The organism is Kurthia gibsonii (assembly GCF_006539985.1).
Classification (GTDB): Bacteria; Bacillota; Bacilli; order Bacillales_A; family Planococcaceae; genus Kurthia; species Kurthia gibsonii.
In genome coordinates this window covers 1-115343 of the sequence record NZ_BJOB01000002.1, presented here as the reverse complement: position 1 = coordinate 115343, position 115343 = coordinate 1, and the positions used below count along the sequence as shown (strand labels likewise).

Genomic DNA, 115343 nt, shown 5'->3' with positions numbered 1-115343 from the left:
GACATCATCGCGGTCTGGATGTGGTTGCATGTAGAATGGTTTAATATCTTTTGGATAGCATGTAATGAAAACAGGTAAATCAAAGTGATTTGCAATCGCTGTTTCATGTGGTGCTCCGAAATCATCGCCCCATTTAATATCATCAAAGCCTTCTTTATGAAGAAATTCAATGGCTTCATCGTATGAAATACGTGGGAATGGTGCTTTTACTTTTTCTAATTTTGAAAGGTCGCGACCTAAAATTTCTAATTCTAGTTTGCAGTTTTTTAATACAGATTGCACGATATACGATACAAATTGTTCTTGTACTTCTAAGCTCTCATCATGTTCCACAAACGCCATTTCTGGTTCAATCATCCAGAACTCGATTAGGTGACGACGTGTTTTTGATTTCTCAGCACGGAATGTTGGACCGAAAGAAAATACTTTTCCTAATGCCATTGCTGATGCTTCTGCATATAATTGTCCTGATTGTGATAAGAATGCATCTTCATCAAAGTATTTTGTATGGAATAACTCTGATGTACCTTCAGGCGCTGAAGCTGTTAAAATTGGGGGGTCCATTTTAACGAAGCCATTGTCATTAAAGAATTCGTATGTTGCACGAATTAATTCGTTACGCACTTTCATTTTTGCATGTTGTTTTTTTGAACGTAACCATAAGTGACGGTTGTCCATTAAGAACTCTGTACCATGCTCTTTTGGTGTGATTGGGTAGTCGTGTGATTCTGAAATCACTTCGATGTCCTTCACTTGTAATTCATAACCGAATGATGAACGTGTATCTTCTGTTACTTCACCGATTACATATAATGAAGTTTCTTGATGAAGACCTTTTGCTGTTGCAAACATGTCTTCAGAAACTTCTGCTTTTACAACAACGCCTTGTACAAATCCTGTACCATCACGTAATTGTAAGAAAGCAATCTTACCGCTTGAACGCTTATTTGCAAGCCAAGCGCCAATTTTTACTGTTTCGCCAACATGTTTTGGCATTTCTTGAATTGTAATTTTTTTCATAGGAATCCTCCATCACATCTGGGATTAAGTAAATAGTCTCCTATCTACTTCTTGATTTATTCTCTTTTATTATATACAAAAAACGAGAGCATTTCTATTTTCGAAATATTATAAATTCGTGATTTTTTTCCACCATTGACCTGTTTCAAATACCACATAGACATAATTGAGCTCATCTCGGTTATTTTTGAATGCTACTTCCCAAACGGGACCTGGCTTTTCAATACCTAAATGGACATGAAGCACTTTTTTCACTTTTTGTCCTTCAGTAGCTATCTTAACAGCTTCTTTTTCTGTAATGCCTTTTGAAAGTTCAATGACTTCTTTTTTAGCTTTCGGTTGATCTTGATTTACAATCACTGCTGTTGATTGATTCTTATCATTTTTACCGATAACGGTAACATAATGGTTTGTACTGTTATATACGTAAGATTCATCTACTGTTTTTAATAATCGTTCCTTCAACACAACATCTTTCGCTTCTTGTGTAGCACTATGATAAGGCGCATAGGCTTTAATCGTTACAAGTACTGTTAATACGACTGCTAACATGACGAAGAAGATGGCGAAGAATTTAATCCAACTTTTCATTCCATCACCTGAACTTTTGATTGATTTTGCTTATTTATTATACCAATCTTCCAAATCGAAGACTAGTTCACTTAGCGATACATGGCGAACTTCTACATTCGGTAATGCGCGTAAAAAGTCTGGTCCATATGATTTTGTTTCGATTCGACGATCTAACACGATAAATGCACCTTTATCCTGAGATGAGCGAATTAAACGGCCAAAACCTTGTTTAAAACGTAAGATTGCTTCTGGCAAAGATAGTTTATAAAAGGCATTTAAACCTTGTTGCTGCATTTTATCTGCTTTTGCTTTAAAAAGAGGTTCTTCTGGTGCTGAAAATGGTAAACGAACGACGATGACAGCTGATAATGCGTCACCTGGAACATCGACACCTTCCCAAAAACTATTCGTTCCAAATAAAACTGAGCGCTCAAAACGCTGGAACATCTTTAATAAGCGCATACGACTCCCTGTTGAAATACCCTGTGCAAAAATCATGTAATCCTCTAATGCACCAATTTCTTGAATTAAATCGACCGTTTTACGAAGCATGTCTTGCGATGTGAAAAGAACGAAACAACGTCCTTCCGTAGCAAGTACAGCTTGCGTCACTGCTTCTGCTACTGCCTCAATATAAGCAGATTGTGGTACTTGTTGAATATCTGGCATGTCATCCACAATATACAGGTTAGCACCTTTATAATAATGTGCTGGCGCTTGGAATTGATAAAGAGCTACTTCTCTTGATAATCCTAGCTGATCCGCAATAAAGCGTGGATTTCCTGGTACAGTTAGCGTACCGGATGCCCAGACAATCCCGTCTCTTCCTCTAAATTGATCGAAAGCTTGCGTAATATGATCGGCAATTTGAATCGGACGATCGTAAATTTGAATGCTGTTTGGCAAACTTCTACGGTCTGCTTCAATCCAAGACGTTCGATTTTGTTCATGTACATAGAAAATCGCACGCCATTGTTCGAGTAATTGTTGTAAGTCGCGTAGCCAATATTCCCAATCTGTCAGCCATACACGTTTAGAAGCTTCTAAATCATCTTGATAACTTTTGAAAATACGTGTGACCTCATGCGCTAACTGTAACCACTGCTCCATCATATGACCGACTTCTTCTAATAAAGGTTGCTTCAATGTGAGCGTATTTAAAAGAATTGTCTTTTTTTGTGCTCCACTATGAGACGCAGATAAGTTCATACGACTTACGAGATGGTTCATCGCATGCTCGAAAACATCAATCATCTCAAAGAATTGATTTTCAAGCTTGGATAAGTAGCGAAGTGGCACACGATCTGCTTGTTGCAATAAGCGATAAAACGCATGATGTAGCGCACGATCTTCGAAATGACCAATCTGACCAAAGCAATATTTGAAACGACGATATGCAAAGACTTTTTCCTCTCGCATGGTCGCTGCTTGAATCATCTGATGTCCTTCATCTAAAATAAAGCCACCAACTTGCTGAACAAGTGGTGTTTCACGTTCTAAATCAGCCAATAACATCGCATGATTTGTAATGATTAGTTCAGCTTCTTCACATGATTTCATTGCTTCTAAATAAAAGTCAAATGCATTTTGTTGCTTTGTTTCTGCAGTTGTACTTGTACGACGAATTCGGTCGAGTACAGTACGTCCTCCACCCGAAACATTCACTTCATTCAAATCACCTGTTGAAGAGATAGCGAGCCAAACAAGCACTTGCATTTTCACAAAATTCTCATCATAACTATCTTCTGTAATCACAAGCGATTCAATAAAACGGTCGAGATCAATATAATGTTCCATACCTTTTAAAACAGCAATTCGAACATCACAACCTAATAATTCTTTCGCTTTTGGTAGTTCCTCTTGAATGAGTTGATCGAGTAAATGAGATGTGTACGTACTAATAACAACAGGGTGTTTTTGTTGCTTTGCAAAAACAATACTTGGAATCAAATATGCTAATGTTTTACCGATACCAGTAGATGCTTCTGTTAAAATCTCGGTACGATGTTGTAGGCTATTCCACACAGCATCCATCATATTAAATTGACCTTCTCTCACTTCAAAGTGAGTCATCACTTTTGAAAAAAGCTGTGTCTTTGCTTCTGTACTTGCTGGATAAATTACAGGCTCCGCATTAATTTTTTGTTGTTGAGGTTGTAAAATCGGAACCCCACGATATAAGAAATGGTGCTGTAATTGAGAAGATTTCGTTCTTTTTATTTGCAGTGCCTCAAAAAATAAATGTGCTAAACCTGATTTCAATTTAAACGAACGCGTATGTAGTTGCTGAATCGTTTCAAGTGGTAAAGACATTAACTGTTCAAAACACTTCTTTAATAATCGCGCTGTTGCCATCGCATCATCATCTGCGCGATGCGCGTTCTCTAAACCAATATTTAATTCAAGAGCAATTTCTGAAAGTTTATAACTATAAGCCGTTGGATAGAGTATTTTTGCCAACTCTACTGTATCCATACTTTTACCAAACCATTTTGGTAAACCACAGCGCTTAAATTCTTCTTGTAAAAATGGTAAATCGAAGTCGATATTGTGTGCGACAAACACACAATCCTGGAGCATGTCATATACTTCATGGGCAATCGCTTCAAAAGGTTGTGCATGCTTAACATCTTCTTCTTTTATATGCGTTAATTCTTGAATGAAATGTGGTATTTTTCGTTTAGGATTGACGAAAGAGGTATAGGTCTTTTCAATTTGCCAATCTCTCATAAATACAATGGCGATTTGGATAATACGATCGCCTTGCTTTGATGAATGCCCAGTCGTTTCTAAATCAACAACTGCATACATTTGACTCTCCATGTTCTTCACGTCTTTCAAATCATTTTATTATAGACATCTTTCAATAGTACGTCCTTTATTTCATACAGACGATTTTATCATACTTAAGATAGCTGTGGGTAAGTAGAACCTTTATTTTCTATTGCGAACTTCATAGAAAAAGGCTCTCACATTCATTTGCGAGAACCCTTTGTCTATTCTGTTAGTCAAATAATTCATTATCAATCAAACGGACATTTGAAAAGCGAATCGCTGCCATTAAAATTTTTCGTTCATCAGCTTTAGGAGCTCGTTGCAAATCTGGGTAGGCAAGATATTCGAGATACTCTACTTTTGCAGAAGTTTCTTCGATTTTTTTACGTGCTTGCTCTAAGACAATCGCTGCTTCTTCACCATCTTGTAAGCGTGCCTTTGCAAGTGTTAGTGCTTGCGATAAGACAACCGCTTCTTGACGTTCTTCTGGCGTTAAAAAAACATTACGTGAGCTTTTAGCTAGCCCATCTTCTTCACGCACAATTGGAACAGGTACAATTTCGAGCGGGAAGTAATAATCACGTACGAGCGTTTCAATCAATGCGAGTTGTTGCGCATCTTTTTGACCAAAATAGGCACGTGTCGGTTGAACGAGCATGAATAATTTTGAAACAATTTGTAGAACACCATTAAAGTGACCTGGTCGACTTGCACCACATAAAATACGTGAAGCAGGACCTGCATCATATGTAATGCCGCCATGACTTCCATAAATTTCTTCGACGGAAGGCGCAAAGATAAAATCTACTTGCCAATCTTCACACTTCTTAGCGTCTCCATCTAAATCACGTGGATAGCGATCGAAATCTTCATTTGGACCAAATTGCGTAGGGTTTACAAAAATACTTACGACTACGACATCATTTTCTTGTCGCGCTTGTTGAATCAACGTAGCATGCCCTTCATGCAAAGCCCCCATCGTTGGTACTAATCCAATGGAATGAATTGCAAAAGGTTGAAGTACTTCTTTTAGTTCCGCTACGGTTTCAATAATTTTCATCCTTTTTTGCCTCCATATAATGAAATCGATTGGTTTTCTTTCAAATGAAAACTTTGCTCATCACTTGGAAAAACACCTGTTTTTACTGCTTTTTTATACTTGGCAATACCTAGCTCAATTTCAGCACCGACATCTGCAAATTGTTGTACAAATTTAGGAATATGATGGTGCCCATAATGTAGTGCATCATGGAATACGAGCACTTGACCATCCGCTTCATTTCCTGCACCGATTCCAATCGTCGGTACATGTAGCTGCTGATTAATTTCAAACATCATTTGCTTCGGAATACATTCAAATACAATCGCACAGACACCTATTTCTTCGAGCGCTTTTGCATCACGCAAAATTTTTTCTGCATCTTCTTGTGTTTTCCCCTGTACTTTATAACCGCCCAATACAGCTGCTTGTTGCGGTTGTAGCCCTAAATGTCCTACAACTGGAATGCCTGCTTCAATCATTAACTGAATCGTTGGCAGTAGATTCCCTGCACCCTCGACTTTTAAAGCGTTCGCACCTGTTTCTTGGAAAACACGTACAGCTACTTTTAACGCCTCGTACGGATCGCCATGATAGCTACCAAATGGTAAATCAACAACCATAAATGTATCTTTAGCACCTCGGCGAACTGCTTTACCATGATGAATCATATCTTCTACTGTCACTTGAACAGTCGAGTCATATCCTAAAACAACCATTCCTAAAGAATCACCTACTAAAATCATATCGACTTCTTGCTCTTCGGCTAATTTAGCCGATGGGTAGTCGTAGGCTGTAATCATCACAATCTTGTCCTGTTTTTCTTTCATTTTTGGAAAATCTGCAACGCTTTTCATTGTTACCCTCCTAAATGTGTTGAACGATGACACTGTAACTTACATTAATCTTTTTTTAATTCAATATCAGCTGAATACACACTTTTCGTTTCACCGTCTGGTAATTGTACTTTTAATACACCATCATTCGTAATTGCAACAGCCTTACCATAGAAGACTTCTGTCAATGTTGTTACTTTAATCGTTTGACCAATGGTACAAGAATAGCTTTCCCATTCTTTTTTAATTGGTAGGAACCCTTCTTTAACGTATTGATTCGAATAATACTCTAAATAATATAAAATACGTGCAATTAATACAGCACGGTCGATTTCTTGTCCTGTTTGTAATTTTAAAGAAGTCGCAATACCATGAATTTCTTCTGGGAAATCATCCATTGTGTGGTTGACATTAATACCAATCCCCATGATTAATGCATTCACACGGTCAGGGTCTGCCTGTAACTCCGTTAAAATCCCTGTAATTTTAAAACCATCGATTAATAAATCATTCGGCCACTTAATTTGAGGACGAATACCTGCTACATCTTCAATCCCTTTTGCGATTGCTACAGCAGCTACTAATGTAAATTGTGGTGCCTCATAAGGTGGCACATCTGGACGTAAAATGACACTCATCCAAATTCCTTTTCCTTTTTGAGATTGCCACGGTCTTTGCATACGTCCACGACCGAGTGTTTGTTCCTCACAGATGACAACGGTTCCTGCTTTAGCGCCTTCCTGTGCCAACTGATGTGCTACTGGCTGTGTAGAAGGAAGTGTTTCTTCAAAAATAATTGTTTCACCAAACGTAGTTGTTTCAAGTGCCGCTTTAATTTTTGTTGGATCGATGCTATTCGGTTGCGACGTCAAAATATAACCTTTTTTTCGAATGGTCTCAAACATATAACCCTCTTCTTCTAATTGTTTAATGTACTTCCAAATGGCTGTACGCGATAAACCGAAATCATCTGCAAGTTGTTGACCTGAAACAGGAGATGGAGTGGACTGTTGTAATTTTTTTAGAATTTTATATTTATACGAACCATTCATTTTGCAACCATTCCTTTATTGTTTGTTCATTATTTTCTAACTGACCGTTCACAACACGCTTCACAATCTCATCTAATACTTCACGTAACCATGGGCCGCCTTTTTGGTTCATCCAGGTCATGAGATGTTTTCCCGTAACAGCAATCTCCTGTACATGTTGAATCGGTAAATCTTGCTTTTCTTTTACTAATTCTGGATAACTTATAACTTTTGTTACATTTTGCAACGCAAGAAGCTCACATGCACATTCCCAATACTTCAAATCATATTGAAAAAGCTCAAACTTAGTTGGTCGGTGTTGAAACAAAATATCGTAGCAAGCTTTCGCTTGTTTCACAAATGACTTTTCATCATTTGAACAACGATACTGTTGAAGTAAGGTAAAGTCATTCGTTAAAATGCACCAATATGTCCAGCCCCATTTTGCATCTTTTGCAGCATAGTTCTGCCATTTACTATAGGCTTCAAAAGTACCTGGAATCGCTTCACCAAGATTATATTCTTGCATATAGTACATCGCTCTTTCCGTTGCACGACTCACAAAAATTTTATCCCATTCAGCTTTCACACGTTCAATAGCAATCTCACCTAAATAATGCGACGTTTTTTGCATAGCGATAAGTGTCTCTTGTTCCAATGTAAAGCCTAATTGAGCTACAAAACGTACACCTCGAATAATGCGCAATGCATCTTCTGAAAAACGGGCATACGGTTCGCCCACTGCACGAATAATTTTCTTTTGTAAATCTTCTTGACCTTGGTATAAGTCTACTAGCTCTCCAGAACGTCTAAGTGCCATTGCATTAATCGTAAAATCACGTCTTTTTAAATCTTCTGCTAATGAACGAACGAACGTTACTTCATCTGGTCGACGACGGTCTGTATAGGTTCCTTCCGTACGAAACGTTGTTACCTCAATAGGTTCTTCAAAACCTAACACAAGAATCGTACCATGTGCAATCCCTACATCTACTGTTTTTTCAAATAATGCCTTTACTTCAAGCGGCATTGCACTCGTTGCTACATCTACATCATTCGCTGGTTTATCTAATAAATAATCCCTTACAGCACCGCCTACAATAACCGCTTCATGTCCATGCTGTTCTAATATTTCCATGACGTCATGTGCCGACTGCCATGCAGGATGTTTCATCACTTTTGAACCACCTTTTCATATAGCGCTTCGTATTGCTCAACAATTTTCTCCGAGTGAAATCGATTTTGTACACTTTGAATTGCTCGTTTTCTAAACAACTGTAATTTCTCATCATCTAATAATAAGCTAATCGCATGGTGAGCAGCTTGATCTGTATCACCTAGTTCAACAATATAGCCATTTTTTTCATGACAGATGACTTCTGGAATTCCACCAATACGTGTACCGATTCCTGGAACACCACAAGCCATTGCTTCTAATAACACTAATCCGAACGCTTCTTTTTCAGACATAAGTAGTTTTAAGTCAGCCATTGCATATAATTCTGCTAAATTCTCTTGCTTTCCTAAAAATAAAATATCCTCACCATATGGTGTTTGTTTTGCGAGTTGCATCGCCTCATGTTTTTCAGGACCATCACCAATTAATAATAATTTTGATTTTACATATTTACGTGTTTTGATGAATGTCTCAATCACATCTGGCACGTGCTTCACCTTACGGAAATTCGATACATGCACCAAAACTTTTTCATCTGGCTCAATACCAAATGCTTCACGTAATTCACGCCCGTCTCGTGGATAATATTCACGTTCATCCACAAAATTATAAACCGTTTCAATCGTTTGATTCGGCTGGATTAATTCCAATGTTTGATTTTTTAAAGATGTCGATACAGCTGTCACAACATCCGATTTTTCAATACCATAACGGATTGCCGTTGTTAGTAGTGCATCGTCACCTAGAACTGTAATATCCGTTCCATGAAGTGTCGTCACAATTCCTACACGCTTCCCTGCTTGTCCCGCCATATCGCGTCCAAGAACTGCACAAACAGCATGTGGAATCGCATAATGTACATGTAATACATCTAAATGCTCTTCACGAATAACATCGGCCATACGACTTGCTAGAGCAATATCATATGGTGGATATTGAAAAACAGAATAATTATTAACTTCTACTTCATGGAAGAAAATATTTGGATACACTTTGTTTAAACGAAAGGGCATGCTTGACGTAATAAAATGAATTTCATGACCACGTTCTGCAAGCATCTTACCTAACTCCGTTGCCATAACGCCTGATCCACCTACTGTTGGGTAGCATGTAATCCCAATTTTTAACTTTTTCATAATAAGCACATCACTTTCTTTATTTAGAACGTCTTTCAGCTAATAACCGGAAATCAATAAAACCGTGTTCCAATCCTTTTAATAGCACTTCTGCTGTCCCCATGTTTGTCGCAAGTGGCACATGATATACATCACTTAAGCGCATCAAAGCTGAAATATCTGGTTCATGTGGCTGGGCTGTAAGTGGATCGCGGAAAAAAATAACCATATCCATATCATTATTCGCAATCATTGCGCCGATTTGTTGATCTCCACCGAGTGGCCCCGAACGAAAACGCGTAACAGATAAAGAAGTAGCATCGATAATCCGTTGCCCTGTTGTACCTGTTGCGAATAATTCATGCTGTTCTAAAATGGGCTTATATGCGATTGCAAACTCTACCATATCTTCTTTCTTTTGATCGTGTGCAATTAATGCGATTTTCATGTCAATCTCTCCTTACAAAATGTTTTCTAAACCATATACAAGATGATCTAATGTCATCACTTTTTCAACACATAACTTTACACCTGACATAAATGAAGCGCGATTATATGAATCATGACGAATTGTTAGCATTTGACCTTCGCCACCAAATAATACTTCTTGATGCGCTACAAGACCCGGTAAACGAATACTGTGGATACGCATACCATCAAAATCTGCACCACGAGCTCCTGGAATCGTCTCTTTTTCGTCTAGATGTCCTTGCTTATGTGAAGGACGATTCTCTTGAATCAATTGAGCCGTTTTAATTGCTGTACCCGATGGTGCATCTAATTTTTGGTCATGATGTAGCTCGATAATCTCAACATCTGGCATATACTGAGCTGCCATCGCTGCAAATTTCATCATCAATACAGCACCTACTGCGAAGTTTGGTGCAATAATAGCTCCAATTCCATGCTGTTTTGCATAATCTGTTAATTCTTGTAACTGCTCATCTGTAAAGCCCGTCGTACCAATTACAGGTCGTACACCATGTGTTAAAGCTAATTTTGTATGTTCATAAACAGCTTCTGGTGTTGTTAAATCAATTAATACATCTGGTTTTACTTCATTACATAATGTCTGTAAATCCATAAATACGGGTACATCATATGTATCTGGAAATTGTGGATATTGTTGTAGATTTTCTGCAATTTCTTTATGATCGAGCACCCCTACTAATTGAAAATCTTCTCTGCTCATAACGGTATGTACCGCTTCTTTTCCCATGCGCCCTCTTGGTCCTGCTATTGCTACTGTAATCATGTGTGTTATTCCTCCCTTATTTTGTAACCCCTGTAGTATCTTTATCTTTTTATTGTAAAAATAGTTAAAATACATGATAATGTAAGTCTATCCATCCATTTATTGTTTGAATTGATTTCATCTCTATTACACATTATACAATATGCGAAATAAATAGTAAGATAGAAAACTTCATTTTCGCGTATTTCATTCGATTGGAGGTCTTTTTTTTGGGTTTAGTTAAAGTAAAAAATACGCTGTTTATTTTACTTGGTGCAGCAATCTTTAGTTTTGGTCTTGTAAATTTCACATTAGAAAACAAGCTAGGTGAAGGTGGTTTTACAGGGATTACATTGATTCTTTACTTTCTATTTAAATGGGACCCTGCACTCATGAACTTAGTATTGAACATCCCCATGTTCTTTATTGGTTGGAAAATTCTTGGTAAGCGTGCATTCGCCTATACGATTATTGGTACAGTCAGTGTATCTGTCTTCATTAAAGTATTCCAAATTGTCAATGTTCATATTCCATTAAACGATGATTTATTACTTGTTTCTTTATTTGCAGGTGTATTTTTAGGTGGAGGGCTTGGCATTATCTTCCGCTTCGGAGGTACAACAGGTGGTTCTGATATCATCGCACGTCTTGCGGATAAATATTTTGGTTGGCCAATGGGTAAGACGATGTTCTTACTTGATGCGCTCGTTATTGCGATTTCTGCATTAACATTCTTAGACATTCGTACAACCATGTACACATTAGTAGCTGTTTTCATTGCAGCACGCGTGATTGACTTTGTACAAGAAGGGATGTATGCAGCACGCGGCGCGCTTATTATCTCAGACCATTATGAAGAAGTAGCTTCAAAAATCACAACACAGATGGAACGTGGTGTAACATATTTAGAAGGTGAAGGTTTTTATACGAAAGAGCAACGTAAAATTGTATATTGTGTCGTATCTAAAAATGAATTATTCAAATTAAAAAGTCTCGTCAATTCGGTCGATCCATATGCATTCGTATCTATATCCGAAGTGCATGAAGTGTCTGGAATGGGCTTCACATTAGACGACGAACGCAATCCACTCCATCATTAAAAACAAAAAGAGAACTCTTGCTACTATAGCGAAGTTCTCTTTTTTTGTGTGTAATGAATGGGACTATATGTTAGGTGATGTCGGTTCTTTACACTGATTTGTTTTTTGGCATGTATGAACCCACTTCTGAATCGAGTGAATCACTTCTTTAAAAGCTTGACCATTTTCGGTTAAACGATATTTTGTTTTTTTTACAGAATCATTAATATATTCTTTTTCAATCATATCGGCATCGACTAATTCGTTTAAACGCTGTGTTAATAAACGATCCGAAATGCCTTCGATTCGCGCATGAATTTCATTGTAGCGTAATGGACCATCAACTAAACTATATAAAATTGCCCCAATCCATTTCTTACCGATAAATTCAATTGCTTGATGATAATTTTGACAAACTTGCTCTGAATAGATAGGCTGTGTCATATCGAATCGCTCCTTTACATTTATTATTGTACCACAAATGAAATAATGATTGACATAAAAACTAACTTAAAGTAAGATGTTTTATATATCCATTAACTTACTTTAAGTTAGTTAAATATAGGAGGAATTTTTATTATGTCAACAACAACAAAATCAGCTGTAATTGAAAACATGTATGCACGTAAATCGATTCGTAAATACGATACTGAATATAAATTAACAAAAGAAGAAATTTCAGAGCTATTAACAGATGCAATGACTGCACCTTCTTCTTCAAACCAACAACCTTGGCGCTTCATCGTTATTACAGATGAACAAAAGAAAAAAGAATTACGTACGATGGCATTCAATCAAGAACAAGTTGAAACAGCTCCAGCAATCATCGCGGTTTTAGGTGATACTGACTTCCATAAAAATGCACGTAAAATTCACCAACTAAGTGTAGATGCTGGCGTTATGGATCCAGAAGTGGCTGAAAAACTAACAGAAAATGCTGAAACACTTTACAGCGGTATTCCTGTAGCTGCACGTCATTCAGTAGCTATGTACGATGCTGGATTAGTGTCAATGCAACTTTTATTAGCTGCAAAAGATCGTGGACTAGATACAGTTGTAATGGGTGGATTCAATAAAGATGAATTTGCAAAATCATATAACTTACCAGAAAATGAATTCCCAATCGTTCTAATCGCAATTGGTAAAGGAACAGGCCCAGCACGTGGTACTTCTCGTTTATCTGTTGAAGATGTAGTACGCTTTGTATAATCATTAAATTAAGAGACTGTAGTGCTATTTTAGACACTACAGTCTTTTTATATACCATACAAAAAGGCTTGATTCACATAAAAGCGAATCAAGCCTTTTTTATTGAAACTCCTTACTTATATGAAAATAGTTTCTCACATATGTAATTCATCTATTTAATTTAAATTAACGTGTTGTACCATAGCTTACTACACGTTGATTCCAGTAACCGCTTAATGATTGGAATTTCACACTATTACCAGCTGCGTGTAATACTTGATTGTTACCTGCGTAAATTCCTACATGTGATATATATGAGCCACCTGGAGTTGCTGAGAAGAAGATTAAGTCTCCTACTTTTGGCGAACTTACACGTTTAACAGAAGCTTTTTGTGCTCTACTTGTACGTGGTAATGATTTCATACCTGCTTGTTTATATACATAAGATGTGAAACCAGAGCAGTCAAATCCACCTGGACGTGATCCACCCCATACATATGGTGTACCTACATATTTACGACCTGCATTAATAATCGCATTACCAGAAGCTGCAGATGCTTTTTTCACTGTTTTCTTTGCTTTTTTTGAAGAAAGATATTTACCTGACACCCAGCCTACTTTACCATTGTATTTTACTTTATACCAAGTACCTGAAACAGTTTTACGTTGGTATGCATATACTTTTTTACCTTTTGGAATAGTTAAAACACGTTTTGCTTTTGTTGTTGGACCTGTACGCATATTTAAAGCTGCTTTTGTATAGTAATTTTTAGAAACTTTTGTTGTTTTTGATGAAGCTGCAGATGCTTGTTGTTCAGTGGCTACCCCTGTAAAACCTACTGTTAAAGCCAATGCACCTGTTAAGATTGATGTCAGTAATTTATGTTTCTTCATGAATTTATGAACACTCCCATGTTTTTAATTTGATTGATTTATATGTCGCTTGTTATATGTCATTTGTTATTATGTACGAACTTTTTAACTGAGACTAACTTTACACGAATTAGCTTACAGTCTAGCGTCAACTAAGTTACAGATATATTACAAATTATTACGAGCTTGACTTATATTTAGCAGAATCTTATTAAATCAATGGTTGAATGCTTATTATTTTCTGGCTTTTTTCTTGTAAAATAATTTCATCCTCTTATTTTTCTTCTTTTTTTAAAAAAAATGACATAAAAAAACACCTCGTATATTACGTCAATGTAACAATACAAGGTGTTTTTGTGTTATTAATCTTCGCGGTTTCCCATACCTGTATAAATTAATACAAGTCGTGCAAGTTCCATGACCGCTGTTGCTGCTGCTGCAACATATGTTAATGCTGCTGCTGTTAATACTTTTTTCGCTTTTGGATATTCTTCATTGTTAATGATGCCCAATTGATCAATTTGACGCATCGCACGCTTAGAAGCATCAAACTCAACTGGTAATGTTACTACTTGGAAAAGTACACCAATGGCTAATAAGATAATACCTACTAACATTAATGGTTTAAATGTTGCAATCATACCAATCATAATGAAAATCCATGAGGCGTTTGACGAAATATTCGCTGCTGGGACTAATTTTGAGCGCCATGTTAAGAATGAATATGCTTCCGCATCTTGAATAGCGTGACCACATTCATGGGCTGCAACTGCTGTACCTGCAATCGATGTTTCATAGAAGTTATGCGTTGATAAACGCACTACTTTTGTAGATGGATCGTAATGATCTGACAAAAAGCCATCGACTGGCTCAACTTTTACATTCCCTAATCCATTTTGGTCTAAAATTTTACGAGCGACTTCGGCACCCGTCATTCCTGATGTTGAATATTCTTGTGAATAGCGTGTATATGTTTTCTTTACTTTACGTTGTGCATACAGTGGTAATAACATCAAAACAGCAAAGTAGATGACATACATCATAATTGACAATCTAACCATCCTCCTAGTTCGTTCATAGTTTTATTTTAAGGTCAAACAAAATTTGGGGCAACTGAAAACCTCTTTTTCATTGCAAAGATTGCAATGATTAGACACACAATTGACAACCAAAATGTAAAGTACCCAATTCCTGTCATATATTGATTTAACATATGGTACCAAGGCATATACTTAAAGACATAGTCAATCACAACATCATGTAATGTCCAAATTGCTGTGATGATGATATGAACACTTTTAAAGTCATACATCGGCATATAAAGCAAACCTTGGACAGCCATTAAACCATGACTAACTACAAGCATCCAACCACCAAATCCAAGTGAACCTAACTCGTTTAAGACCATTAAATTCATGACCACAGCCCATACACCGTATTTTACAAGCGTCACAAGCGCTAACGCTTCAAATAAGCGCCAATGTTTTTTTAACAACCAACCAATAATCGCAATTGAAAAGAATAGTGTAGCTGTTGGACTATCTGGTATAAATATTAAAAAGATGGGCTTTGTTTCAGCCAACTGATCTCCGTACCAAATGTATCCATAAATAGAACCTAATAGATTAACGATTAATAACATGGTTAAAAATAATTTTGATATTAAAACCATCCATAATCTCGCCCATATGTAGCGCATGAAATCCCCACCTCTATCTCTATCCATTATATAGTAGATGTTTTCAAACGGTCTACTATCATTTCTTTTTCTGAGAAAAAGTGCTTTGATTTTCGCAAATCAAAGCACTTTTTTCTATTTACTGTAATTGGTTCAACTGATCCGACAACTGTAAAAACCGTTCTTTATCACGATTATCAATTGCTTCATCAATTTGTTGTAATAACATTTTCTTTTGGAAATTTTTCATGCTTACATCGAGTAATTTTTCAGCAACTTCACGATCACCGTAATTCGATTGTAAATACTTTGGAATATACGGATTCTCCTCTAAAACAGCTAAGTAAGCCGGATTAGGTGGTATTTTAGGGAAGTTTAGCTGAATGTATATATCTTCTTCCGAATTCAATCTTAAATCATGAAATGACTTTTCTGCATCAGCCGTCATTAAATTTCCTTTATAAAAACGGAATGGGATTCCAGATGAATCGATTGTCGACATGACCATTGCTCTTGGACAAAAATGCGCTTCTTCTACGAAATGAATTCTTTCTAATAAATCATCGTGCCCTACAATATAATTAAGAATCCAAACACATTCTCTTCGTTTCATATCGTAACGCTTTAAGAACCATTTAATAAATACCTTTTTCTCTACATTTGTCACAGATGCCTTCATAAATACCCCTCCTTTAGTAAGTAATTCTTTCCAATCACTTGCTGAACCGGGTGTAACTTAAGCGTCAAAGCTTGCTTGTAAATCAATCCATTGCGGTTCTTCAGGTTGTAAGCCACGTAAAAGTGCTACAATCTGTAAGGCTTCTTGTCTTTTCCCATCCTCGATTAAGAAATAAACATATTTCTCTAAGAAGTCCACATCTTCTTTATAATCTTCGAATGCCTGACGGTAATGTGTGTAAGCTTCTTCATACATTTCTAAACGATCATAGGCAAGCGCCGCAAAAATTGAAAGAGCTGTCCATTCAAAGTCATCTTTCGATAGACCTTCAATGAGTTCAACAACTTCTTCATCGCGCTCTTCCGATGATAAGATTGATACGAGTGTATGCACTGCTTCCATATATTCTGGGTCAAGTGCAATAGCTTGACGAAGAAATGCTTCTGCTTCCTCTGGCAATTTATTTTTGATTGCCATTTTACCAGCAAACAAGAATAATTCCTTGTCATACTCATCTCGTTTAATACCCTCTTTAATTACTTCTAAAGCTTTGACATTGTCTTCCATCATGGCATAACTTTGCGCCAATAATAGATAACCGGCAAAGTAGTCTGGATCAAGCGCACGTAAATCTTCACCATAGCGTGCTGCCGCTTCGTACATCTCTAATTGAAAAGCACTATACGCTGCACCAAATAATAAATCAGGCGATGTACTCTCTTTTAATGCCTCTAAATAATAATAGTAGGCATCTTCAAAAGCTGCACCCGTACGATGAACTTCTGCAATACGTTCAACTAGACGAACACCTGCAATTTCTTTTTGATTTTTATATAAATTCTCATATAAACGAGCTGCTTCACTTAGACGTCCCATCTCCATTAATAACTCTGCCTTTGCAAAATGAAGAAGGGGTTCATCTGGTAATAACTCAAGCGCTTCATTCATATGTTTTTCTGCTACTTCGTATAAACCTTGCATTTGATAATAATCAGCAAGCGCCAATAATACTTGTGGATATTCTTCTGCATCTTGTGGAATTGATAAGAATAAGTCCAATGCTTCATCTTCTTGATTGATTTCCATCAATAATGAAGCACGGTCAACCTTAATTTGATTTTCTTCTGGGAATAAAAATTGTAAATGCTCTAACACACTCGTTGCTTCATGAATAAAACCTAAATTCATCAAGTAACCAGCAACTTCATATTGCATATCTGGATCGACATGTAACTTGAATTCTTCCATTAGTGCATGAATTTGATTAAGGTCACCTTGCTCCATTGCTTCAACCATTTGTTGTTGGATTGTCATCTGTCATCCACCTATTTCTAAATTATTTTCATCTTTATGCTACATGAGGAAAGTAGGATATACAAGGAAAAACGCTTGAAATATCAAAGAAAATTACAGGTAAAATATGACTGCTTACCTCCTTATTTCTTTGTTTAAAATAAAAACAAACTACCCTGATAAAAACCGCATCATGATAGCTTGTTTTATGAACTATTTCATTAGACTGTCTAAATCTTCAAAGAATGTTGGATAAGATACCGCAATACAATCTGCATCATCTAATGTTACAGCACCATCTGTAATAAGTGCTGCAATGGCATTCATCATACCCATACGGTGATCGCCATATGTCTTTAATGCTGCACCATGAAGCTGTGTAGGACCTTCAATAATCATACCGTCTTCTGTTGCTGTAATATTCGCACCTAATTTTGATAATTCCGCAACAACTGCATCTAAACGATTCGTTTCTTTCACTTTTAATTCTTCTGCATCACGAATAATCGTTGTTCCTTCAGCTTGTGTCGCAAGTAAAGCAATAATTGGAATTTCATCAATTAGCCGCGGAATTAAATCCCCACCAATGGTCGTACCCTTTAACTCTGATGTACGAATAATGACACGACCTGCTGGCTCAGCATGCTCATGGTCATACGGTTGAATTTCTAGATTTGCACCCATTGCTTCTAACACTTCGATGATACCTGTACGTGTCTTATTAAGACCTACATTTTCAAGAGTAATTTCACTACCTTTTGTAATGGCACCTGCTACAAGGAAGAAGGCAGCTGAAGAAATATCACCTGGAACAGCGACATGACTCGCTGTTAACTTTTGCCCACCTGCTAACGAAATCACACCATCTGTTGTATCAATATTTACACCAAATTGACGTAGCATTAATTCCGTATGATCACGTGTTGCTTCTTTTTCGCGAACAATTGTTGTACCTTCTGCATTTAGACCTGCTAATAACACTGCAGATTTAACTTGCGCACTCGCTACAGGCAATGTGTAATCAATCGCTTGTAATATCGTACCTTTCACTGCGATTGGTGTAAATTGTCCATCTTCTCGCCCTGTAATATGTGCACCCATTTCGCGTAAAGGATTAATGACACGCTTCATTGGACGTTTGGCAATCGATTCATCACCAGATAATACTGCGTGTACGTGTGAACCAGCTAGTAAACCAAGTAATAGACGTGTCGTTGTGCCAGAGTTTCCCATGTACAAAATATCCATCGGCTCTTGAAATGCGTCCATACCTTCACTTTCAATCGTCACATCTGTACCTTGTTGTTCGATTTTAACACCCATTTGTTTGCAGGCTTCAATTGTACGAAGACAATCTTCCCCCGGTAAAAAGCCTGTAACTGTTGTCTTACCTTTTGCCATACTTCCGAACATGATGGAACGGTGTGAAATGGATTTATCGCCTGGAACCGTAATCGTTCCTTTTAATGATTGATTTTGTAATTGAACGATTTTTTGCATCGTCATCTCTCCTTTACGAAATATAAAATTCATATGGACTACGTGTACGAATGCATTCTGCTGCTCGCTTACGATCTCCACTTGATTGGAAACTTACAACTAAAATACCGAAAACATCTTCTCTTGTCTCGACAATTCGAATATTTATAATACTAATTTTTTCTTCTGCAAAATAACCTGTAATTTCAGCGATACTACCAGGATAATCTGGTACATCAATATATAAATCATATGTTGTAAATAAGGCACCTGATGTATTAGGTAATGCATCACGAAATTGCTTTGCTTCTTCAAAAAATTGATAAATGTCTTGTTCGGTACCTTGTTCTAAAATCGATTGCACACGTGCCATCTCTTGTTGCCATTTTGCTAATTGGTCTTGTATTTGCGCGCGATTTTGTACCGTAATATCTTGCCACATCGTTGGATTGGAACTAGCAATACGTGTAATATCTCTAAATCCACCTGCTGCCAATCGTTTCGTGAATGGATGCTCTGCATTTTCATTTGCTAGTTGATGCACAAGTGACGCTGCCACAATATGCGGGAAATGACTAACAACCGATGTCATATGATCATGTTCTTCGGCAGAAACAACCATGAGTTTGGCATTTGTTAGTTTTAAAATTCCTTCTAAAGCTTTCACTTGTTCTTCCTTTGTACTTCCCAAAGGTGTCAACATATAATATGCATTTTCAAATAAAATTGGTTTAGCTGCTAGAACACCACTTTTATGTGAACCAGCCATTGGATGCCCACCAATGAATGTAATACCTTTTTCAGCTAAATGTTGCGCTTCTTCCATGATAATAGCTTTTGTACTTCCTGTATCTGTCACAATGGTATGTGATGGTACAGTCCATGTTTGAAGTTCTTTCATCCATTGAAGTGTCGCATTCACAGGTGTCGCAAAAATGACAAAGTCGGCTTCTTTTACGGCTTCTTTCGGATGTGTTGCTGCTTTATGAATAACCCCCAATACTTTCGCACTTTGAAGTGTATCGGCATTTGCATCATAACCGATAATTTCATGTTCTGGAGAGCGTTGTAAAGCAAGCGCAAGCGAACCGCCAATTAAACCTAAACCTACGATGAGAATTCGCTTTTTATTCAAGCGAATACCTCATGTTTTTGTAACACTTCTTCTAGCTGTGCGAGTAAGCCTTCATTTTGTTCTTTTGTGCCAATTGTCACACGAATATAGTTTGGAACACCAAGTGGATTACCGCTACGAATAATATAGCCTCGTGACATTAACTCTTGGAATACAACATCACTATCCATCTTCACTTCAAATAAGATGAAATTCGTATCTGTTGGGTAGTAATCTAATTGGTGTTTTTCACAAAAAGCGATATATTGTTTTTTACCATCTTCATTTATTTCACGACATAACTCAATATATGCTTGGTCCGCAATTGCTACCGGAACAATCGCCTGACTTAATACTGTATTGTTAAATGGACCACGTACAGGGTCAAGTCGTGCAATCAATTCTTTATTGGCAATCCCGTAACCTACACGGAAAGCTGCTAAACCATATGCTTTTGAGAACGTACGCATAATGATTAAGTTGTCGTATTGCTTTAATAGTGGTAATGAATCTGTACAATTTGGATTTGTTACATATTCAAAGTAAGCTTCATCTAAAACGACAAGTACATCTTTCGGTACTTTTTTCAGGAATGCTTGTAATGGTGCGTCTTCAATAACCACACCTGTTGGATTGTTCGGACTACATACCCATACAACTGCTGTATTTTCATCAATTGCATCAAGCATCGCATCTAAATCATGTGTGCGATTCTTTAATGGAATTTCACGAATTTCCGCACCTTCGATCCGTGCATTTAATTTATATTGTGAGAATGATGGTGTTGCCATAACTGTATTTACACCTGGTTGAAGTAACGCGCGTGTCACGATACTAATCAGTTCATCTGAGCCGTTACCAAAAATTAATTCGTCACCATTCACACCTAAATGTTTTGCAACTGCTTCACGCATCTCTGTGCCATAACCGTCTGGATATAATGCAAAGTTATGCACCGCATTCTCTAAATATGCTGTTACTTTTGGTGAGCATCCTAATGGATTTTCATTCGATGCTAATTTTACAATCTCTGATAACCCGAATTCTTTCTTCACTGCTTCAATTGATTTTCCAGGTTGGTATGCTTTCAACCCTTTTACTGATTCTTTCCACTTCATCGTTAAGTCGCCTCTTTCTTCCTCATCTCATTATTTTACTAAGTCTGGTCTTAATTTCACCGCCTCATTTAAATAGACATGGGCAATTTCCTTCTGTGCTTTTTGCGTTTCTACATTCACAAGTAGACGGATACAAAGTGGTAACGCACCCGCTACATTCATTTCGTGCATACACATAACCGGAACGTAATCCCATCCTTCATATGTGCGTACAGCTTTTGCTGGAAAAGCAGATGTAATATCTGGCGTCGTTGTTGCAATAACGGATGATACATCTTCTGCTTTTACTTCATTGCGCTCAATGATTTCTTTTAATAATCTCGTTGTTTCAATCTCTACTTGTGTAGCATCATTTATGCTAATCGTTGTTGCACCTCTAATACCTCGAATCATATGGGACACCTCCTAAACAAGTGTGCGTAGTAGTGTATCGATTTCGCGACATTCTTCTACTGTTACTTTTTGAACAAATGGTTTACCAATTTCATCTAACAGAACAAATTGTAAAATACCATATTCAGCTTTTTTATCTGTCATTAAGTATGGTAATAACGTATCAAACGTAAAATCATGGACTGGCTTGAATGTATAGCCGTTCTTTTGAGCGAAAGCTAAGAACTCTAACGTATTCGCACGATTTAGTTGACCGTACTTTTCACTCAATAATAGGGCATAAACCATACCAATCATAATCGCCTCACCGTGTGCTAACTTTCCAAATCCACAAGCAGCTTCAAGTGCATGACCATACGTATGACCAAAGTTTAAGTATTTACGTACGGAATGCTCTTGTTCATCTTGTGAGACAATTGCTGCCTTTACTGTAATTCCACGTTCTAAATAATGCGCTAATTGCTCTTCTGATAAATGCTGAATGTCTTGCGCTAAAAACTCTTCATACCATTGTTGATCTGAAATCAGTGCATGTTTAATCGCTTCTGCCATACCTGAACGTACTTCTTTTTCAGGTAATGAAGCTAAAAATGCAATATCATATAAAACAGCTTCAGGTTGATAAAACGCACCAATCATATTTTTACCTAGTGGATGATTGATGGCTGTTTTTCCACCTACAGCTGAGTCATGCGCCAAAATAGTTGTTGGAATTTGAACAAATGGGATACCACGCATAAAAGTAGCTGCTACAAAACCTGTTAAATCGCCTACTGCTCCACCACCGAATGCAAAAAGCATTGATTTACGTGTACATTTTTGTTCTAAAAGGAATGTTTGTGCTGCGTAATAACTATCAAATGTTTTACATGCTTCACCTGCAGCTAGAATATGTAACTTGAATGGATGTGGAAAAGCTTTTGTGAAATGCTCTCCATGAATTGCCCAAACATGTTCGTCTGTAAATACAACCAATTGATCGGCTGTTTCGATTTTATCAGCAAGTGATGTAATAGCTTCTGTTAAATGATGTGAACCAATCACGACTTCATAGACGTGAGATGGTGTTTGTACGGGAATACGCATCATTAAAACTCCTTCGCTTGTTGTTTCATTTGCTCGATTTGTTGTTGCAGTTGCGGTAACTGATCTGCATGAAATTGATCTAAAATCGCATTCGCAATTTCAAAGGCAATCGCATGTTCTGCCACAACTGATGCAGCCGGTACTGCACATGCATCTGAACGTTCTACAGAAGCTTTAAATGTCTCTTTTGTTTCGATGTCCACACTTTGTAATGGCTTATAAAGTGTTGGAATTGGCTTCATAACACCACGTACAACAATTGGCATTCCTGTAGACATACCACCTTCTAAACCACCTAGACGATTTGTACGGCGCGTATAACCTTGTTCCTCATCCCAAATAATTTCATCATGTACTTGTGAACCGGGTACATGCGCTGCATCAAAACCAATACCAAATTCAACACCTTTAAAAGCATTGATACTAAGCATTGCTTGTGCCAACTTACCATCTAACTTGCGGTCGTAATGTACATATGAACCGACACCTGCTGGCATACCTTCTACAATGATTTCAACAACGCCACCGATTGTGTCACCAGCTTTTTTTGTTTCATCAATTAACGCAACCATTTTCGCTGAAGCTTCTGGGTCCACGCAGTAACATGGATCTTCTTCTACGATTGCACGGATTTCTTCTACTGATTTGCCTTCAACTGCTTGTCGGTCGATTGTAATACCACCAATTTCTACGACATGCGCTACAATACGAATCCCCAATTGTTCTAAAAGAATCTTAGCTACTGCACCAACAGCTACACGCACAGTTGTTTCACGTGCTGATGAGCGTTCTAAGACGTTTCGTAAGTCGCGGTGACCATATTTAATACCGCCTACTAAATCTGCATGCCCTGGACGTGGACGCGAGATTTGACGTTTGATCTCATTCGGGTCAACATCTTCTGGAAGTGGCTCTGCACCCATAATTTTTGTCCAGTGTTTCCAGTCATCATTCGTTACCACAAGTGCAACAGGAGAACCGAGTGTTTTACCATGACGAATACCTGATGTAATCTCCACTGTGTCTGTCTCGATTTGCATACGTCGACCTCGACCATGTCCTCCTTGGCGTCTTTTCAGTTCATGATTAATCTGTTCTGCTGTAATTGGTAGTAATGAAGGAAGTCCTTCAATAATTGTTGTTAATTGTGGGCCATGTGATTCACCCGCTGTTAAGTATCTCATTTACGCTTTCCCCCTTCACATCGCTAAAGTATATGTTTTTCACTATAACATATATTTTTATAAATTTCAGTTGATTTTATAATAAAAATAAATTAACTGAAATTTTGATGTTTTTTGAATTTATTTTTATTTATAAAAAACCGCTTTTCACATATGCGAAAAGCGCATTCCTCTTATAGTTAACCTTTTTTACGATAGAAAAAGGTATCTTCTACTTCAAAATCATATTGTGCTGGATTAAAAATTTGTTCAGTGCTTCCAACAAATAGTACACCGCCTGGTTTCAAAGCTTTACTGAAGTTATGATAAATTTGATCTTTCGCTTCTTCTGTAAAATAAATCATGACATTACGACAAACGATTAAATCATGATTTTGTTCATATCGATCATTTAATAAGTTATGTTTTTTAAATGTAACCGTTCTTTTAATATCAGGCGTTACTTTATAAAAAGAACCTTCTTGCTCAAAATATTTTTGTTTCATTTGTGCTGGAACTTCGGCAAGGGAGCGCTCCGGATAGATGGCTGCTTTTGCTTTAGCAATTGCATTCTCATCTAAATCTGTAGCTGAAATAGATACTTGAGATAATGGCTGATGATTTGATAGTACCATCGCAAGTGAATACGGTTCTTCACCTGTTGAACAAGCTGCACTCCATACTTTTAAGCGTGGGCTTGCTTTCAAAAGACGTGGTAAAATCTTTTTCTCCAAAACTTCCCATCGTTTACCATTACGATAAAATTCAGATACATTAATCGTCATACGATCTAAAAATTCGTCCATAAGTTCACGATTAACATCCATCTCTTTGAAAAAGTCTACAAAATTACTAAAACCTTTTTTCTCATATAAAGACGTTAAGCGTCGTTTCATTTGTGCCTCTTTGTAAAGAGCTAAATCAATGCCGGTTTTTGTCTTTACACGTTCAACGAACATTTCATAATCTGTCATACCTTTTCCTCCCTCTATTCATACTTACCATTATAAAACATTTTTTCATATTCTGAAATAGTGTAACGTGAAAAGATGTTTATCAGAGCGCTTTCATTCATTTATTAAAAAAAAATGGACATAATCTGAAGCACAATAAAAAAAGAGCCACACAGATGTGCAACTCTTTCATTCAAAGTATCAAATCATTTTTACGGTTAGTAAAGATGTTTTTACTTTACTTATAATTTTCATCTCGTAGATGAAAATTATTTTACTAAACCTTCTTCACCGAAGAATAGACCGATTTCGCGTTCAGCAGATGCTAAAGAATCAGAGCCGTGAATGATGTTTTCAGCTACAGTTGTAGCGTAGTCACCACGGATTGTTCCTGGAGCAGATTCAGCTGGGTTTGTAGCACCCATCATAAGACGAGCTAAAGCGATTACGTTCTCGCCTTCCCATACCATTGCGAATACTGGACCAGAAGTGATGAATTCTACTAATTCACCGAAGAATGGACGCTCTGCATGCTCTGCATAGTGTTTTTCTGCTAATTCTTTTGTGATGTTCATTAGTTTAGCGCCTTTTAATTCGAAGCCACGACGTTCGAAGCGGTCTACGATATCACCTACTACTTGACGTTTTACGCCGTCAGGTTTAACCATTAAAAATGTTTGTTGGATAGCCATGTTTAAATTACACTCCTTAATAATATCTACAGGTATTTTACCTACCGTAAAATTCTATCATTGAATGCCATAATGTTCAACAAATACTATGACAATTTGGTTAAAATTTACGTTTCCCCATGAAATTTGCAATATCTACAAGTGATTTATTCACTGGATGATTCGGTAATTTGTCTACTTCTTTTAACGCTTTTTGTAAATATAAATCACTTATATGATTTGCTTTTTGAATTGCGTCAGATTTTCGAATCGCCTTCAATAATTGTTGACGTTCGCTTTCAGTAATCGGCCCTTCAATCACTTTTTCAATCATTGGACGAATTTGGTCATCTTCTAAAGCATATAACGCTGGTAATGTAACGTTCCCTTGCATTAAATCGCTTCCTGCTGGTTTACCTAGCTGCTTATCCGTTGCCGTAAAATCCAAAATATCATCAATAATTTGGAATGACATCCCTACATAATATCCAAAACGGCGCATATGACGCACAACTTCTGGCGATGCACCTGAAGCGATTGCACCTAACTCACAGCTTGAAGAAATTAAAACAGCTGTTTTACGCTTAATCCGGCGGAAGTAATCACGTAAGTTCTGCTTGAGTACCTGTTTATCTTCAATTTGAATAATCTCTCCCACACAAATCTCAACCATTGTATTCGATAATACTTGATGTGCTTGTTGTTTTTTTATTTGCGTCATATATTCTAATGCTTTTGCAAAAATAAAATCGCCTGCATACATTGCTACTCGGTTATTATACTGTGCTTTTACTGTTTCGCGACCTCTACGTAATTCCGCATTATCAATTACATCATCATGAACAAGTGATGCCATATGAATTAATTCGAGTGGCACAGCAACATTTTTGATTTGTTGAATATCATATTGTCCAAATTTTGCAGCGAGCAAAACAAAAACTGGGCGAATGCGTTTTCCCCCAGCTTTTAAAAGATGCAAAGAAGCTTCATTCAAAAAGTGTGAAGAGGAATTCAGCGCCGTTTCTAATTCTTTTTCGATGATGTCAATCTCTGATTTCATACCAGAGTAGAGCATCTTTAGCTTCATCTTTTCCACGTGAATAAACCTTCTCCCGCCTATTTTTCTTTTTTATAGCCAATATGTGTTGCAGCTGCCCCACCGCTATAAGAGGTATAAGATACATTCACCATACCTGCTTGTTCAAACATTTTCTTCAACTCTTTACGTCCTGGGAACGTATCTGCCGACTCTTGTAACCAAGAATACTCTTTGTAACTTTTAGCTAATAATTTACCAAAAATCGGCATAATATATTTAAAGTAAAATTTAAATAGCTGTTTGTAGACTGGGATCTCTGATTGTGACGTTTCAAGACAAACAATTTTTGCGCCTGGTTTTGCAACACGATTCATTTCACGCAACACTTGCATATAATCCGGTACATTACGTAAACCAAATCCAATTGTTACATAGTCAAATGAATTATCTTCAAAAGGCAGTTCCATTGCGTTCCCTTGAATTAAATTCACATTGTCCATATCTTTTGTTTTATCGATGCCGACATTCAGCATATTTTGACTAAAGTCTAAACCAATAACATCGCCATCTTTACCAACTGCCTCACCAAGCGCAATTGTCCAATCTGCTGTACCGCAACAAACATCTAATGCTTTTGTTCCTGGTTGGATGTTCATTTGCTGCATCGTATCTTTACGCCAGCTTTTGTGCATCTGGAAACTAATCACCGAGTTCATTTTGTCATAGTCACCTGAAATATTCTCAAAGACTTCATGTACGCGTTCTGATTTTGATTGTGCCAATTTTTCAACCTTCCCTCTTCCTACGTTGCACTGTGATTAAGCGCCTCAATTCGACTTAAAACGGCAGTTTTTGCAACATTCGTTAAAAATTCCATAGTATGAATTTCTTCTGTTAGCTTTGTAGCTCGTGTGGTAATTTCTTGTTGGATTACTCGGATGGCTTCATCCTTTGAAGAAAATCTTTCTGAAATTACACGAAAAAGGCGTATTGTACTTGTATCATTTATTACTTTTTTGAGTTCTGCTGATAAACGACTAAGTAACATGCCCTTTTTCATCAATTCAATATATACTGTAAAGCCAAAATGTCCCATAAATTGTTCTACTGCTCTACTAACGATGGTTTCATAGCGAAGGAGCAACTCTTCTAGTGTACACTCTTCCGGTTCATAGAATGCAGTTTTTTGCTCACTGATTTCTGCTACGGCATTTGATAATTTTTGTACAAACTGAATATCTGGTAGTTTTGCTAAGGTGTCATAGTACATGCCACTATAGTAATCTCCAGCTAATACCATCAATTGTTGTGCTTTTGACGTCGCTTGTTGTTCTTTTACCAAATCATGCGTTGTTAAAGCTGTCTGAATCATGGCAACACTTTGAGCAGCTACTTGATGTTGTTTCGTCCACTGTTCACCGTTTACTCTTGGTAGCAATAAATAAAATAATTGATCATCCCAAATTGGTGGCTGACCTGTATATGCTAGGAGGGTTCTATGATGCAATTTATTGTAAATTTCATCTTTTAATTCTGTTACAAGTTGCTCCATGTTAGCTGCATTCATAAAAAAAATCTCCATTCAATTCATTTCCTGATGTTTCAATCAACACGATGTTTAATACTTGTTATTTTTTTGCGTCACTTTCAATTGTACCATTTGCAGATTGAATAATCGCTTTACCACGAATTTTCATCGCAGATGTGTGTTCGGTAAATTGCGCAATCATAACTTCGCCTTGATCTAATTTTTCAGAATGATGGAATTTTGTGTCATCGCCTCGTGTAAGGCCTATTACGTGTACACCATCTTCTTTTGCTTTAATTACAATAAAATCATTTTGAGACATAAGACAGCTCTCCTATCATTCGAATTTTCTCATTCTATCATACCACAAAAGCCTATTAAAATTAAGGCATTTGAATGAACGAGAGAATTTCATTTCTTTTTACAGAATCTTCCTCGAAGACACCTTTAGCAACAGATGTAATCGTTTTAGCGCCTGGCTTCTTAATGCCACGCATCGTCATACACATATGCTCCGCTTCTACGACTACATATACACCTTGTGGAGATAGCATATCCATAAGTGTTTGTGCGACTGTATCTGTAATACGTTCTTGTAGTTGTGGACGACGTGCGACTGTTTCAACTGTACGCGCTAATTTACTTAATCCAGCTACAACACCGTCTTTTGGTATGTATGCTACATGTGCTTTACCATAGAACGGTACAAGATGATGTTCACACATTGAAAAGAATGGAATATCTTTTACAAGTACTACTTCATCATGTCCTTCATGAAATACCGTTTCAAAATACTCTTTTGGATCTTTATGTAAACCTTCAAACATTTCTGCATACATTTTAGCTACACGTTTTGGTGTATCAATTAATCCTTCGCGTGACGGATCTTCTCCTACGGCTTCTAAAATCATTTTTACAGCTGTTTGAATTTTATTTATGTCAACTTGTGAACTGATTTCCTTTGTCAAAATTACTCCCCCATTATCACTTAATCAATCTGCCTGTTAAATTCTCTTTTTGATGTTAGCATATACGACCATGCAAGGCAAAGGGCTAAGACTTATTATTTCTGTGAAAATATGCAATTTTTTCGATTTACATAAAAGAGCATACAAAAAGAGTAGCTAATCAAAAGATTAACTACTCTTATGTACCACATTCGATTCGATTATTTAATCGCGTCTTTAAGTGCTTTACCTGGTTTGAAAGCAGGTACTTTACTTGCATCGATTTGGATTTCTTCACCTGTTTGAGGGTTACGTCCTTTACGAGCAGCACGTTCACGAACTTCGAAGTTACCGAAACCGATTAACTGTACTTTATCACCTTTAGCTAGAGCCTCTTGGATTGTTTCAAATACAGATTCAACTGCTTTCGCAGCATCCTTCTTAGAAAGTTCTGCAGCTTCTGCTACTGAGTTTACTAATTCTGTTTTGTTCACACCATTCACCTCCTCTCAAAGACTTTTGTTTTAAATCATGTAAAAGAGTATCATAAACACGATTTACTTCGCAATAATATTTATACTTCTTTTACCAACTTTAATCAACTGTAAACTATTTAGTTACTTCATGCCAATTCAAAGTAAATATAAATTTCAAATAACCAGAAAATAACTTCTCATAACATTCATTGAAACAAAAATAACTTTATTTTACAAACCACATCATTTTTCAGAAAAAAATTAAAGTTTTAATAAATCGGTTTTTTATTCAAATATATGAATAAAAATGATTTTATTTTTTTCTAAAACATTGCTACACCAACATTTACCACATATTACCGTTCTACACCTTATAGATTACCGTTCTTTAGAACTTTTAAACACATTTACTTTATTTTTTTATTTCTATTTGAAAACATTGATTTTATAAGGGTTTAAAGCGCAAAAAATACCTTTTCATACCATTTTAACTTGTATATTTTTATTTCTTTTATAGAAATGTATATATATTAGAAAAGATTATTTTTTCTTAAATAAAACAAAGTGAATTTCTCAAAAAAATCATTCTTTCTCTTAATCACTTTCATACACTCGAATATGCGTTTTAAATACATATATTTCTTTTTATTTTTTGTAAGTAAATAGACTTTTTATCTCAAAAAAAGAGTTATCTTTTAAAGGTTTTTCACTTCTTTTTATTTTCTAAGTATATATTTTCTCTTGAGATAACCATAAAAAATACCTCTTTTTTTAAAATTATATATTTTCTACAGCTTATTTCCTTTGTAATATTGCTATTTTTTTCGTTAAAATTTTTTTCTGAAATGATAAATTTTTATATCATTTGCATAAAAGTACCTAAGATATTTGAATACAAATATCTTAGGTACTTTTTAAAAAGGAATCTAAAATCTAAAAAAACACATAACATTACATATAACTTGTAACATTATGTGTTAATTTGTAAATTACTATATAATAGTAGAAACTTTTTTTAGTATTGTCCGTCCATTTCTGACTTTTTCATACGCAACATAAGTTTCTCAACCATCTCTTTTGCAGATTGATCTTCAAATAATACTGCGTATAAGGCTTGAACAATCGGCATTGAAACTTCGTATTTATCAGCAAGTTGGTGCGCTGCTTTTGTTGTACGAACGCCTTCTACAACCATACCCATTTGCTCTAATACCTCTTCTAATTTCAAACCTTTACCTAATAAATTACCTGCCCGCCAGTTACGGGAATGAACAGATGTACACGTTACAATTAAGTCACCCATACCCGCTAAGCCCATGAATGTCATTGGATTTGCGCCCATTTTAATACCTAAACGTGAAATTTCAGCTAAACCACGTGTAATAAGCGCTGCTTTTGCATTGTCACCAAAGCCAATACCATCTGAAACACCTGCCGCAAGAGCAATAACATTCTTTAATGCGCCACCTAGTTCTACACCAACAACATCTTCATTCGTGTAAACACGGAAATAATGATTCATAAATAAATCTTGTACAACGACAGCTGATTCCAGGTTTTCACAAGAAGATGCAACTGTTGTTGGATGTTTTTTAACAACTTCTTCCGCATGACTTGGTCCAGATAAGACCACAATATCTTTTACAACTTCTTCTGCTAATTCTTCTTTCATAATTTCGGAAATACGAATTAATGAATCTGGTTCAATTCCTTTTGAAACATGTACAAAAATAATTTGGCGGTTTAACGTCTTCATAATTTTTTGGCACGTTTCACGAATTCCCTTAGTAGGCACAGCCATCACAAGAACTTCAGCATGTTCCACTGCAGATGCTACATCTGAAGTTGCACAAAGATTTTGCGGTAGTACTATTCCTGGCAAATACTTTTCATTTGTATGTTGCTGTTGAATTTCTTGTGCTTGGTCCTCTCGATGAGACCATAGTAATGTATCATGTCCATTTTCGGCAAGAACAGTCGCTAATGCTGTTCCCCATGAGCCAGCTCCAAATACTGTAACTTTACTCATCTGTCCATTTCCTCCTCTAATCGCGCGCTCTAGTAATAATTCGAATTGGTGTACCTTCAAATTCAAACGTATCACGAATACGATTCTCTAAGAAACGTTCGTATGTGAAATGCATTAACTCTGGATCATTTACGAACACAACGAATGTCGGTGGCTTAATTGCCACTTGTGTTGCATAGTAAATACGTAGACGACGACCTTTATCTGTTGGTGCAGGATTACGCGCAACTGCATCCGAAATAACTTCATTTAAGATACTTGATTGAATACGCATTGCGTGATTCTCACTTACACGATTAATAACTGGTAATAAATTGTGTACACGCTTACCTGTTTTAGCAGATGTGAAAACGATTGGTGCATAATCTAAGAATTGGAATTGTTCACGAATTTCTTTTGTTTTTTCGTTCATTGTTTTTTCGTCTTTATCAACAGCATCCCATTTATTCATAACAATGATAACTGCTTTACCTGCTTGATGCGCATAACCAGCAATCTTCTTGTCTTGTTCTTGGATACCTTCTTCACCGTTTAAAACGACTAAAACAACGTCGGAACGTTCGATTGCACGTAATGCACGCAATACACTGTACTTTTCTGTGCTCTCGTATACCTTACCTTTCTTACGCATACCTGCAGTATCAATGATGACATACTCTTGACCGTCGTATTCGTATTCTGAGTCAATTGCGTCACGTGTTGTGCCTGCAACATCACTTACGATAACACGATCATCACCTAAGAATGCGTTTACTAAAGATGATTTCCCTACATTTGGACGACCGATTAAAGAGAATTTAATGACATTTTCGTCATACTCTACTTCATCTTGTTCTGGGAAATGTTTTGCTGCTTCATCTAATAAATCACCCAACCCTAAACCGTGTGAACCAGAAATTGGGAATGGATCACCAAATCCTAATGAATAGAAATCATAAATCATATCTCTCATATCAGGGTTATCAATTTTATTAACAGCTAAGACAACTGGTTTTTTTGTTTTATATAAAATTTTCGCTACTTGCTCATCTGCTAATGTTACACCTTCACGACCATTCGTCATAAAGATAATCACATCTGCTTCATCCATGGCAATTTCAGCTTGTTCACGGATTTGATCTAAGAATGGTTCATCACCAATATCAATACCGCCTGTATCAATAATATTAAATTCATGTGTTAACCAATCCGCTGAACTATAAATACGGTCACGTGTTACGCCCGCAACATCCTCAACGATTGATATACGCTCGCCTACAATTCGGTTAAAGATTGTCGATTTTCCGACATTAGGACGGCCGACGATTGCTATAACTGGTTTCGTCATTTTGTTTCATCCTTCCACTTTCAAAATTACTTATTATACAATAAAAAAGATGATGGGGGTTCCATCACCTAACCACTCATTGTTTACAGTGCTTCTATTTTATCAAAAATAAAGCACTATGAAAAGGAAAACCGTATATAAAGGAACTTTCTGCTTTTTCATATCTCATTACATAACAAAAAGAAGCGTGCATAACATGTCTTTATAGGATGCTATACACGCTCTATTATTAGTCTTTTTTATTGAAGTCTTTTAATTTGTCACCTAGTAAATCCCCGAATGAGAAGCCAGTTTCTTGTTCAGGTAGTTCATACTCAACTACTTCTTCAACTACTGTATCATCTTCGAGTAACGCTTTAATGCTTAATGCGATGCGTTTTTCGTTCTCATTCACTTCAAGTACCTTCACTTGCACATCTTGACCTTCTTTTAAAGCCTCATGTGGTGTGTTGATATGCTTATGAGAAATTTGTGAGATATGCACAAGCCCTTCGATGCCAGGTGAAATTTCAACAAATGCACCGAATGTGACAAGTCGGCGTACAACACCATCAAGAACGGCATCTTTTTGTACTTTTTCTTGAATATTTTCCCATGGTCCTGGTAGTGTATCTTTAATTGATAATGAGATGCGTCCTTCGTCTGGGTCAACAGCTAAGATTTTCACTTTTACTTTTTGACCTTCTTCTAGTACATCTTCCACATTTTCAATATGTTCATGTGATAGTTGTGAGATGTGTACAAGACCATCTACGCCACCTAAATCAACAAACGCACCAAATGTTGCAAGACGTTGCACAATACCATCTACGACATCGCCAGCTTGTAAATTTTGAATAATTTCGCCTTTTTGTTCTTCTTTTTGTTCTTGAACAACTGCGCGGTGTGATAAGATTAAACGATTTTTTTCTCGGTCCATTTCAACAATCTTGAATGAAATCATTTTTCCTTTGTAATCTTCAAATGATTCAACAAAGTGATCTTCTACTAAAGAAGCCGGCACAAAACCGCGAACGCCTAAATCAACAACTAGGCCACCTTTAACAACATCTTTGACTTCTGCTTCAAGAATTTCTCCCGCTTCAAATTGCTTTTCAAGTTTTTCCCACGCATGTTCTGCGTCCACTTTTCTTTTTGATAAAACATAGTTACCTGTTTTTTCATCTGCATCTGTTGCTGGGTCTTCCACTTTTGTAACTACAGCTTCAAATTCATCACCTACTGATACAGCATCTGATGCCTTTTCCACATGTAAACTGGATAACTCGCTAATAGGGATAATACCATCGTACTTTGCATTTGGAATCGAAACAATGACACGATTATCTTCAACCGTTTCAACCTTTACCTTTACAACCGTACCTTCTTGAATTTCTGGTAATTCATTCACATTCATCTCTTCAGACATATGTAATCCTCCTTCGCCTCAGTTACCTTTATTTTAGTAGATTTCTAACAGAAAGACAAAAATTACCCTTTATTTTTTATTATCTGGGTGATATTCATCTAACAATTTTTGAATACTCGCCATAATTACTTCAGTTACTTCCTCAGGTTTTGCCTTATTTTCACGATAAGGTGTCATATCGATTGGTTGACCATAAACTACCGTTACTTTACGGAACATCTTATAGGGTCCAATAACTGCACATGGCATGACGACTGCATCACCACCACGTAGTGCAAAAAAGCCTGCACCTGAGAAACCTTTTCCTAATTGTCCTGTGCGGTTTCGCGTTCCTTCTGGGAATAAACCGACAACTTGCCCCTCTTTTAATAAAGAGATTGCTGTTCGTAATGCTTGACGGTCACTTAAACCACGTTTTACAGGGAAAGCGTGTACCTTTGGTAATATACCCTTAAGGATTGGTAGCTTAAACAATTCTTCTTTCGCCATAAAATTAACTGGTCGAGGAGCTGTTATACCAACAACTGGCGGGTCTAATTCGTCAATGTGATTTGAACAAAGTAGGACACCACCCTCTTTAGGGAAATTTTCTTGCCCGATAATTTGAATACGGTAGAGTGGTTTTAGTGCTGCATAAACAACTGATCGTGCAAAATGGTAAAAGTCCATCTTATGCCATCCTTTCACTCGCTAATTTTAAAATTGCATTTGCCGCTTCATCAATTGATAATTCCGTCGTATCTAAATAAATAGCATCTTCTGCTTGTACAAGCGGAGAAGCTTCTCGTTCACTATCCATCTTGTCACGAAGTGCGATTTCTTCTTTTAATTCTTCAAATGACGAGTCAATACCACGTTGTTTATTATCTTCATAACGTCGACGTGCACGTTCTTCTACTGTTGCAGACATGAATACTTTTAACTCTGCATTTGGTAATACAGCTGTTCCAATATCACGACCGTCCATAATGACGCCGCCTTTTTCAGCCATCTCATATTGACGTTCAACCATAATTTCACGCATTGTGCCATGAGCTGCAACAGTTGAAACTTGACTTGTTACTTCATTTGAACGAATTTCACTTGATACGTTTTGTCCATCTAAAAATACAAGTTGGCCATTTGGAGACGGTTGTAGTTCGATTACTGTTTGTTTTAGTAATGTTGTTACTGCTTCTTCACTTGATAAATCAATTTGATGTTGTAATGCTTTATATGTTAAAGCACGATACATCGCACCTGTATCAATATACGTATAACCTAATTTTTCAGCCGCAATTTTTGCGATTGTACTTTTACCAGCTCCAGCTGGTCCATCGATTGCAATTTGAATTTTCTTTGTCACTTTGTTCAACCCTTTCTTTCGTAACATTGTACCATAAAAAATACGTAACTGTACTACTTGAGAACACGAAAAAATGACACTTCGACACGGTGAATTTGTCCATGAAATGCCATTTTTAAAATTAAATTTTTGTTTCTTTTTTTCGAATTAACAACTGACGTTCAAAACAAAAACGTAAGATATGTTGCTTGTCAATTTCGTCTGTATTCATAAATTTAAGCGGTACAATAATAATACCTTCTTGATCAATGACACGAATTACTTCAGCTGAAGTCTGTACGTATTTTACACCATCTTCTCGATTTTCAAAAGGCAGTGCAATCGTAAGTTCAACTTGTTCCAATGGCTTAAATTGATCTGCTTGCGAAGCAATAATCGCTAATCCCCCCGCACTAATATCTTCTGATACATATTGGCTATAATGGTCATTACGATAGATTGCAACATCAACTGGTGTCTCCACACGTACATATTCTCGTCTCTGTACTTTTTCAAATTCTTCATCTGGTGGGACAGTAAGCTTTAACGTTGGAATGTTCCCCTTTTCGCGTCCCATAATTGTTGTTTTAAAACTGAACCCAATTTTCGCTTCATCAATATAAGATGCACGAAAACGAGTTCCTTCCATTAAAAAAGCTGTACGATGCGTCAGCGTACTAACAGGATAATCAATAAATAAGATATCTCCTTGTTGATCAACTACTTTGCATTTAAACTTTTCATCTGTTTCTTCATCATAAGGCGCTAACAGTAAGTTTGTACCTAATTTGATCTCCATACTTTTCACCCATATCCGTTTAATTATATGTATATACTGGTATTATAACACAACTTTTTCCACGATTCTTTCAAAAAAACCTTTCGATTTACACATATTAGAATACAGATACACAACCTTTGAACTAATTTGCTTTTTGAATCATGAGTTGGACGAGTGCTTTATGTGCTTGTTTTACTTTTCGTAAACTAAACCACCATAAAAAGAGCATGAATGGAACCATATAATATACCCAGTGATTTTGAGAAATGAAAATCGCATTGTATAAAATATGTAAGGTCATCGGTGCAGATAAGGAAAGTGCCCTGTAACGTAAACTCCCTTGAGAAGGTTGGAATTTCGCTTTACCGAGATAATAACCCATCACAACACCAAATAAAGCATGACTTGAAACAGGTAAAATTGCGCGTAAAAACGCTGTATCCATGCCATAAGACATTAAATAAATCACATTTTCAACCGTTGCAAAACCTAAAGATACAGCTGCCCCGTACAATACGCCATCATAGGGGTCGTCAAATTCAACATGATGATAAATAACTAAAATAAGAAAAATCCATTTAAAAAATTCTTCAATAACACCTGTAAAAAAGACATCTTGCACAATTATATGTTGAAAAACTTGTTCTTCTTTAAATACATACTGTAAAAACATGATTGGAAATGTTAAAATTACGCCATAGATAAATGACTGTAGCAATGTTTTTCTAGGTTCTGTTGCCATTTGATTGCGTAAATAAAAAAAGCTAAATAAAGCAAGTCCTGGTGCGATCGCAACAGATAATAAGATGAACATAATTAAGCTCCTCTCACCTTTATTACTGCTTATTATAGCATTAGCAAACGCGATATTAATAGGAGGTATTCATATTGAAAAAACAAATTTTATTGATTCATACAGGTGGTACAATTTCGATGCACGTTGAAGAAAATGGTGCGGTTGTCCCTGATGAAGTCAACCCTTTAACAAAAGAGAGTGAAAAATTAGAACAGTTTGCACATATTACAGAGATTGATGCCTTCAATCTTCCTTCTCCACATATGACACCTGAGCACATGTTGACACTACGTAAAATAATTGAAAAGCAACTAAAAAAAGTAGCTTATGATGGTATTGTCATTACACATGGCACTGATACATTAGAAGAAACAGCTTATTTCTTAGATTTAACTATTCATACAGACATCCCCATTATTTTAACAGGCGCCATGCGTTCATCTAACGAAATTGGTTCAGATGGTATTTATAATTTAGTTGCAGCGATTCGTGTTGCTAGTGAAGAAAAAGCACATGGATTAGGTGTTTTAGTTGTTATGAATGATGAAATTCATGCTGCAGCAAATGTTACAAAAACATCGACAAGTAATGTTGCTACTTTCCAATCACCTCAATATGGACCAATTGGTCTGATTACAAATAAAAACATTCATTTTCATCATTCACCTGTTCTTCGCGAATTTGCAGAAGTACATGATTTTAAAAAACGTGTTGCATTACTCAAAACTTATGCAGGAATGGAAGCAGATATCGTTGAAGCCATTCGATTAGCTAAATACGATGGCTTAGTTATCGAAGGTTTTGGGCAAGGAAATGTTCCGCCTTCAATTGTACCAAGTGTTCAAAAACTATTAGATGACGGTATTCCTGTTGTCATTGTGTCACGTTGCTTTAATGGAATTGCCCAAGGTGTTTATGGTTATGTAGGCGGTGGGAAGATGCTTGAGGATTTAGGCGCTATCTATACAAATGGGATCAACGGACAAAAAGCGCGTTTAAAATTATTGGTCGCATTAAATGAACAAAACCCTAAAATTTCAATTGCTGAGTTTTTCTATCGAAACTAGTAAAATATGAAAAGAAGGAACAGCTAGTTAAGCGTTCCCTCTTTTTTAGGATTTTACTTTTTTTGTTCAATACATTTGGCAATTTGCTCTCCATGGAATCGTCCATTTTCAATAAAGATTTCATTCGCATTATTTCCAGCAGCAATAACACCTGCAATGAAAAGTCCCGGTATATTCGTTTCCATCGTTTCAGCATCAAAAACAGGTCGACCTGTCGCTACATCTTGTTCAACACCCATCTCTTTAATGAAACGATGGTCCGGATGATATCCAGTCATAGCGAAAACAAAATCATTTTCAATTGTTTTTTCTACACCTTCTTCAACAAGAACGACTTCATGCGGACGAATTTCTGTTACAACTGTATTAAAATGCATAATAATTTCGCCTGTACGTACGAGTGCATCAAAGTCAGGTAACACCCACGGTTTAATACTTGGCGAATAAACACTGCCACGATAAGCAACTGTTACACGCGCACCTGCTTTATGAAGTGCAAGCGCTGCATCAATCGCAGAGTTTTTACCGCCAATAATTAATACATCGGTATCAAAATAGGGATGCCCTTCTTTAAAGTAATGCATCACTTTCGGCAATTCTTCACCAGGGATATTCATATAGTTTGGATGGTCATAGTACCCTGTCGCGATGACTACATATGGTGTGCGGTACACTTCTTTTGATGTCTCGACAATAAACTCCTCGCCGTCTTTTTCTACATGACGTACTTCTTCAAAGCGATGAATATCTAAATTTTTCATTTTAACCACTTCACGATAGTAGACAAGTGCTTCATTTCTTTTAGGTTTTTGTGCTTCTACGATAAAAGGAACGTCGCCAATGGCTAACTTTTCACTTGAACTAAAAAATGTTTGGTGGGTGGGATAATTATAAATTGAATTCACAATATTACCCTTTTCAATTACAATCGGCTTCAAACCAATATTTTGCAAAGCAATTGCTGCTGATAATCCACAAGGACCTCCCCCAACAATAATAGCTTCTTCTCGACGCATATCTGTCACTCCTTTTATTTCTAAAAAACTCTTCTATCCTATTATACGCTTCTCTTTTTTAAAAAACAGTATTTGAATTATGTGTACGCTTCTCTTTTCCACCAAAATAAAAGAAGAATCATTTTACAAAACGATTCCTCTCCATATTATGTGATACCTATGACTTTTGAAATATAAGAACGATTATTTTTATTGTGTTTTAATTAAAGCTACTTTTGTCCCTGCTGGCACGCGATCCGCCGTAATTCCATTTAGTTGTTTAATTTGATTTACATACGCTTCACTACCATAGTATTTAATTGAAATACTTTGAATCGTGTCGCCTTCTACAGCATTGTGTAAATATCCGCCTTGAATTGCTGCCGTATAAGCAGAAGAAGGTTTTACAGTTTCAACCGGTTGTTTCTTTTCCTCTTCTTCTTTTTTCTTCTCAGCAGCTCGTTTTTCTTGCTCTGCTTTTTCTTGTTCAGCCTTTTGTTTCGCCGCTTTTTCTTTTGCTGCTTTTTCTTTTGCTGCCTTTTCCTCTGCTAGCTTTTGTTGTTCTTTTTCTTTTGCTGCTTGCTTTTCTTCTTTTGTTACATCATCAGCTTTAGCTGTTGAATCTTTTGTTTGTGTTTCTTTTTTCTGTTTTTCTTTTGTGTCTTTTTCGTCATTTTGATTTGTTTCAATCTCTACATGTTCAGTACCTGCTGCTTTCGGAGCTTCTTTAGTAGGTGTATCCGATTTAATAACGAATGTATAAATTAAAATAGCGGCTGGAATCATAACAAAGACAACTGCTAACACTGTCAAAAGAGAATTATTCTTATTTTTTTTCGGTGGTTTTCCACCACCCTTTGCTTCTCTTTGCTGCTTACGCGACATACGTGTAGGCTTCTCACTTGTCCCATTACCTTCTACTTGGATGGATTGGCGATGCGCCTCTACGCGCTCTTTATAATCATTTTGAGACATGTGTATCCCCCTTTTTCTATATAATCATAATACTATTATGACTAAAATTTTAATAAAAGTAAATGAATCTCAATTTAATTTGGAAATATTTGTTTAAAACGTTCTTGCCATGAAAAAAGTTGCGCCGATGCTTCTTTTATTAATCGTTTCTTCGGTATTACGTCTTCTGGTAGACCACATATGGAACAACATAACACAGGCTTCGTTAGGAGTTCCTGTTCAAAATATCGGCTAATTTCTTCTCTTATACAGTCTTTCCCTGTTAAAATTTGTTGCAATTGGTCGACTTCTTTCACTTTTTCAAATTTCATTCGATTTATTTGTTCTATTACCTCTATTTTTGGTAATTTATGCATCCAATAATGTAAAATACGATAACTTGTTTCAGTTATTCTACTTTCTTCTACCATAATAAAAGGATTAACGCCTTGATTCGCTAACCGCTCATATTCATCAATATGAAATTCTTGAGGGTAATCCATTACACTCACTGATTTTGTAATACGATCATCTTCTTCTGTAAATAATAATGTCGCAAAAGACTGTTCACCGTCTCGTCCAGCTCTACCTACTTCTTGTAAATAGTTCCCCATCGAACTTGGTAGATGATCATGAATAATTTGACGAATATTTTCTTTATGAACACCCATACCAAAAGCATTCGTCGCAACAATCCAATCAAGCTCACCTGCGATAAATTGATGTTGTATCAATTGCCGTTCATCTTGTTGTATCCCTGCATGATAGGCTGCTACACGCACGCCAACTTCACGTAAAGCTTCTGCATATTCTTCTGTTTTCTTACGTGATTGTGTATAAATAATGCCAGGTGAAATCGTTTCTTGTAAATGGGCAACTAACCAACCTATTTTCTCATAATGTTTTTGAATAGGTACTACTTGGTAGCAAATATTCGGGCGATCCACAGCTGAAATCCATTCATAAGGGTTTTCCATATGTAAATATTTTCGAATATCTTCTTTCACACGATTCGTTGCAGTAGCTGTTAATGCTAAAACTGGCACACGTGAAAATGTACGAATAGTATCACCAATATTTAAATATTCTGGTCGAAAATCAAATCCCCACTGAGAAATACAGTGTGCTTCGTCTACTGCAATTAATGCAATACGAACACGCGAAAGAGCCCGTTTAAAACTTTTTTGTCCTAACATTTCAGGCGATACAAAAATATAGCGATACGCTTGTAAATTCGCTAACACACGTTCACGTTGTTCGCCTTGTAAAAATGAATTGATGGCAACTACGCGTTTTTCACCAAACCGCTTCATCTGCTCTACTTGATCTTGCATGAGTGATAGTAATGGCGAAACGATAACTACCGTTCCATTTAAAAGATAACCACTCAATTGATAACATAGTGATTTTCCACTCCCTGTTGGAAGAAGTGCAATCACATCCTTTTCTTGTAAAACAGCTTCAATCACTTCTCTTTGACCTGGACGAAATGTATCGTAATGAAAGTATTTTTTTAATGCTTCTTCTAACATTTAAACACCCCCTGCCCATGCTAAAACTAAGCGAATTTGAAAATAACTCGCTTCTGGTATCTTTTCTTTGATTGGTCTAAGTTTTTTACTCCCTACTTCAGATACAACTGCTTCAATTGCTAAACGTATCTCATTTGGTACGAATTGCTCAATCGGAAAAGTTTGCACATTCATTGCAATTTCGGCAATATGATCTTCAATTGTACTCATCTTCAAACGTCTAATCTGTGCAATTTGTTCCATGTTCATTCCCTGCATCAATAAATTAGCTGTTTGCTGTGTAGAAGCTGTTAACACTGTTTGTACACGTACTTGATATAAAAGTGGTTCAAATAAAGCGATGGAATGTTCTTCAATAAAACGAATCATATGATGTAGCGTATGTACATATTGTAATTGTAAATCAAGTTCCGAACTATTTGTTTGTTCTTTTAATTGTTGCCATGTCCAACCAATTTGTTGAAACCCACTCAAGCGATACATGAAGATATTTTTTTCTTGTTCAGTCACAGGAAGTTCTTCTAGCAATTGATGGAAAGCTTCAATAAAAGCATGTTGTTGCTTTTCTTCTTGATAATGTAGCCACGTCAAATACTGACGAACAAACTGTTGCACACGTTCATCTCGCACAATCGGTAAAAAGCGCGATTCTTGCATACGTAGATTAGAAATCGTTTGCACAACTAATTGGAATCGGTCAAAAAAAACATGTTCACCACCGCGTAAATGCCAACCATCTAAACCATCAAATGTGAGGTGAGGTGCAACTAGAACGTGTATATGTTCATCTTCTGAAATCGTAATTTTGTTTTTTTGTTCTAGATGTTGAATTTGTGTATAAAATTTCTCTTTTGTTAAACGAGGGAATAAATTAAAGTATGGCTGTAATTGAAATAACCCTACGTCTTGAATAGTTTGACCTGACTTTTTTCCTTTTAGTAAATGATATGCAGAAAACACTGTTCGCTGTCCATCATACTTTTGAAGTATATGTAATAATAATTGTTCAAAAAACAAGCCAAATTCCTCCTCGTTTCATTGATTATGGTTGAAATGAAATGCAAAGCACTTTAGAATAAGAATGAAGCTATTGGGAACGACACAAAAGGAGAGGTAAAATATATGGCTAAGTTTACAATTGTAGACCAAGATACTTGTATCGCTTGTGGCGCTTGTGGCGCTGCTGCACCTGATATTTATGACTATGATGATGAAGGCATTGCCTTCGTTATTTTAGATAATAACACAGGGACAACTGAAGTACCAGAAGACTTAATGGAGGACATGGAGGACGCATTTGAAGGTTGTCCAACTGACTCAATTAAGGTTGCCGATGAAACTTTCGACGGCGATGCATTAAAATACGAATAATACGATAAGAGACTGAGCCTTTGCTTTAGTCTCTTTTCTTTTGTTATTAAATGTTTCAATTTTCTCTCAATTTAGTTTATACTTACTTTAAATGGGTATCGTGTTATATACATAATGCTATGATTATAAGGAGGTTTAAAATGAAATATTTTATTAACTATTCCATTCAACTCGTGTTATTTATTATTTTAGGTGCTGCATACGCTCAATTCATGACACACTTTACGCCTCTTTATTTTTTCTCTGAGAATGTTCGACATGTATTATTACTCATAGTAGCGAGTATTTTAAGCCTTGTCTCTGTTCATCTTATTAAAAATGTATTTGGCTTTGTTGCAAAATAATAGTTGCATTCGCGCTATGAGTACGTTAAAATTTTAGTATCAGGTACTAATAGTAACTATATGTAGGGGGCTATTATGGAAAATTTATTAAACTTTAAAGATAAAAATATCGTCGTAATGGGTGTTGCCAACGACCGTAGTATTGCATGGGGTATTGCAAAATCATTATTCTCAATTGGTGCACACGTTACATTTACATACCGTAAAGATCGTTCACTAGCAAAATTACAAAAGCTATTAGCAGATGTTGATGCATCTACTTATGATGTCATTCAATGTGATGTTAACAGTGATGAGAGTATCCAACAAGCATTTGATGAAATCGGTAAAAAACGCGGTATTATTCATGGTATCGTACACTCTGTTGCTTCATCTTTAACAGAGGATTTAAAAAACCGCTTTCTTGAAACATCTCGTGATGGTTATGCTTTCGCACAAGATACAAGTGCTTATTCATTAATCGCTGTTGCAAAAGCTGCACATCCTTATATGACAGAGAATGGTTCAATTGTAACTATGAGTTACTTAGGCGCTGACCGTGTATTAGAAGGCTACAATGTAATGGGTATCGCAAAAGCAGCTCTTGAAGCATCTGTACGTTATCTAGCAGCAGATATCGGTCAAGATAACATTCGTGTAAATGCCATTTCAGCAGGACCAATCAAAACAATTTCAGCGAAAGCTGTTCCATCATTTAATCAAATTTTAAATAAAATTGAAGAAGCTGCACCAATGCGTCGCAACATTACACAAGAAGAAGTAGCGAATATGACAATTGTGATGTTAAGTCAACTTTCAAGCGGTGTAACAGGCGAAGTTATTTATGTAGATTCTGGCTATAATATTCTAGGTATTTAATAAGCGAAGAAGTGGGGATCCTATTCCTACTTCTTTTTTATGCTTCATAAAAAAGAGAGTCGTACTATTCACGTACGATTCTCGCTTTATTTTATAAATCTGCATGAACAAATCGTTCAATAATCTCTCGAATTGTTCCTTTCATTGTATGGTGTAAATTTGTTCCCGCCCATAAAGACATATTCTCGGAATTATTTGCAAAGGCTGCTCTTGCACGAACCCCTTTTGTTAAATCATTTTGATATGGAAATGGAGCAACAGGCATCATTTCCATCTTTTCAATAAAACTATTCATAATACCTCGAGCTGGTTTTCCAGAAAACATTTTTGTGAGAACGGTTTCATCTGTTTCCGCACATAAAATACGTTCTTTATGTGCAGAAGGTGCACCACTTTCGTCACTTACTAATAAAGTAGTTCCCAATGTAATTGCTTCTGCTCCCTGGTTTAGATACCAATCCATTTGTTTTTTAGTTGCAATCCCTCCTGCAACAATCAACGGGATATTCGTTATATCTTTTGCCTGTGTAAATAAATCTTTTAACGGTATATACTGAAATGGCTCAATAAACGAACCACGATGCCCTCCTGCTTCCATTCCTTGCAAGAATATACCGTCTACATCCAATTGATTCGCTACATGAACTTCTTCAAGTGAAGTAGCTGTAATGAAAATGAGAATACCTTTTTCTCTTAAAAGACGAATTTGTAAAGGCGTAGGTGCACCAAATGTAAACGAACAAGCGGCAACACCTTCTTCCAAAACAACAGCTAATTGCTCATCATATTGAGATTTGGACAATTTCACCTCATCCCTTTTAATTTGATTGTCAATTTTCGCATCAATCAATGCTTGTTTTGCAATGGTAATCTCGTGTTGTACAACTGGCGGTACTTCATGTGCAAAAAGATTGATTAAAAATGGTTTAGATGAATATTTTTTTACTTGGCGAATAAAATCCCGTGTTGAATCTGCAGACATATACCCTGCACCAATCGAGCCTAAAATTCCTGCCTCTAGACTTGCGATGACCATTTCAGGTGTTGTCACACCAGCCATTGGTGCTTGTATAATTGGGTAGTTCATTGAAAGTTTTTTGTGTAAATGCATGTTACACGCCCCCTACAATAACTTTTTTGGTTGTCTCCAAAACATAGCGATTACTAAACTAATTAACAGCACAGCCAGCGAAAAAACATAAGGTGAATATGCTTGGTAATCAAATAATGCTCCTGCGATAATCGGTCCAACAATATTCCCTACACTTGTAAATGACGAATTTAACCCACTAATGTATCCCTGTTGTTGACCAGCAACTTTAGATAAATATGTTGTTAAAGCTGGACGAATTAAATCGAAAGTCAAAAAGACCATTAATGTCACAAGTAAGATTGATATAAATGATGATACATTCATCATGAAAACCATCATTATTGCAGCGACAAAAATACAGACACGAATTAAATTAATTTCTCCTAATTTCCGTGTTAAACCATCGAATAAAAAGACTTGAAATACCGTACCAAGTACGCCACTCAAAATCAATAAGATTGCAATATCTTTTGCTGTAAATTGGAATTGACGGTCTAAAAATAATCCATAGATAGTTTCGTATGCCGAAAGTCCAAAAGAAGAAATAAAAATAATTAAAAAAGGTATAAAGAAAATTGGTTGTAGTAAAATTTTCAAACTTGTTGCTTCTGTTTTTATCGGTTTTTCAGATTGCACTTGTTCTCGTTCTGGTTCTTTTAAAAACAGAATCGAAAAAACAGTACCAATAAAACCTAAAAGAGCTGCTGTGAAGAATGGTACGCGAATATTAATTTCCGCTAAAAAACCGCCAATTCCTGGCCCTAAGATAAATCCTGTATTAATTGCGGCTGATACATAGCCCATCGCTCTTGGACGCTGTTTAATATCTGTAACATCAGCTACATATGCTGTAATGGCTGGCATGACAAAAGCAGCACTTATTCCACCAATAAAACGTGATAAATAAAGCAACTCAACAACATGACCTACTGCAAATAGTAACTCAGACAATCCGAAGATGAACATCCCGATAACAATCATGCGTTTACGCCCAAAACGATCTACCCATTTTCCAGCAATAGGTGAAATGAGTAATTGCGTCAATGAAAAAGCGGCAACAAGATAGCCCATCGTTTTTCCATCCAACCCCATCTCACGCATAATCGTCGGCATAACCGGAACAATTAATCCAATTCCTAAAAAAACAACCAATAAGTTTGATAATACAAACCAAATCTTTGGATTTAGTTTATTATTCAAACAGGAAAAGCTCCCTTCTGTGTATTTTATTGTAACCATTTTACACAATTATGAAAATACCTTATTCTATGTACATAATTGCCTATACTAGTGTACCATGAAAAATTTATCAAAAACTATTCTTGCTAAGGCAATTCTAGATTTTGATAAATCGTTTATATGAAGCGTCCATATCCTACTATATATTGATTCCACCAACCTAACGACTCAACATTGTAGATTCGCTTGGAGTCTTTCTATTTCACGTTCTAGTTGTATAATTTTCTTATCGATTATTATCTTTTTCTGTATTAATTCTTGTGAAGTCATTTTCGCATGTACTGATATTATTGGTGTAAAAGAGGCGCTCGCTAAAAGAATACAATAGCGAGTACTATTGATTTCTTCATTCTATTTAAATCTTTCACAAATACACGTCCTTTTCCCCATATAATGACTTCTATCATATCATTGATACAAGTTTTTTATACTATTTTTTACTCATTTACTCATATTATACTTTTCTAAAAATATATGTTTATATAAAGTGACCTAATTATTTGGTAAACTATTATTAATTGAGGATTAAAAGGAGTTATTTTATGAAATATGCTTTATTAGGGGATCTACATTCCCATAAAGAGGATACACAATCCGTTTTAGAACATATTGATGCAACAGCTTCTTCTGCTATTCGTATCGGTTTGGGTGATTTATTTGAATGTACGATTAGCAAAAAGAAAGCACATAAAAAACAGTCGCTTCCTTTACATGTGGCTGCTAAATTACCATATGATTTCATTCAACTACTTGATTTCCCTTCTATTATCGGAAACCAAGAATTGCGCATCATGCAAGTAACTGGGCAAACACTTTTTGGATCTTTACCTGAAACAATGGAGATTGAAGGCGCTCAATTAATTCACGGACATCAATTTGAATGGTTAGACGATGTTACACCTGTCATTAAAAAAAATAGTGAACCACTTACTTTTTTCGGGCATAGCCATCATTCTGCACTTTTTCATAAGGGAATCACACAACCTTTCAAATGGAATGAACCTATTCATTTAACAAAAAAGCGCTATGCCATCAATGTCGGTTCTGTCATTTTTCATCGCGAATGGTGTTTATATGATGCGGATCAAAGAACGATTACATTTATGAAAGTTTAGGGGGGAAAATAGATGGAATGGCAACAACTGGAGTATTTTCAAATGCTCGCAAAAATTCAGCATATGACAAAAGCAGCAGAACAATTATCCATTTCGCAACCTGCTCTTAGTCGCTCTATTGCCAGATTAGAAGACGAGCTTGGCGTCCCGTTATTCGAACGTCAAGGACGCTCAATTCGCCTCAATCGCTACGGTGAACTATTTGTAAAACGTGTACATAATATTATGCGAGAATATCAGGATGGTTTGCAAGAGATTCAACAAATTGTCGATCCAAATCATGGTGAAGTATCACTAGGTTTCTTACATACCCTCGGAACGAATGTTGTGCCCGATTTAATCCGACATTTCCGTAAAAAAAATGAACAAATTCACTTTTCTTTAAAACAAAATCATACACATTTACAATTACTCGAATTGAAGTCTGGTGATTTAGATCTTTGTTTACTTGCAGAAATGGAGGTAGAAAAGCCGATTGAATGGCGTGAGTTATGGCGCGAGAAATTGGTCGCAATTGTACCAAGCAGCCATGCACTAGCAAATAAAGATTCGATTACTTTAACAGAGCTCGGACAAGAATCTTTTATCTTATTAAAAAAGGGCTATGCACTTCGTATTCAAATGGATGAGCTATTTCAAGAGAAAAATATTGAGCCACGTATTACGTTTGAAGGTGACGAAGTCGCAACCGTTGCTGGCTTTGTAGCCGCTGGTCTCGGTGTATCAATTCTGCCTGAAGGTGATGAAATTAATCAAAAACGTATTACCAAAATCCCACTAACAGATGTCAATGCTGAACGTATTATTGGTATGGCTTGGTCTGAAGGGCGTTATTTATCACCTGCTGCTCAAAAATTCCAACAGTTTATCTTTGACTACTTTAAATCACCTTCCCAATAATCGTAAGAAGAGGCTGGGCAAATATTTCACTTTCCTTTTTTAGCGTTCGCAATAAAAAACTGGAACCGCACCACAGCGCGATTCCAGTTTTTCTTATGCTTATGTAGGATGATGTTTTTTTACACGTATATCCCACCCTATTTTCATATGTTATACTTCTATACTTTTAGTTATGTATGTTTCAAATTACGTAAAGCCCAATTCATTCGAATGAACTAAGCTCCTCTATTTAATACTAAATACTTCCCTAAATACTTTAACGAAACATCGGCTGTGAAAAATACCGCGCCTAATGTAAAGCCTGCTGTCCAAATTTCTGGTTGCATCGCCGTTTCGACTTCATCATTCATCCAACTATAAATAAAAATCGGTACAGCTACTGTTGAACCTAGTAAAGAATGGAATAAAAAAGACACACCTGAAATATTTCGTTTGGATGAAGCAAAAAAGTCCGATACATAGGATATGATTAATCCATATGTAAAAATTAAAGGAAATGAATACATACTAATGTTTAATGCCGAAGTCAAAAAATCATCTTGCTGATTACTATATAGCATCGGTAATATAAAAAACGCAGCAAGAGATGTAATGAAAGCACTGAGTAGTTTCCTTTCGGTCACAAAGCTTCCCCTCTCTATTTTATCAGTCATTTTTTCTCATATTGAAGCAAATTTCTTATTTTTTAATTTGTTCAATCGTCTTTGTCTTATTATACATATTTCTAATCTTTTTGCAAATTCTCTGACATTTATTGTAAGTTGTTACTTTAAAATGATGTTTTTTTGTTATATACGTCACATACTTTACGTTGATGTTACAAAAAAGTATTGACCTTTTTTCATTTTTTTATTATATTTTGGTTAACTACTTTTAAAATAAGTTTACACAAAGGGGATTTTTATGAGAAATGAACAATTGAAGATGTGGATTCTTTCCGCATTATTCGCAGCAATTATCGGGATTTTTGCACAGGTTACGATTCCACTACCACTCATTCCAATTACAGGACAAACATTTGCAATTGGTTTAGCTGTTACAATTCTAGGACTTCGTTATGGCTCGCTATCTGTGTTTATTTACATATTACTAGGCGCAATTGGAATCCCAGTCTTCAGTGGTATGTCAGGTGGTCTAGGCGTTGTTGCAGGACCAACTGGTGGCTATATTATCGGCTTCCTACCAGCAGCTGTAGCAATCGGTTTATATCTTGAAAAATTCGGTTTTACAAAGATACAAGCGATCATTGCTAATATTATCGGAATGATTGTAACACTTGCTTTCGGTACAATCTGGCTAAAATTCAGTGCTGATTTATCTTGGACTGGTGCATTTATGGGCGGTGTCTATCCATTCTTACTTGTTGGTGTAATTAAAGCTGTTTTATCTGCGCTAGCAGGCGTTGCCGTACGCAATCGCTTATTACATGCACAATTACTACGTGTACAACATTAAAACTCATACAAAAAGCTTTGGCATTTTCTTAAATGCCAAAGCTTTTTTAGTTATGCTTGGAAACTTCTGCGTTCTTTCGTCATCCACTTACCCATTACATTAAATAATAGTAGGAAGACAATTGTTACAAGAATACCTTTAATAATATTGAATGGTAGCACACCCGCTACGATTGTAGCACGTAATGCAGCCCCTGTTTCAACAGGCATGTTTAAGAAGTAATTATACATTGGCATAAAGACGAAGTAATTTAATACACTCATACCTACTGCCATAGAGATTGTACCTACAACAAGACCAATTCCCAATCCTTTTTTTGTACTTAATTTTTTATAAACAAAGTACGTTGGAAGGATAAATAATAAGCCTGTTACAAAGTTTGCCATATGCCCTACTGGTACCCCCGTTGGACTACCTGTGTATACCCAGTCAATGACATTCTTTAGTAGCTCGACTAAAATCCCTGCAAGTGGTCCCATAATAATCATTGCGACTAACGCTGGGATATCACCGAAATCTACCTCTAAAAAATTCGGGAATGGCGGAATTGGAAAATTAATTAAATGTAGTAAAAATGCAATACTACTTAGCATCCCAATTGCAATCATGCGACGTAACTTCTTGTTCTTCATATTCTGTTTTCTCCTTTTGTTGCGGATCACTTCAAAAAGAGGTAAGGCTGCGCGTGTGCTTATTTAAAATAGAACTCCCACGTAGAAGTACTTCTACGCGGGAGAATTAGGTAACATTAAATAAACGTTGTTCACTCATTTTTATGAACACAACGCTGTACCTTCACCTTCTCCCATCCAGACTATACTGTCGGCTTTGGAGTTGCACCAAATCAACCTGTTAAGGTTCGCGGGCTGAGAAGTGTTAAACACTTCATTACCGCCGGTCGGGAATTACACCCTGCCCCGAAGATGAACCGTATTTATTTTTTCCACACATTCATCATACAAAAAAAGTCTTGAATTGTAAAGAGAATTTTCTCTCGAATTCAAGACTTTTTCTTTATTCATTAAATTTCATCTGGTAGTGGTAGGAAGAATGTAAAGGTTGTACCTACATCTACTTCGCTTTCTACCGTAATACGGCCTCGATGTGCATTAATAATATTACTTGCAATGGCTAGACCTAAACCTGTGCCACCCTTACCTCTTGTTCGTGCTTTATCTGCTTTATAAAAGCGTTCGAAGACATATGCAAGGTCTTCTTTCGGAATACCAGCACCATCGTCTTGAATACGAATGCGCACTTGTCCTGCATATTGGTCTGCTAGCACCTTTACATGCCCACCACTTGCTGTATGACGAATTGCGTTATCCACTAAATTCGTTACAACTTGTTCGATGCGGTCTTCATCAATCTGAACGCGCGCATCATCTGAGAACTCTGTTTCATAACTTACTTCGATTCCTTTTTCTTTCCCACGCTGTACGAACTTCTGTGTCATACGTTCAAATACTTGATTAATACTTAAATCATCGAGATATAAACGCATCTTCCCAGATTCCATACGCGCTAAATCGAGTAAGTCGGTTACTAATCGGCTCATGCGCTGTGATTCATCATAAATAATACGCATCATTTCATTGCGTTCTTCCTCCGAAGACACAACTCCGTCTAAGATGGCTTCACTATATCCTTGAAGCATCGAAATAGGTGTACGTAACTCATGTGATACATTTGCAATGAAATCTGAACGCAATTTATCAAGGCGATGTTCTTCTGTCTTATCTCGCAAAACGGCTACTGCACCACGTACTGATTCAGCACTATATAAAGGGCTAATTGAAATGACATAATATGCACCATCAATTTCTAATTCTTCCTCTAGTTCTTCTTCTAAATCAAGTACATGTTCTAGCATATGGTAGATAGCTATTGGCAATGGTTTTGACTGATCTTCTTTCGATAAGAACCATTTTTGTAATAATAATTCGGCTGGTGGATTACTTAACAAAATTGTACGATCACGATTAAACGTAATTACCGCATCTGTCATAGACGTTAAAATACTCGATAACTGTTCTTTCTCTTGATTAATGACTTCCACATGGTGCTTTAACTGTCTACCCATTTGATTGAAGGCTGTTGCAAGCTGTCCAATCTCATCACGACTCAATACAGGTACTTTTGAATCGAACTTGCCTTTTGCGACTTCAAATGCAGCTTCACGCATTTTACGAAGCGGTGAAGTAATACGACTTGATAAGAAGAACGCAAAGAATGTCGTTAACACTAAAGCAATTGCAGCAGATAAGAAGACGATTTTTGTTGTCTCTTTTGTCGTACGATGAACAGCATCTGGGCTTTGATAGATGAAAACTGCACCATGCACTTTTTGGTCTACATTAATCGGCGACGCGAGCACAATATAATTCTCCATATGTTCTTTATCTGTTGTAGATGGTAATAACATCTCTTTTACAATCGGTTCATCTGATTCATAGACCTTGTCAAAAGCATGGTTTTGAATGATTTTTTCACGAATTTCTTTTTGATTTAACCCTTCTTGAAGTGAATATTGAATCTTCCCTTGCTTAGAAGAAATTAAAGCATTCGTTTCTTCTCCTAAAATATCGTTAATAATGGATTCTGTAGCAGCAAGCGAATCATGTTCATTCACAATTCGCGCGATGGTTGTAGCTTCTTGGCGTAATGTTTTTTCTGCTTGTTGTGTATTAAAATTCGATAAAAATTCGAGCATGAGTACTGTGAAAATAAACAGTACAAATGAAACGAGAAGCAATATGGTTACCCATAGCTTCCCGACAACACTATTCCATATTCTAGTCATTTACGACCTCGAATTTATAACCTACGCCCCAAACCGTTACAATCATCTTCGCCGCATCTTCTGACACGCGATTTAACTTTTCACGTAAACGCTTTACATGCGTATCTACTGTACGTAAATCACCGAAGAAGTCATAATGCCATACTTCTTTTAATAGCTGCTCACGGTCAAATACTTTATCTGGTGACTTCGCTAAGAAATAAAGTAATTCGTATTCTTTCGGCGTTAAGTTCACTTCTTCCCCATCTGCTGAAACGCGGTGCGCATCATGGTCAATTGTTAGATGCGGGAAGACCACTAAATCTTTTGAAGCCGATGTAGATGAAATAGGTGAGTAAGCAGCTGAGCGGCGTAAAATCGCTTTAATACGCAATACAACTTCACGCGGACTAAATGGTTTTACAATATAGTCATCTGCACCCATTTCAAACCCTTGTACACGATTCGCTTCTTCGCCTTTTGCTGTTAATAAAACAATTGGTGTTGTCTTTTTCTCACGAATATTTTCTGCCGCTTGTAGGCCGTCCATCTCTGGCATCATGATATCTAAAATGATACAATGGTAGTCATTTTCTAAAGCTTTCTCTACGGCTTCTACACCATTCTCTGCTTCTTCTACTAAGTATCCTTCACGTTCTAAGTACATTCGAATGAGACGACGAATACGATCTTCATCATCTACAACTAAAATTGAAATTTGTTCATTCACAAATAATTCCTCCCCGGACTCTTATAATCTTATTGTACAACCCCGCCATATAAATGAAAAGGAAACCACATCTAGTGTACACAGGATTGACACGATTTTGACGCTTTTATCCACCGTTTGTTCAAATTAAACAGGAAAACGGAATAAACCATCCTTTTTTTACCATACATATTCTATTTTAAATGACTCTTTCTGATTATGCCATAGTTACTTTTCGAGTAAAAAAGAGTAGTTTCTCTCCTCTCGAAGCGAATACTACTCTCTTTTATTTTTACTATTCTGCGTATGAATGCAAGCCTGCGATAATTAAATTCACTGCGACAAAGTTAAACATAATAATTGCAAAACCAATCACAGCTAACCAAGCCGATTTTTTCCCTTCCCATCCTTTTGATAGACGAAGGTGTAAGAAAGCTGCATAGAACAACCATGTAATGAGCGCCCAAACTTCTTTTGGATCCCACGCCCAGAAACGCGTCCATGCTTCTTGCGCCCAAATCATCGCAAAGACAAGTGCACCTAGCGTGAAAACAGGGAATCCGATTAATACAGCTCGGTATCCGATTTCATCCATCAATGTAATGTTCGTCTGTTTTACAAGTGGTTGTACGACTTGCGCCAAAGGTTTTCGGCAGAATAAACGCAATAATCCATATAAAATCGTACCGACGATAAATGACCAAACGACGGTTGTTAACTTTTTCGCATTAATGCTAGCTGGCATATCCATAAGTGGTTGCATGCGCTCAGGCGTTAATGCCCTACTTTCATGCATACCGAATAGCGGTGGCGTGTTATACGCAATTTCCACTTGTTGTTGTTCTGTATCAATATAACTAAATTCCGCATCATAGTGCATACTACTAAAAATTGCAGTTACAACAACAAAACCAATCACGACTACTAGACTATACATCACAACTTCTAACCAGAAGCGCTCCTTACTCGGCTTTTTAAATGATACTGTTTTAAGTAAGTAAACGAGACCTGCTACAGCACTCATCGCTAAGATGGCTTCGCCAATTACCGTCGTAATAACATGGATAGTTAACCAATATGATTTTAGTGCTGGAATCAATGGTGTCACGTCACTTGGGAACATACTTGCAAATGCGATGAGTAGCACTGCAATTGAAAGAGCTACGATACCAAGTGTAGCTAAACGGTACATCCAATACATAATTAAAAACGCACCAACAATAAACATACCAAAGGCTGTAGCGAATTCGAACATATTACTAACAGGCGCATGTTCTGCATAAATCCAACGTGTAATAAAATACAAGACATTGCTTATAAACCCAATGATCGTCACAACCATCGCAGCATTACCCCAATGTTTATTTGAGGTAGAAACATCGCGTTGTTTATGGCGAATCGCACCACCAAATAACAAAATAGCAAGTAAATAAGCGATGAAAGCGATTAATAGTAATGTCCCACTAAGATCTAATAGATTCATTGTTTCTCTCTCTCCTCTAGCTGATCATGATAGTCTGTTAAATGCGCAGATGTGCATACTTCACTTACGTCTTTTTTCATGCTAAACCAATTTTTATTCGTATGCGCTGCAAGTAACACACGACCATCTTCTGTTCGTTGCAACCAGATACGACGATGACTCCAATAAGAACCCATTGTTACACCAATCATAAAAATAATACCTCCGACTAACAAAATCGGTAATGTTTTATCTTTTCGAACAGTTAGATTCGAAGCGTCTCGCGTTTCAACAGATTGGAACTTCATTTTATATGTTGTTTCTCCAAATGGCTCTAATGTTTGGCGAATTGCTACAAAACTTGTTTCACCCTTTGGCTGTTCAGGTGTTATCATCTTAAAAATAAAAGCTGGATTGTTTGGAATAGATGAAGCTGTTTGAGGTTCACCATCTTTAAATTCAGTAAAATCTGGATAGTATTTTTGTAGTGCTACTTTTGTTTGTTTGTTAATTACATATTCTTTTTTCGGGTTACGTAAGTCAATCGTAATTTGCCCTAAAGATTTTTTGCTTGTTTTATTAACTAAATCAAACGTCATCGTCTTCAATTCATCTTGCTTGAAATCTGTTTGATATAGAGCAAAACCATCGTATTTTAATGGTTTATTCACTTGAATACTATATTGACCGATTTTTTGTAAATCAGCTGTATCACCTGCTAAAGGTGTGCCATCTTCTTTATACAAGGTCACATCTGTCTGATAGTTTTTAGCGCGTGTATTAATCGCTTGTTCTACTCGCTCAGAATCTTGTCCTTTTAAATCTTTTTCATCATATGTTTCTAAAATAAATTGATTATTTTTTATGTAATAACCTTCTACACCTGGAATGGCAGTTGTTTCACCTTCACGCACCCAGAGGCTTTCATCTACATAAAAACCAGGCATTAAGCGCAACATGACACCTGATATGAAAATAATTAACCCAACATGATTGATATACGGTCCAAAACGAGAAAAACGTCCTTTTTCAGCCAGTAATGCACCTTGTTCTCTTTTGACATGATAGCGCATTGATTTTAGCGTTTGCTCTGCTAATTCAAATGTTTCAGCAGCCTGTTTTTCATCTTCTACTGTTTCAGATACAAGACGCTGACGCTTCATAAACGACGCATGGCGACGCACACGTTGGTGTTTTAGAGCTTTATAAAGTGGAATACCACGATCAAGACTAGCGATAATAATCGAGACAGCTAACATCCCAACAATTGTTTGGAACCACCAAGAAGCATAAATATTTGAAAATCCTAGTACATAATAAGCTTTACCGAAAAAGCCATACTTTTCTTCATAAACATCGATTGTTTCCATACCTGGTGGGACGGATACAAACATAATCTGTGGTAAAAATGTACCAATAGCAGCGAGGACGAGCGTAATAACGATGAGCGATACGCCTACTTTGACGCTTGAAAAGAAATTCCATATTCGGTCTATAAAAGATGTTTTATACGTTTTAGAACGAATGGCTGTTCCATCATAACGCATATCAACGACCTTTTTTTCTTCATCTTCTTTTGTTAGCGGTCTGCCACACTGCGCACAGAGTTGTGTCCCTTCTGGATTTTCGTAACTACACGCACATACAATTTTTTTCATATTTAGAAAACTCCCTTATTTAAGGTTGAATGCTCTCCATATACTGTTTAAATTCTTTTTCTGTAATTCCATATGTTAGAATGCGCTTAATTTTCCCCTTAGAATCAATTAAAAATGTAGCAGGTAATTGGTCTACATTGTACGCACGCATAACGGATTTTGTCTGATCAATCGTCATTGGAAAATCCAGTCCATAAGAAGACACAAAATCACGTACTTCAAAATCAGATTGCGCAATATTAATACTAATTACTTGTACACCCTTATCTTCAAATGCTTTATATGCTTCATTTAAAGCAGGCATTTCTTTTTTACAAGGCGGACACCACGTTCCCCAAAAATTCAGAAGAACGCCACGACCTTTATAATCAGACAGTTGATGTTTTTTCCCGTTTAAATCTGTTAATACAAAGTTTGGTGCTTGGTCGCCTTCTTTGACGACTTTTTTTGAACCACCCGTAGCGGTGACATACACTGTATAACTAATTGCTGCTACGAGGACGGCTAAAATAATGGAACGAATGAATAATCTTTTTCTCTTTCGTTGCATTTATTCCATTACCTCCTTATAGACGAATTGACGATTACCCGATTTTACCTGTTTCAGCTAACACGCGAAGTTGCTTTACTTCATGTGCTGTTAATTCACGTGATTCCCCTGCATTTAGACCAATTGGTGTTAAGAAAGCAAATTCTTCACGCTTTAATTTACTTACAGGGTGCCCTACTGCTTCAAACATACGACGAACTTGACGATTACGTCCTTCGTGAATTGTAATTGCGACAATTGATTTGTCTAATTTTACATCAGAAGAAATAATACGCACACGAGCTGGCGCTGTTTTGCCATCTTCTAACATGACACCTTTTTCAAGTTGACGAATTTCTTCACGACGTAAAACACCTTTAATTTTCGCTACATACGTTTTATCAATGTTATAACGAGGGTGCGTTAATTTATTCGCAAAATCTCCATCATTCGTTAATAACAGAACACCTGATGTATCATAGTCTAGACGACCAACTGGGAAAATACGTTCTTCTACTTCTGGGAATAAATCGACAACTGTTTTACGTCCACGGTCATCTGATACAGCTGAGATGACACCACGTGGTTTATATAGTAAATAGTATACTTTTTTCTCTGATTCGATTTTTACGTTTTCAACTTCTACTTGATCTGAGCTTGTCACTTTTGTACCTAGTTCACGTACAACGACGCCGTTCACTTTTACTTTACCTTCTAAAATTAGTTGTTCTGCTTTTCTTCTTGATGCAACACCTGCGTGTGCAATTACTTTTTGTAGTCTTTCCATTCTATTCACCTCATAGGAATTCATCCTGATTTTGTTTTGTTATTATGATTGATTTGCTTCTTCTAAAAAAGCTTCTTGGAATTTTGACATGAATAAATCTTGTCCGTCTTCCGGTAATTGATCTTGTTCTTCTAAAGGAGGTAGTTCCTCTATATTTTTTAGACCAAAGTAATTTAGGAATTCTTTTGTCGTACCATATAAAATAGCGCGACCTGTCCCTTCGACACGTCCTACCTCTTGAATAAGTCCTTTTTGATTAAGCGTGTGCAGTGCGCGTTCACACTTTACACCACGCAACTCTTCTACTTCAACACGAGGGATGGGCTGCTTATAAGCGACAATCGCTAACACTTCGAGCGCTGCTTGCGATAGTGATTGTGCTGGTGGATTTTCAACCAACTTTTCAATCACTTCAACATTTTCAAGCTTTGATACGAGTTGATATGTACCTGCAATCTCTTTTAATGTAATCCCTCTTGAAGCATCTAATTCATATTGATTCATCATAGAGTGAAGTGCTTCTGTTAATTCTTGTTCTGTCGACTCTGTTAATTGGCTTAGTTGTGAAATAGTTAAGCCATCTTCACCAATGACAAAGAGAAGACTTTCAATTTTACTCATCAATGGATTCGAATGTTGCATCATCGACATCTCCTTCTTTTAAAATAACAAATAGTTGTTCAAAATTTTGTTGTTGTTCCACCATGACCATTTGACGCTTCATTAATTCAAGTAGTGATAAAAACGTTAAAACAAGCGTCGGTTTATCATCTGATTCAAATAAATCATAAAAATCAAGCGGTTGTTTTGCTTGTTTTAGTCGTTCCACAATCGACTGCATTTGTTGTCGAATCGATACGCCTTGTTTAGCTACTCGTGTACTTAGTGGTGCTTTTAAACGTTTTCGACGTAACATTTTTTGAAAAGCCGCGACTAAATCATAAACGTTCACACTTGTATCAAATAATTGCATCTGTTCATCTTGCATATAGTCGGATAAGTCACTTGGCGGACGTGTATAAGTTTGAACACGTTCTTCTTCTTTTTCTTTTAATTTTAAAGCAGCTTCTTTGTATTTGCGATACTCAATCAGTTTTGCCACTAATTCGTCGCGAGGGTCGGTAAAATCATCGTCAATATCAATTTCATCGAACTCACCTTCATGAACAGGTAAGAGCATTTTACTTTTAATTTCGAGTAGAGTTGCTGCCATCACTAAATATTCACTTGCTTCATTTAATTCAAGTACTTGCATTGCACGAATATGTTCCATATACTGAGCTGTAATCTCACGCATTGGAATATCATATATATCAATTTCCAAACGATGAATTAAGTGTAATAATAAATCGAGAGGTCCTTCAAAGGCCTCTACTTTCACTTCATAAGACATATGATAACCACCTAACATTCATATCAAATTTAGTATAGAGGAAAGGTGAATAAAATGCACCCGATGAACCATCCTGCATTCGTCCAATTTCTCACATATTTCAACGGGAATCAAGATTTTTTTGAATGCCATGAAGTATTAGAAGATTATTGGAAGGAGATTGCAGAAAGAGAGCGTAAACATCCACTTGTAGGTTATATTCAACTTGCGACGGGTTTATATCATTGGCGCCGAGGAAATAGCCGCGGTGCGAAAACGTTATTGGTACGAAGTCACGCGTTATTGCATGCAGCACGAACTACGCCTTTCGCTGAAAAAATCGACTATGATGACTTGCTACATCAAATTAAAAAGACCAGAATTGCTATTACTGAAGGCGCTCGTTTTGAAACTTTTTCAATTGGTGTAACAGATCATCTATTAAAAGAAATGGTTCAAAATGAAATAGAACAGCTTCCTGTAATTGATCCAGACTATTTACTGAATAAACACCGCTTACGTGACCGAACAGAAGTCATTGAAGCGCGCGAGTTGGCACTCGCTACAAAACAACGCTAAACATGAAAAGAAGCAGACATTATATGTGAATGTCTGCTTCTTCTTTTGTATGAAGACATTTTTCGATAAATGGCTTAGTCAATTGACAAGCACTTACACGACAAGTAGGATTTTGCTCTGCTAACTCTTGTACCATCGTTGTCCCAATTCCTTCTCCTCTATGAGAAGGGTCAACTGAGATATGACGGACAATCAATTCTGTATCGAATCGTTCCACACCGATTAAACCAATGTAGTCGGCATCTAGCTTATACAAATATAATTCCCAATCTTGTTCGGTATCATACTTTTGAATCGTTTGTTGCAATACTTTTAAATCTTTTTCATCTGGCATAAAAGAAAGTAGCCCCATTGCGATTTTTTCGTATGTTTTTTTATATCGATTTAACATAGATTATAATCCCTCTTTTTTTAAACCTAAACTATATACTTGGCTATACTACACGAAATTTTACTATCCCGCAACTTTTTTGCCATTTTTAGGATAAAATAGAATTATTCACCTAGCGTGAATGGTAAATCTAATTTCACTAAATCTTCCATTGTTTCTCTTTTTACAACTAATTGATGTTGGCCATCTTCAACGAAAACAACTGCTGGACGCGGCATACGATTATAATTACTTGCCATCGCATAACCATAAGCACCTGTACAGAATGTCGCAAGTAAATCATGTGCTTCTGCTTTTGGTAATGTTAAATCTTCGATAATTTTATCGCCTGATTCACATAGCTTTCCTGCAATTGTATAAACCATATCTGCTTTTTCATTCATCTTATTTGCAAGTACACCTTCATATTTTGCATCATATAATGCTGGACGAATGTTATCACTCATGCCACCATCGATTGCGATATAGTTGCGTACATCTGGTACTACTTTACTTGAACCAATTGTGTAAAGTGTCGTTCCAGCATCCCCTACTAATGAACGACCTGGTTCGATCCAAATTTCAGGTAAAGCGACTTCGTGTGCCGCTGCTTCTTTTTTCACAGCTTGTATCATATCATCTACATAAACAGCTGGCTCAAGAGGTGCATCTTCTTCTGTGTAACGAATACCGAATCCACCACCAAGATTTAATACTGTCGCTTTGAATCCTGTTGTTTTTTCCCACTCAGCCATTTTCGCTACTACTTTTTGTGCAGCTAAGCTAAATGCTTCTGTTTCAAAGATTTGCGAGCCAATATGACAGTGCATGCCTTTTAATTGAAGGAAGTCATGTTGATAAAGCTGTTGAAAAGCTTCATCTGCTTGACCATTGCTTAAGTCAAACCCGAATTTCGAATCAGCTTGACCTGTTGTAATAAAATCATGTGTATGTGCTTCAACACCTGGTGTTACACGAATTAATACATCCATCTTCTGTTGCTTTACTGTTGCTAATTCTTTTAATTTTTCAATTTCATAGAAGTTATCAATGACGATACAACCGATTTTTGAATCGAATGCTTGATGTAATTCCTCTAGTGATTTGTTATTGCCATGGAAATGGATTTTAGCACTTGGGAATCCAGCTTTTAAAGCTGTATATAGTTCTCCACCTGACACGACATCCACCGATAACCCTTCCTGTGCAGCCACTTGATAAATCGCTACTGATGAGAAAGCTTTTGAAGCATAGGCTACCTGTGCTTTCACACCTGCTTTTTCAAATGTATCCACAAAACCACGCGCACGTTCTCTAAATAGCGCTAGATCATATACAAATTGTGGTGTTCCGTATGTAGCGGCTAGTTCTGTTGTATCGACTCCCCCAATTGTTAAATGCCCTTTTTCATTTACTGCTTGTGTGCCATATAAATGCATGTCAAATCCCCCTGAATCCGCCATTGTGTGAATGGTCGGAATTTTCTTTATTAAAAAACTTTATCATAGGATGGGGAATTGTGCCAATCATTGTTTTTCTATGAAAACGTTTTTATTTTTAAAATTCTTCTTAAAAGACAAAAAAACATCTTGAGATTTTTAAAACCTCAAGATGTTTTCAATCATTGACTTAAATCTTTACTTTTTAAAACACTTTTTGCATCAATTGCATCGACTGGCTGTTCACTATACGTAATCGACTGTTGCGCACGCACTGCAAATGCTTCATCAATTGGTTTACTTGCATACAGTTCCATCACGACATCATCTGGCTTTACAGCGTCACCTTTTACTTTGTGTAATTCTACACCTGCAAAGTAATCGAGCTCATCTGCTTTTGTATGACGACCTGCACCTAAATCTAATGAAATTTGTCCAATTGTTTGTGCATCAATTTTTTCAATATAACCATGCGCTTCTTTCGGCGCTTTTACAGCTACACGATATGCTGGTTCAAAGTTCAAATCAATTTCTTCATTTGAATCGTTTAAACGTTGCGCTCTCACCATCTCTTCAAACTTCTTCACTGGTTCACCTGAATGTAACACATCAAGTACAGCTTGCTTCGCTTCTTCGTGTGTTTTCTTCGTTGCGATTTCATACATATAAGCAGATACTTCAATACTTGTATTTAAAAGATTTGGATCTGCTTCATCTGGATTTTTTAATAAATCATATGCTTCTTTTACTTCGTTTTTATTCCCAATTGCACGACCTAATGGATTATCCATTGAAGATAATACTGTCACGATTGATTTATCCGAGCCTTCTGCAATTTGAATCATCATTTTAGCTAACTCAGTTGCAACTTCTTTCGTTTTACAAAATGCACCTGAACCATACTTCACATCAAGTACCATACCATCAGCACCACTTGCTAACTTTTTACTCATAATAGAACTTGCAATCAGTGGCAGTGAATCGACTGTACCTGTCACATCACGTAGTGCATAGAGCTTTTTGTCTGCTGGTACTAAGTTTTGTGTTTGTCCTGCTAACGCAAAACCAATCTCATTCACTTGATTTAAGAATTGTTCTTCTGTTAAATCAATACTTACACCATCAATCGCTTCTAATTTATCAAGTGTGCCACCTGTAATACCGAGACCACGACCTGATAACTTCGCTACTTTTACACCTAATGCGGCAACAATCGGCGCAACAATTAATGTCACCTTATCGCCAACGCCGCCTGTTGAATGTTTATCGACTTTATAACCATTAATAGCAGATAGATCAATAATGTCACCTGAATGTAGCATCGCATTCGTTAATGCTAGTGTTTCCTCAAAATCTAATCCATTGATACGAATTGCCATCAATAAAGCAGATGCTTGATAATCTTCAATTGTATCATTGACATAACCATCAATAAAAAATTGAATATCTTCTTTTGTTAAAGGTTGATTATTTTTCTTTTTTTCAATGACATCTAAAATATGCATATACGTCTGTCCTTCCTTATTTCAATTGGGATAAGAAACTTTCACCGTACTCGGGTAACTTCACATCAAAATTATCTGCAACTGTCGCACCAAGACTTGCAAAAGTTTGCATGTGGTCAAGCGCTTTCCCTTCTTTAAAACGTGGTGAGTACGCAATTAAAGGCACATATTCACGCGTATGGTCTGTTCCTTCAAATGTTGGGTCATTCCCGTGGTCTGCTGTAATTAGTAGTAAATCATCTTCATGCATATTTTCAAATACTTCTGGTAAACGCGCATCAAACGCTTCTAGTGCTTCACCATAACCTTGTGGATCACGACGGTGACCAAAGTTTGCATCAAAATCTACTAAGTTGACGAATGATAGTCCGTGGAAATCACGTTTCATGACATTGACTAATTGATCCATTCCATCCATATTACTTTTCGTACGAATCGCTTCTGTTACACCTTCACCATTATAAATATCTGAGATTTTACCGATTGCGATGACATCAAGCCCTGCATCTTTCATCTCATTCATTACCGTACGACCGAATGGTGTTAGGGCATAGTCGTGACGATTCGCAGTACGTGTAAAGTTTCCTGGCTCGCCTACGAATGGACGCGCAATGACACGACCGACTAAGTACTCAGGGCGTTTTGTAATCTCACGTGCAATTTCACAAATTTTATATAGTTCTTCTAGTGGCACAATATCTTCATGCGCTGCAATTTGTAATACTGGATCTGCTGATGTATATACAATCAGAGCGCCCGTCTCCATATGTTCTTTTCCAAAATCCTCAATAACTGCTGTACCACTATATGGTTGGTTACACAATACTTTGCGACCTGTTTTTTCTTCTAACTCATCTAATAATTCTTGTGGGAAGCCTTCTGGATAAACTTTAAAAGGTTTGTCAATATTCAAACCCATAATCTCCCAGTGCCCTGTCATTGTATCTTTCCCGACAGAGGCTTCTTGCATAAGACCATAGTAGGCCTTTGGTTTTTCAACTTCTTGAATGCCTTTAAGTGGCTCTAATTCTATCATGCGACGAATATTTGAATAGCCTAAGCTCTCCATATGTGGCATATTCAGCCCGTTCATTTCCTCTGCAATATGTCCAAGTGTATCTGCACCTACATCGTTAAAAGCAGCTGCATCTGGTGCCTCACCAATACCTACTGAGTCCATCACAATTAAATGTATACGTTTAAATGGTTTCATTTTTAGTTCCTCCTACAATCGATTTCATTACTGATTCCCGAAAAAAGTCAGTTGTTGATTGTTCTTCTTTATTTTAACAAATTTTTTAGAAAAATAAACGTCAGACATCTGACATTTTAAAATTTATGCACGCGGATGGTATTGTTTATAGACATCAGATAGACGTGTTTTACTGACATGCGTATAAATTTGTGTTGTTGAAATATCTGCATGGCCTAATAATTCCTGTACAGCACGCAAATCTGCTCCATTCTCAATTAGATGAGTCGCAAATGAATGTCGTAAAATATGCGGTGTTAATTCATGCTGAATATGTGCTTTTTGTGCATAGCCCTTTAACAATTTCCATACGCCCTGCCTTGTTAATCTGTTCCCTCTCTGATTCAAAAATAACGCTTCGCTTCGTCCTTTTGTACTTTCTAATTCACGTCTAGCTTGATTGATGTAAACCGTACACGTTTCAATCGCTGCTCGTCCAAGTGGAATAATACGCTCCTTTCCTCCCTTACCAAATACACGAATGAACCCCATAGAAAGATGGACATCTTCCACATTTAACTCAATACATTCACTTATGCGCATACCTGTAGCATATAAAAGTTCTAACATTGCTCGGTCTCTTTTACCAGCTGGCTTTTGTGTATTCGGCGCTTCCATCAACCTGTCGACTTCTTCAATTGATAGAATCTGCGGCAACTTCTGTTCTAGTTTCGGCATCTCTAAATGAACCGTCGGATCTTGTTGACAACGTTTTTCACGCAATAAAAACTGATGGAATGAACGAATAGATGAAATATGTCGTGAAATCGTACGTGCTGTTTTCCCGTCTTCTTGCAGTGCTTTTAAATGTTGTAAAATATGATAACGCTCGATTTCATTAAAAGTTGCTAATTGTTGCTGTTCAAAAATCGAATGGACATATGCGCGAATATCTTTGTCATACGATGTTAATGTATTCTGCGCAAGCTGTCTCTCTACACGTAAAAAATGTATGTATTCTTCTACTGCATCTCGTACTTCTGGATTCATCGTTTTCTCTCCTTCTCTATTCAAGATAGAAAAAAGGCTGTCCACATCAGTTTAAGCGCACAGTTTAGAATCAAGTAATTGATTTAAGCTGCTTTTTAAACTTTAGGACAACCCTTCTAGTTTTGGTCATTTGGTGATTGATCTTTTTTACTTGAACAACGCCAGCAAATCCCGTGGAATGTTAAACGGTGGTCTTTCACTTGGAAATTCCAACGCTTTTCAACAATTGCTTCCACATCTTCTAATAAATCTTCTTGGATTTCATCAACTGCACCACATTCGATACATACAAGATGGTGGTGGAAATGTGCAGCGCCTTCTTGGCGTAAATCGTAGCGTGATACACCATCACCAAAATTGATTTTATCGACAATTTTTAATTCTGTTAACAACTCAAGTGTACGATACACTGTTGCTAAACCAATCTCTGGCGCTTTTTCTTTTACTAATAAATAGACATCTTCAGCACTCAGATGATCTTCTTCGTTCTCTAGTAGTACGCGCACTGTCGCCTCACGTTGTGGCGTCAGTTTATAGCTCGCACCATGCAATTGCTTCTTTATTCGATCTATACGGCTTTCCATAGTGACGCCCTCCTAAACTATTCACATTATACCAAAACCTATGTTTGATTGACAACAAATAGTGGAATTTAAATGGAATGACTATCTTTTTATAATAATTATTATTAAATAACAAGTCAATTGAGAATATTGTTCACAGCAACTATGATAAACATATTTTCTCAAAAAGAAAACCTTTTTTACTTCATCTATACAAATTTATTTGTTTACCGACATATTTTGACGCATCCACATCACAGCAATGACTGTTTTCGCATCATAAATTCGACCATCTTGCATCATTTCTTCTGCTTCTTCTAAAGAGATCTCCATTAATTCGACAAATTCATCTTCATCTGGACTTGCCGGTTGCTCGATTTTATATAAGTCTTTTGCAATATAGAGGTGAATGATTTCATCTGCAAAGCCTGGTGATGTTGCAATTGTTTGTAGATACGCAAAGTCATGCGCGCCATACCCTGTTTCTTCTTCTAATTCTCGAACTGCTGTTACTGCGGGTTTTTCACCTGGCTCTAATTTACCCGCTGGAATTTCAACGATACTACGCTCTAAAGGCTTGCGATATTGTTCAACAACAATTAGACGACCATCTGCTGTAATTGGAATAATACCTACTGCTCCAGGATGTTTCACTAATTCTCTTGTTCCTGTTTTTCCATTTGGCAGACGTACTTGATCTTTTTTTACATCAATAATGCGTCCTTCATAAATTGTTTCAGATGAAATCGTTACTTCTTCAAATTTTTTGTTCATCTTATTCACTCCATGCTTTTAAGATTGATTATTTTTCCACTTACATTGTACCATTAAGTATGAGGAGGCGTTATATATGGAGTATAGAAACTTAGGTCCAAGTGATTTACGCGTGTCAGAATTAAGTTTAGGTTGTATGTCACTACCGATGGAATTACAAGAGGCACGCAACATTATTGATGCAGCAGTAGATGCTGGCATTAACTTTTTTGATACAGCAGACTTATATAATCATGGACGTAACGAAATTATTGTAGGAGATATTTTACGTAAAAAACGCCAAGATGTTATCATTTCAACAAAGGTCGGAAATGTATGGGACGCTTCTGGCGACAGCTGGCATTGGGATGCATCGAAAAAATATATCATGGAGGCCGTTAAGAAAAGCCTCGTCCGTTTAGGGACCGACTATATCGATTTATATCAGCTACATGGGGGAACATTAGAAGACAACTTTGAAGAAATTGCTGAAGCCTTTGAAGACTTAAAACGCGAAGGAGTCATTCGCCAATACGGTATTTCTTCCATTCGTCCAAATGTTATTGAACAAATGGCAACAATGGGTCGTCCAAGCGCTATCATGATGCAATATAGCGCGTTAGATCGTCGTCCTGAGGAATGGTTTGAGTGGATGAAAGAACGACGTATATCAGTTATTTCACGTGGTACAATTGCGAAAGGTCTTTTAACAAATGAATGGGAACAACGAATGACAGACAATGGTTTTCTAGACTACTCAAAAGAAGAATTAGCTCACACACTGAAACAACTTGAACAATCTACGGATTATATGTTAAACGGTGCAATTGGCTATAATTTAAAACAAGACGTCATCGCGAGTACGGTTTTAGGTGTTAGCAGTTTGCCACAACTATATGAAATTATCGATGCCTATTATCACCCTGCTTCACAAGATGTTTTAGAACAATGGATGAACATGACAAAAGCAAATCGATACGAAGAACATCGTATGAAATAAATGTATGGCTAAAAAATATATAAAGATTAAAAAAACTGAAACCGCGCTGTGTCGCGGCTTCAGTTTTTTGTTTAGATTCTCTTATTTATGGGAACTGCACTGATAGTGTCTGTTTTAAAAATGTACGATTAAAATTTTGAACCTTGATCGCCGTATTGTTCTAACAATTCTTCAAAACTCATATTTTTCTCGCGTTGTTTTTTCTCAAATAACGCTTTTGCACGACGCTCTTCTTCTTGTTCTTTTTCTTGTGCAACTAAACTTTGTTTCGCTAACTTTAATTGACTTAAGACATCTGCATTTAATTGATCTTTTAATGTCAATCCGTCATCTGAAGTCGACTTCGGTTGAGTCATTTGTTTTTTCTTTTTCGCCATTTCTGTCACCTCGTATTTGATTTACATTTATTTTAGCAGAAAGTAAATCATTTGTAAGGTTTTGAAATGTCTATGGATTTTTTTAACATATTTAATTATGATGAACATGAGGTGATGAATTTGAAAAAGAAATGGCCTTTACTTGCTTCTGTAGCTACAAGTGCTTCCATAGCTGCACTTGGCTATACCATTTCCAATCGTGTTATGTATATGAAACAAAAAGATGAACAATTCATCTGGGACCGCGAAGTACAATCCAAACGTTTGAATGAAGATTGGTTTACACATGTAGCTAAAGAAAGTTTTATTGTACAATCACTAAATGGTTACCCCATTACATGCCACAAGATTCAGAGTACGACAAGTCCTAATACGATCATTATTTTACACGGAGTAACTGAAACACATATCAATTCCTTAAAATACGCACAAGTATTTGCTCGTCTCGGTTATAATATTATTGTTTACGATCAACGTCGCCACGGAAAAACAGGTGGCAAAACGACAAGCTATGGCTTTTATGAAAAGTATGATTTACAAGCTGTTGTAGAAGCTGTTCGTTCACAGATGACACATGGTGCACTGTTAGGAATTCAAGGTGAATCAATGGGCGCTGCTACAACTCTTCAATATGGTGGATTAGATGATACATTATTTGATTTTATTATTGCAGATTGTGCATTTTCAACATTTGAAAAACAACTCCACCATGTACTCATGCGCGATACACCGATTAAAACTGCTTACGCGGTAAAATTAGCTGACTTCTTTATTCAAAAACGTGATGGTTATACACTGCGTGAAGTCGCACCGATTGAAGCTGTTCAAAAGATTTCAAAACCTATTTTATATATTCATAGTTTAGAAGATACGTATATTCCACATACGATGTCAGAAGCGCTACATGCGGCAAAACCTGAAAATACACGACTTGTGTTATTCGAAAAAGGTGAGCATGCGCAATCATTTAATGAACAACCTTTTGATTATGAAAAAGAAATTATTAAATTTTTAGTAGACTTTCATATTAGTTATTTACCACAAGATTATCAATTCCCACAGAAAAAACATCGCACACACATTATTCAACCTGCATAACATATAAAAAGTGAGACCTACTAATGAGGCCTCACTTTTTTGGTTTATCTTAACGAATAAATTATTTCTTCTTTTTATCCATTTTATCTGTTGCTTTACTCATTTGGCTCATCACTTGGCGAACCTGTTTCTCAGATGGTTTGCGTCCCATTTGAGTCATCATCATACGAAGCATATCTTCGTTGATTGGTGGGTTTTCTTTTAAATACTTCATCATGTATTGGCGTGCGATGAAAAATCCACCCACAAGACCAACGATTAACGCAAGGATGATGAATGTAATGGCAAGACCTGTACTCACTTGTGTTCCTCCTCTATTTTCACATACGAGATAATACTCTCCATGAAGGATTATACAATAAAAAACATAGCCTATCTACATTTGTCGTAGATTTCATGAAAAATTAATTAATTATGCTACATATGAGAAATCGTTTGTTGAATAAAAAAATCCCGAAACGTCAAACATTTCGGGATTTTATTGTGTACGGATTAATTAAATAATGCTTTCACTTTCGCAACAACATTTTCAACTGTGAAACCGTATTTTTCAATCACTGTATCTCCAGGTGCACTTGCACCAAATGTATCGATTGCAAGAACATCACCTTCGAAACCAGTATATTTATGCCAACCGAATGATGAAGCCATTTCGATTGCAAGTCGTTTTGTTACTGCTTTTGGTAATACAGATTCTTTGTATGCAGCATCTTGCTCATCAAAACGTGCTGTATCAGGCATTGAGATAACAGATACTTCAATACCTTCTTTTGCTAATACTTCTTTTGCAGCTACTGCTAGTTGCACTTCTGAACCTGTTGCGATTAATAATGCATCTGCTACTTCTTTTGAAGCTTTTGCTACAACGTAGGCACCTTTTTCAACACCTGCATGTAATACAGTTTGATCTACATCAAGAACAGGTAGGTTTTGACGTGATAAAACAAGTGCAGTTGGACGGTTTTTAGAAGTTAACGCTAACTTCCAAGCTGCTACTGATTCATTTGCATCTGCTGGACGAATTACTGATAAATTCGGCATTGCACGTAAAGCGGCTAAATGCTCGATTGGTTCGTGTGTTGGACCATCTTCACCAACAGCTACTGAGTCATGTGTGAATACATATGTTACAGGTAATCCCATTAATGCAGATAGACGAACTGCTGGACGTACATAATCAGAGAATACGAAGAACGTACCACCGAAGACATTCAATCCACCATGAAGTGCCATACCGTTTAATGCTGCGCCCATTGCAAATTCACGTACACCAAACCAAATGTTACGACCAGCGCGGTCATGTGCTGAGAAATCACCAGCACCTTTGATTGTTGTTTTGTTTGATCCAGCTAAATCGGCACTACCACCGAAGAATGAAGGAACAGTTTTAGCAATTGCATTAATCATATCACCAGAAGATGAACGTGTCGCAACTGATTTACCTGCTTCATATACTGGGAATTCTGCATCAAAGTTTTCTGGGAATTCACCTTTGATTGCTTGTTCTAATTGAGCTGCTAATTCTGGGAATTCTGCTTTATATGCTGCAAATGCATCATTCCAAGCTGCTTCTGCTTGTACACCATGTGTTTCAGCTGCTTCTTTGAATGTTTCATATACTTCTTCTGGAATTTCGAATGGCTCATATGTCCAGTCGTAATTCGCTTTTGTTAAAGCAACTTCTTCTGTACCTAATGGCGCACCATGAGAATCTGATTTACCCGATTTATTCGGTGAACCATGACCAATAATTGTTTTAATCTCAATTAATGTTGGTTTATTTGATGTTTTTGCATTTTCGATTGCTTGATTGATTGCTGTCACATCTGTACCGTCTTCTACTAATAAGTAGTTCCAGCCATATGATTTATAACGTGCAGCTGTATCATCTGAGAATGATTTGTTTAAATCACCATCTAATGAAATATCGTTACTATCGTATAATACGATTAATTTTTCTAATTGTAGATGACCTGCTAATGACGCGGCTTCGGCAGAAACACCTTCCATTAAATCACCATCACCACATAACACGTATGTATAGTGATCGATAATATTGTGTTCTGGTTTGTTGTATACTGCTGCTAAATGAGATTCAGCCATTGCCATGCCTACTGCCATTGAAATGCCTTGACCTAATGGACCTGTAGTAGCTTCTACACCGACTGTATGTCCAAATTCAGGGTGACCTGGTGTTAAAGAACCCCATTGACGGAAGTTTTTAATTTCTTCCATTGGTAAGTCGTAACCACCTAAGTGAAGTAGACTATATAAAAGCATTGAGCCATGACCCGCTGAAAGGATAAAACGATCACGGTTGAACCATGATGGATTTTGAGGATTATGTTGTAGTTGTTTTGTCCATAGCGTGTACGCCATTGGTGCTGCGCCCATTGGTAAACCTGGGTGTCCTGAATTTGCTTTTTCAATTGCATCAATTGATAAAGTACGAATCGCATTAATTGCTAACTGATCTGCTTGTTGCGTCATTAAAGTTGACATCCTTTCTTCTATACAAAATGTATTACTATCTCTAGTTTAGTCAAGAATCGACTATAAAACAATGGTTATAATTGACGTTAGACGATTATCCATGAAAAAACGCACACAATTGTGGATTTTCGTCATAATTGTGTGCGTTTTTACTTGTTAGTTTATTAGTTTAGACGTCCGTTTGTTTTTTGCTTTTCACGAATTTTCTCTGGCGTTACTTCTTCACCATTTGGATCGAAAATACGAACGTTTTCGATTGTATTACGCATTGTTTTACGGAATGTATCTAAATATTCTTGGCGCAGTGTCGTCTGTTCTTTTGCTTCTTCAACAGTCAATGTACCTGCTTTTTTCTTTTTTGATAATTCACTAATACGCGCTAGTTTTTCTTTTGATAGCATAATTTTCATCCTTTCGACCTAATCACTACATTAAAGGTATGAAAAATACAGCAATTTAGCAAGTATTCAGCTCAAAAATCCTGAAAAAAGCTTAAAAATAACGATTTAAAAACTTAAAAAGACATTTTAGAGAAAAAATTCTATTGATTTTGTTGTTCTTGTACATACTCTGTATAACGACGATGTACAGTTGCTTTACTCACATGAAAACCAGCAATTTTTAACGTGGCAGCTATTTCTTCATAAGTAAGCCCCTTTTTTCTTAATGCAACAATTTGATCAAGCGGCACATCAATTCTTTCGCGTCCTTCTGGATTACCACGATTACTAATATTTAATTCTGGACGATAGCCATTTTCAACAGCACGACGCATTCCTCGTTTGATTTTTGCATTATGTATTTTGCGTTGGTACTCCTCTACAATCGCTAAAATCTCCAGTAACATCGAATCCATATCGTTTAGTTTCATTTCACCATCTGATGACATAGAGTAAATCGTTGTATCGTATTTTTGTAAAAGATGTAAAACAGCCATTCGACCATTCCCGCGTCCAATACGTGTCTCATCTTGAATAAATAGAGCAGATTGCGGATATTGTTTTAAGAAATCTAACAATTCTAATAATCCTTCACGCTCAATATCATAACCACTATGGCGGTCTTCAAAAATACAATCTAATGTGTACCCTTTTTCTTTAGCATAGGCAGTTAATTCAATTTTTTGTCTTTCTAAAGACTGGTTCTGCGTTTCTTTTTCTGTACTTACGCGACAGTAAGCTACAGCTTTTTTAAATTTCATTATTGATCACTCGCTAATTCTATTTGTTGTAATTCATGATTCGTAATCGGTACGGTTAATTTCTCTCCCGCCATAATTTGCCCATCAACTAAATTGTTTTGATTAATAACTTGGTTCATCCATTTTTGTGGTTTCATATCTCCGCTATATTTTTGAGCTAAAGACCATAATGTATCACCTTCTGTAATTCGAATTTCAGTTACATGCGTCTTCGCTATTGTATCACGTACAACATTACCAACAAACAATAATACAACTACCGAAAAACAAATCACCATCACATTATTTTTGATCCACTTCATCTGAATTTCCCCTTCCAACTTTTTACTAGAATGTTTGTTCCCATCATAAACTCGAACACTTGTTTTTGTCAACGGTTTTTTCAGAACAATTGTTTGCATTTGATTTTCTACGATGTTATACTCAAAATACAAAATATAGTAGGAAGTTGAGGTGAAGGTTGTGAACACTGCATTGAAAAAAACAAAACTTTCAAAGCGTCAAGAAGCGATTTTAAATTTTATTAAAGAGGAAGTACAAAGTAAGGGTTATCCGCCTTCTGTACGCGAGATTGGGTTGGCTGTTGGATTAGCTTCTAGTTCAACTGTACACGGACATTTAGAACGTTTAGAAAGTAAGGGTTATATCCGTCGCGATAAAACGAAACCTCGTGCAATTGAAATTTTAAATCCTTTTGAATCGACTACGGCTACAAAACAAGGTGTGATGCATGTTCCACTTCTTGGTAAAGTAACAGCAGGTATGCCCATCACAGCAATTGAAAATATTGAAGAGTACTTCCCAATTCCACATACATATGGTACATCTGATGACCATATTTTTATGCTAGAAATTATGGGTGAGTCGATGATTGAAGCAGGTATTCTAGATGGTGACTATGTCATTGTGAAACAACAGTCTTCTGCAAATAACGGTGAGATCGTTGTGGCAATGACTGAAGACGACGAAGCAACGGTAAAACGTTTCTATAAAGAAGACGGTTATTACCGTTTGCAACCTGAGAATTCTTCAATGGAACCAATTATTGTTCAAAACGTATCGATTTTAGGTAAAGTAGTTGGTCTATACAGAAATATTCATTCATTTTAAATACATTTCAACTAGTAAAGAGTGTGTTTTTTTACATTCATTACTAGTTTTTATTTTGTTTAGATTTATTTTTTTACTATAGACATCTTAATCACTTACTTGCTAGCAGATGTTCAAATGACTAACGTCTAATGTCTGACTTATTACTTTTAGCTTATTTTATATTTATACAAATTGTATTTTTATAACAATATCTAAAAAAACTATATTTTCTGTTAAATCAAATAATTCAATAATATATTGCTATTTCAGGATGTAATTCTTATATTTAGGAGGAAACAATTTTATTTTAAGGGGTGGCGAAATGATGTTTAAATCGAAGATTATTACTTCATTAAGCGTTGCTGCATTACTAACTACCGTACCATTTTCTTTCGGTGCAGGAATCAATGCAACAGCTAAAACAACAAGTAAAAAAGTAGTAGAGAAAAAAATCCCTGTACAACTTTTAAGTATGAACGACTTACACGGTTATATTGATGGGAATAACAAAAAAGATAATGTAGGTACGCCAGTCGGTGGGATGGCTTCTTTAGCGTATAACTTCGAACAAGAAAAAGCTGCTTTTGCAAAAGCAAATAAGTTGAAATCAACAACTTCTAATTCACTTTCAATTCATGCTGGTGATACAGTAGGTGGCTCTCCTGCTATCTCAAGTCTTTTACAAGATGAACCAACAATGAATATTTTAAATGCAATGAATTTCTCGATTGGTGCACTTGGAAACCATGAATTCGATGAAGGTTTAGACGAATTCCAACGTATTTGGAAAGGTAAAAAACCCATCAAAGGTGTAACACAAAACTATGAATTCGTAGAAGATTATAAACAAACAACTTCTAAAATGGAGATTCTTTCAGCAAATGTAGTTGATAAAAAGACAAAAAAATTAGTTAAAGGCTTCAAACCTTATACAGTTAAAACAATCGGCGGTGTAAAAGTCGGCTTCATCGGCATTGTAACACCACGTATTAAAGAAGTCGTTTTAGCACAACATACAAAAGATATCGATGTAGTGGACCCTGGACAAGCTGTTGCAAAATATACAAAAGAATTACGTAAACAAGGCGTAAAAGCAATCGCCGTTGTCGCTCACTCATCTGTCGAAGTCGATAAAGATGCCAATTCTTCTATTGAAACACAAGAAAATTCACATTTAACAGGCGATGTAATTGATATGTTGAAAACAGCAAATAAACTCGATCCGTCGAACTCAATTGACGTCGTTTTTGCTGGTCATAATCATGGCTATGCTAACGGCACGTACAAAGGTGTTCGCGTAGTTGAAGCATATAACTATGCATCTGCTTATTCAGTTGTAACAGGTACACTAAGTTCAAAAACAAAAGACTTTATGAAGACACCAGCAGCTAAAATTAAATATAACTATACACAAACAGAAACAACGATTATGAAAAATAAAGTATCTAAAAAAGTAAATGGTATTATTCAAGAAGCAAAAAATATTGTTGGGAAAGTAATGGACCAACCAATCGCAAATATGAATACAGCAAAAATCTCACGTGAACGTGTAGCCTATCCACTAGGTGGCTCACCTGTAGGGAACCTTGTAACAGATGGTCAGTTAGCATTTGCAAAAGCAAAAGATGCTTCAGTTGACTTTGCTTTCACAAACTCTGGTGGCGTTCGCTCTGACTTAGATGCAACTGCTTCTGGCGATTCATTTGTGATTTCACGTGGCGCTGCACAAGGCGTTCAACCTTTCGGTAACATTTTAAAAATCGTTGAATTAACAGGTGCTCAAGTTAAATCTGCAATTAATAATCAATTTACAGGTGGATATGGTTTAGAAGTTTCTGGTTTAACATACACATATAAAGATAAAGCAGTAGTTGATGTATTCGTAAATGGCGAAAAGATTGATGAAGCGAAAACATATAAAGCAGTAATCAACGACTTCTTAGTAGGTGGCGGTGACCAATTCCCTACGTTTAAAGAAGCAAAAGTAATCGATGATCTTGGTTTAGATACAGATGCATTCATTCAATATATTACAAACTTAAAAACAGTAGATGCTTCTTCTGTTGTAGAACCTCGTTTAAAAGAAGTACAATAAATTTTAAAACCCGAAATTGCACCATATAGTGCAATTTCGGGTTTTATACTTTGACCATTCCATCTCTTTATTTTATGAATATAACAAAAAGATAAAAAATATTGAAACTTCTTAACAATTTTTGCTGCTATTTGTAGTAGTTGTATTCTTTTTATTTGGTATAATTTAATAGAGAATATAAACGATTAAAAGGAGGAGATTCGATGAAAACTTATACAAAACTAGCTAGTTTACTTGCAGCTTCTTCACTGCTACTTGTTGCTTGCGGAGAGCCAGAAGCAACTCCTGAAAAGGAAGTGCCTAAAACACAGGCAGCTGAAAACACGACAGCGAAAACAGAAGATGTACAAACAGAAGATGTACAAACAGAAGATGTACAAACAGAAGATGTACAAACAGAAGATGTACAAACAGAGGGTGTACAAACAGAGGCTAGTAAAAAAGAAGACACTACTGTAACATCTACTTCTTCTAAAAAAATCGAAACAAAATCAAAAGACACGGTAAAACCTATCTTACGTGATTTTTTACAAAACCAATTCAAAACAGCAAAAAATGGTATGACAGAAGGTGTTCCATTTGAAAGTGGAAAATCGGTTTATGAAGACATTACAAACAAATGGGGAAAACCCGCTACAACATTCTCTAATAATACGAATTATATTGAATATAAAAAGAAAGGAAAAGTAACCTATGCTTTTGCCATTGGGCGCGGAGATCGTGTTTATGATGTGCGCACTTTCGTAGCACCTGACAGTTCATTTAAACTATCAGATATTACATTTTCAGATATTATAGCTATTGGTGGTAAGCCATCTTCAACAACCTATAATGGTAAAGATACAATTTTAAATTATAAAGTCGGAAAAAATACGCTGAAATTTGTTGGTCCAACAAAAACAAAAAAATTAGATCATATTTCCATATTTAATCAACGTGCTTCAGAACCAATGGGTGGACGTGGTTAATTAATTAAAAACGAGGCCTTACCGTGCGTAGACCTCGTTTTTTAATGTAAAAAATCCTATGCGTGAACTTTCATATGTTCACTACATAGGATTTATTTATTACACGATTATTTTGTCCACTCTGCTACTTTTGTTTGGTTTTCTTTAATCCAAGTTTTTGCAGCTTGTTCTGGTGGTGTACCATCATGAATATCTAACATAACTGATTCAATATCATCTGTTGTCCAGTTAAAGTTTTTCAAAATTTTATAAGCATCTGGTGATTTCTCTTTTAGCTTTTTAGAAGCGAATGTATGAATTTGTTCTTCGCCACCATATACTTTTTTCGTATCTTTTAAGAATTTTAAATCATATTTTTGGAACATCCAGTGTGGTGCCCATCCTGTAATAACAATATCTTCTTTCTTCTTGATAGCTTGACCAAGTGCTACAGTCATCGCACCTGAAGAAGATTGTTTTAGTTTCCAATCACTTAAGTTTTTATAATCTTTTAAAGCCTTTTCTGTAGCACCCATGATGCCTGCTCCTGGCTCAATACCTGTGATTTCTTTTTTCGCTTGATCTTTTAAATCTTCAATTGAATCAACCTTCATGTAATCTGGTACAACTAAACCAATTTTAGCACCTTTTAAGTTAACACCTAAATCCTCTACTTGGTCTTTATACTTATCATGTTGCGCACCATGTGTATGTGGTAGCCAGCCAGCTACCATTGCATCTGCTTTGTTATTTGCGACAGCTTCCCACATCACTGCATTATCAAGTGAAGTTGTTTTGACTTTAATACCCTCTTCTTTTAATACCTCAGCAATGACATTCGTTGAAGCTACTTCTGTATCCCATTCCACATATGCAAGTTCAATAGTTGGATCTGACTTATCTGAACTTGAAGAATTACCGCATCCAGCAAGGACTGCTGATAGACCAAGTCCTAAAGCTAGTCCTGCTGCTTTCATTGTTTTTGAAAATTTCATCTAATTCACCCTACCCTTTTTTAGTATTGAAACTTTGTGTTAAACGATCAATTAAGATTGCAAAAATAACAAGTGCTAAACCAGCTACAAAACCTGGTCCAACGTCTGCTCTTTGTACAGCTGTTAATACTTTTTGCCCTAAACCTTCTGCACCAATCATCGATGCAATAACAACCATTGATAGCGATAGCATAACCGTTTGGTTTACACCAGCCATAATTGTTGATTTTGCTAATGGTAGTTCTACGTTGAATAATTTCTGTGGTCCTGTACTACCGAAAGACTCTGATGCCTCAATTAATTCTTTTGGTACTTGTTGAATCCCTAAATTCGTAAAACGAATCGTTGGTGGGATTGAGAAAATAATCGAAGCAAATACCCCAGGTACTAAACCGATTCCGAAGAATGCAACAGCTGGAATTAAGTACACGAAACCTGGCATTGTTTGCATGAAGTCTAAAACCGGCTTCATAATACTTTCAAATACTCTACTTTTTGACATACAAATACCAACAGGAATCCCGATAATAATCGAAATTAAACTCGCAAATAGTACAAGTGTGACGGTATTCATTAAGTCATTCCATAGTCCTTGGTTATAAATGAATAGTAATCCAAGTACTGCAAAAATTGTTAAACCGAGCTTTTTCTTCGTTGCAAAAAATGCTAATACTGCAACTAATAAAATAAATACAATTGCTGGAACCATAAGTAAGAAATCTGTAACGGCAAGCATCATGCTTTCTGTATTCTCTTGAATTGCATCAAAGAAACCTTGTCCATGTTCCGTAATATAATCCATTGCATTATTCGTCCATTTTGCAAGTGGCATCATCGGAATTTGATCGAGTAAATTATTCATGTGCCGTCACCTCCGCAGATGTTTCTTTCGCGAGAGCTTCGATGACCACGCCTCGTATAAGAACGCCAACAAGCTGATTATTTTTCATGACAGCTACTGGTGTTTTTGAATCTGAAATAATTGGCAACACTTCTTCTAATAATAAATCATGTGGCACTGTTAAAATATCTTGTTGCACACAATTCATTAAATTCGTTTGACCTTCTTTTGCACAGCGCAGCGCATCGTCTGCAGTTATGTAGCCAACTAGTTGTTTTGGCGGTGTTACTGCTAATACCATACTCACTTGTTCATCCTTCATACGTTTTAATGCCATTTTGGGTCCATCATGTGCCGGATTAATCGTCACTGGCTTCACCATGATGTTTTCAGCTGTTAATACTTTAGAACGGTCGATGTCTTCAATGAAGCTACTTACATATTCATCAGCTGGATTGGTTAAAATCTCTTCACCTGTACCGATTTGAATAATTTGTCCATCTTTCATAATCGCGATCCGGTCGCCAATACGCAGCGCTTCATTCAAATCATGTGTAATAAAGATAATTGTCTTCTTCATGTTTTGTTGAAGTTCTAACAACTCGTCTTGCATCTCTTTCCGTATTAAAGGGTCGAGGGCTGAAAAGGCTTCATCCATTAAAACAATTTCGGCATCGTTTGCGAGTGCTCGTGCAAGACCTACACGTTGCTGCATACCACCGGATAATTGCTTTGGATATTGATCTTTGAAATCAATGAGTCCCGCGTTCTCAAGTGCTTTTTCAGCTTTGATTTTACGCTCTTCCTTTGGAACCCCTCGAACCTTTAATCCATATTCGGTGTTTTTTAAAATCGTTTGATGTGGGAATAACCCAAAATTCTGAAAGACCATATTAATTGAATTTCTTCGCACTTGTCGTAATTGTGTTTTATTCATTTTTGATACATCTGCATCGTTAATATAAATCTGACCGGTTGTTGGTTCAATTAAGCGATTAAGTAATCGGACAAGTGTTGACTTACCACTACCTGATAACCCCATAATCACGAAAATTTCGCCTTCTTCTACTTCAAAACTCGCATCATAAACACCCACCGTTGCGCCTGTTTCTTTTAAAATAGTTGATTTACTCTTTCCCTTCTTCACAAGCTCTTCTGCTTGCGTAACTTTTTTTCCGAAAATTTTACTTACGTTTTCTACTCTTATTTTAGCCAAGAGCTACACCTCAATTCATTGCAATATCAGTTTGTTACAAAATAAGTAACAACTTAACCCTAACAAAAAGTTGTTACTTATGTCAAATGAAAGTACTAAAAATGCCATGTTTCCCCTGGGAGAAACATGGCATTTTCCATCATTATTTTATGTTTATGAACCCTTGTTACAATAAGGTTTATGCGCCTTTTAAAAATCGACTTATCCTTTGTATAAAAAATTTTTCACAATATCGAATGAAGCTTCATTTCCGATAAAGTATAAGACATCATTTTCTTTAATCGATGCATATGGCCCTGGTGATAATAAAATCGTTTCACCACGACGAATTCCAACAATTGTAGCTGTCGTATTTTGCCAAAAGTTCAATTCTTGAATAGTCATATCTAAATATAGACATTCAGATGTTACGGTCACATTGAATGGCGCAAATGGATTAAGTGAATGGAAACGATTTGTTCGCGACACTAACTCTTGTGAGAGTTGTTCTAAGCGCTCTAATTCTTCTTTTTGTTTGGCAATGGATTGAAAGACATCATGCTGAATCTCATTGACTGATTGTACATCTTTTAATTGATGTACAAATTTCGCAGCTTCTTCATAAGACTTGATGAAGACGCCACTCCCCTTTGTAGCTTGAACGATTCCTAAATCTTGTAGTACTGCAATGGCACGGCGCGCTGTTTCAGATGAAACACCATATTTACTCGCTAATGAAGAACGTGCATATAGCTTTTGCCCTACCTCATATTCTCGATCTACAATTTTAGAGGCAAGGTCAGCCGCAATAATTTGATAACGCGCCTGCTTTATTTTTGTTTTTTTCTCCTGTTCGGTCATTTACCGAAACCTCACTCTCCATCTCAAAATATATAGTCCATATAGTAGCACTAAATACATTGCTTTTCTATATCTTTACAAATAATTTATACATTTTTAAAGTAAACGAAACATTTTACTGTATTAAAAAGAAGGAATCACGTATAAACACGCAATTCCTTCTTCTCTAGAGTTTAGTTCTGTTAGGTCCCGTAACGAAACAAATTTTGTATTATACTATTCGGAAGTTGGGGAGTTCTAAATAGTCGTATTGAATCATTGAATGGGAATCGTAACGAGAGCACAAAAAACAGCTTCCCCCACAGGAAAGCTGTCATCTACTAAAAACATAAGTAGCTAACATCAACCTATCCTCGTAGGTAAATAAAGATGCACAGTAGAATTGGCAGGTCTCCTGGCTCATGGTCACTGTGTAACAGCCCCTTCCCATCTATTTAAAGACAGTGGATATGCTTACTACACTCACATTTACAGTTGCGGGACAGCGCTGGAGTCACACCAGCTTCCCTTTTAAGCGAGGCGAATTCAAGGATTCCCTCACACCAATTCAAGCACTATTGATTTACAATTTATATATTATCTTAAAATGTCTAAATTGTCAATCAAATTTCTAAATATTTGACAATATCTTCCTCAAACTGACTTGGCTTATCTTTCGATGCATAACGCGCCACGACATGACCGTCGCGATCTACAAGGAACTTTGTGAAATTCCACTTAATGCTACTACCTAAAAACCCTTTTGAGTGTTCTTTTAAATACGTGAATAATGGATGCTCATCTTTACCATTTACATGAACTAATTCATGCATCGGGAACGTAACACCATATTGTAAACGACACTGTTCTGCTGCCGCTTCACCTGAATCTAATTCTTGCTTGAACTGATTTGATGGGAAGCCGAGTACGACTAATCCTTTGTCTTTATACTTTTGATACAATTCTTCGAGTTCTTTGAATTGCGGTGTAAAACCACATTTTGATGCTGTATTCACAATCAATAATACTTTTCCTTCGTACTCTTTCATTGAATACGTTTTTCCATCTTCTAATGTAACGTCTAAATCATAAATAGACATCGAAACACCCCTCAAAAATAATGTATTACTACTACTTTACCTTTTTCATCATTGTCGGAAACAATTCTTTCGTATAGTTGTAAACTTGGTCGGCTGTATATTTCTTTGAACCTTCTCCCCATATAGAGATGGCTGCACCAGAAATTTTTGACGTAGTTTGCTGATGAGATGAATTCCATCTCCCTAACGTCCAGTTCTTTTTAATATCTCGTTTCATATACTGCAAATCCGAACGAATTGAACCTTTTGATGTAAAATCTACATATAAGTAGTAATCATTATAATTATACACTGTGTATCCTGCTTTTATTAACTGCGGCGCACTGGGACAAACTTTTTCACGATACTTCTTTTCAGTTGTACTTTCGGGTTCACCCGTCCAACTCCAAAATGTAATCGCAATCGTTTGATCTAACTTTTTTAAATCTGCCTTCAATAAAGAATCATTCCAAATCCATGTACGCACATGCTTCTTTTGCAAATAACGATTCATTTGATTGAAGTAATAGATGTATTTCACATGATCTTCTTCATCATAGGCAATCTCGTCTCCACCAATATGCATCGTTTTTGTTTTCGGTAAAGCTTGTAAAACTTCACGATATAATGCTTGTACGAATCTTATACTCGACTGATTCGGTGCAATTTGATTCCACTCATCACGCACCAACTTTTTCGCTGCCTTCGGATTCGCTTTTTCATACAGTTTTAAAATAGCTCCCATATGACTAGGTGTATCAATCTCGGGTATTAATTCAATCTTCTTCTTCGCCGCATACGCTTCTAAAGAGCGCATCTGCTTCATCGATAAAAAGGTTTGCTTCGTTAATGGATTGCGATAGAGTCCGTCTTTTTGCTGCCATGATTTCTTTGCTGGCTGTCCTAAAAGTCGACTCTCTAATGCATAGTTTTCATCATCAGTTAAATGAAGATGTACATAGTTCCCGCCTGATTTTTTCACGTCATCTATATACTTCTTTAAAACATCGATTGTATAAGGGCGACGTGCTAAATCTAAATTCATACCGTATTTTTGCTCCTGCGCCTGTGCTACATTTTGTTCACCACATCCTGTTAAGCCTATAAGCATACAAATAGATAAACCAAATAGCCACTTTTTCATAAAAATCCTCCTGATGTTTCCTTACATATACTCTCTATTATACTTGTTTTTTTAATAAATATAAGAAGTAAGGTGCACCAATAATAGCGACAACAATCCCAACTGGAATACTCGATTCTGTTAAAATCGAACGACCAATCGCATCTGCCACTAATAAGAGAATCGGGCCAATGACAATGGTCATCGGTAAAAAACGTTGATGGCGTGGTCCAACAAGTGAACGGGCAATATGAGGGGCCATTAAACCGATAAAGCCAATTCCGCCTGTCACAGATACTGCAGCTGCTGCTAGACCAACTGCTAATAATAAGAAGTACATACGCTGTTTGTTCAATGAAGCACCTAATCCTACTGCAATCGGCTCACTTAGCCCTAAAATGTTCAAATGGTTCGAACGCATTATAGTAAATGGAACGAGAAGGAGTACCCATGGAAGTAGAGCCCATACAAATGGCCAATCGGCTCCCCAAACATTCCCTGCTAACCACCCTGCAATAAAGTCGACATCTGAGCGATTTGCTGAAGAAATCAGCATGACCATGATGCCCGATAAAGCCGCTGCAAATCCAACACCGACAAGAATTAATCGGAATGGTTGAATCCCACGATTTCGTTCATAAGAAAAACTATAGATGAGGAGAGCTGTTATAATCGCACTGACAAACCCAACAATCGGTAATGCATATGAAAAATTCGTTAGCTCTCCTTTTGCAAATAAGTAAAGTACCGTAATTCCAACACCTGCACCTGCATTAATCCCGATAATCCCAGGGTCTGCTAGGTCGTTCTTTGTCAATGTTTGAAGTACTGCACCAGCCACTGCTAGCGCAACACCTGCTAAAATTAAAATTAAAATACGTGGTAAACGAATAGAGAATAAAATAAATTCATCTGACACTTCACCGTAACCGAAGAATGTAGCAATCACACTTCGAAAACCCATTGAAGAATAACCAACAGATAACCCTAAAAAAGCACAACAAATAACTAAAAAGACACCTATCGCTAAATAAAATGTATACGTACTCTTTTTAAGCAAAGAAACGCCCTCCCCTCTTCACTAAAATTAAGAAGAATGGTAGACCAATCACCGCAACGAGTGCCACCACAGGTGTTTCATATGGTGCATTCATCGTGCGTCCAATCAAATCAACGATGACCATAAACATACCGCCTACAATCATCGACATGGGAATAACTGCTCGGTAATCGCCACCAACGAATGTACGAACAATATGCGGAATCATTAAACCGACGAAGGCTAAGTTACCGATTAACGCAACCGCACTCCCTGCTAGTAACACGACGATGATGAACATAATCGTCTTAATTTGCATCGTTTTTTGTCCAAGTCCTACAGCTAGTTCTTCATTTAAACTTAGAATCGTTAGTTGTCGACTAATAAGAATACTACCGATTAATGCAATGATGATAAGTGGCATAACGATATAAGCACTCCATGTAATACCTTGTAAACCACCTGATGTCCACATCGAAACATTCTTTGAAATTTTGAATAATAGACCTGTACCATCTGCTACTGCTTGTAAAAACATCGAAACAGCAGCCCCTGCTAATACTAATTTTAAAGGAGACATTCCTTTTCTACTTGTGGCACTAATACCGTACACAATCCCCATACCAACAGCAGCGCCGATTAAACAGGCAATAACAGAACCCATATAATCGAGTTTTGGAACAAGAACGAGACCAATGGCTAATGCGGCATTTGCTCCTGAAGTAAGCCCCAGTAAACCTGGGTCTGCTAATGGATTACGTGTTACACCTTGCATAATTGCACCTGCTACTGCTAAAGCCGCCCCTACAAAGACTGCTGCAACCACACGAGGGAATCGTATTTCTCGTAAAATATCAATTTTCTCGCCACCCTCACTCGACCAAATTGCATGCCATACATCTTGAAGTGGTATGACGGCCGCTCCGAGTGAAATCGCAAAAAATATAGTAATGAGTAAGAGTACGAAGGCGATAAGCAATTGGAGCCAAAGTGACCATGATCGAAATAATTTCAGCATATTTTCCTCCGTCCTTTCTATGTAAAAAAGGTTACCCAGCTACGGATAACCTCTTTTTATTATCATCATTTTACTTTCCTAAAAATGACTTTTTAAAGAAATCTAATTGGAAATCAAGTGTCATCATGTCATTGAAATAAAATTCATTTGCATTGACACGGAATACGCGATTATTTTTAACGGCTGGAATTTCTTTATAGTATTTTGTTTTTGTGAATGCTGGATCTTGATCACCGAATACAGATAAAATCATGTAATCGCCTGCATATTTTTTTAATACTTCACTTGATACAGCATAATACCCTTGTTTTAAAGCATCTTTTTTAACAGCTTCTGGCATGTTTAATTTCATTGCTTGATATAAAATTTCTGTACCACGTCCCCAGTTATTACCGTAAACGTAGATTTCTTTACCGAATGATTCGATGACCGATACTGTAGCATCTTCACCAATTTTTGCTTTAATTTCTTTTCCAGTATCTGCAGCACGTGTTTTAAAGTCATCCACCCATGCTTGTGCTTCTTTTTCTTTATTGACTACTTTACCGATTTCTACAGCTTGTTGTAAATAATCGTATGCATTATATGTGAATAATACAGTTGGCGCGATTTTTTCGATTTTCTCTTTATTTTTAACTGTATCATATCCGATGATTAAGTCTGGTTTTAATTCTGCAATTTTTTCAACGTCCTCATCGGAAATTAATTTCGCATCTTTTAAAGCATCTTTAAATTGTGGGTTATCCATTGACCACTGATCTGCTCCTACAACTGGAATACCTAATTTAATTAAATCACCTGTATAGCCTGCTAGAACTACTACACGCTTCGGATTTTTTGGTACTTTAATATCACCATTGACAGCTTTATACGTGAATGTACCTGAATCTTCTTTTTTATCTTTTGTTTCTTCTTTTCCACCACATGCTGCTAATGCTAAAACCATTAATGCAATGAATGCAATTATTAATTTTTTCATAAATACGCTCCTTTTTTATCGTTGAATAGATGGAATTGGTTCATCCACTTTTTCTTCAATTAAATTATAAGTGATACACATTGGCTTTTTCGTACGTGGATCTTCACCAATTACAGCGTCAATTTGGAATACACGCTCTAATGTATCGTGCGTCATGACTTCTTCAGGCGTTCCTTCTTTGATTAAGTGCCCTTGATTCAAAGCAATCATATAATCTGAAAAGCGTGCAGCTTGATTGAGATCATGTAATACCATGACGATTGTACGTCCTTCTTTTTCATTTAATTCCTGAAGCAATTCAAGTACTTCTAACTGATGTGCCATATCTAAGTAGGTAGTTGGCTCATCTAAAAAGATGATGTCGGTTTCTTGTGCGAGTGCCATCGCAATCCATACACGTTGTCTTTGCCCACCAGAGAGTGCGTCCACAGTCTGTTTTCGAAACATCGCTGTATTAGTTGCTTGAAGTGCCCATTCAATCACGCTACGATCTTTTTCTGTTAGATTTCCAAATCCTTTTTGATATGGATAACGTCCATAGGATACGAGCTCTTCAACTAATAATCCGCTAGCACTTTCAGGACTTTGCGGTAAAATCGCTAATTCTTGCGCTAGCTTTTTTGTATTCGTCTTTTGAATATTTTCACCGTCTAAAATCACTGCACCAGATTGATAGGGGATAATACGTGTAATCGCTTTTAAAAGAGTTGACTTTCCGCAACCATTGGCACCAATAATTGTGGTTACTTTTCCATCTGGAATCGTAATCGTTAAATCATGAACGATTGTTTTTTTGTCATACCCCACACGAATTTGATTTACTTGTAATCGCATATGTGCGCCTCCTTTCAAATGAGAATGATAATCATTACTGCTTTATTATAGATTATCTTAGTTGATTGTCAATTGCTATTTTTAAAAAATAAAAGGAGTATTGAACAGATACATTCAATATCTCCTTCTCCTCCTTATAATTGGATGGATTTTTCCGTTATATATCCTTTGTATGATTTTCCATTTTTATAATACGTCACGTAGTAGAATGTTTTCATCCCCTGTGTACGTACTTTCATAATAGATACACGTGTCCCATGTGGAATCGTTTTTATTGTTTTTGACTTTGTCGTAATCCCAGTCTTCAATGCGGTTTTTGTACTTTTAGTAATTCCGTAATCGAGCGAAAATGTATTCGCACGTATATATTTTGTCGGAATATAAGCTGTACTCTTTTTTCCATTTAGTGTTTTTGAAAAATGGACTTTTGCCCATTTCGTATTGACATAGCATGTTACCTTTAAAACATTCGGCGTATAGACACCTTTTTTATTTGTAAAGCCATCTGGAATGGCTCCTAGCTTTTTACCGTTTGTTTTTAGATAATAAGGAGTTGGTTGATTGATGAAGATCGTATAGTTTTTCCGCGGGCTGTTTTTTGTTTTTGCAGCACTTCCTTCTATTTGAAATACCGTAAAACTTAAGATGACTGCAAATAATAGAATAAGACTTTTTTTCATCTACTTTTCCACGCTCCCTTTCCTAATCTCCATACCCACCTTGTGCATAGATTAAAACGTATTCGGGTATGGTGTAAGTAATTACGCTTGTATCGTAGCAATTGAATGAAAGGGGACTCGGCATGAAAAAAATATTTTATACATTACCGATTACTGTTCTTCTATTATTAACAGCATGCAATCAAACTTCTGTTGAAAAAGTGAGCGGTGAGGAGCGAAGCAGTTCAACAAAAACAGATGAGGCCTATCAATTAGGTGATACATTAAAAATTGATGATGTCATTATCAAAATTACAGAAGCAAAACAGACAGATCCCATACAATTTACAAAATCGAAAAAAGGAAAAATCGTGACGATTGATGTGGACGTACGAAATAATAGTAAAGATTCTATTTTTATCGATCGACATGATTTCGTCCTCGTTTCAAAAGGTGAAAAAGCAATTGGTTATCATGGTTATGAAGAATTGCCTTTATCAGAAGAAGTCAATCGTGGGAAACAAGCAGATGGAAAACTATATTTTGATGTGAAGCCAGCCAGTTCATATGAACTCGTATATAAACCAAATTTTACAGCAGACCAAACAGAAATTCATTTTGATATTCCAGCACCTACCTCTACAGCGAGCAGTGAATAATTAGGTAAAAAATATTATCCTTTTAGCTCAAAGCAAAAAGCCGGAATCACGTCACAGCGTAATTCCGGCTTTTATTGTAGTTAGATAGAGTTGGATTCTACCTAATTAATATGTTTTTAAATATTGATCGCGTTCCCATTGGTGAACTTGTGTTCTAAACATATCGAACTCGATTTCTTTTGCTTCTCTAAAGTTTTCATAAATGTGAGAACCTAGAGCCCCTTGTACAACTGGGTCTTTAGCAAGTGCTTGCAATGCATCATCTAAATTAACTGGTAAGTTACCAATACCTGCTTCTTCGCGTTCTTCTGCACTCATCACATAGATGTTACGATCTACTGCTGGTGGTGGTGTTAATTTGTTTTCGATTCCGTTTAGACCTGATTCTAAAATAACAGCAAGTGCTAAATATGGGTTTGCTGCAGGGTCTACTGAACGCACTTCGATACGTGTAGATAAACCACGTGAAGCTGGAATACGAACTAATGGTGAACGGTTTTGACCTGACCATGCGATATAGCAAGGTGCTTCATAACCTGGTACAAGACGTTTGTAAGAGTTTACTGTTGGGTTTGTCACCGCTGTAAAACCTTCAACGTGTTTTAATACGCCAGCCATGAATTGCATTGCTGTTTCTGATAATTGCATTGGTGCTTCTTCGTCTACGAACATGTTTTTACCATCTGTAAATAGTGAAACGTTACAGTGCATACCTGAACCACTTAAACCAAAGATTGGTTTTGGCATGAATGTTGCGTGTAAACCATGTTTACGTGCAATTGTTTTTACAACTAATTTGAATGTTTGAATGTTATCACAAGCTGTTAATACATCCGCATATTTGAAGTCAATCTCATGTTGCCCTGGTGCCACTTCATGGTGAGAAGCTTCAATTTCAAAGCCCATCTCTTCTAATTCTAATACGATATCACGACGACAGTTTTCACCAAGATCTGTTGGTGCTAAGTCGAAATAACCGCCGTGGTCATTTAACTCTAGAGTTGGTTCGCCTTTTTCATCTAATTTAAATAGGAAAAATTCTGGTTCTGGTCCTAAGTTGAAATCTGTGAAGCCCATGTCTTCCATGCGTTTAATAATGCGGCGTAAGTTATTACGTGGGTCTCCTGCAAACGGTGTACCATCTGGATTATAAACATCACAGATAAAACGACATACAGCACCTTTGTCCACTGTCCAAGGGAAAATCATGAATGTATCTAAATCTGGGAATAGATACATATCTGATTCTTCAATACGTACAAACCCTTCAATTGAAGAACCATCAAACATCATTTTATTGTCTAATGCTTTTTCTAATTGTGATACAGGAATTTCAACGTTTTTGATTGTTCCTAAAATGTCTGTGAATTGTAAACGAATAAATTTCACTTCTTTTTCTTGTACTAATCGACGAATATCATCTTTCGTATATTTCCCCATGTTTCTCCACACTCCTAATTGTTTTCATTTTTATTGACAAACTCGACTTACTTATTGGAAGAATCGAGATAAATCACCTTGTCTAATGGATGTTCGTTGCATACGCTGTGCTTGTTGCATTTCTTCTCGTAAGATTCTTCTTAAATCGGCATCCGTAATATCTTTTTTCTGTTGCTCTAAAGGTTGATTCTTCATTGCAAATACTTTTTTAATACCTGCCATGTTAATACCTTGATCTAATAAATCTTTAATTTCTAAAAGTATATCGACGTCATTCAATGAGAACATACGGCGATTACCTTCAGTGCGGGCAGGCTGAACCAATTCATGCTCTTCATAGTAACGAATTTGACGTGCTGTTAAATCAGTTAATTGCATGACAATACTAATTGGCAACAGCGGCATTGTTCGTCTGATTTCGCGATTCATGTACTTCACCACGCCTTCCATGTCTTTTATTTTATTAGATGTTAGCTTTGTTGTCAATTAAATGTTAGAAAAACTAACATAACTTTTTTCGAACAATTCATTCTTTTATATAGATGAATACAAATTCTTATAAAAAAAGACTAAGGTTATATTTATTTGCACCTTAGTCTTTTTTTAAGTTTGAATTATGAAATAGCTAGTTTATTTTATTCTTTAGTAAATTCAACATTTACTTTACTATTATTTCCTATTAAATGAAGCTGCTTTTCTTTATTTCCATTATTACTTTTTATATTGCTCTTACTCTTCTTAACTTTGGAATGAATAGAAAAATCCGATTCATTACCAATAATACTTCCTTTTACAGTACCATTTTTATTTTCTAGATTAAGTTTTTTTCTTACATTTAGTTTTTCAAATAAAAGATTACCACCATTTGAAGATAAACTCATTTCTTGAATATTCATTTGAGGTACTTGAATATCTCCATTTGTAGTCGATATGTGCATTTTTTCTATTAGTCTAGTAGGTACTTGAATAATAATTTTTCGATATTTAGATGACGGTTTTAAACCTATATAATCGCTCCATTTTTTGGTTATCAGTTGTTAATGTGCATACTTTATACTTTATATTTTATAGATATAGCGTATCTTTCTTGTTTGCTTTCAAAATAGTGAATATGCAGAGCCTGAGACAAAAGTAATTTAAACAGAGCAAATCCCGTATGATTTTTTTCGAAATCATACGGGATTTGTTCTGTCCCAGCCTCTAAACACACTATTTTATGCTTGTAATTCCTGTACCGCACTTAAAATGGCGAATTTTACATGTTCATATGTTAATCCACCTTGCATATACACCGTATAAGGTGCGCGAATCGGTCCATCTGCTGAAAACTCAATACTGGCACCTTGTACAAATGTTCCTGCTGCCATAATCACATCATCCGTATAACCTGGTAATAATGCTGGCTCTGGTGCAAACTGTGCATTGACAGGTGAGTTCTTTTGAACTGTTTGACAGAACTGAATCATTTGCTCTGGTGTTTGGAATTGCACAGATTGAATTAAATCTGTACGTTTTGCATCAAACTTCGGTTCCGCTACCATCCCAATCTCTTCTAATGCAGCTGCTGCAAAAATAGCACCCTTTACTGCTTGCGATACGACATGTGGAGCTAAGAAGAAGCCTTGATACATATCTGTCAATGTATTCAATGATGGACCTGCTTCTGCACCAATCCCTGGTGTTGTCATACGATAGGCACATTGCTCGACGTATTTCGCTTTCCCTGCAATATAGCCACCCACTTTTGCTAAACCACCGCCAGGATTTTTAATTAATGAACCCGCCATTAAATCGGCACCTAACTCTGTTGGCTCCATCGCTTCTACAAATTCACCGTAGCAATTATCGACGAAAATAATGACATCTTCTTTAATCGCACGAATTTTTCGAATGATTTCTCCTACCTCATCAATTGTAAATGAAGGACGTTCTGCATAACCTTTTGAGCGCTGAATCGCCATAACGCGTGTTTTACTTGATACAGCTTGTTCTACAGCTGTCCAGTCTACTTTGTTATCTGCTGTTAAATCAATATGTTGATAATCAATACCAAAGTCTTTTAATGACCCTGTATCTTGATCACCGCCATCTACAATAGATTGTAATGTATCATACGGTTGCCCTGTAACATACATTAATTCATCTCCTGGACGTAATACGCCAAATAAACTTAATGTGATGGCATGTGTACCTGAAATAATTTGTTGGCGTACGAGCGCTGCTTCTGCACCAAAAACATCTGCATAAACACGTTCTAAATTATCGCGACCTTCGTCATCGTAACCATAACCTGTTGTTCCTGCAAAGTGGTTTTCACTCACATGATTTTTAGCAAATGCATGTAGTACTTTTTGTTGATTATAAAAAGCCAATTCTTCTACTCGTTCAAATTGAGGTTTGATTTTCGCCTCTACTTTTTTAGCAAACTCCATTGTATCGGTGTGTAATGTTGACATAAATGCCATATTTGCTTCATCTCCGTTCTTTATTTCCTTTCATATAGTATCACATGTGGAAACTTGAAAAAAGCAGGTTTCTCATTTTAAAGAGCGACGATGAAAGAACGTATTTTTTCGAAATACTCGCTTCGTGCGAAGAAATACGAGCATACCAATTAATAAAAGAAAAACTCCAATGGGTAGCCACTTTTTAATGGGCAGAATAGGCGAGTCACTCGTTTTCACCGTTGTTGTATGATGATTCGCTTTTAAAATTTCTGTTTCTTGCCCTACTTGATTCGCTTCAGCTGTAATCGTTTTTGTTTTAAATAATTTGTTTGTATTTTTCGAATCTCCACGTTGTCCCGAACTAATCCATGCATGTTCTAAGACATCGACTTGAACAGGGATAAAGGTTTCATTTCCACTTCTGTCACGTCCGATTAGTTGTATTTTATGCTTCCCTGATCGACGAATTTCTTCAATTGGTTTTGATAATTCTAATGTTAAATCCTTTCGGTCATAGTCACGAATTGTCGCTTGTAAGTCTTTTAAAATTTTTTCTACAGTTATGTCATCACCTTGTTCATACACATATTTTTTCTTTTGGATTGAAATAGTTGGAGGGGTTGTATCTAGAATTGTGAGAGGAATTTGTTTAGTTTGGCGGTTATTTAAATAGACAGGTAATTCATAATGTCCAATTTTTTTTAAGTCGACTTGTGTTAAGTCCATTCCTTGAATTGATAAAGGAGCTAAATCACGCTTTAATTTCTGTATCGAGATTGGCTCGCCTAACTCATATTGTAATTCATTCATCTCTTTTCGCCCGATATGAATGAATATTTCTTGAGGTGTTGCTTCATTTCCTGCTGTATCTTTTGCTGTGACCATTGCCGTATATCGTCCCTCTTTAAAACGATTCACCTGTGATAAATCAATTTGAACCTCTGTTACAGTGGAACGTTCTTGTACTGTAATATTTGCATCCTTTATTACTTGGTCTTGTGTCATGCGCTCTCCTTGATGATAGTAAACATGCTTACGATCAATTGTGAATTGTGGCTTTTTCCGGTTAAGTACGCGAATCGTTGCAGTTTTTTGTACTTGTCGTCCATAGGAATCTATCAGGCGAAGTGGCGCTATGTAGGTTCCAACTTCATTCAATACAGGTGGTTGTGCAAGCCATTCAAGTGTATAATCAGCCATTTTTTCACCAAAAAGTGCCGCCATCATAAATGTTTTGAGTGACTCTTTTTCATCAAGGTCACGTTCGAATAACAAATCATAAGGGACTGGGAGAGGTGTTTGTTCTTGTATAATCATCGGCACAGTCGCAAGAACTTGACCATCTATTAAAAAACGAATTGTGTACGTTCCTGTTTGATGATAATTAACTGAGGCATCATCTACAATGACACGTTTTGTACTTCCAATTACTTCAATTGCATATAATTTCATTAATTGTTTAGCTGTAGGTCGTGGTGTGTCGACTTGCCAAATGCCCCGTTCGATTTCATTAGCACGAACAACAGGTTCACTTGCTGCTTTTGTTTGCTGTACATAAAAAATAGAACAACAAAAAAAGAGCGTAAATAGGAGTATCATCTTAGGTTGTTTCAAAAGTTATCTCCTCCTACTATTTCATTTATGTCTTTGAACTTTTCCCTTAACCGATTTTTGTAAAACATTGATTGTAAAGGAAATTTGAATTCGCTATACTTCTAATTAGAAGGAGTGGATGATTATGGAAAAAGTTTGCGTAAAATGTTTACATGTACTTCAAAAGAATGAAAAAACATGCTCAATTTGTCATACAAAACAACCCGTAAATAAAAAGAAAATCATTCGTATTACAACCGCTTTTATTTGTTTATGTTTACTCTGCTCTACTTCTTTTTTATTTTTTTCATTGCAACGAGCGAATTATTCAAAAGAAAATGTCATGTCGCAGTTTGAAAAAGCGGTTAGCGAACGAGATGAACGTACTTTACAAAAATTATTAATTCATGAAGATCAAACAAAAGTTCAAGCACATGAAGCAAAAGCACTCATCCAATTAATTTCAACGCTTGGTGAAGTGCAAACAGTCGCTTTATTTCGTCCTATTAAAACAAATTCACATATAAAACCCTATCGCGTAACGGCACCTTCTGTTTCATTAATCAAAAAGAGACGTAACATGAGCTATGCTTTTCATCAAGTAAAAGAACCATTAATCCCAGGGGTCTACCCAGTTCGCGTAACAATGCTATCTGATTCTTTTCCTTCAAGCACAGTTGTAAGTGCACCACTATCAAGTCCAGATATGATACCTGAAATCACAGAAACAACGGTTTCATTCAAATTTAATTCTGTTTTTGAATCGATTTTACCGTTTATAACTGTCAAAAAGCAAAGCGTACAAACATCACTTTCTCACTTAATGATGAATAGCCCCATTTCAGTTTATGCACAAGAACCATTTCGAGTGGAATATACTTTTCATGCACCTTGGGGAGATTTACATCAGAAGGAATCGAGTATAGAGCAGTTTACTGATTTTATAAACCTAAGATTTTTAACAGTGAAACAACAAAAACAACTAGAGGCAACACTAAAAAAAGCTTTGTTAAAAGATGAACAAGCATTTACAACTATGTCTTTCAAAAAGAAAATGAATAGGATTCCCATTATAAATGAAGATTTTTCTCTTATTTCCGTCATACCTGCTCTGAATAAGAAAAATGAATTGAATGGTGTAATTGCACAGTATTATGTAAATGATGCAAAAAAAACGCATCTAACAGCACATTTCTTATTTAAGTCATCTAAACATCATTTTGAATTACACAATTTATCCTATTATCAAAACAATCACGCTGTATTTGAAAGTGATGAAAAAGCAAATAAGTGGATGCGCTATTTAACTTTAAACCCACTTTACTTATCGCAAGAAGATTTAAAAGCACTTTTTAACATGCATCTACAAAACGCGTTATTTGCCGAAATTTCATCCGAATATGCTTATTTATTCAACTATCCACAACAAAAAATTAAATCCATTGACGTAAAAAATGAAAATCGCGTCATCTTGCACCTATCTTCATATAATTTACAATTAAAAGTTGACCTTAAAAAAAGAGACTATAGCTGGGAGGTAGCTGAAATTGTTAAAGAATAAACCTACACATTGTCCTAAATGTCTACATGAACTACCGGATAATACATTGCGATGTAACGTATGTGGTGAAAAAGTACATTCTCCTTATACTAAAAGAATTTTACTTTTTACAATGATTTTTACTGGTCTATGTCTTGCACTATCGAGTACTTTTTTAATCGTTTCTGCAAATCGTGCGAATCATTCAAAAGATAAAATGGTTGAACGCTTTGAACAGGCACTCGATGAACGAGATGAAGGTGAACTACAAAAGATCATAACACATCATGATGGCACATCTATTTCAGAAGAAGAAGTGAATGCATTAATTGAACTTGTGAAGAAAAAGGGAGAGGTATATGTATTGCCGTATTTTAAAGCGGTGAAAAATAATTCTTACTTCAAACCTTATCAAATACGTGCGAAAAAGACGGCTCTCGTTCAACCAACAGCAAATATTGAACTTTCGATTAAAAATACCAATATAAATAATTTAATTCCAGGTATTTATAAAATCGATGTGAATATTGCACCAACGTATTTAGATGAAAAAAAGACGATGAGTCGAGAAGTTTCAGCAGCGCAAACCGAACTGTCTTCTACTATTCCCGCAAATTATCTTTTACCAGAGAGAGAAGTTCCGTTATTACAAACAGAGATTACACTTGGCAAAAAGACCGCACCTCTGACTGAATTTGTATCGAATCATGCGGTAGCACTACCTGTATACGACGAAAATGAATTCATTTATACAATCCATTATCCTTGGAAAGATGTACGAAAAACACAGAGTCAATTGCATAAAGAAGATGCATTTTTTTACGGGAACTACTTGGTAACCCCTAAACAACTAAAAGAACTAAAAAATCATCTCAAAGCATATAACAAAAAGGCAAAACAAAAGGTACCGATTCATAACTTAGAAGAAACGACGAAAATGCTTTACTACAATGATCGAAATGAGATTACAGGCATCTGTTTGTATATGTCGTTAAAGAACGAGAAAATGATGGGCGTTCGATTCGACTATAATCAACAAACTAAAAAATTTGATGTAAAGGAAGTCGCTTCTAGCTCACATGACCTCACAAAAATGTATCTACAAAACGGAATACGTCTAGATCAATTATCCCAACAGGAATTACAAACGTATATGATTTTGCATCCTGGTGGTGTAGTAGGATTCGACTCAAATGAAATTCAATTAGATACCATTCTTCCTACACTAAAAATTGAAAAAGTCGAGAAAGTTAAACATGTAAAGAAAGATGAAAACCAACGAGATTTCCATTACGTTACGTGGTATTCGTACTTCGATGAAAGTAAAAAGAAGCGCGTACAAGCGAAAAAAGATTTTTATTTTTAAGCACAAAATAAACTGGAACCACGCCAAAGCGTGATTCCAGTTTTTCTTAGGCTCATATGAGGGAATGTTTTTACACGTATGTCCCAGCCATTTTATATGCAACTAAATTAGAACTCTAATTCGCCATCCCAAACACTCATGCCACCTTCAAGGTTCGTTACATCATAACCTTTTCCTTCTAGGTATGTGCAAGCGCTAAAGCTACGTCCACCTGCATGGCAAACAATAATGTATGGTGTTTCTGGATCTAACTCTTCAAAACGTTCTGGAATTTGACCTAGTGGAATATGAACCGCACCTGGAATGATGCCATTTGCCACTTCTTCATCTTCGCGCACGTCAATAATATGTAAATCTTCATTTGCATCTAGTAATGCAAGTACTTCATCTGTTGTAATTGATTTCATGTCTTAAAAAATCCTCCTTTGATTTTACCTTTCTTCAGTATAAAGTTTTTTATAGCGATTGAATAGTCGATTGACTTAAATTCTAGTAAAAACAAAGAGGAATTGTACGACTGCACAATTCCTCTTTCTCTTATTCTTCTGTTGGGCCTTCTAAGCCAATTGATTTTGACGGTGAGAAGGTTGAGATAGCATGTTTGAAAATTAAATGTTGCTTACCATCTGCTTCTAGTAATACCGTAAAGTTATCGAATGATTTAACCGTTCCCTTTAACTGGAAACCGTTCAATAAGAATACGGTTAAAAAAATAGAGTTTTTACGGAGTTGATTTAAATATAAATCTTGTAGATTCATCGTTTTCATATAGATCCCCCTTAGATTTGGCTAAACTTTTCTAACTACCAATCTTTATACCCTGTTTTTTTCAAAATATTACTAACTAAACTACTTTTTTCTTCTTTCGCATCAAACCAGTTCACATCCAACTTATTTCGGAAGTACGTTAATTGACGTTTTGCGTAGCGACGTGAATTTTGCTTTAAATTCTCTATCGCTTCTTCTTTCGTCACACTCCCATCAAAATATTGATAGAGTTCTTTATAGCCAATCGCTTTAATCGATTGACAATCGCGTACACCGCGCTCATAAAGTCCTCGTACTTCTTCTTCTAGACCTTGCTCTAGCATGATATCTACACGAAGATTAATGCGTTCATAGAGTGTATCGCGGTCCATATTTAAACCAATAATAAAATGATGATATAGTGGTTTATTCCCTTGTTTCGACGCTTCATCTGACTTCTTTTGCACACTATGTTCTGCCATTTCAAGCGCACGAATAACACGACGCGTATTATTCGGATGGATAGTTTTCGCTGTTTCGGGATCAACAGCCATCAATTTTTCATGCATCTTCTCAGGACCTACTTTTTCAAGTTCCTCGTAATAGGCTTTACGTGCAGTGTCATCAATCTTCTCATCGGTAAAGCGGAAATCATATAAGACTGATTGCACGTATAAACCTGTTCCACCAACGATAATGGGCATCTTACCTCGGTGTTGAATTTCTTCAATTTTTTCACGTACTAACTGCTGATATTCTGCAACTGAAAATTCATCTGTTGCTTCTTTAATATCAATGAGATGATGCACAATGCCCTCTTTTTCATCTTCTCGTATTTTAGCGGTTCCAATATCTAAATCTTTATAGACTTGCATAGAATCACCGTTAATAATCTCACCATTTAACCGTTTGGCAAGTTCGATGCTAAGCGCTGTTTTCCCTACTGCTGTAGGTCCGACAATCGCCAATACATCATACTGCTGTTGCTCGCTCATGACTTTTTTTCTCCAACCATTTTAATATTGTTTTATAAACCATTGTATTATTTTGTTCATTTAAAATCTCATGTCGCTTATGTTCGAATAAGTGTACAGTCACATGTGTAAAACCAGCATGATAGTATTGGCGTGCAACGCGCCATACGCCTTTACCATAATCACCAACAGGGTCTTCTTTACCGCTAATCAGTAGAATTGGTAAGTCTTTACGAATTCGATTCACTTCGGCTTCTTTTGATAATGTCGCAAGCCCCGTTAATAAATCGACATAAAATTGATTGGTGCATGTGAATCCACATAAGTCATCTTCAATATATTTTCGCACTTCTCTTGAATCTGTTGAGAGCCAATCCGAAGATGTCTTACTATTTTCTACTTTGGCATTATACGAACCGAACGACATCTGTTCAAGTAATTTTGCGGGCTTCGTTTTGCCTTTTTGACTTGCTAATAAACGAGCAGTATAAAGCCCCACACGATGTAATGAAGAAAAAGCACCTGTACCAATCAAAATTACTTTTTTCACTTCATGACTATAAAATTCGATATAACGTCTTAAAATAAACGACCCCATACTATGACCAATTAAAATTGGCATTGGCCAATCATGCTCTTGTCGAATCGCTTGAATGACATCATGAGCATCTTGTACGACAACTTCAAAACCATCTTCTTCGGCAAAGAAACCATAAGGCGCATTATTTTTACTAGCTGTCTGACCATGTCCACGATGGTCATGGGTAGATACGACGTATCCATGTTCATTTAAAAAGCGGGCGAACTTTTCATAACGTTCTTGGTGTTCCGCCATACCATGAAAAATATGTACATGCCCGCGTATTTCTTTTTCGGGCATGTAGACATTCGCTACAATGATATGGTCATGTTGTACGCGAATTTCTTTTTGTATTTTATCCATGTGAACCTTCCTTTGCAAAATGTGTCGCATCTTCAAGAAGTTGTTCTAACTCTTGTTGATGAAGTGCTTTTTCATGATCTGTATATTCCAAGTAATCACTCATTAAAGAGATGACTTCATCTTTATACTTACGCACTTGTTGAATATCGAAATACAATTTACCTGTACGACGAATGAATACATCGGCTGGTGTATAAGCCATTTCAAACTGCATACCATAAATCACTTCTAAATATAAATCGACAGGTAGACCGCGGTCTTTGTAGTCATTTTTGGTTACACGTAAAATACGGTAGATGTCTTCAATGTTTGTACCATATTTGTGTACAAGTTCTTCTGCAACTTTTTTCGTCAAGCCATACTGCACACCTTCATCGCCTTTAAACGCGACATATGCGTCAAAATTTTCTGGTGTTAGCATAGTTGCACCTGATAAAGATAACTCTTTCGTAACACATGGACCTGTACCTCTAAACTCTTTACGTTTCGCCAAACGGTCTACTACTTCTTCCGCCATTCGACGGTAACCTGTTAACTTTCCGCCTGCCATTGTTAAGAGACCCGATTCAGACTCCCATACTTCATCTTTTCGTGATACTTCAGAAGGATCTTTACCTTTTTCATAAATTAATGGACGTACCCCAGACCAAGTAGATTCTACGTCTTTGAATGAAACATCAACATCTGGGAATATATAGTGAACTGCGTCTAAAATATAGGCTACATCTTCACTTGTAGCGACGGGCTCAACTGGATCATCATGATAAATCGTATCAGTTGTCCCTACGTAGGCTTTTCCTTCTCGTGGAATGGCAAAAATCATACGTCCATCTTCCGTATCAAAATACACAGATTGTTTTAATGGGAAAATAGATTGATCAATTACGATATGAACACCTTTTGTACGTAACAGTGCTTTTTTACTTGATGCTAATGGATCACGTTCCATTACTTCATTCACCCATGGGCCCGCTGCATTGACAACTGCTTTTCCACGAATTGTTATTTCACGCTTTGTTATTTGATCAATTGCATAAATACCTGCTACTTTTTTATTGTCATCGTAAATGAATGATAAAGCTTTTACATAATTCAAAGCCACTGCACCTAGCTCAACAGCTCTTTTTAATACTTCAATTGTTAGACGTGCATCATCTGTACGGTACTCTACATATAAACCGCCACCACGTAAGCCATCTTTCTTTAAAAGTGGTTCTTTTTGAAGCGTTTCTTCTGGACTAAGCATAACGCGACGCTCTGACTTTTTTACACCGGCTAAACTATCATAAACCTTCAGTCCAATTGAAGTTGTTGTAGGACCAAATTGCCCACCTTTATAGAAAGGGAGTAGCATGCCAAGTGGTGTTGTAATATGCACACCATTTTCATAAACGATTTTTCGTTCACGCCCCACCTCTGCTACAATTCCTACTTGTGCTTGTTTTAAATAACGAAGTCCTCCATGTACTAACTTCGTTGAACGACTCGATGTTCCTCCTGCAAAATCTTGCATATCAATAATTGCTACACTTAAACCACGTGATATGGCATCCAATGCAATACCTGCTCCTGTGATTCCTCCACCAATAATAACTACATCAAAACTTTGTCGGTTCAATTGATCAATTTGATCTTGTCTACGAGCTGCTGAAAACATTCTGTCGTCCTCCTTTTAATTACATCACACGTTTAAACATCTTTTCGATTTCATACGTTCTAAAATGGACAATTACAGGGCGGCCATGGGGGCAAGTGAATGGTTGATGGCATTGTTTTAGGTCAGCAATTAATCGGACCATTTGTGCGTGATTGAGATAATGATTCGCTTTAATGGATTTTTTACAACTCATCATAATTGCTGCATCTTCTCTTAACTTTTTTACATTTGCTTTGCCTTCATTTAATACTTGTTCAATTAAATCTTCAATAATCTCTTGTTCTAAATCTTTTGGAAACCATGTGGGATATTCTCTTACCACAAATGAATGTTGACCAAATTCTTCTAAAAATACGCCAACTTGTTCGAGTTCATCTTTCGCAGAACGAAGCGTAAGTGCCTCATCTGCTGAATAATGAAAAGTCAGTGGTAGTAAAAGTGCTTGACGCTCATTTGCATGAACTTCACCTACTTTTTCCTTGAAGAATTCATACTTAATACGTTCCTGCGCTGCATGTTGGTCAATTAAGTAAAAACCATCTTCACTTTGTGCCACAATATACGTCCCATGAATTTGTCCAATCATTTCTAATTCTGGAAAAGGTTCTTTCTCTACTTCTTTTTCCACCAATTCATCTTTTTCAACCTCTTTTACATCGAGGTTTTCAAAAGGTGTATCTATTATATCTTCCCACGTTTCTGCGGCGTCCAAACTTACTGAATCAACAAAAGGCTCTTCAACTTTCTCTTGGACTTGCTGTGCTTTTCTTGGCAACTCACCAAACTGTTCGATTTTTGTATTCGCATAGTCTATTTGTTTCCAAAAATTCACTTGTTCTGTTAAAGGAGCTAACTTCTTTTTCGGCTTAGCAATTTCAGGTACATGCATATGTGAACGAATGGCTTCATGGATTGTTTTTTCAATTAACTGCATCAATTCTCCTTCTTTACTAAGACGAATTTGTTGCTTTGCTGGATGCACATTCACATCTGTTAAGTGAGGGTCCCCTTCAATATGAATAACCGTAATCGGCGCACGTCCAATGGGTAAATACGTATGGTATGCTTCTAAAATCGCTTTTTGAATTGTATAATGCTTCACCCAACGCCCATTCACAAAGATGGACATATAATTTTTAGATGCGCGCGTAATTTCCGGGATTGTTGTAAAACCGTAAATCTTATAGTCCTGTGACTCACCTTCAAATGCGACCATTTTTTTCGCGTTGGATACACCGTAAATTGCCGCCAAAACATGTTGTAAATCGCCACGACCATTTGTTTGAAGTAGCATATGATCGTGATGACGCAATTTAAATGCGATATTCGGATAGCAGAGCGCTAAACGGTTCATCAAATCAATTGTATGTCCCAACTCTGTTTGAATGGTTTTCATATATTTTAAACGTGCGGGTGTATTATAAAAAAGTTGCTTCACTTGCAAGTCCGTTCCACGACGAAGTGGTCCTGGCTTTTTCTCTTTCACATGTCCACCTTCTAAATACACTTCTAAACCTGTTTCACCATTTGAAGTCATGAGATGCACTTTTGAAACAGATGCAATGGACGCGAGTGCCTCTCCCCTAAAACCTAATGTACGAATACGAAACAAGTCGTGTTCATGATGAATCTTACTTGTCGCATGACGTTGGAATGAGATGAGCGCATCTTCCTCGTCCATACCATGCCCATTATCGATGACTTGAATGGATGTTAGGCCTGCTTCTTCTAAAATGACTTCAATGGAGGTACTACCTGCATCGATGGCATTTTCAACAAGCTCTTTGACAACAGATGTTGGTCTCTCTACGACTTCACCCGCTGCAATTTTATTTGATAAAAAATCATCCATTATTTGAATTTGCCCCATGCAAAAGACCTCCTTTTTTTATTTTAATAATGTTTGCTGTAGTTGATACACAAGTTGCAGTGCATCCATCGGCGTTGTGCCAGATACATTCAGTGAACGAAGCTTATTTAACGCTTCTTGTTCTTCTTCTGTTAATGCTGGTACAGCTTCCTGCGCTTCAAAGAATGAAAGTTGATCTGAACTTTCTTTGACCTGCTCTTTTACAGGCACTTCAACTGGTACTTCGACAATCTTCTCTACAATTTTTTCAATCACTTGCACTTCGCCACTTTGAGTATTTGACTCAAAATTCGCAAGTAACTCACGTGAACGTGAAATAATTGCTTCTGGTAATTCAGCCAGTTCAGCTACGTGAATACCATATGATTGGTCAGCAGGTCCTTCTTTTACTTTGTGTAAAAATACAACTTTACCATCTTGCTCTGTGGCAGCTACATGGACATTACGTAAACGAGGTAGTGCTTGTTCAAGTGTTGTTAGTTCGTGATAATGTGTTGAAAATAACGTGTTCGCTCCGATTTCATTATGAATATATTCCATCATTGCTTGTGCTAAAGACATCCCATCATATGTGGATGTGCCACGACCAATCTCATCAAACAGTAATAAACTACGCTCTGTCGCATGCATGATCGCATGTTGTGATTCCATCATCTCTACCATGAATGTACTTTGCCCGCCTGCTAAATCATCCGCTGCACCAATACGTGTAAAGATTTGGTCGGTTACAGGTAATACCGCTTCATCTGCTGGCACATAACAGCCCATTTGCGCCATGATTGTAATCAATGCCACTTGACGCATGAAAGTTGATTTACCAGACATATTCGGTCCTGTAATTAATAACATATTTTCATCTGTTGTTAAGATACAATCATTCGGTACATAGAGTGATTTATTCATCATTTTTTCAACGACTGGGTGACGACCATTCACAATTTTTAATGCTTGCTCATCATGGAATGTTGGTTGTACAAACTGATAGTTCTCTGCCACCATCGCAAAGCTTGCGAATACATCGAGTTCACTAATTTGAGAAGCGAGTTGCTGAATACGCGGAATAAATGGTTTAATTTTTTCACGTATTTCAGTGAATAATGTATATTCTAACTCTAAACTTTTTTCTTCCGCATTTAAAATGATTGCCTCTTTTTCTTTTAATTCTTCTGTAATAAATCGCTCAGCATTTGCTAATGTTTGCTTACGTTCATAGCGTGTTAAATCAGCTAAATGGACATTCGATTTTGTCATTTCAATGTAATAACCAAAGACGCGATTATAACCAATTTTTAAATTTTTAACACCTGTTCGTTCACGTTCTTTTTGTTCTAATTGGGCAATCCAATCTTTTCCATTACGAGAAGCGTAGCGATAATCGTCTAATTGCGCGTTATATCCTTCTCGAATGACATCGCCTTCTTTAATCGAAATCGGCGGATGATCTGTAATGGCTTGGCTTAAGAAGGCTTCGATGTCTTGGCAATCATCCATTTGACGACTAAGTGTAATCAGTTGCTCATGCCCTGATTCTTCTAATTGTTCACGAATGAACGGAATTTGGCGCAGTGATGCACGTAGCTGTGCTAAATCACGCCCACCCACACTACCGAACGCAATACGTCCTGCTAAACGCTCTAAATCATACACTTCTTTTAATAAGGTTTGTAATTCTAGACGAATAAAGTAACTGTCCATTAAATGAGAAACAGTTTGCAGTCTTTTCTCAATCGCAGTACGATTCGCTAATGGTTGGTGAATCCATTGTTTGAGTTTACGTCCACCCATCGCTGTGACCGTCTCATCTAAAAGCCATAATAACGAGCCTTTTAGCTCACCACGCAACGTTTGAATCAACTCTAAATTACGTTTTGAATTGGCATCAATTTTTAAAATCGACTGCACTTCAATAAACGTAAATGGCTGAATATGTGATAGAGCGCGCAATTGTGTTTCCTCTAAATAATGGAGTAAACGCTTGGCTACTGCATGTAAATGCGTTGGAATATCTTCTATATATTCTTTGGCATCAGCAACTTGTTTTTCAGCAATGGATAAAACAATCGCATAACGGTCTGCTAACTCCAACCATTCATCATATAGTTCAGGACTAACGACAACTTCACGAATTTGGAGTGATTGGAGTTGTTGGAATACATCCTTCACGTCACCATCAATATATGTAGCAACTGCTTCCCCTGTCGATAAATCTAAATATACAAAACCATATTGTTGCGCTAGTTGTTCAACGGCTGCAATGTACACATTACTCTTCTGGTCAACATTTTTCCCTTCCATTACAGTACCTGGTGTAACCACTTGTACAACTTCTCGCTTTACAACACCTTTTGCCTGCTTTGGATCTTCTGTTTGCTCACAAATCGCTACTTTATATCCTTTTTGAATTAATGTATCAATATAATTCTTAGCCGAATGATGGGGTACACCACACATTGGAATACGTTCTTTCATTCCTGCATCGCGGCTTGTTAATGTAATCTCTAAAATTTGTGATGCACGTGTTGCATCTTCAAAAAACATCTCGTAAAAATCACCTAAACGATAAAAAAGAAAGGCATCTTTATAATCTGCTTTTACAGCTAAATATTGTTGAATCATGGGCGTATATGCCATTATTAAAACCTCACATTCGTGCTTTTCATTTCATTCTATTATAACAAAAATATGTTCATAAATCGTTCTAAGCAATTGAATTGTTTCAGGCTTTGAATATGTTACACTTAGAATTAGATTACTATGAACAAAGGAGTCTCTTTATGCAAGCTCATCCAATTAGAATTTTACGTATCATGGGCATTCTTGACGGTTTGTCTTTACTTGTTTTACTTTGCATCTCCATGCCGCTCAAATATATATGGGACCATCCACAATTTGTTACGATCAATGGTGCGCTTCACGGTGGAATTTTCATTCTCTACTGTTTAGCGATTTTATATGTTCAAATACGTATTCAATGGCGCGGTCATTGGACGTTCTTATCATTCCTTGCTGCTTTTATCCCGCTTGGAAACTTTGCGCTCGACCGGCAATTAAAAAAGATGGAACACACAACAACGACGCAACCATTCCAAAAAATTTGGATTGTGTATGGGATTATCTTCTTCTCATTCTTTGATTTATTTGTACAACTACCTGTTATGAGTACATATGCACTTTCACTCGGCGCTTCGACATTCGTTGTCGGGATTGTTGTTGGTCTGTACTCATTTACGAATACATTCGGTAATATTTTTTCAGGTATTTTTACAGATAAAATTGGCGCATATAAAATGCTCATGCTCGGACTGCTGTTATCTGTCGCATCTCTTTTTAGTTATCAATTCATTGAAGATCCAACCATGTTATTAATCGTTCGCTCACTTCATGGCTTTAGTAGTGGCTTTATTACTCCCGCTGCCTTTGCGTTACTCGCGAATTTACGCAGAGAAGATACACAAGGTAGTGGTAGTGCATTTACAGGTGCATTCGTCGGACTTGCAGCGATTATCGGACCTGCAACAGGTGGTATTTTAGCGACGAAAATGTCTGTTCCAAACGTCTTAAGTATCGTTGGTGGAATGGGAGCACTTCTATTAATTGCACTGTTATTTTTACAAAGAACGAAACAGCAGCGCAGTCAAAATGTAATGAAAGAACGTGTCCCACTTGTTTGGTCTAAAAAGCTCGTTCAGTCTTATGTCGGTGCATTCTTTTTAATGTTTTCACAAGGTAGCCTTGCTTATTTATTACCTATTTATGTACAAGAGTTAGGTTATACTTCGCGCATGTCGGGAACTTTATTAAGTATGTTCGGGATCGTTGCTGTCATCATTTTCATTACACCACTCAATCGGATTTTCGATTATTTATCAGCTTCTACATCTCTTTTCATAGGGATTGTCTTACTTGGTGTCAGTCAAATCTTATTAGGTGAAGCGACGACGACGATTCCACTATATGGTGTACTATCGCTTTATGGAATTGGGTTCTCATTCACATTCCCAGCTATTAATAAATTACTTGCGGAAGCAACTGAAAAAGAGATTCGCGGAAAAGCTTACGGCTATTTTTATGCATTCTTCTCTATTGGCACAGTCGCAGGTTCCTTTATACTCGGTTCACTCGATTTAATTAATCAACCAGGCTTTTTATTTACAGGTGTTTCACTACTTGCTTTTAGTATCGTCGTATTTGTTTTACGTGAGAGAAAAGGTTAAATTCACTATTTTTGACAAGTCTTATAGTGCATTATACGATAAGTTAGATTGAATTTATGTAGGAGATGATCTGAGATGTTTACATTGGTGCTTTTTCAACAAGACCTTCGTCTACATGACCATCCTGCGCTTTTTCATGCCGCAGAAAACGGTCGAGTAGCGACTGCTTATATTGCTCAACCACTAAAAAGGCGTCCAACAGCTTCAGATGTGTGGCGACACTATGCACTACTTGATTTACAACACGCCTTAAAGAAGAAAAATCAAACGCTTATTTTACGACAAGGTGACTTCGTTGATGAGGTGCTAAAGTTAATAGATGAACTGAAGTGCGATGCAGTTCATTGGCATCGTTCGTATGAAAAAGAACGTATCGAAGTATTGCAAAAATTACGTCAAGCACTTGAACAAAAAGGCGTACAAGTGCATGAATTTGAAGGAACGCTCTTATTACAACCTGAAGAAATCGTGAACGGCAAAAAAGAACATTATCAAGTGTTTACACCGTTTTGGAAAAGATATCGCGGTGAACATATTCCTTCTTCTCTACCAGAGCCTGAAACAATTGAGCAAGGTGAATCAGCGCCTTCACTCTCTGTAGATGACCTTGGTCTACTCGACTCTGTTAATTGGTATGATAATGTACTCGCGCATTGGAAAATTGGTGAGCGTGCTGCGATTGACCAATGGCTTCATTTTAGAGAAGAACCAATTGCAAACTATGCAGAAGACCGTGATTTCCCTGCAAAAATGAGTACATCCTTACTTTCACCACATCTTGCTTGCGGTAGTATTAGCGCACGTGCTTTATGGGCTTCAGGTCGTAGTATGATGCAAACTGAACAATATACAGCAAAAAGCGATGAAATTGATAGCTTCTTACGTCAACTCGTATGGCGTGAATTCTCGTATTATCAACTGCATTACAATCCTGATTTAGATGCTGTCCCGCTAAGAAAAGAATTCGAAGCATTCCCTTGGTTAAATAATGACCAAGCATTTGTGGAATGGCAAAAAGGACAAACAGGCTATCCATTAATTGATGCGGGCATGCGTGAATTATATGCGACAGGCTTTATGCACAATCGTGTGCGAATGGTTAGTGCATCTTTCTTAGTCAAACATCTATTGATTGAATGGCAAAAAGGATATGAATGGTTTAAAGAGACGCTTGTAGACTTTAATATAGCGAATAATGGCATGGGATGGCAGTGGGTTGCTGGTTGTGGCGCAGATGCTGCTCCTTACTTCCGCGTCTTTAATCCGATTTTACAATCAGAAAAATTTGATGGAAAAGGCGATTATATTCGTAAATGGTTACCCGAACTAGAAAATGTACCAGACAAATATATTCACGCACCATTCGAAGCACCTGAGCGTGTACTAGAAGAAGCTGGCGTGGAACTTGGACGTAATTATCCATTCCCGATTGTTGACCATAAAACAGGTCGAAAACGCGCGCTTGAAGCGTATGATATAATTAAGAAAAGTAAATAATATAAGAAAAGTCCTTCCGCATGCATTGATGTGGCAGTACTTTTTTATGTCTCCAATATTGGTTTATAATAAGCTGAACTTTTGTTCATTTGCAGAGGAAAATAAGTCAACGATTGGTGCTGCATAATCGATTCCTAATTTCACACCATACTGCTTTTGCTCATCATCTGTTAAAGGCTCTGTTGTGTAAACTCGATGCGCTGGAACGTCTTTCAAAATTGGCAACCATCGTTTCGCGTATTGCGCTCTTGGATCATAATCTTCTCCTTGTTTTGCTACATTTAAAATGTGGCGTAAACGTATGCATAACCGAAAGCCAAAACACGTAGCTTTTCGCACACCAGATACAAAACGCTTCCGTTCACCAATGCAAAAAACATATACTTTTTAAACATAGAAAATTCCGTATGATTTCGAAAAATCATACGGAATTTTAGTGTTTCTATCTTATTCTAATCATCTTTTGTCAAAACCATACGAATCGCATCAATGACAAGCGCTGGCTTTTCAACCATGCCCATATGTCCTGTTGGAATACGCACTTTTTGTACATTCGGCCCATCCGTTTCAATTGGTTTCATAATTGAATCATTTGTCCCTTCAATGATTGCAACAGGTATCGACCCTTCAGTAATAACCGTTGTACGTTCAGGTCTTTGCTGCATCGCTGTTAATTGATAGACCATCCCTTCAGGTGTCGCATACTTCGCCACTTTCCGCATGTAATCAATTGACTCTTCTGAAGAACCTTCTGGAAAGAAATTTTCAATCATAGAATCAACAAAGACGTCAACTCCTTTTTCACGAATCTCAGCTTTTTGCTTTTCACGCTTTTCACGCGCTTCTTCCCCATCAGCTAAATCTGATGAGAATAATAGAACAAGTTGTGAAACAGGTGCAATCTTTTCATCTACAGCTGCTAAGGCAACGTAGCCACCCATTGAATGTCCTATCCAGACAGCTTCCTCTACACCTTCTTGCTCTAATACTTCGGCCACTTCTTTTGCATAATCTTCAACTTGATAATCTGATTTTTCAATTTGACTCTCGCCAATACCTGGTAAATCAACAACATATACCGTATGTGTTGCAGCTAAGTCTTCAATAATAAAATCAAAACTATGACCGCCGCTTAAAAATCCATGTACAAAAACAATTGCTGGACCAGTTCCTTGCTTTTTATATGCTAACAATAGAAACATCTCCTTTTTCATTTAATTTCCAAAAAAGAGCTTTCTAAAACATGGTATTTTTTGACAAATAAATTATTTTGTTGTTTCATCAACTCGTTGAACGATTGTTTGCGAGACCATTTGCAACAATTCATTCACTTCTTGCTGCACAACTTGAAATTCTTCAACAATCGGCATCGCATATAATGTATTTTCTAATGCTTCAATTTTTGCTTCTACTTCTGCTAAAGCTTGTTTCTTACCAAAATGTTGTAAGTTGACTGCCTGCTTTTGTAAAGCTTTCATCTGTGCGATGATCTCACTTACTTTACCATTGGCATCAATTTGTTTTTCTGCACGTTTGAAAAATTCAACTTCTTCTGTTTCCTCCATCATCTGTGCAATTTGGCGCGCTTTTGCTAATACTTCTTCTTTTGTGTGGCTCATATTATTTCACCTCAGCGGTTTTTGACACAACCTCAACGAATTCTCCTGCTAATGAGTGTGTTTTTGCTTCTGTAATACGTACATGTACATATTGTCCAATGACTTCTTTCGGTGCAACAAAATTCACTAAACGGTTTTTACGTGTATAGCCTGCTAATACTTGGTCATTTCGTTTACTTTCACCTTCAACAAGTACTTCAACAATTTCGCCTTCTAACTTTTTCAACGCTTTTGCTGAATATTCAGCAACGACTTCATTTAAACGATGTAGACGTTGTTTCTTCACTTCTGCTGGTACATTATCCCTCATTTTCGCTGCCGGTGTACCTTCACGCGGTGAATAAATGTATGTGAATGCCATTTCAAAACCGACTTCTCTATAAAGAGATAATGTTTCTTCAAACTGTTCTTCTGTTTCATTCGGGAAACCAACAATAATATCTGTTGTTAATGCGACATCTGGAATAGCTGTACGAATTTTACGCACTAATTCTAAATAGCTTTCACGCGTATATTTACGTGCCATAATTTTTAACATATCGCTTGAACCTGATTGAACAGGTAAGTGAATATGTTCAACTAAGTTTCCTTTTTTCGCTAATACTTCGATTAAATAATCATCAAAATCACGTGGATGACTTGTTGTAAAGCGAATACGTGGAATATCAATCTTACGTAATTCATCCATTAAATCACCTAAACCAATGGATGAGTCAGGTAAGTCTTTACCGTATGCATTCACGTTTTGTCCAAGTAATGTAATCTCTTGATATCCTGCTGCTGCTAATTCACGTACTTCTTGAATAATGTCTTGCGGTAAGCGGCTACGCTCTTTCCCGCGTGTATAAGGAACGATACAGTATGTGCAGAATTTATCACAGCCATACATAATATTAACCCAAGCTTTTGTTTGTCCTTTACGCACTTTCGGTAAGTTTTCGATGACATCGCCTTCTTTAGACCATACATCAATGACTGTCTCTTTTGATAAGTACGCTTCATTTAAAATTTCAGGTAGACGGTGAATATTATGTGTACCAAATACCATATCTACTTGATCATATGTTTTTAAAATTTTATTAACCACAGCTTCTTCTTGCGACATACAGCCACAAACACCGATTAATAAATCTGGATTTTGTAATTTTAAAGGCTTGAAGTGTCCTAATTCACCGAACACTTTATTTTCAGCATTTTCACGAATTGCACATGTATTCATTAAAATGACATTCGCCTCTGTCACTTCATCTGTCGCTTCGTATCCTAATTGCTCAAAAATACCTGCCATTACTTCTGTATCATGTTCATTCATTTGACAGCCATATGTGCGGATATAGAATTTACGTCCTCTACCCATTTCTGCAAAACGCTCATCAATTTTGAAATCTGCATGATATTCAATTTCTTCTTTACCACGCTTTTTCGCATCTTTTAAAGAAGGTGTCTTTTGGAAAAATTGACTATAATCTTTTTCTTTCACTGGTTGTAATGGTTTAAAAGGCTTCACTTGTTGACCTTGTAATCGTTGTTCTTCGTTCATCTTCGGTATAACTCCCCTCATCTACGCACGGATCTTTACATCAGTTAGATGTTCTTTCAATTTGAACATATCTAATCTATCATACCAAAAATCGAACGAATACTCACTGATTTCATCCATTAAAATACGTCGAGATTGATTCCTATATAAAATGCGTAGTTGGAAGCAATCAGAAATAACATAATGTAAAAGAGTGGACGATATTTCCCCGCCCATTCATATGCTTTTTCTAACATAGCTTTACCAAATTTTCGATACAAAGCAATCAGAAACAACATAATGAGTAACTGGGGAAAAGCTAAAAATAACGATACATCTAATGCTAAAAAGACTTCAACTAACACTGCCATACCTAATAAATGCAGTTTTATGTACATCTTATAATACGTTTTGATTAACCACCTGTTCATTGATTCGATCACTCCTTTTATTCTTATTTATACCGAGTGATTGTATAAAAGTTTCATTTTAGACAAAAAACCTCACATACATTAGGCATGTGAGGCTTGCTTATATTAATTACTCACATGAATTCCTTCATTAAGCTGTCTAAGTCTGTTTCTTTTAAGTTAATATCTGCTTCGTGAAGTGGTGCTTCATCGTAGCCGATTACTTTGTCTTGGTAAGACGTTGTTTCTGTATCTTGGTAGATGATTCCTGTTACAAGGCTTTCATGCTCCATAACTGTTTTCATCGCCATTTGACGGTCTGAAGGGTCATAGCCTTCGATATCAGCTAACTTCGTTAAGTTCTCTTTGAACCAGTCATATGTGTTTACTTTATTATATGTTACACATGGGCTGAATACGTTGATGAACGCAAAACCTTTATGTGCCATACCTGCTTCAATAATCGCTGTTAATTCTTTTAAATCTGTAGAGAAGCTTTGTGCGACAAATGTTGCACCTGAAGATAGAGCTACTTCTAATGGTTTTAATGATGGTTCAATTGCGCCACCTGGTGTTGATTTTGTGACAAAACCAGCAGCTGAACGTGGTGACGTTTGCCCTTTTGTTAAACCATAGATTTGATTATCCATAACAACATATGTGACATCGATATTACGACGAATTGAGTGTACAGTATGTCCCATACCAATTGCGAAACCGTCACCGTCACCGCCTGTTGCGATAACATTTAAATCACGATTTGCCATTTTTAAACCTTGTGCAATTGGTAATGCACGACCATGAATACCATGTAAACCGTATGCATTAATATAACCTGATAAACGACCTGAACAGCCAATCCCTGAAACCACTGCTAATTCATGTGGTTCAATACCGCGGTTGGCTGCGGCACGTTGAATCGCTGCTTGTACAGAGAAATCGCCACATCCTGGGCACCAGTTTGGTTTGATTGTATTACGAAAATCTTTAAATGTTCCCATTTATTTTAGCAACTCCTTTACGCGATTTAAAAGCTCTAGTGGTAAGAATGGTGTACCATCATACTTCACTAAGTTGACAACTTTATGATGTGCACCCATGTTCATTTTTAAGATGCTTGCTAATTGACCTGTTGCGTTATTTTCCACAACGATTACTTTTTTCGCACCGTCAACAAGTGGCTGTAATTCTTCTGTTGGGAACGGATGAATTAGACGAACGTGTGCATGATTCGCTTTCATTCCTGCTTCATCTAATAATGGACGTGCTTCTTCAATTGCACCTTTTGTTGAACCGAAGCCGATGATTAATACATCTGCTTCGTCATGCGGTGCATCTGTAAATACAGGTGTATCAAAGTGTACATGCTCTAATTTGCGCATACGTTTGTCCATTTGCGCTTGACGATTTGACGCTGATTCAGATGGTGTACCAATCTCACTGTGCTCTACACCTGTTACGTGATGAATACCATGTTTTTGCCCTGGTACAACACGTGGTGATACGCCGTCTTCTGTTACTTCATAGCGTTTAAAGTATGCTTTATCTTCTGCTTCTGGTAACTCTCCTAAGTTTAGTTTACCACGCTTAATTTCAATTTTATTAAAGTCAAATGGTTCAACTGTTTGTTTACCAAGTGATAATTGTAAATCTGATAAGACAATAACAGGTAATTGTAACTCTTCTGCGATATTAAATGCTTGAATCATATCATAGAAAGCTTCTTCACCCGTTGATGGCGCGATGACTACTTTTGGAATTTCACCATGTGTACCGTATAACATCGCCATTAAATCCGATTGTTCTTGTTTTGTTGGTAAACCTGTTGATGGACCACCACGTTGTGTATCCACTACTACAAGAGGTGTTTCTGTCATACCTGCAAGACCAAGTGCTTCCACCATTAACGAAAGACCAGGACCAGCTGAGGCTGTAAATGCACGAATACCGCCGTAGTTTGCGCCGATTGCCATTGTTGCTGCTGCAATCTCATCTTCTGTTTGAATAACAGCGCCACCGAATTTTGGTAACTTCTTCGTTAGATATTCCATAATTTCAGTAGCCGGTGTAATTGGATATGCTGCCATTAGTCGAACACCCGCTGCAAGCGCGCCCATCGCTAATGCTTCATTCCCAATCATAAACATACGATGTTTTCCATCACCAGGTGCTAATTCAAATTGACCTTCTTCTAAACCTGCTTCCACAAGTAAGTCATGCATAATTTGATGTCCCTGTGCGATTGCTTCCATGTTTTTTGCGACAACTTCTTCACCTTTACGTCCGAAGATTTCACTTACGACACTTTGGAATACTTCATCTTTCAAGTTCATCAATGCCGCAGTTGCACCGATTGCTACCATGTTTTTCATTAATGTTGTACCTAGTTCTTTTGCTGTCTCTGTGAACGGTACAATATATAATGTTGCTTTTGAATCTTCTGGATTCACTGGCTTGAATTTTGCGTCCGCTAAAATAACACCTGTTTCATCTAATTCCTTATAGTTGACGTCGATTGTTTCTTGATCGAATGCAACTAAAATATTCAAATCATCTGGAATTGTGTGAACGGCTGTTGTACGAACATTGATTTTATTGTTTGTGTGACCACCTTTAATACGTGAAGAAAAGTGACGATATCCGTATAAGTGGTATCCTAGACGGTTCATGGCAGTAGAGAACATTTCGCCGGTACTTTCAATACCTTCCCCTTGTTGCCCACCGACTTTCCATGAAAGCTGATGTAACATATATAAACATCTCCTTAAAACAGGTTATTTTTAAATTCATTTCTACTTCATCAGTTTATCATGAAGGCTATCGTTTCACTATTGTTAATCATACTTTTTTAGGAATTTCAGACCTTTGACGGAATAAAAATTGACAGAATTCAAAACATTTCGGTCTTTTCTGCTGAAATCGTATTTTTATACGCCTTTTAAACCAATAAAAGAAACATAAAAACGAACGTTTTATAATATTAAAAAGATAAAGTTCGTTTAAAAATGGTTATTTATTCATTTGGACGAAAAAATAGAAAGTAAAGAG

The 115343-nt window shown here is 36.6% G+C and carries 117 protein-coding genes and 2 riboswitches (1 of these 119 running past the window's edge); of the genes, 21 read left to right on the top strand and 96 right to left on the bottom strand.

Annotated features, from left to right (window positions below):
- The 10 genes from asnS to dapB form a co-directional block, all read right to left on the bottom strand.
- Positions 1–1020, bottom strand: partial view of an asparagine--tRNA ligase gene (asnS, locus tag KGI01_RS01260; RefSeq protein WP_141272617.1) — the 5' portion only. Its footprint begins 276 nt before the window's first position; 1020 of the gene's 1296 nt are visible here — the first part of the coding sequence; the start codon lies at positions 1018–1020; its stop codon lies off the left edge, out of view.
- 108 nt (positions 1021–1128) lie between these two features.
- On the bottom strand, positions 1129–1611 hold the full coding sequence (locus KGI01_RS01255; protein ID WP_141272614.1) for a cell wall elongation regulator TseB-like domain-containing protein: 483 nt from the start codon (positions 1609–1611) through the stop codon (positions 1129–1131).
- A gap of 30 nt (positions 1612–1641) precedes the next feature.
- Positions 1642–4416, bottom strand: coding sequence for an ATP-dependent DNA helicase DinG (gene dinG / locus KGI01_RS01250; RefSeq protein ID WP_141272612.1), 2775 nt, complete (start codon positions 4414–4416; stop codon positions 1642–1644).
- 181 nt (positions 4417–4597) lie between these two features.
- Positions 4598–5428, bottom strand: coding sequence for a pantoate--beta-alanine ligase (gene panC, locus KGI01_RS01245; protein ID WP_141272611.1), 831 nt, complete (start codon positions 5426–5428; stop codon positions 4598–4600).
- Positions 5425–6264 (bottom strand): 3-methyl-2-oxobutanoate hydroxymethyltransferase, encoded by an 840-nt coding sequence (gene panB, locus KGI01_RS01240; RefSeq protein ID WP_141272609.1) that lies wholly within the window; start codon positions 6262–6264, stop codon positions 5425–5427. Before panB ends, panC begins: the two co-directional genes overlap by 4 nt.
- Before the next feature lie 44 nt (positions 6265–6308).
- Positions 6309–7295: a biotin--[acetyl-CoA-carboxylase] ligase gene (locus tag KGI01_RS01235; protein ID WP_141272607.1), complete on the bottom strand. Its 987-nt coding sequence runs from the start codon at positions 7293–7295 to the stop codon at positions 6309–6311.
- Positions 7279–8448 (bottom strand): CCA tRNA nucleotidyltransferase, encoded by a 1170-nt coding sequence (locus KGI01_RS01230; protein ID WP_141272604.1) that lies wholly within the window; start codon positions 8446–8448, stop codon positions 7279–7281. The genes KGI01_RS01235 and KGI01_RS01230 overlap by 17 nt, the downstream gene beginning before the upstream one ends.
- Positions 8448–9587, bottom strand: a complete 1140-nt coding sequence (bshA, locus tag KGI01_RS01225) for an N-acetyl-alpha-D-glucosaminyl L-malate synthase BshA (protein ID WP_141272602.1) — start codon at positions 9585–9587, stop codon at positions 8448–8450. The genes KGI01_RS01230 and bshA overlap by 1 nt, the downstream gene beginning before the upstream one ends.
- Positions 9588–9606: 19 nt before the next feature.
- Entirely contained in the window at positions 9607–10014 is a 408-nt protein-coding gene (gene mgsA / locus KGI01_RS01220; protein ID WP_068454369.1) for a methylglyoxal synthase, read from the bottom strand.
- A 12-nt stretch (positions 10015–10026) separates the two neighbouring features.
- Positions 10027–10821, bottom strand: coding sequence for a 4-hydroxy-tetrahydrodipicolinate reductase (dapB, locus tag KGI01_RS01215; RefSeq protein ID WP_141272600.1), 795 nt, complete (start codon positions 10819–10821; stop codon positions 10027–10029).
- 209 nt (positions 10822–11030) lie between these two features.
- Between dapB and KGI01_RS01210 the strand changes: the two genes are divergently transcribed.
- Positions 11031–11900: a YitT family protein gene (locus tag KGI01_RS01210; protein ID WP_141272598.1), complete on the top strand. Its 870-nt coding sequence runs from the start codon at positions 11031–11033 to the stop codon at positions 11898–11900.
- A gap of 63 nt (positions 11901–11963) precedes the next feature.
- On the opposite strand, the gene KGI01_RS01205 is transcribed toward KGI01_RS01210, so the two are convergent.
- On the bottom strand, positions 11964–12323 hold the full coding sequence (locus tag KGI01_RS01205; protein WP_087680097.1) for a winged helix-turn-helix transcriptional regulator: 360 nt from the start codon (positions 12321–12323) through the stop codon (positions 11964–11966).
- 135 nt (positions 12324–12458) lie between these two features.
- Here KGI01_RS01205 and KGI01_RS01200 point away from each other — a divergent pair, with 135 nt between their 5' ends.
- Positions 12459–13088, top strand: coding sequence for a nitroreductase family protein (locus KGI01_RS01200; RefSeq protein ID WP_087680098.1), 630 nt, complete (start codon positions 12459–12461; stop codon positions 13086–13088).
- A 165-nt stretch (positions 13089–13253) separates the two neighbouring features.
- Here the strand turns inward: KGI01_RS01200 and KGI01_RS01195 are convergent, their stop codons facing one another.
- From KGI01_RS01195 to prsW, 26 genes are all read right to left on the bottom strand, one after another.
- A complete protein-coding gene (locus KGI01_RS01195; RefSeq protein WP_082701448.1) occupies positions 13254–13961 on the bottom strand; it encodes a C40 family peptidase in 708 nt (235 codons plus the stop codon).
- 341 nt (positions 13962–14302) lie between these two features.
- Positions 14303–14983 carry a zinc metallopeptidase gene (locus KGI01_RS01190; protein WP_373863106.1) on the bottom strand — a complete coding sequence of 227 codons (681 nt, stop codon included), beginning with the start codon at positions 14981–14983 and terminating at the stop codon, positions 14303–14305.
- A gap of 50 nt (positions 14984–15033) precedes the next feature.
- The gene (gene lhaT, locus KGI01_RS01185) at positions 15034–15639 is read right to left on the bottom strand and encodes a lipoprotein heptaprenylglyceryl N-acetyltransferase LhaT (protein WP_141272596.1); all 606 of its coding nucleotides are present in this window, start codon (positions 15637–15639) and stop codon (positions 15034–15036) included.
- A gap of 118 nt (positions 15640–15757) precedes the next feature.
- On the bottom strand, positions 15758–16297 hold the full coding sequence (locus KGI01_RS01180) for a ReoY family proteolytic degradation factor (RefSeq protein ID WP_141272594.1): 540 nt from the start codon (positions 16295–16297) through the stop codon (positions 15758–15760).
- Between the two features lie 57 nt (positions 16298–16354).
- Positions 16355–17611, bottom strand: coding sequence for a tetratricopeptide repeat protein (locus KGI01_RS01175; RefSeq protein WP_141272592.1), 1257 nt, complete (start codon positions 17609–17611; stop codon positions 16355–16357).
- 192 nt (positions 17612–17803) lie between these two features.
- Complete coding sequence (gene aroA / locus KGI01_RS01170) at positions 17804–19090, bottom strand: 3-phosphoshikimate 1-carboxyvinyltransferase (protein WP_373863105.1); 1287 nt, start codon at positions 19088–19090, stop codon at positions 17804–17806.
- Positions 19091–19103: 13 nt separating this feature from the next.
- A complete protein-coding gene (locus tag KGI01_RS01165) occupies positions 19104–20204 on the bottom strand; it encodes a prephenate dehydrogenase (RefSeq protein WP_141272588.1) in 1101 nt (366 codons plus the stop codon).
- A complete protein-coding gene (gene hisC / locus KGI01_RS01160) occupies positions 20201–21301 on the bottom strand; it encodes a histidinol-phosphate transaminase (RefSeq protein WP_141272585.1) in 1101 nt (366 codons plus the stop codon). The genes KGI01_RS01165 and hisC overlap by 4 nt, the downstream gene beginning before the upstream one ends.
- A gap of 30 nt (positions 21302–21331) precedes the next feature.
- Positions 21332–21694, bottom strand: a complete 363-nt coding sequence (aroH, locus tag KGI01_RS01155) for a chorismate mutase (protein WP_141272583.1) — start codon at positions 21692–21694, stop codon at positions 21332–21334.
- Between the two features lie 12 nt (positions 21695–21706).
- The gene (gene aroB, locus KGI01_RS01150; RefSeq protein WP_141272581.1) at positions 21707–22780 is read right to left on the bottom strand and encodes a 3-dehydroquinate synthase; all 1074 of its coding nucleotides are present in this window, start codon (positions 22778–22780) and stop codon (positions 21707–21709) included.
- A 2-nt stretch (positions 22781–22782) separates the two neighbouring features.
- Positions 22783–23964 carry a chorismate synthase gene (gene aroC, locus KGI01_RS01145; RefSeq protein WP_141272579.1) on the bottom strand — a complete coding sequence of 394 codons (1182 nt, stop codon included), beginning with the start codon at positions 23962–23964 and terminating at the stop codon, positions 22783–22785.
- Positions 23965–24143: 179 nt separating this feature from the next.
- On the bottom strand, positions 24144–24917 hold the full coding sequence (locus KGI01_RS01140) for a CheR family methyltransferase (RefSeq protein WP_068454413.1): 774 nt from the start codon (positions 24915–24917) through the stop codon (positions 24144–24146).
- Between the two features lie 248 nt (positions 24918–25165).
- Entirely contained in the window at positions 25166–25588 is a 423-nt protein-coding gene (ndk, locus tag KGI01_RS01135; protein WP_068454418.1) for a nucleoside-diphosphate kinase, read from the bottom strand.
- A 100-nt stretch (positions 25589–25688) separates the two neighbouring features.
- Positions 25689–26663 carry a heptaprenyl diphosphate synthase component II gene (gene hepT, locus KGI01_RS01130; RefSeq protein ID WP_174795782.1) on the bottom strand — a complete coding sequence of 325 codons (975 nt, stop codon included), beginning with the start codon at positions 26661–26663 and terminating at the stop codon, positions 25689–25691.
- 20 nt (positions 26664–26683) lie between these two features.
- A complete protein-coding gene (locus tag KGI01_RS01125; RefSeq protein WP_068454425.1) occupies positions 26684–27388 on the bottom strand; it encodes a demethylmenaquinone methyltransferase in 705 nt (234 codons plus the stop codon).
- 20 nt (positions 27389–27408) lie between these two features.
- Positions 27409–28173 carry a heptaprenyl diphosphate synthase component 1 gene (locus KGI01_RS01120; RefSeq protein ID WP_170214692.1) on the bottom strand — a complete coding sequence of 255 codons (765 nt, stop codon included), beginning with the start codon at positions 28171–28173 and terminating at the stop codon, positions 27409–27411.
- Positions 28174–28234: 61 nt separating this feature from the next.
- Positions 28235–28456, bottom strand: coding sequence for a trp RNA-binding attenuation protein MtrB (gene mtrB, locus KGI01_RS01115; protein ID WP_141272575.1), 222 nt, complete (start codon positions 28454–28456; stop codon positions 28235–28237).
- Positions 28457–28517: 61 nt separating this feature from the next.
- The gene (gene folE, locus KGI01_RS01110; RefSeq protein ID WP_255314695.1) at positions 28518–29102 is read right to left on the bottom strand and encodes a GTP cyclohydrolase I FolE; all 585 of its coding nucleotides are present in this window, start codon (positions 29100–29102) and stop codon (positions 28518–28520) included.
- A gap of 200 nt (positions 29103–29302) precedes the next feature.
- The gene (locus KGI01_RS01105; RefSeq protein WP_068454434.1) at positions 29303–29575 is read right to left on the bottom strand and encodes a non-specific DNA-binding protein Hbs; all 273 of its coding nucleotides are present in this window, start codon (positions 29573–29575) and stop codon (positions 29303–29305) included.
- Positions 29576–30572: 997 nt separating this feature from the next.
- Entirely contained in the window at positions 30573–31586 is a 1014-nt protein-coding gene (locus KGI01_RS01100) for an NAD(P)H-dependent glycerol-3-phosphate dehydrogenase (protein ID WP_141272571.1), read from the bottom strand.
- A 16-nt stretch (positions 31587–31602) separates the two neighbouring features.
- Complete coding sequence (der, locus tag KGI01_RS01095) at positions 31603–32913, bottom strand: ribosome biogenesis GTPase Der (RefSeq protein ID WP_068454440.1); 1311 nt, start codon at positions 32911–32913, stop codon at positions 31603–31605.
- 229 nt (positions 32914–33142) lie between these two features.
- The gene (gene rpsA / locus KGI01_RS01090; RefSeq protein ID WP_141272569.1) at positions 33143–34321 is read right to left on the bottom strand and encodes a 30S ribosomal protein S1; all 1179 of its coding nucleotides are present in this window, start codon (positions 34319–34321) and stop codon (positions 33143–33145) included.
- Between the two features lie 69 nt (positions 34322–34390).
- A complete protein-coding gene (locus KGI01_RS01085) occupies positions 34391–34990 on the bottom strand; it encodes a lysophospholipid acyltransferase family protein (protein WP_141272567.1) in 600 nt (199 codons plus the stop codon).
- Position 34991: 1 nt separating this feature from the next.
- Entirely contained in the window at positions 34992–35666 is a 675-nt protein-coding gene (gene cmk, locus KGI01_RS01080) for a (d)CMP kinase (protein WP_174795781.1), read from the bottom strand.
- Positions 35667–35787: 121 nt separating this feature from the next.
- Positions 35788–36444: a flagellar brake protein gene (locus KGI01_RS01075; RefSeq protein ID WP_141272563.1), complete on the bottom strand. Its 657-nt coding sequence runs from the start codon at positions 36442–36444 to the stop codon at positions 35788–35790.
- 124 nt (positions 36445–36568) lie between these two features.
- Positions 36569–37240: a glutamic-type intramembrane protease PrsW gene (prsW, locus tag KGI01_RS01070; RefSeq protein WP_141272561.1), complete on the bottom strand. Its 672-nt coding sequence runs from the start codon at positions 37238–37240 to the stop codon at positions 36569–36571.
- A 74-nt stretch (positions 37241–37314) separates the two neighbouring features.
- On the opposite strand from prsW, the gene KGI01_RS01065 reads away from it, so the two are divergent.
- Positions 37315–38289, top strand: coding sequence for an asparaginase (locus KGI01_RS01065; protein WP_141272559.1), 975 nt, complete (start codon positions 37315–37317; stop codon positions 38287–38289).
- 53 nt (positions 38290–38342) lie between these two features.
- Here KGI01_RS01065 and KGI01_RS01060 read toward each other — a convergent pair whose 3' ends face one another.
- The 4 genes from KGI01_RS01060 to KGI01_RS01045 form a co-directional block, all read right to left on the bottom strand.
- A complete protein-coding gene (locus tag KGI01_RS01060; protein WP_141272557.1) occupies positions 38343–39305 on the bottom strand; it encodes a YpdA family putative bacillithiol disulfide reductase in 963 nt (320 codons plus the stop codon).
- 189 nt (positions 39306–39494) lie between these two features.
- Positions 39495–40259 (bottom strand): LysM peptidoglycan-binding domain-containing protein, encoded by a 765-nt coding sequence (locus KGI01_RS01055; protein WP_141272555.1) that lies wholly within the window; start codon positions 40257–40259, stop codon positions 39495–39497.
- 74 nt (positions 40260–40333) lie between these two features.
- Positions 40334–41770 carry a RecQ family ATP-dependent DNA helicase gene (locus KGI01_RS01050; RefSeq protein WP_141272553.1) on the bottom strand — a complete coding sequence of 479 codons (1437 nt, stop codon included), beginning with the start codon at positions 41768–41770 and terminating at the stop codon, positions 40334–40336.
- A complete protein-coding gene (locus tag KGI01_RS01045) occupies positions 41771–42787 on the bottom strand; it encodes a YpbB family protein (protein ID WP_141272551.1) in 1017 nt (338 codons plus the stop codon).
- A gap of 105 nt (positions 42788–42892) precedes the next feature.
- Here KGI01_RS01045 and KGI01_RS01040 point away from each other — a divergent pair, with 105 nt between their 5' ends.
- The 3 genes from KGI01_RS01040 to KGI01_RS01030 all read left to right on the top strand — a co-directional run bounded on the left by KGI01_RS01040 (position 42893) and on the right by KGI01_RS01030 (position 44343).
- Positions 42893–43141, top strand: coding sequence for a ferredoxin (locus KGI01_RS01040; protein ID WP_068454470.1), 249 nt, complete (start codon positions 42893–42895; stop codon positions 43139–43141).
- Positions 43142–43281: 140 nt separating this feature from the next.
- Complete coding sequence (locus tag KGI01_RS01035; RefSeq protein ID WP_141272549.1) at positions 43282–43485, top strand: hypothetical protein; 204 nt, start codon at positions 43282–43284, stop codon at positions 43483–43485.
- A gap of 75 nt (positions 43486–43560) precedes the next feature.
- Positions 43561–44343 carry an enoyl-ACP reductase FabI gene (locus KGI01_RS01030; RefSeq protein ID WP_141272547.1) on the top strand — a complete coding sequence of 261 codons (783 nt, stop codon included), beginning with the start codon at positions 43561–43563 and terminating at the stop codon, positions 44341–44343.
- Between the two features lie 91 nt (positions 44344–44434).
- Here KGI01_RS01030 and KGI01_RS01025 read toward each other — a convergent pair whose 3' ends face one another.
- Complete coding sequence (locus KGI01_RS01025; protein ID WP_141272545.1) at positions 44435–45454, bottom strand: NAD(P)H-dependent flavin oxidoreductase; 1020 nt, start codon at positions 45452–45454, stop codon at positions 44435–44437.
- Positions 45455–45466: 12 nt separating this feature from the next.
- The gene (locus tag KGI01_RS01020; RefSeq protein WP_255314694.1) at positions 45467–46636 is read right to left on the bottom strand and encodes an MFS transporter; all 1170 of its coding nucleotides are present in this window, start codon (positions 46634–46636) and stop codon (positions 45467–45469) included.
- Positions 46637–47217: 581 nt separating this feature from the next.
- On the opposite strand from KGI01_RS01020, the gene KGI01_RS01015 reads away from it, so the two are divergent.
- Entirely contained in the window at positions 47218–47790 is a 573-nt protein-coding gene (locus KGI01_RS01015) for a metallophosphoesterase family protein (protein ID WP_141272541.1), read from the top strand.
- Positions 47791–47802: 12 nt separating this feature from the next.
- Entirely contained in the window at positions 47803–48690 is an 888-nt protein-coding gene (locus KGI01_RS01010; RefSeq protein WP_141272539.1) for a LysR family transcriptional regulator, read from the top strand.
- Between the two features lie 215 nt (positions 48691–48905).
- Here the strand turns inward: KGI01_RS01010 and KGI01_RS01005 are convergent, their stop codons facing one another.
- Positions 48906–49313: a hypothetical protein gene (locus tag KGI01_RS01005; RefSeq protein WP_068454491.1), complete on the bottom strand. Its 408-nt coding sequence runs from the start codon at positions 49311–49313 to the stop codon at positions 48906–48908.
- Between the two features lie 280 nt (positions 49314–49593).
- On the opposite strand from KGI01_RS01005, the gene KGI01_RS01000 reads away from it, so the two are divergent.
- Positions 49594–50145 (top strand): biotin transporter BioY, encoded by a 552-nt coding sequence (locus KGI01_RS01000; RefSeq protein ID WP_141272537.1) that lies wholly within the window; start codon positions 49594–49596, stop codon positions 50143–50145.
- A 50-nt stretch (positions 50146–50195) separates the two neighbouring features.
- On the opposite strand, the gene KGI01_RS00995 is transcribed toward KGI01_RS01000, so the two are convergent.
- The 9 genes from KGI01_RS00995 to KGI01_RS00955 all read right to left on the bottom strand — a co-directional run bounded on the left by KGI01_RS00995 (position 50196) and on the right by KGI01_RS00955 (position 59465).
- Entirely contained in the window at positions 50196–50777 is a 582-nt protein-coding gene (locus KGI01_RS00995) for an ECF transporter S component (RefSeq protein WP_141272535.1), read from the bottom strand.
- Between the two features lie 161 nt (positions 50778–50938).
- Positions 50939–51074: riboswitch (FMN riboswitch) on the bottom strand.
- Positions 51075–51166: 92 nt separating this feature from the next.
- On the bottom strand, positions 51167–52948 hold the full coding sequence (locus KGI01_RS00990) for an ATP-binding protein (protein ID WP_068454500.1): 1782 nt from the start codon (positions 52946–52948) through the stop codon (positions 51167–51169).
- Positions 52941–53657 carry a response regulator transcription factor gene (locus KGI01_RS00985; RefSeq protein WP_141272533.1) on the bottom strand — a complete coding sequence of 239 codons (717 nt, stop codon included), beginning with the start codon at positions 53655–53657 and terminating at the stop codon, positions 52941–52943. Before KGI01_RS00985 ends, KGI01_RS00990 begins: the two co-directional genes overlap by 8 nt.
- Positions 53658–53931: 274 nt before the next feature.
- Positions 53932–55119, bottom strand: a complete 1188-nt coding sequence (gene ccsB / locus KGI01_RS00980) for a c-type cytochrome biogenesis protein CcsB (protein ID WP_141272531.1) — start codon at positions 55117–55119, stop codon at positions 53932–53934.
- Positions 55116–56756 (bottom strand): cytochrome c biogenesis protein ResB, encoded by a 1641-nt coding sequence (gene resB / locus KGI01_RS00975; RefSeq protein WP_141272529.1) that lies wholly within the window; start codon positions 56754–56756, stop codon positions 55116–55118. Before resB ends, ccsB begins: the two co-directional genes overlap by 4 nt.
- Positions 56757–56775: 19 nt before the next feature.
- Entirely contained in the window at positions 56776–57306 is a 531-nt protein-coding gene (gene resA / locus KGI01_RS00970) for a thiol-disulfide oxidoreductase ResA (protein WP_141272527.1), read from the bottom strand.
- Positions 57307–57340: 34 nt separating this feature from the next.
- On the bottom strand, positions 57341–58072 hold the full coding sequence (locus tag KGI01_RS00965; protein WP_141272525.1) for a pseudouridine synthase: 732 nt from the start codon (positions 58070–58072) through the stop codon (positions 57341–57343).
- 42 nt (positions 58073–58114) lie between these two features.
- The gene (scpB, locus tag KGI01_RS00960) at positions 58115–58714 is read right to left on the bottom strand and encodes an SMC-Scp complex subunit ScpB (RefSeq protein ID WP_141272645.1); all 600 of its coding nucleotides are present in this window, start codon (positions 58712–58714) and stop codon (positions 58115–58117) included.
- On the bottom strand, positions 58686–59465 hold the full coding sequence (locus tag KGI01_RS00955; RefSeq protein ID WP_141272523.1) for a segregation/condensation protein A: 780 nt from the start codon (positions 59463–59465) through the stop codon (positions 58686–58688). The genes scpB and KGI01_RS00955 overlap by 29 nt, the downstream gene beginning before the upstream one ends.
- Before the next feature lie 54 nt (positions 59466–59519).
- On the opposite strand from KGI01_RS00955, the gene KGI01_RS00950 reads away from it, so the two are divergent.
- Complete coding sequence (locus KGI01_RS00950) at positions 59520–60023, top strand: DUF309 domain-containing protein (RefSeq protein WP_255314693.1); 504 nt, start codon at positions 59520–59522, stop codon at positions 60021–60023.
- Between the two features lie 19 nt (positions 60024–60042).
- Here the strand turns inward: KGI01_RS00950 and KGI01_RS00945 are convergent, their stop codons facing one another.
- The 7 genes from KGI01_RS00945 to KGI01_RS00915 form a co-directional block, all read right to left on the bottom strand.
- A complete protein-coding gene (locus KGI01_RS00945; RefSeq protein ID WP_141272521.1) occupies positions 60043–60414 on the bottom strand; it encodes a GNAT family N-acetyltransferase in 372 nt (123 codons plus the stop codon).
- 104 nt (positions 60415–60518) lie between these two features.
- Positions 60519–61832 (bottom strand): diaminopimelate decarboxylase, encoded by a 1314-nt coding sequence (gene lysA / locus KGI01_RS00940; protein WP_141272519.1) that lies wholly within the window; start codon positions 61830–61832, stop codon positions 60519–60521.
- A 182-nt stretch (positions 61833–62014) separates the two neighbouring features.
- Positions 62015–63337 (bottom strand): thymidine phosphorylase, encoded by a 1323-nt coding sequence (locus KGI01_RS00935; protein WP_141272517.1) that lies wholly within the window; start codon positions 63335–63337, stop codon positions 62015–62017.
- Positions 63338–63353: 16 nt separating this feature from the next.
- Positions 63354–64550, bottom strand: a complete 1197-nt coding sequence (gene deoB / locus KGI01_RS00930) for a phosphopentomutase (protein ID WP_141272515.1) — start codon at positions 64548–64550, stop codon at positions 63354–63356.
- 123 nt (positions 64551–64673) lie between these two features.
- Entirely contained in the window at positions 64674–65579 is a 906-nt protein-coding gene (gene xerD, locus KGI01_RS00925; protein ID WP_141272513.1) for a site-specific tyrosine recombinase XerD, read from the bottom strand.
- Positions 65580–65695: 116 nt separating this feature from the next.
- On the bottom strand, positions 65696–66163 hold the full coding sequence (gene fur / locus KGI01_RS00920) for a ferric iron uptake transcriptional regulator (protein WP_068454541.1): 468 nt from the start codon (positions 66161–66163) through the stop codon (positions 65696–65698).
- Between the two features lie 198 nt (positions 66164–66361).
- Positions 66362–66916 (bottom strand): NUDIX domain-containing protein, encoded by a 555-nt coding sequence (locus KGI01_RS00915; RefSeq protein WP_141272511.1) that lies wholly within the window; start codon positions 66914–66916, stop codon positions 66362–66364.
- Positions 66917–66992: 76 nt separating this feature from the next.
- Between KGI01_RS00915 and KGI01_RS00910 the strand changes: the two genes are divergently transcribed.
- Entirely contained in the window at positions 66993–67895 is a 903-nt protein-coding gene (locus KGI01_RS00910) for an aldo/keto reductase (RefSeq protein ID WP_141272509.1), read from the top strand.
- Between the two features lie 128 nt (positions 67896–68023).
- Here KGI01_RS00910 and KGI01_RS00905 read toward each other — a convergent pair whose 3' ends face one another.
- Positions 68024–68272 (bottom strand): YqkE family protein, encoded by a 249-nt coding sequence (locus tag KGI01_RS00905; RefSeq protein WP_068454547.1) that lies wholly within the window; start codon positions 68270–68272, stop codon positions 68024–68026.
- A gap of 120 nt (positions 68273–68392) precedes the next feature.
- Between KGI01_RS00905 and KGI01_RS00900 the strand changes: the two genes are divergently transcribed.
- Positions 68393–69370 carry an alpha/beta hydrolase gene (locus KGI01_RS00900; protein ID WP_141272507.1) on the top strand — a complete coding sequence of 326 codons (978 nt, stop codon included), beginning with the start codon at positions 68393–68395 and terminating at the stop codon, positions 69368–69370.
- 61 nt (positions 69371–69431) lie between these two features.
- On the opposite strand, the gene KGI01_RS00895 is transcribed toward KGI01_RS00900, so the two are convergent.
- From KGI01_RS00895 to yneA, 5 genes are all read right to left on the bottom strand, one after another.
- The gene (locus tag KGI01_RS00895) at positions 69432–69671 is read right to left on the bottom strand and encodes a YneF family protein (protein ID WP_068454549.1); all 240 of its coding nucleotides are present in this window, start codon (positions 69669–69671) and stop codon (positions 69432–69434) included.
- Positions 69672–69862: 191 nt separating this feature from the next.
- Positions 69863–71860 (bottom strand): transketolase, encoded by a 1998-nt coding sequence (tkt, locus tag KGI01_RS00890; protein WP_141272505.1) that lies wholly within the window; start codon positions 71858–71860, stop codon positions 69863–69865.
- 167 nt (positions 71861–72027) lie between these two features.
- Positions 72028–72264 (bottom strand): DUF896 domain-containing protein, encoded by a 237-nt coding sequence (locus tag KGI01_RS00885; RefSeq protein ID WP_141272503.1) that lies wholly within the window; start codon positions 72262–72264, stop codon positions 72028–72030.
- A 140-nt stretch (positions 72265–72404) separates the two neighbouring features.
- A complete protein-coding gene (locus tag KGI01_RS00880) occupies positions 72405–73064 on the bottom strand; it encodes a YneB family resolvase-like protein (RefSeq protein WP_141272501.1) in 660 nt (219 codons plus the stop codon).
- Complete coding sequence (gene yneA / locus KGI01_RS00875; RefSeq protein ID WP_170214691.1) at positions 73064–73366, bottom strand: cell division suppressor protein YneA; 303 nt, start codon at positions 73364–73366, stop codon at positions 73064–73066. Before yneA ends, KGI01_RS00880 begins: the two co-directional genes overlap by 1 nt.
- A gap of 160 nt (positions 73367–73526) precedes the next feature.
- Between yneA and lexA the strand changes: the two genes are divergently transcribed.
- The 3 genes from lexA (at position 73527) to KGI01_RS00860 (ending at position 77219) form a co-directional block, all read left to right on the top strand.
- Positions 73527–74174 carry a transcriptional repressor LexA gene (lexA, locus tag KGI01_RS00870; protein WP_255314696.1) on the top strand — a complete coding sequence of 216 codons (648 nt, stop codon included), beginning with the start codon at positions 73527–73529 and terminating at the stop codon, positions 74172–74174.
- Positions 74175–74478: 304 nt separating this feature from the next.
- A complete protein-coding gene (locus KGI01_RS00865; RefSeq protein WP_255314692.1) occupies positions 74479–76251 on the top strand; it encodes a bifunctional metallophosphatase/5'-nucleotidase in 1773 nt (590 codons plus the stop codon).
- Between the two features lie 203 nt (positions 76252–76454).
- Positions 76455–77219, top strand: a complete 765-nt coding sequence (locus KGI01_RS00860; protein WP_141272497.1) for a DUF4309 domain-containing protein — start codon at positions 76455–76457, stop codon at positions 77217–77219.
- Positions 77220–77326: 107 nt separating this feature from the next.
- Here KGI01_RS00860 and KGI01_RS00855 read toward each other — a convergent pair whose 3' ends face one another.
- The 11 genes from KGI01_RS00855 to KGI01_RS00805 all read right to left on the bottom strand — a co-directional run bounded on the left by KGI01_RS00855 (position 77327) and on the right by KGI01_RS00805 (position 87821).
- A complete protein-coding gene (locus KGI01_RS00855; protein WP_141272495.1) occupies positions 77327–78193 on the bottom strand; it encodes a glycine betaine ABC transporter substrate-binding protein in 867 nt (288 codons plus the stop codon).
- A gap of 10 nt (positions 78194–78203) precedes the next feature.
- Positions 78204–79055, bottom strand: a complete 852-nt coding sequence (locus KGI01_RS00850; RefSeq protein ID WP_141272493.1) for an ABC transporter permease — start codon at positions 79053–79055, stop codon at positions 78204–78206.
- Positions 79048–80250, bottom strand: a complete 1203-nt coding sequence (locus KGI01_RS00845) for a quaternary amine ABC transporter ATP-binding protein (RefSeq protein WP_141272491.1) — start codon at positions 80248–80250, stop codon at positions 79048–79050. The genes KGI01_RS00850 and KGI01_RS00845 overlap by 8 nt, the downstream gene beginning before the upstream one ends.
- Positions 80251–80451: 201 nt before the next feature.
- Entirely contained in the window at positions 80452–81090 is a 639-nt protein-coding gene (locus KGI01_RS00840; protein ID WP_141272489.1) for a GntR family transcriptional regulator, read from the bottom strand.
- Between the two features lie 367 nt (positions 81091–81457).
- Positions 81458–81652, bottom strand: a riboswitch (cobalamin riboswitch).
- A gap of 40 nt (positions 81653–81692) precedes the next feature.
- Entirely contained in the window at positions 81693–82169 is a 477-nt protein-coding gene (locus KGI01_RS00835; protein WP_068454575.1) for a glutathione peroxidase, read from the bottom strand.
- A gap of 31 nt (positions 82170–82200) precedes the next feature.
- Positions 82201–83292 carry a family 20 glycosylhydrolase gene (locus KGI01_RS00830; protein WP_141272487.1) on the bottom strand — a complete coding sequence of 364 codons (1092 nt, stop codon included), beginning with the start codon at positions 83290–83292 and terminating at the stop codon, positions 82201–82203.
- 37 nt (positions 83293–83329) lie between these two features.
- The gene (locus KGI01_RS00825) at positions 83330–84331 is read right to left on the bottom strand and encodes a FecCD family ABC transporter permease (protein ID WP_141272485.1); all 1002 of its coding nucleotides are present in this window, start codon (positions 84329–84331) and stop codon (positions 83330–83332) included.
- On the bottom strand, positions 84324–85328 hold the full coding sequence (locus KGI01_RS00820) for a FecCD family ABC transporter permease (protein ID WP_068454581.1): 1005 nt from the start codon (positions 85326–85328) through the stop codon (positions 84324–84326). Before KGI01_RS00820 ends, KGI01_RS00825 begins: the two co-directional genes overlap by 8 nt.
- Before the next feature lie 70 nt (positions 85329–85398).
- Positions 85399–86307: an iron-hydroxamate ABC transporter substrate-binding protein gene (locus KGI01_RS00815; RefSeq protein ID WP_068454583.1), complete on the bottom strand. Its 909-nt coding sequence runs from the start codon at positions 86305–86307 to the stop codon at positions 85399–85401.
- Between the two features lie 15 nt (positions 86308–86322).
- Complete coding sequence (locus tag KGI01_RS00810) at positions 86323–87141, bottom strand: ABC transporter ATP-binding protein (RefSeq protein ID WP_141272483.1); 819 nt, start codon at positions 87139–87141, stop codon at positions 86323–86325.
- Between the two features lie 134 nt (positions 87142–87275).
- Positions 87276–87821 (bottom strand): hypothetical protein, encoded by a 546-nt coding sequence (locus tag KGI01_RS00805; RefSeq protein ID WP_141272481.1) that lies wholly within the window; start codon positions 87819–87821, stop codon positions 87276–87278.
- 122 nt (positions 87822–87943) lie between these two features.
- On the opposite strand from KGI01_RS00805, the gene KGI01_RS00800 reads away from it, so the two are divergent.
- Positions 87944–88459 (top strand): DUF4352 domain-containing protein, encoded by a 516-nt coding sequence (locus KGI01_RS00800; protein ID WP_141272479.1) that lies wholly within the window; start codon positions 87944–87946, stop codon positions 88457–88459.
- A gap of 105 nt (positions 88460–88564) precedes the next feature.
- Here KGI01_RS00800 and glnA read toward each other — a convergent pair whose 3' ends face one another.
- The 5 genes from glnA to KGI01_RS00775 form a co-directional block, all read right to left on the bottom strand.
- Positions 88565–89899 carry a type I glutamate--ammonia ligase gene (glnA, locus tag KGI01_RS00795; protein WP_068454595.1) on the bottom strand — a complete coding sequence of 445 codons (1335 nt, stop codon included), beginning with the start codon at positions 89897–89899 and terminating at the stop codon, positions 88565–88567.
- A 51-nt stretch (positions 89900–89950) separates the two neighbouring features.
- A complete protein-coding gene (locus KGI01_RS00790) occupies positions 89951–90328 on the bottom strand; it encodes a MerR family transcriptional regulator (RefSeq protein ID WP_068454597.1) in 378 nt (125 codons plus the stop codon).
- 206 nt (positions 90329–90534) lie between these two features.
- The gene (locus tag KGI01_RS00785) at positions 90535–90795 is read right to left on the bottom strand and encodes a hypothetical protein (protein WP_141272477.1); all 261 of its coding nucleotides are present in this window, start codon (positions 90793–90795) and stop codon (positions 90535–90537) included.
- Positions 90796–91113: 318 nt separating this feature from the next.
- Positions 91114–92364, bottom strand: coding sequence for a methionine gamma-lyase family protein (locus KGI01_RS00780; RefSeq protein WP_141272475.1), 1251 nt, complete (start codon positions 92362–92364; stop codon positions 91114–91116).
- 72 nt (positions 92365–92436) lie between these two features.
- Positions 92437–93960: a hypothetical protein gene (locus KGI01_RS00775; RefSeq protein WP_141272473.1), complete on the bottom strand. Its 1524-nt coding sequence runs from the start codon at positions 93958–93960 to the stop codon at positions 92437–92439.
- Between the two features lie 124 nt (positions 93961–94084).
- Between KGI01_RS00775 and KGI01_RS00770 the strand changes: the two genes are divergently transcribed.
- Together KGI01_RS00770 and KGI01_RS00765 are read left to right on the top strand one after the other, a co-directional pair.
- Positions 94085–95500: a zinc ribbon domain-containing protein gene (locus KGI01_RS00770; protein WP_141272471.1), complete on the top strand. Its 1416-nt coding sequence runs from the start codon at positions 94085–94087 to the stop codon at positions 95498–95500.
- Complete coding sequence (locus tag KGI01_RS00765) at positions 95487–96845, top strand: zinc ribbon domain-containing protein (protein WP_141272469.1); 1359 nt, start codon at positions 95487–95489, stop codon at positions 96843–96845. Before KGI01_RS00770 ends, KGI01_RS00765 begins: the two co-directional genes overlap by 14 nt.
- Positions 96846–96952: 107 nt before the next feature.
- Here KGI01_RS00765 and KGI01_RS00760 read toward each other — a convergent pair whose 3' ends face one another.
- The 7 genes from KGI01_RS00760 to mutS all read right to left on the bottom strand — a co-directional run bounded on the left by KGI01_RS00760 (position 96953) and on the right by mutS (position 105670).
- Positions 96953–97252 (bottom strand): rhodanese-like domain-containing protein, encoded by a 300-nt coding sequence (locus KGI01_RS00760; protein ID WP_068454617.1) that lies wholly within the window; start codon positions 97250–97252, stop codon positions 96953–96955.
- Between the two features lie 130 nt (positions 97253–97382).
- Positions 97383–97613, bottom strand: coding sequence for an RNA chaperone Hfq (gene hfq, locus KGI01_RS00755; protein WP_141272467.1), 231 nt, complete (start codon positions 97611–97613; stop codon positions 97383–97385).
- A 35-nt stretch (positions 97614–97648) separates the two neighbouring features.
- Complete coding sequence (miaA, locus tag KGI01_RS00750; RefSeq protein WP_141272465.1) at positions 97649–98587, bottom strand: tRNA (adenosine(37)-N6)-dimethylallyltransferase MiaA; 939 nt, start codon at positions 98585–98587, stop codon at positions 97649–97651.
- Positions 98565–99509 carry an alpha/beta fold hydrolase gene (locus tag KGI01_RS00745; protein WP_255314691.1) on the bottom strand — a complete coding sequence of 315 codons (945 nt, stop codon included), beginning with the start codon at positions 99507–99509 and terminating at the stop codon, positions 98565–98567. The genes miaA and KGI01_RS00745 overlap by 23 nt, the downstream gene beginning before the upstream one ends.
- Complete coding sequence (locus tag KGI01_RS00740) at positions 99502–101166, bottom strand: glycerol-3-phosphate dehydrogenase/oxidase (protein WP_087680136.1); 1665 nt, start codon at positions 101164–101166, stop codon at positions 99502–99504. Before KGI01_RS00740 ends, KGI01_RS00745 begins: the two co-directional genes overlap by 8 nt.
- A 19-nt stretch (positions 101167–101185) precedes the next feature.
- Positions 101186–103036 (bottom strand): DNA mismatch repair endonuclease MutL, encoded by a 1851-nt coding sequence (gene mutL, locus KGI01_RS00735; protein ID WP_141272463.1) that lies wholly within the window; start codon positions 103034–103036, stop codon positions 101186–101188.
- Positions 103037–103054: 18 nt separating this feature from the next.
- A complete protein-coding gene (gene mutS / locus KGI01_RS00730) occupies positions 103055–105670 on the bottom strand; it encodes a DNA mismatch repair protein MutS (RefSeq protein ID WP_141272461.1) in 2616 nt (871 codons plus the stop codon).
- A gap of 140 nt (positions 105671–105810) precedes the next feature.
- Here mutS and KGI01_RS00725 point away from each other — a divergent pair, with 140 nt between their 5' ends.
- A complete protein-coding gene (locus tag KGI01_RS00725) occupies positions 105811–107250 on the top strand; it encodes an MFS transporter (RefSeq protein ID WP_141272459.1) in 1440 nt (479 codons plus the stop codon).
- 75 nt (positions 107251–107325) lie between these two features.
- Positions 107326–108747, top strand: a complete 1422-nt coding sequence (locus KGI01_RS00720) for a cryptochrome/photolyase family protein (protein ID WP_141272457.1) — start codon at positions 107326–107328, stop codon at positions 108745–108747.
- Positions 108748–108810: 63 nt separating this feature from the next.
- Here the strand turns inward: KGI01_RS00720 and KGI01_RS00715 are convergent, their stop codons facing one another.
- Positions 108811–109086, bottom strand: a complete 276-nt coding sequence (locus KGI01_RS00715; protein ID WP_170214690.1) for an FAD-binding domain-containing protein — start codon at positions 109084–109086, stop codon at positions 108811–108813.
- Between KGI01_RS00715 and KGI01_RS14180 the strand changes: the two genes are divergently transcribed.
- Entirely contained in the window at positions 109049–109138 is a 90-nt protein-coding gene (locus KGI01_RS14180) for a hypothetical protein (RefSeq protein ID WP_170214689.1), read from the top strand. The two genes, KGI01_RS00715 and KGI01_RS14180, sit on opposite strands and share 38 nt — an antisense overlap.
- A 61-nt stretch (positions 109139–109199) precedes the next feature.
- Here the strand turns inward: KGI01_RS14180 and KGI01_RS00710 are convergent, their stop codons facing one another.
- The 6 genes from KGI01_RS00710 to KGI01_RS00685 form a co-directional block, all read right to left on the bottom strand.
- Positions 109200–109940 carry an alpha/beta fold hydrolase gene (locus KGI01_RS00710; RefSeq protein WP_170214688.1) on the bottom strand — a complete coding sequence of 247 codons (741 nt, stop codon included), beginning with the start codon at positions 109938–109940 and terminating at the stop codon, positions 109200–109202.
- A 72-nt stretch (positions 109941–110012) separates the two neighbouring features.
- Positions 110013–110366 carry a YlbF/YmcA family competence regulator gene (locus KGI01_RS00705; RefSeq protein WP_141272451.1) on the bottom strand — a complete coding sequence of 118 codons (354 nt, stop codon included), beginning with the start codon at positions 110364–110366 and terminating at the stop codon, positions 110013–110015.
- Between the two features lies 1 nt (position 110367).
- Positions 110368–111906 (bottom strand): tRNA (N6-isopentenyl adenosine(37)-C2)-methylthiotransferase MiaB, encoded by a 1539-nt coding sequence (gene miaB / locus KGI01_RS00700; RefSeq protein ID WP_141272449.1) that lies wholly within the window; start codon positions 111904–111906, stop codon positions 110368–110370.
- A gap of 119 nt (positions 111907–112025) precedes the next feature.
- The gene (locus KGI01_RS00695) at positions 112026–112316 is read right to left on the bottom strand and encodes a hypothetical protein (RefSeq protein ID WP_141272447.1); all 291 of its coding nucleotides are present in this window, start codon (positions 112314–112316) and stop codon (positions 112026–112028) included.
- Between the two features lie 113 nt (positions 112317–112429).
- Positions 112430–113296 (bottom strand): 2-oxoacid:ferredoxin oxidoreductase subunit beta, encoded by an 867-nt coding sequence (locus KGI01_RS00690; RefSeq protein WP_087680145.1) that lies wholly within the window; start codon positions 113294–113296, stop codon positions 112430–112432.
- A complete protein-coding gene (locus KGI01_RS00685; protein WP_141272445.1) occupies positions 113297–115045 on the bottom strand; it encodes a 2-oxoacid:acceptor oxidoreductase subunit alpha in 1749 nt (582 codons plus the stop codon).
- Positions 115046–115343: the final 298 nt, after the last annotated feature.

Excerpts from the sequence above, each read along its gene's own strand:
- KGI01_RS00910 (WP_141272509.1), top strand. The coding sequence starts at position 66,993 with ATGGAGTATAGAAACTTAGGTCCAAGTGATTTACGCGTGTCAGAATTA.
- deoB (WP_141272515.1), bottom strand. The coding sequence starts at position 64,550 with ATGAAACCATTTAAACGTATACATTTAATTGTGATGGACTCAGTAGGT.
- scpB (WP_141272645.1), bottom strand. The coding sequence starts at position 58,714 with ATGCAACATTCGAATCCATTGATGAGTAAAATTGAAAGTCTTCTCTTT.
- KGI01_RS00990 (WP_068454500.1), bottom strand. The coding sequence starts at position 52,948 with ATGACTAGAATATGGAATAGTGTTGTCGGGAAGCTATGGGTAACCATA.
- prsW (WP_141272561.1), bottom strand. The coding sequence starts at position 37,240 with ATGTTCATCTTATTATCTGTTGCGATCGCACCAGGACTTGCTTTATTT.
- KGI01_RS01190 (WP_373863106.1), bottom strand. The coding sequence starts at position 14,983 with ATGATGTATGTCATCTACTTTGCTGTTTTGATGTTATTACCACTGTAT.
- KGI01_RS00935 (WP_141272517.1), bottom strand. The coding sequence starts at position 63,337 with ATGCATATTTTAGATGTCATTGAAAAAAAGAAAAATAATCAACCTTTA.
- xerD (WP_141272513.1), bottom strand. The coding sequence starts at position 65,579 with ATGAATCCAGAAGTACGAGATGCAGTAGAAGAATACATACATTTTTTA.
- aroA (WP_373863105.1), bottom strand. The coding sequence starts at position 19,090 with ATGCAAAAAATCGTTCAATTACAAAATCAATCATTAAAAGGAACGATT.
- KGI01_RS01030 (WP_141272547.1), top strand. The coding sequence starts at position 43,561 with ATGGAAAATTTATTAAACTTTAAAGATAAAAATATCGTCGTAATGGGT.
- KGI01_RS01140 (WP_068454413.1), bottom strand. The coding sequence starts at position 24,917 with ATGACAGATTATGAAATGTTCGTTGAACGTGTAAAGACAAAAACCGGC.
- KGI01_RS01000 (WP_141272537.1), top strand. The coding sequence starts at position 49,594 with ATGAGAAATGAACAATTGAAGATGTGGATTCTTTCCGCATTATTCGCA.
- KGI01_RS01060 (WP_141272557.1), bottom strand. The coding sequence starts at position 39,305 with ATGCGTCGAGAAGAAGCTATTATTGTTGGGGGAGGTCCTTGTGGATTA.
- KGI01_RS14180 (WP_170214689.1), top strand. The coding sequence starts at position 109,049 with ATGCATAACCGAAAGCCAAAACACGTAGCTTTTCGCACACCAGATACA.
- mtrB (WP_141272575.1), bottom strand. The coding sequence starts at position 28,456 with ATGTCTCAAAATGATTTTATTGTAATTAAAGCAAAAGAAGATGGTGTA.
- KGI01_RS00760 (WP_068454617.1), bottom strand. The coding sequence starts at position 97,252 with ATGAAATCAATTACAACAGATGAAGTACTTGCATTACTAGATGCAAAT.
- KGI01_RS00835 (WP_068454575.1), bottom strand. The coding sequence starts at position 82,169 with ATGTCTATTTATGATTTAGACGTTACATTAGAAGATGGAAAAACGTAT.
- ndk (WP_068454418.1), bottom strand. The coding sequence starts at position 25,588 with ATGGCTATCCAACAAACATTTTTAATGGTTAAACCTGACGGCGTAAAA.
- KGI01_RS00805 (WP_141272481.1), bottom strand. The coding sequence starts at position 87,821 with ATGAAAAAAAGTCTTATTCTATTATTTGCAGTCATCTTAAGTTTTACG.
- KGI01_RS01180 (WP_141272594.1), bottom strand. The coding sequence starts at position 16,297 with ATGAAGGCATCTGTGACAAATGTAGAGAAAAAGGTATTTATTAAATGG.
- KGI01_RS00810 (WP_141272483.1), bottom strand. The coding sequence starts at position 87,141 with ATGCGATTACAAGTAAATCAAATTCGTGTGGGGTATGACAAAAAAACA.
- resA (WP_141272527.1), bottom strand. The coding sequence starts at position 57,306 with ATGCAACGAAAGAGAAAAAGATTATTCATTCGTTCCATTATTTTAGCC.
- panC (WP_141272611.1), bottom strand. The coding sequence starts at position 5,428 with ATGAAAATTATTGAAACCGTAGCGGAACTAAAAGAAGTACTTCAACCT.
- KGI01_RS00855 (WP_141272495.1), bottom strand. The coding sequence starts at position 78,193 with ATGAAATTTTCAAAAACAATGAAAGCAGCAGGACTAGCTTTAGGACTT.
- KGI01_RS01035 (WP_141272549.1), top strand. The coding sequence starts at position 43,282 with ATGAAATATTTTATTAACTATTCCATTCAACTCGTGTTATTTATTATT.
- aroH (WP_141272583.1), bottom strand. The coding sequence starts at position 21,694 with ATGATTCGAGGTATTAGAGGTGCAACAACGATTAGCATAAATGATGCT.
- KGI01_RS01175 (WP_141272592.1), bottom strand. The coding sequence starts at position 17,611 with ATGACAATCCAACAACAAATGGTTGAAGCAATGGAGCAAGGTGACCTT.
- KGI01_RS00815 (WP_068454583.1), bottom strand. The coding sequence starts at position 86,307 with ATGAAAAAATTAATAATTGCATTCATTGCATTAATGGTTTTAGCATTA.
- KGI01_RS00785 (WP_141272477.1), bottom strand. The coding sequence starts at position 90,795 with ATGAATATTCAAGAAATGAGTTTATCTTCAAATGGTGGTAATCTTTTA.
- rpsA (WP_141272569.1), bottom strand. The coding sequence starts at position 34,321 with ATGTCTGAAGAGATGAATGTGAATGAATTACCAGAAATTCAAGAAGGT.
- KGI01_RS00740 (WP_087680136.1), bottom strand. The coding sequence starts at position 101,166 with ATGTTTTCAGCAGCTCGTAGACAAGATCAAATTGATCAATTGAACCGA.
- KGI01_RS00720 (WP_141272457.1), top strand. The coding sequence starts at position 107,326 with ATGTTTACATTGGTGCTTTTTCAACAAGACCTTCGTCTACATGACCAT.
- KGI01_RS01100 (WP_141272571.1), bottom strand. The coding sequence starts at position 31,586 with ATGAGTAAAGTTACAGTATTTGGAGCTGGCTCATGGGGAACAGCATTA.
- mgsA (WP_068454369.1), bottom strand. The coding sequence starts at position 10,014 with ATGAAAATCGCATTAATTGCACACGATCAAAAGAAAGAAGATATGGTA.
- KGI01_RS00915 (WP_141272511.1), bottom strand. The coding sequence starts at position 66,916 with ATGAACAAAAAATTTGAAGAAGTAACGATTTCATCTGAAACAATTTAT.
- KGI01_RS00745 (WP_255314691.1), bottom strand. The coding sequence starts at position 99,509 with ATGGATAAAATACAAAAAGAAATTCGCGTACAACATGACCATATCATT.
- KGI01_RS00945 (WP_141272521.1), bottom strand. The coding sequence starts at position 60,414 with ATGTTAAATCGATATAAAAAAACATACGAAAAAATCGCAATGGGGCTA.
- aroC (WP_141272579.1), bottom strand. The coding sequence starts at position 23,964 with ATGAGATACTTAACAGCGGGTGAATCACATGGCCCACAATTAACAACA.
- aroB (WP_141272581.1), bottom strand. The coding sequence starts at position 22,780 with ATGCGTATTCCCGTACAAACACCATCTCACGTCTATGAAGTCGTGATT.
- KGI01_RS01040 (WP_068454470.1), top strand. The coding sequence starts at position 42,893 with ATGGCTAAGTTTACAATTGTAGACCAAGATACTTGTATCGCTTGTGGC.
- KGI01_RS00865 (WP_255314692.1), top strand. The coding sequence starts at position 74,479 with ATGATGTTTAAATCGAAGATTATTACTTCATTAAGCGTTGCTGCATTA.
- KGI01_RS01015 (WP_141272541.1), top strand. The coding sequence starts at position 47,218 with ATGAAATATGCTTTATTAGGGGATCTACATTCCCATAAAGAGGATACA.
- resB (WP_141272529.1), bottom strand. The coding sequence starts at position 56,756 with ATGAAAAAAATTGTATGTGCGTGTAGTTACGAAAATCCAGAAGGGACA.
- KGI01_RS00690 (WP_087680145.1), bottom strand. The coding sequence starts at position 113,296 with ATGGGAACATTTAAAGATTTTCGTAATACAATCAAACCAAACTGGTGC.
- KGI01_RS01200 (WP_087680098.1), top strand. The coding sequence starts at position 12,459 with ATGTCAACAACAACAAAATCAGCTGTAATTGAAAACATGTATGCACGT.
- KGI01_RS01255 (WP_141272614.1), bottom strand. The coding sequence starts at position 1,611 with ATGAAAAGTTGGATTAAATTCTTCGCCATCTTCTTCGTCATGTTAGCA.
- panB (WP_141272609.1), bottom strand. The coding sequence starts at position 6,264 with ATGAAAAGCGTTGCAGATTTTCCAAAAATGAAAGAAAAACAGGACAAG.
- KGI01_RS00905 (WP_068454547.1), bottom strand. The coding sequence starts at position 68,272 with ATGGCGAAAAAGAAAAAACAAATGACTCAACCGAAGTCGACTTCAGAT.
- yneA (WP_170214691.1), bottom strand. The coding sequence starts at position 73,366 with ATGAAGTGGATCAAAAATAATGTGATGGTGATTTGTTTTTCGGTAGTT.
- glnA (WP_068454595.1), bottom strand. The coding sequence starts at position 89,899 with ATGGGGAAATATACGAAAGATGATATTCGTCGATTAGTACAAGAAAAA.
- mutL (WP_141272463.1), bottom strand. The coding sequence starts at position 103,036 with ATGGGGCAAATTCAAATAATGGATGATTTTTTATCAAATAAAATTGCA.
- KGI01_RS01085 (WP_141272567.1), bottom strand. The coding sequence starts at position 34,990 with ATGGACTTTTACCATTTTGCACGATCAGTTGTTTATGCAGCACTAAAA.
- KGI01_RS00950 (WP_255314693.1), top strand. The coding sequence starts at position 59,520 with ATGCACCCGATGAACCATCCTGCATTCGTCCAATTTCTCACATATTTC.
- lysA (WP_141272519.1), bottom strand. The coding sequence starts at position 61,832 with ATGCATTTATATGGCACACAAGCAGTAAATGAAAAAGGGCATTTAACA.
- KGI01_RS00725 (WP_141272459.1), top strand. The coding sequence starts at position 105,811 with ATGCAAGCTCATCCAATTAGAATTTTACGTATCATGGGCATTCTTGAC.
- KGI01_RS00840 (WP_141272489.1), bottom strand. The coding sequence starts at position 81,090 with ATGACCGAACAGGAGAAAAAAACAAAAATAAAGCAGGCGCGTTATCAA.
- hisC (WP_141272585.1), bottom strand. The coding sequence starts at position 21,301 with ATGAAGTGGAAAGAATCAGTAAAAGGGTTGAAAGCATACCAACCTGGA.
- tkt (WP_141272505.1), bottom strand. The coding sequence starts at position 71,860 with ATGACGCAACAAGCAGATCAGTTAGCAATTAATGCGATTCGTACTTTA.
- KGI01_RS01055 (WP_141272555.1), bottom strand. The coding sequence starts at position 40,259 with ATGTCTCAAAATGATTATAAAGAGCGCGTAGAGGCGCATCGCCAATCC.
- lhaT (WP_141272596.1), bottom strand. The coding sequence starts at position 15,639 with ATGCGCTACATATGGGCGAGATTATGGATGGTTTTAATATCAAAATTA.
- KGI01_RS00880 (WP_141272501.1), bottom strand. The coding sequence starts at position 73,064 with ATGAAATTTAAAAAAGCTGTAGCTTACTGTCGCGTAAGTACAGAAAAA.
- KGI01_RS00705 (WP_141272451.1), bottom strand. The coding sequence starts at position 110,366 with ATGAGCCACACAAAAGAAGAAGTATTAGCAAAAGCGCGCCAAATTGCA.
- KGI01_RS01195 (WP_082701448.1), bottom strand. The coding sequence starts at position 13,961 with ATGAAGAAACATAAATTACTGACATCAATCTTAACAGGTGCATTGGCT.
- KGI01_RS00800 (WP_141272479.1), top strand. The coding sequence starts at position 87,944 with ATGAAAAAAATATTTTATACATTACCGATTACTGTTCTTCTATTATTA.
- KGI01_RS00685 (WP_141272445.1), bottom strand. The coding sequence starts at position 115,045 with ATGTTACATCAGCTTTCATGGAAAGTCGGTGGGCAACAAGGGGAAGGT.
- KGI01_RS00965 (WP_141272525.1), bottom strand. The coding sequence starts at position 58,072 with ATGGAAAGACTACAAAAAGTAATTGCACACGCAGGTGTTGCATCAAGA.
- KGI01_RS00850 (WP_141272493.1), bottom strand. The coding sequence starts at position 79,055 with ATGAATAATTTACTCGATCAAATTCCGATGATGCCACTTGCAAAATGG.
- dapB (WP_141272600.1), bottom strand. The coding sequence starts at position 10,821 with ATGATTACAGTAGCAATAGCAGGACCAAGAGGGCGCATGGGAAAAGAA.
- der (WP_068454440.1), bottom strand. The coding sequence starts at position 32,913 with ATGACGAAACCAGTTATAGCAATCGTCGGCCGTCCTAATGTCGGAAAA.
- KGI01_RS00830 (WP_141272487.1), bottom strand. The coding sequence starts at position 83,292 with ATGAAAAAGTGGCTATTTGGTTTATCTATTTGTATGCTTATAGGCTTA.
- dinG (WP_141272612.1), bottom strand. The coding sequence starts at position 4,416 with ATGGAGAGTCAAATGTATGCAGTTGTTGATTTAGAAACGACTGGGCAT.
- KGI01_RS00860 (WP_141272497.1), top strand. The coding sequence starts at position 76,455 with ATGAAAACTTATACAAAACTAGCTAGTTTACTTGCAGCTTCTTCACTG.
- KGI01_RS01075 (WP_141272563.1), bottom strand. The coding sequence starts at position 36,444 with ATGGAGATCAAATTAGGTACAAACTTACTGTTAGCGCCTTATGATGAA.
- KGI01_RS00885 (WP_141272503.1), bottom strand. The coding sequence starts at position 72,264 with ATGCTATCAAAAGAAAAACTAGCGCGTATTAGTGAATTATCAAAAAAG.
- KGI01_RS00955 (WP_141272523.1), bottom strand. The coding sequence starts at position 59,465 with ATGTCTTATGAAGTGAAAGTAGAGGCCTTTGAAGGACCTCTCGATTTA.
- KGI01_RS00995 (WP_141272535.1), bottom strand. The coding sequence starts at position 50,777 with ATGAAGAACAAGAAGTTACGTCGCATGATTGCAATTGGGATGCTAAGT.
- KGI01_RS01025 (WP_141272545.1), bottom strand. The coding sequence starts at position 45,454 with ATGCATTTACACAAAAAACTTTCAATGAACTACCCAATTATACAAGCA.
- KGI01_RS01010 (WP_141272539.1), top strand. The coding sequence starts at position 47,803 with ATGGAATGGCAACAACTGGAGTATTTTCAAATGCTCGCAAAAATTCAG.
- KGI01_RS00780 (WP_141272475.1), bottom strand. The coding sequence starts at position 92,364 with ATGGCATTTATGTCAACATTACACACCGATACAATGGAGTTTGCTAAA.
- hfq (WP_141272467.1), bottom strand. The coding sequence starts at position 97,613 with ATGAAAACGATGAATCTACAAGATTTATATTTAAATCAACTCCGTAAA.
- KGI01_RS01235 (WP_141272607.1), bottom strand. The coding sequence starts at position 7,295 with ATGAATGGTTCGTATAAATATAAAATTCTAAAAAAATTACAACAGTCC.
- KGI01_RS01050 (WP_141272553.1), bottom strand. The coding sequence starts at position 41,770 with ATGTTAGAAGAAGCATTAAAAAAATACTTTCATTACGATACATTTCGT.
- KGI01_RS01205 (WP_087680097.1), bottom strand. The coding sequence starts at position 12,323 with ATGACACAGCCTATCTATTCAGAGCAAGTTTGTCAAAATTATCATCAA.
- KGI01_RS00695 (WP_141272447.1), bottom strand. The coding sequence starts at position 112,316 with ATGAACAGGTGGTTAATCAAAACGTATTATAAGATGTACATAAAACTG.
- miaA (WP_141272465.1), bottom strand. The coding sequence starts at position 98,587 with ATGAGCGAGCAACAGCAGTATGATGTATTGGCGATTGTCGGACCTACA.
- fur (WP_068454541.1), bottom strand. The coding sequence starts at position 66,163 with ATGGAAAGCCGTATAGATCGAATAAAGAAGCAATTGCATGGTGCGAGC.
- KGI01_RS00820 (WP_068454581.1), bottom strand. The coding sequence starts at position 85,328 with ATGCTGAAATTATTTCGATCATGGTCACTTTGGCTCCAATTGCTTATC.
- KGI01_RS01230 (WP_141272604.1), bottom strand. The coding sequence starts at position 8,448 with ATGAAACATCCTGCATGGCAGTCGGCACATGACGTCATGGAAATATTA.
- KGI01_RS01120 (WP_170214692.1), bottom strand. The coding sequence starts at position 28,173 with ATGAATGCAGCTAACATGGAGCAACTTGTAACAGAATTAAAAGATGAA.
- ccsB (WP_141272531.1), bottom strand. The coding sequence starts at position 55,119 with ATGAATCTATTAGATCTTAGTGGGACATTACTATTAATCGCTTTCATC.
- miaB (WP_141272449.1), bottom strand. The coding sequence starts at position 111,906 with ATGAACGAAGAACAACGATTACAAGGTCAACAAGTGAAGCCTTTTAAA.
- KGI01_RS00790 (WP_068454597.1), bottom strand. The coding sequence starts at position 90,328 with ATGAATCGCGAAATCAGACGAACAATGCCGCTGTTGCCAATTAGTATT.
- KGI01_RS00770 (WP_141272471.1), top strand. The coding sequence starts at position 94,085 with ATGGAAAAAGTTTGCGTAAAATGTTTACATGTACTTCAAAAGAATGAA.
- bshA (WP_141272602.1), bottom strand. The coding sequence starts at position 9,587 with ATGAAAAAGTTAAAAATTGGGATTACATGCTACCCAACAGTAGGTGGA.